The organism is bacterium, assembly GCA_020444325.1.
Lineage (GTDB): Bacteria > Bacteroidota > Ignavibacteria > SZUA-365 > SZUA-365 > BM516.
Window position 1 is genome coordinate 57,672 of the sequence record JAHLLD010000015.1, and the last position, 86,299, is coordinate 143,970.

Annotated in this window: 45 protein-coding genes (1 of these 45 running past the window's edge); 38 read left to right on the forward strand and 7 right to left on the reverse strand. The window is 57.0% G+C overall.

The features are described 5' to 3' along the window. On the reverse strand, positions 1 to 21 hold the beginning of the coding sequence (locus KQI65_16295; GenBank protein MCB2206305.1) for an HYR domain-containing protein. The gene continues 2,637 nt to the left of window position 1, outside the view; the window shows 21 of its 2,658 coding nt (coding positions 1–21); its start codon is at positions 19 to 21; the stop codon falls past the left edge of the window. Between the two features lie 380 nt (positions 22 to 401). Between KQI65_16295 and KQI65_16300 the strand changes: the two genes are divergently transcribed. The 10 genes from KQI65_16300 (at position 402) to KQI65_16345 (ending at position 27,712) form a co-directional block, all read left to right on the forward strand. Then, positions 402 to 839: a VOC family protein gene (locus tag KQI65_16300; protein MCB2206306.1), complete on the forward strand. Its 438-nt coding sequence runs from the start codon at positions 402 to 404 to the stop codon at positions 837 to 839. A 145-nt stretch (positions 840 to 984) separates the two neighbouring features. Continuing rightward, positions 985 to 1,311 carry a hypothetical protein gene (locus KQI65_16305; protein ID MCB2206307.1) on the forward strand — a complete coding sequence of 109 codons (327 nt, stop codon included), beginning with the start codon at positions 985 to 987 and terminating at the stop codon, positions 1,309 to 1,311. Between the two features lie 157 nt (positions 1,312 to 1,468). Further along, positions 1,469 to 3,028, forward strand: coding sequence for an efflux RND transporter periplasmic adaptor subunit (locus tag KQI65_16310; protein MCB2206308.1), 1,560 nt, complete (start codon positions 1,469 to 1,471; stop codon positions 3,026 to 3,028). Between the two features lie 12 nt (positions 3,029 to 3,040). Next, positions 3,041 to 6,193, forward strand: a complete 3,153-nt coding sequence (locus tag KQI65_16315; protein ID MCB2206309.1) for a CusA/CzcA family heavy metal efflux RND transporter — start codon at positions 3,041 to 3,043, stop codon at positions 6,191 to 6,193. 213 nt (positions 6,194 to 6,406) lie between these two features. Further along, positions 6,407 to 12,700 (forward strand): hypothetical protein, encoded by a 6,294-nt coding sequence (locus tag KQI65_16320; GenBank protein ID MCB2206310.1) that lies wholly within the window; start codon positions 6,407 to 6,409, stop codon positions 12,698 to 12,700. A 633-nt stretch (positions 12,701 to 13,333) separates the two neighbouring features. Continuing rightward, on the forward strand, positions 13,334 to 20,017 hold the full coding sequence (locus KQI65_16325; GenBank protein MCB2206311.1) for a hypothetical protein: 6,684 nt from the start codon (positions 13,334 to 13,336) through the stop codon (positions 20,015 to 20,017). 153 nt (positions 20,018 to 20,170) lie between these two features. Beyond that, positions 20,171 to 20,782 (forward strand): helix-turn-helix domain-containing protein, encoded by a 612-nt coding sequence (locus KQI65_16330; protein MCB2206312.1) that lies wholly within the window; start codon positions 20,171 to 20,173, stop codon positions 20,780 to 20,782. Positions 20,783 to 20,830: 48 nt separating this feature from the next. Then, positions 20,831 to 23,851, forward strand: coding sequence for a VWA domain-containing protein (locus KQI65_16335; protein MCB2206313.1), 3,021 nt, complete (start codon positions 20,831 to 20,833; stop codon positions 23,849 to 23,851). A 93-nt stretch (positions 23,852 to 23,944) separates the two neighbouring features. Next, complete coding sequence (locus tag KQI65_16340) at positions 23,945 to 26,980, forward strand: VWA domain-containing protein (GenBank protein MCB2206314.1); 3,036 nt, start codon at positions 23,945 to 23,947, stop codon at positions 26,978 to 26,980. 300 nt (positions 26,981 to 27,280) lie between these two features. Further along, complete coding sequence (locus tag KQI65_16345; GenBank protein ID MCB2206315.1) at positions 27,281 to 27,712, forward strand: hypothetical protein; 432 nt, start codon at positions 27,281 to 27,283, stop codon at positions 27,710 to 27,712. Between the two features lie 235 nt (positions 27,713 to 27,947). Here the strand turns inward: KQI65_16345 and KQI65_16350 are convergent, their stop codons facing one another. Beyond that, a complete protein-coding gene (locus KQI65_16350; GenBank protein ID MCB2206316.1) occupies positions 27,948 to 30,749 on the reverse strand; it encodes an outer membrane beta-barrel protein in 2,802 nt (933 codons plus the stop codon). A 305-nt stretch (positions 30,750 to 31,054) separates the two neighbouring features. Between KQI65_16350 and KQI65_16355 the strand changes: the two genes are divergently transcribed. From KQI65_16355 to KQI65_16370, 4 genes are all read left to right on the forward strand, one after another. After that, positions 31,055 to 34,990, forward strand: a complete 3,936-nt coding sequence (locus KQI65_16355; GenBank protein MCB2206317.1) for a VWA domain-containing protein — start codon at positions 31,055 to 31,057, stop codon at positions 34,988 to 34,990. A gap of 197 nt (positions 34,991 to 35,187) precedes the next feature. Then, positions 35,188 to 36,057 (forward strand): outer membrane protein assembly factor, encoded by an 870-nt coding sequence (locus KQI65_16360; GenBank protein ID MCB2206318.1) that lies wholly within the window; start codon positions 35,188 to 35,190, stop codon positions 36,055 to 36,057. A gap of 14 nt (positions 36,058 to 36,071) precedes the next feature. Next, positions 36,072 to 38,015 carry a hypothetical protein gene (locus KQI65_16365; GenBank protein MCB2206319.1) on the forward strand — a complete coding sequence of 648 codons (1,944 nt, stop codon included), beginning with the start codon at positions 36,072 to 36,074 and terminating at the stop codon, positions 38,013 to 38,015. Between the two features lie 3 nt (positions 38,016 to 38,018). Further along, positions 38,019 to 39,911: a hypothetical protein gene (locus KQI65_16370; protein MCB2206320.1), complete on the forward strand. Its 1,893-nt coding sequence runs from the start codon at positions 38,019 to 38,021 to the stop codon at positions 39,909 to 39,911. A 35-nt stretch (positions 39,912 to 39,946) separates the two neighbouring features. Here KQI65_16370 and KQI65_16375 read toward each other — a convergent pair whose 3' ends face one another. After that, positions 39,947 to 40,924, reverse strand: a complete 978-nt coding sequence (locus tag KQI65_16375) for a hypothetical protein (GenBank protein ID MCB2206321.1) — start codon at positions 40,922 to 40,924, stop codon at positions 39,947 to 39,949. A gap of 337 nt (positions 40,925 to 41,261) precedes the next feature. Between KQI65_16375 and KQI65_16380 the strand changes: the two genes are divergently transcribed. Both KQI65_16380 and KQI65_16385 read left to right on the forward strand, forming a co-directional pair. Next, a complete protein-coding gene (locus KQI65_16380) occupies positions 41,262 to 41,921 on the forward strand; it encodes a hypothetical protein (GenBank protein MCB2206322.1) in 660 nt (219 codons plus the stop codon). Positions 41,922 to 42,046: 125 nt separating this feature from the next. Next, positions 42,047 to 42,751 (forward strand): hypothetical protein, encoded by a 705-nt coding sequence (locus KQI65_16385; protein ID MCB2206323.1) that lies wholly within the window; start codon positions 42,047 to 42,049, stop codon positions 42,749 to 42,751. A 69-nt stretch (positions 42,752 to 42,820) separates the two neighbouring features. Here the strand turns inward: KQI65_16385 and KQI65_16390 are convergent, their stop codons facing one another. Genes KQI65_16390 through KQI65_16400 form a run of 3 tightly spaced genes read right to left on the reverse strand, consistent with a single transcriptional unit; the run spans position 42,821 to position 49,809 of the window. Continuing rightward, positions 42,821 to 43,591, reverse strand: a complete 771-nt coding sequence (locus KQI65_16390; protein MCB2206324.1) for a hypothetical protein — start codon at positions 43,589 to 43,591, stop codon at positions 42,821 to 42,823. Positions 43,592 to 43,634: 43 nt separating this feature from the next. Further along, on the reverse strand, positions 43,635 to 46,895 hold the full coding sequence (locus KQI65_16395; GenBank protein ID MCB2206325.1) for a UvrD-helicase domain-containing protein: 3,261 nt from the start codon (positions 46,893 to 46,895) through the stop codon (positions 43,635 to 43,637). Continuing rightward, complete coding sequence (locus KQI65_16400; GenBank protein MCB2206326.1) at positions 46,888 to 49,809, reverse strand: PD-(D/E)XK nuclease family protein; 2,922 nt, start codon at positions 49,807 to 49,809, stop codon at positions 46,888 to 46,890. The genes KQI65_16395 and KQI65_16400 overlap by 8 nt, the downstream gene beginning before the upstream one ends. Positions 49,810 to 50,099: 290 nt before the next feature. On the opposite strand from KQI65_16400, the gene KQI65_16405 reads away from it, so the two are divergent. The 22 genes from KQI65_16405 to KQI65_16510 all read left to right on the forward strand — a co-directional run bounded on the left by KQI65_16405 (position 50,100) and on the right by KQI65_16510 (position 84,640). Next, positions 50,100 to 55,154, forward strand: a complete 5,055-nt coding sequence (locus tag KQI65_16405; GenBank protein MCB2206327.1) for a T9SS type A sorting domain-containing protein — start codon at positions 50,100 to 50,102, stop codon at positions 55,152 to 55,154. A 14-nt stretch (positions 55,155 to 55,168) separates the two neighbouring features. Continuing rightward, the gene (locus tag KQI65_16410; GenBank protein MCB2206328.1) at positions 55,169 to 56,257 is read left to right on the forward strand and encodes a hypothetical protein; all 1,089 of its coding nucleotides are present in this window, start codon (positions 55,169 to 55,171) and stop codon (positions 56,255 to 56,257) included. A 94-nt stretch (positions 56,258 to 56,351) separates the two neighbouring features. Then, positions 56,352 to 59,186, forward strand: coding sequence for a carboxypeptidase regulatory-like domain-containing protein (locus KQI65_16415; GenBank protein MCB2206329.1), 2,835 nt, complete (start codon positions 56,352 to 56,354; stop codon positions 59,184 to 59,186). A 145-nt stretch (positions 59,187 to 59,331) separates the two neighbouring features. Next, on the forward strand, positions 59,332 to 60,717 hold the full coding sequence (locus KQI65_16420; protein ID MCB2206330.1) for a hypothetical protein: 1,386 nt from the start codon (positions 59,332 to 59,334) through the stop codon (positions 60,715 to 60,717). A gap of 165 nt (positions 60,718 to 60,882) precedes the next feature. Further along, positions 60,883 to 67,068 carry a choice-of-anchor D domain-containing protein gene (locus KQI65_16425; protein MCB2206331.1) on the forward strand — a complete coding sequence of 2,062 codons (6,186 nt, stop codon included), beginning with the start codon at positions 60,883 to 60,885 and terminating at the stop codon, positions 67,066 to 67,068. Positions 67,069 to 67,142: 74 nt separating this feature from the next. Further along, positions 67,143 to 67,397 carry a 30S ribosomal protein S20 gene (gene rpsT, locus KQI65_16430; protein ID MCB2206332.1) on the forward strand — a complete coding sequence of 85 codons (255 nt, stop codon included), beginning with the start codon at positions 67,143 to 67,145 and terminating at the stop codon, positions 67,395 to 67,397. Between the two features lie 154 nt (positions 67,398 to 67,551). Further along, on the forward strand, positions 67,552 to 68,880 hold the full coding sequence (locus KQI65_16435) for a hemolysin family protein (protein MCB2206333.1): 1,329 nt from the start codon (positions 67,552 to 67,554) through the stop codon (positions 68,878 to 68,880). A gap of 70 nt (positions 68,881 to 68,950) precedes the next feature. Next, a complete protein-coding gene (locus KQI65_16440) occupies positions 68,951 to 69,910 on the forward strand; it encodes a PrsW family intramembrane metalloprotease (protein MCB2206334.1) in 960 nt (319 codons plus the stop codon). Between the two features lie 99 nt (positions 69,911 to 70,009). Continuing rightward, positions 70,010 to 71,170 (forward strand): UDP-N-acetylglucosamine 2-epimerase (non-hydrolyzing), encoded by a 1,161-nt coding sequence (wecB, locus tag KQI65_16445; GenBank protein ID MCB2206335.1) that lies wholly within the window; start codon positions 70,010 to 70,012, stop codon positions 71,168 to 71,170. Further along, the gene (locus tag KQI65_16450) at positions 71,109 to 72,299 is read left to right on the forward strand and encodes a glycosyltransferase family 4 protein (protein MCB2206336.1); all 1,191 of its coding nucleotides are present in this window, start codon (positions 71,109 to 71,111) and stop codon (positions 72,297 to 72,299) included. Before wecB ends, KQI65_16450 begins: the two co-directional genes overlap by 62 nt. 17 nt (positions 72,300 to 72,316) lie before the next feature. Then, positions 72,317 to 73,312, forward strand: a complete 996-nt coding sequence (dusB, locus tag KQI65_16455; protein ID MCB2206337.1) for a tRNA dihydrouridine synthase DusB — start codon at positions 72,317 to 72,319, stop codon at positions 73,310 to 73,312. A gap of 186 nt (positions 73,313 to 73,498) precedes the next feature. After that, positions 73,499 to 73,780: a hypothetical protein gene (locus KQI65_16460; protein ID MCB2206338.1), complete on the forward strand. Its 282-nt coding sequence runs from the start codon at positions 73,499 to 73,501 to the stop codon at positions 73,778 to 73,780. A gap of 392 nt (positions 73,781 to 74,172) precedes the next feature. Further along, positions 74,173 to 74,622, forward strand: a complete 450-nt coding sequence (locus KQI65_16465) for a LysM peptidoglycan-binding domain-containing protein (GenBank protein MCB2206339.1) — start codon at positions 74,173 to 74,175, stop codon at positions 74,620 to 74,622. Between the two features lie 177 nt (positions 74,623 to 74,799). After that, positions 74,800 to 75,762: a PhoH family protein gene (locus KQI65_16470; protein MCB2206340.1), complete on the forward strand. Its 963-nt coding sequence runs from the start codon at positions 74,800 to 74,802 to the stop codon at positions 75,760 to 75,762. Next, positions 75,755 to 75,982: a hypothetical protein gene (locus KQI65_16475; GenBank protein MCB2206341.1), complete on the forward strand. Its 228-nt coding sequence runs from the start codon at positions 75,755 to 75,757 to the stop codon at positions 75,980 to 75,982. The genes KQI65_16470 and KQI65_16475 overlap by 8 nt, the downstream gene beginning before the upstream one ends. Before the next feature lie 26 nt (positions 75,983 to 76,008). Next, complete coding sequence (gene prfB, locus KQI65_16480) at positions 76,009 to 77,115, forward strand: peptide chain release factor 2 (protein MCB2206342.1); 1,107 nt, start codon at positions 76,009 to 76,011, stop codon at positions 77,113 to 77,115. 20 nt (positions 77,116 to 77,135) lie between these two features. Beyond that, positions 77,136 to 78,350: an ABC transporter permease gene (locus KQI65_16485; protein ID MCB2206343.1), complete on the forward strand. Its 1,215-nt coding sequence runs from the start codon at positions 77,136 to 77,138 to the stop codon at positions 78,348 to 78,350. Between the two features lie 3 nt (positions 78,351 to 78,353). Continuing rightward, complete coding sequence (locus tag KQI65_16490; protein ID MCB2206344.1) at positions 78,354 to 79,571, forward strand: ABC transporter permease; 1,218 nt, start codon at positions 78,354 to 78,356, stop codon at positions 79,569 to 79,571. 108 nt (positions 79,572 to 79,679) lie between these two features. Continuing rightward, positions 79,680 to 80,366 carry an ABC transporter ATP-binding protein gene (locus KQI65_16495; protein ID MCB2206345.1) on the forward strand — a complete coding sequence of 229 codons (687 nt, stop codon included), beginning with the start codon at positions 79,680 to 79,682 and terminating at the stop codon, positions 80,364 to 80,366. A 70-nt stretch (positions 80,367 to 80,436) separates the two neighbouring features. Continuing rightward, positions 80,437 to 80,706, forward strand: coding sequence for a DUF3098 domain-containing protein (locus tag KQI65_16500; protein ID MCB2206346.1), 270 nt, complete (start codon positions 80,437 to 80,439; stop codon positions 80,704 to 80,706). Between the two features lie 93 nt (positions 80,707 to 80,799). After that, positions 80,800 to 83,610, forward strand: a complete 2,811-nt coding sequence (locus KQI65_16505) for a DUF2723 domain-containing protein (protein ID MCB2206347.1) — start codon at positions 80,800 to 80,802, stop codon at positions 83,608 to 83,610. Between the two features lie 88 nt (positions 83,611 to 83,698). Beyond that, the gene (locus KQI65_16510) at positions 83,699 to 84,640 is read left to right on the forward strand and encodes an SDR family oxidoreductase (protein ID MCB2206348.1); all 942 of its coding nucleotides are present in this window, start codon (positions 83,699 to 83,701) and stop codon (positions 84,638 to 84,640) included. Between the two features lie 175 nt (positions 84,641 to 84,815). On the opposite strand, the gene KQI65_16515 is transcribed toward KQI65_16510, so the two are convergent. Next, complete coding sequence (locus KQI65_16515) at positions 84,816 to 86,132, reverse strand: hypothetical protein (protein ID MCB2206349.1); 1,317 nt, start codon at positions 86,130 to 86,132, stop codon at positions 84,816 to 84,818. Positions 86,133 to 86,299 lie beyond the last annotated feature (167 nt).

The following is an 86,299-nucleotide window of genomic DNA, read 5'->3' on the forward strand; positions in this document are numbered from 1 at the left end:
GATGGACGAGATCGGGTTCATGGAACCTCCGTCTATATGAAAAATATATCTGCTGCCGCTCTGAATGGAGAATGAATTTGTTTCAGGCGGATGTCGGGATGTCTGCCTGTCTGTTCTGTTCGAGGACGGGCAGTCGATCGGGAGGGCTGATGTCCCCACATGGCTGGATTGCCAGTGGAGAAACCGATCAGTCTTAGGGGATTGTCACGATTAAGTTGCACATAAAATGTACATGCCTGTGGACGCAATGTCAACTGTCCCTGCGCTTTCACCTCAGTTCCATTCTTCACGCTGCTCTGGAACAGCATCATAGGCGAATGCAAGAATTGCCTTGTGCGTCAATCCCTGCACCTCTATTTTCCCGATTCACCACTTTTTTTATCAGGTAAGGAAGTCCAGCCATGACGACTGCAAACATATATCTGACATTTCAGGGTACCTGTGAGGAGGCCTTCGAGTTCTACAAATCCGTTCTCGGCGGAGCGTATGACAACGTGAGCCGGTTCAAGGAGATGCCGCCGCAGGAGGGCATGCCCCCGATGCCGCCGGAGCTTGGTGACAAGCTTATGCACATCTCACTGCGTTTCGGGGAGACGGTGATCATGGGCTCGGATTCCGGTGGTGGCTGGGGACCGGATATCACTGCAGGCAACAATTTTTCGATTTCCCTGAACGCGGACAGCAAGGAAGAGGCTGACCGTCTCTTTGCCGGACTTTCCGCGGGTGGTACCGTCACCATGCCCATGGGAGACACCTTCTGGGGTTCATACTTCGGGATGTTTACCGACAAGTTCGGTGTGGGCTGGATGGTGAGCTTCGGCACAGGTGAACAGTCCTGATCATCACCCTGCTCAACAGCTCAGGAATCGACAGCGATGAAACGGAGGGCGCAGTTGGCGTCCTCTGTTTCACTATATATAGTATGTCTTTGCCTTGATCGCGGTTGTCTGCCTGCGTAATTTGTGCGCGATGAAATTTTGCTTGATGCACATACTGACAGCGGCCATCCTCTATACCAGCGCCATGGGCGTGGGACTCCTGCACGGGCATCCTCATGGACATGCCGGGGAATCCGCAGTTGCAGCCGCGTCGGATCATCACGATGGACATGCACACGAATCCGGCGAGCCCTGCTCGCGCAGTGACTGTGACAGCCGGAACTGCTGCAATACACACAGTCATCATCTGATCGCCATCCGTTCTGTTGCCGTCAGCAATGACGATGGTGTGCTCGGTTTCCGCTGCAGCATCACGCAGACTCCCCTTTCCTCTTTTCCCCACGACATCTTTCATCCTCCGGAGCATTGCTGACATCGTGGTGTCCCCGCCACCGGCGGGGAGTAAACTTCATGTCATCATTGTGAATTCGCGTCACCGGACGGCAGGCAGCCCAATCCCGTTTGCGTGATACCGATATCGGTACACCCTCGGTGCGTTCGCAAAACCAACGCTTTCACAGGAGGAAGCAATGCTCATCATTCCCATTCGTGCTGCACGCGCGCGCATTATTGCAGCCAGTCCAGCGTTCCGTGCCGTTGTATTCTGCAGTTCCCTTATCCTCGCAGCGCTGTTCTCGGGCTGCGGTGACAGCGCAGAACAACATGCACACGAGAACAGTCACGCGGCTGACCACCAGGACATTCAGGCGGAACTCCTGCGATGGAGTGAAAACCTCGACTGGTTTATTCGCTATGAACCGCTGGTGGCAGGAGAGTCCTCGCAGTGGACCTTCCATTTGACGGAACGCCGCAACGGCAAGCCGCCCGAAAACGCGGGTGTGCTTCTTCGCGTGGAGTTCGCGGATGGAAGCACACGGGAGATCAAGGCCAGGCAATTGCAAACAGGGATTCATGTATTGACGATGACGCCTCCGGCACCGGGGTATGCGCAGTTGCTGCTTACCTCCCGCAGCGATGAGTTCACGGATACGCTGCGCCTGAAGCGTCTGCCCGTCTTTGCCACATTCGAGGCCATGCGCGCAGCAACACCAGATGAAGCGGAGGAGGGGATAGTGTTTACACGCGAAGAAGCCTGGAATATGGAATTCCGTGTCGAAGAAGTGCGCAAGCAGCGCATCCCATCGATCATCAAGACAACAGGGCACCTGCTTTCCCATCCGTCGATGGAGCTTTCGGTGTCCGCGACAGCTTCGGGTATCGTTCGGTATCGCCTGCAGCCGCTGGTCCCGGGTCAGCGCGTGGCGAAAGATGCATTACTTGCCGTGATCGAGGGTGGAGAGATGAGCGAGGATAACCTCGTGGCCCGCATCGCCGATGCGGAAGCGGAACTCGGGAATGCGACGCAGGAATATGACAGGGTACGCGCTTTGGTGGCGGACGACGTCTTGCCGATAAAACGACTGCAGGAGGTGGAGTTGCGTCTCCAGCAAGCACGAACCGCTGTGCGCACGCTCACGGCAAATGTGAAGGACGGTGCCAAGCGCATCGTTTCACCGATTGCGGGATACATACGCGACGTCGGCGTTCCCAACGGTGGCTTCGTGCAGTCCGGACAGCGGCTGCTTACTGTAGCCCGCAATGATCGCATGCTTCTCAAAGCGGAGCTGTATCAGAATAATTATGCGCAGTTGCCGAACATCAACGGCGCCACATTCAGAACCGATGACGGCCGCAGTTTTGACATACGCGAATTAAATGGGACGCTCCGCGCCCGCGGCGCTGCGGTCGATGCCAGTGCCTACTCCATTCCTGTGTACTTCGAAATTGACGGCGCGTCACTGCTGCCCGGGGAATTCGTCGATGTGTACCTCCATGCCGGGGAAGAAAAGGCGCGGCTCGTCCTGCCCATCTCCGCGCTGACCGAGGAACTCGGGACCTTCGCCGTGTATGTGCAAACGGGAGGGGAGCGGTTTGAAAAACGGCAGGTGCGTGTGGGAACCGGGGACGGAACGTACGTGCCTGTGCTGGAGGGCGTGCAGGAAGGGGAACGCGTCGTGACGCAGGGGGTGCATGCCGTGCGGCTCGCGGCATCGGCGGGACAAATCCAGGCGCACAATCATGAGCATTGAGAGGAGGCGCATATGCTGAATGCCATCATACGATACGCACTGGAGAACCGGACAATTGTACTGGTAATGGCACTGCTGCTGTTTCTGGCAGGTGCCGTCGTGGTCACACGCATGGAAGTCGATGTCTTTCCCGACCTGACGGCGCCCACGGTCGTCGTCATGACGGAGGCGCAGGGGATGGCGCCGGAAGAAGTGGAGCGCCTTGTCACCTTTCCAGTCGAATCCTCCATGAACGGGGCGATGAATGTACGTCGTGTACGCAGCAGTTCTGCTCCAGGGTTCTCCGTAATTTGGATTGAATTCGACTGGGGTACCGACATTTACCGCGCGCGGCAGATTGTCTCCGAAAAACTGACGACGGTTGCATCGGCATTACCGGCAGGAGTGGGAAAACCCGTACTCGCACCACAATCCTCTCTGCTCGGTGAAGTCATGCTGATCGCGCTGCGATCGGATACCGTGGACGCAAGGGAGTTGCGATCACTGGCGGACTGGGTGGTGCGTCCCAGACTGCTTGCCGTCGGCGGCGTGGCGCAGGTCACCGTCATCGGTGGCGAGGTCGCACAGTACCAGATCCTGATAGAGCCGCGCAGACTGAAATACTACGGACTTTCGCTCGATGATGTCATTGCTGCAATGGAAGGGGCGAACACCAACGCCGCCGGTGGAATCCTGAACGAATACGGGAATGAATATCTCATTCGCGGAATCGGGCGCACGCGGGATATTGAAGAACTGGGACAGAATGTTATTCGCGTCGTCGGAGACGTTCCGGTACGCATCCGCGATATCGCTGAAGTTCGCATCGGCGACGCGCCGCGTATCGGTTCAGCATCCCTGGATGCGGCGCCAGCCGTACTGCTTACACCGACGAAGCAGCCCGAGACCAATACGCTCGATCTTGTCGAACGACTCGACGAAGCACTTGACGAACTTCGACGCACGCTGCCGGAAGGCGTGGAGATCAACACAAGTATTTTCCGGCAGTCCACTTTCATCGAAGCGGCGATAGGGAATGTCAGTCGTGCCCTGTTCGAGGGCAGCGTCTTCGTGGTGATCATTCTCTTTCTTTTCCTGATGAATGTGCGCGCTACGGTGATTACGCTCACGGCTATTCCGCTTTCCCTGCTTTCGGCCATACTTGTGATGCATGCGTTGGGTTATACGCTCAACACCATGAGTCTCGGTGGTATGGCGATAGCAATCGGTTCACTCGTCGATGACGCCATCATTGATGTTGAGAACATCATGCGGAGGCTGCGCGAGCGGAATCGACTTCCCGGACCGGAGCGGTCGTCGATTTTCTCTACTATATATAATGCTTCCGTGGAAATACGGAGTTCCATTCTCAACGCCACGCTTATCATCATTGCGGCGTTTGTCCCGCTGTTCTTCCTCAGCGGAATGGAAGGACGCATGCTGCGTCCCCTCGGTATTTCCTTTATCGTATCGCTGGCAACATCACTGCTCATTGCGGTTACCATTACGCCGGCACTCGCGAGCAAGCTGCTGACCAGGGGACGTACACTTGCGGTCTCGGAGCCCCGCGGCGTACGATGGCTCAACCGGGTGTATGAGAAACTTCTGCGGCGCGTGATGCAGCATTCGCGTATGGTGTTTTTCGCGTCAACCCTGCTTTTCCTCGGGGCGATCGCGGGTCTCCTGAGTTTCGGGCGAAGCTTCCTTCCTGAGTTTAACGAAGGCTCGCTGGTGATTACTACCGTCGTGAAGCCGGGTACGGGACTGGCGGAATCGGATTCCATCGGTCGGCATGTCGAGCGCATACTGCTCGAGATACCGGAAATCCAGACGACCGCAAGAAAAACCGGCCGTGGCGAACTCGATGAACATGCCCTCGGTGTCAATACTTCCGAAATCGAAACGCCGCTGCACATGCAGGAGCGTCCGCTCACCGAAGTCCTGGATGATATCCGCGGCCGTCTCTCCCGCGTGCGAGGATTGGTGTTTACAATCGGCCAGCCCATTGGTCACCGCATCGATCACATGCTCTCAGGCACGCGCGCCAATATCGCGATCAAACTCTTCGGTCCTGATCTCGATCGGCTCGCTTCGATCGGTGGGCACATCAGGCAGCTCGTCACGACAGTTCCCGGTGCGGCGGATGTATCGATGGAACAGCAGGCACGCATCCCGCAGTTGCAGATTCGGCCACGGCGCAGCATGCTTGCGAAATATGGCATCACCATTCCCCGCCTCATGCGCTTTGTGGACGTGGCTTTTGCAGGCATGCATATCTCTGAGGTCTATAGTGGTCCACGCGTCCATGACCTCGTTCTGCGATACAACGATGCCAACCGGATGAACCTCGACGAACTCCGATCCACCTTGATCGAGACCGGGGCGAGATCGGCGATGCAGCACAGTTCCGAGGATGCGATTGAGGAGTTCTCCGGGAAAATACCGCTCTCGTATGTCGCAGATGTCGTGTCCACCAACGGTCCAAATACCATCAACCGGGAGAACGTCCAGCGCAGGGTTGTCATCTCCGCGAACGTCGACGGCAGAGATCTGCGCAGCGTGGTCGACGACATGCGACGTCTCATACAGCAGGAAGTGGATCTGCCCGAAGGGTATCATGTGATGTATGGTGGACAGTTTGAGAGTGAATCCGCCGCGTCTCGTACCCTGTTGCTTGCCTCATTGTTGTCGCTTCTCCTGGTGGTATTGCTGCTGTACCAGGAGTTTCGTTCACTGCCGCTCGCGCTTGTCGTGCTCCTCAATCTGCCGCTCGCACTGATCGGGGGGATACTCAGTATCGCCGTGACTTCCCAGGTGCTCAGCATCCCTGCTATCATCGGTTTTATCACGTTGTTCGGTATCGCGACCCGCAATGGCATCCTGCTTGTTGCCCGGTACGAACGGTTGCGTATTGAAGGGCAGGGGATGACCGAGCGCATCGTGCGTGGATCCGTTGATCGCCTGAGTCCCATCCTCATGACGGCACTGACTGCCGGACTCGCTCTGATTCCGCTCGCGCTTTCAGGTGGCACTGCAGGCAACGAAATTCAGAGTCCCATGGCAAAAGTGATACTCGGTGGCCTTCTCACTTCAGTCGTTCTCAACATGTTCGTGATCCCTCTTGCCTATGCTTCCGTCGACCGCTGGCGGCCAGAACCCGGCAAAACTGCACAAAATCCCGAATAATCAATATGATAGAAAAATATACGATGATGTAGTGTAAGGTCAGGTACTCTGCTTTCTTACAAAACTGTAATGCAACTGAAAGGATTTCGTAATGTAGGGTTCAGTCCGCTGTAAGGTTGATGTGCTAGACTGCGTATTGCACTCGTAGCACAGTGAATGCAAGCCGCTGCGAGATGCAAAGTTCATTGACATCAACCAGCAAAAAGGTGCAGCATGCAACGTTCAGCTCCAGCATTTGCACTGATATTGATTGTCTTCTTCGCTGCAGGCAGTCTGGTCGCGCAGCCCCTGCGCACGGATTTCAGGCAGGCCGCGAATGACGACAGTCCCTACATTACCGGTGAAATTCACTGGACCCAGTCGATCCTGCAGAGGAACAATTCCATCTATTACGAGGGGATGTCCGTTCCTCAGCGGATATTCTTCATGAATATACCGTCGACGCAAGGGGATGTGCATACGCTCAAGTTCAGTCACCGCGCGACGAAAAGCGGAAAGCACGCGTATGACTTTCTCACTTCGTATGACCAGGCGGTCAAGGCTGCTATCGCCATCGTCGGTCCCACCGTCATGCATACCCTCAATCCCTGTGGGGATGAGATCGGTCCCCCAAAGAACATGGGTGCGATCTGTGCACAGGTGCGCGGAATGTTTTCGCGAAGTGTGGAACTGCCCTGGAAGATGGGGTCCATTCTCGGGCATGATGTTGAAGCAAGTGCGAAGGCCTACGAACAGCGTTTTGGTAAACGTGAATTGATGCTTTACGGTGATGCGAATATCACCTCCGCCAGCATCACCTTCGATGGATACACGAGCGGTGCAGATCCTCTCGCACAATACACGCTGACATGGACATCGTCTTCAGCCTCCGTGCTCATCGAAATCGCGAGTCACCTCGCGATGAGCATCGATGTCACCGGTGCTGGAACTGGTATCGGCTACGGTGCCGGACTCGGTGCAGGGAGCATCAAGGGTGGATCATACCACTTCATGCTCGACAGGCTCGACAATCAATCGCTCGGGAATCAGGACAATCAGATTTCCAGTGCTGCGGTGATGCAGAGCATTACCTGCAGTACGATCGGACCAGATGTTGTCTGCGCGAACACACAGAACAGTTATACATTCAACACAACACTTACGGGACTGAGTTACACCTGGTCGTTATCGAATAACACCAGTGGTGCGTCCATTGTCACTTCACCGACAGGCTCCACGGTCACGGTTGATGCGGGCAATCTCCCGGGAAGCTACACGCTTACCGTAATTGTGCGCGACGGGGTGCAGACCGTCAGCTGTCCCATCCAGGTCAGCGTCAACGGATTTGCCGTGTCAGCGGTTGCTCAGCCGATACTCTGCAACGGGAATCGGACACCTGTCATCGTGACCGCCAGTGGTGGGACACCGCCGTATTCCGGGACCGGAACCTTCCTGAAGCATGCGGGAATGCACACGTTCACGGTAACCGATGCGAATGGCTGCAGCAACAGCGCTACGATCACTGTAAGTGAACCATCCGAACTCATCGCTTCTGCGGTTACCAATGCTGCACTGATCTGCAGCAACAGCACTGCGGAAGTTACCGTGTCTGCTGTGGGTGGAAAACCACCCTATCGCGGGACCGGAAAATTCCAACGTGGTCCGGGCACACATCATTTCTCTGTCTACGACGCCAATAACTGTGTCAGCTATGCAACGCTGACGGTTGCCTCCGCTCCCACGCTCAATGTCACAGCCGTGACGAGTGCAGCTATCAGCTGTGCGGGTGGAACGGGCCAGGTCACGGTTTCCGCTGCGGGGGGCACGCCGCCGTACACCGGGACGGGAACGTTCACTCTCAGCGCGGGAACGCATCAATTTACTGTCACCGATGCCATGGGCTGCAGCGAAACCACATCATTTACGCTGGCCGAACCTCCGGCGATGCAGGTTGCCGCGCTCATCACATCGCAGATCAGCTGCTACGGCGGCAGCGGTACGGTGGTGGTGTCCGCCAGCGGCGGCACGCCTCCATACAGTGGAACCGGCACGCAGACGCTCACTGCCGGCACCCATACCCTCACTGTGACAGATGCGAATGGCTGTTCGGCCTCCGCGACTGTAACCCTCACGGAGCCTTCATCCGCGCTCAACGTCAGCGCAGCAGTCACATCGGCAATCAGCTGCAATGGCGGCAACGCCACGGTAAGCGTCACCGCAAGTGGTGGTACCGCACCGTACACCGGTACCGGTACATTTTCGAAGTCCGCCGGTACGCACACCTTCACTGTCACAGATGCGAACGGTTGCAGCGAGTCGACAACTCTTACCATCACGCAGCCGGCAAATGCTCTGGCCGTCGCAGCAACAGTAACGTCGGCGATCAGCTGCCATGGAGGCAGCGGTACGATTGACGTGACCGCAAGCGGCGGAACGCCACCTTACAACGGAACCGGTACATTCAACAATACCGCCGGCACGTACACGTTCACCGTTACGGATGCCAACAATTGCACGGCATCAGCAACGGTGACGCTGACTGAACCTGCTGCGGCGATTTCTGTCAACGCGGCAATCACCTCGCAGATCAACTGTCACGGCGGGACCGGGACAGTTGAGGTCACGGCGAGTGGAGGTACTCCTCCATATACAGGGACGGGAACGTTCTCGAAGACCGCCGGAACCCACACCTTCACGGTGACGGATGCAAACGGATGTTCGGCGTCAGCGAGTGTCACCCTCACGGAACCGGCGACAGCGATGAATATCAGTGCTGCCATCACCTCACAGATCAACTGTCACGGCGGTACGGGCACTGTCCAGGTTTCCGCAACCGGTGGTACCCCGCCTTACACGGGTACCGGCACATTCACGCTGACGGCCGGGACACATACGTTTACTGTTACGGATGCGAAAGGATGCACTGCATCGACCAGCCTGACGCTGACCGAACCTGCCTCCGTCATGAGCGTAAGCGCTGCCGTGACCAGTGCGATCAACTGCAACGGTGGCACCGCGACAGTAGACGTGACTGCGAGTGGCGGTACGCCACCCTACACCGGCACGGGCACATTTACCCTGTCGGCCGGGACGCACACCTTCACCGTTACGGATGCGAACGGCTGCTCAGAATCGACGACCCTGACCATCACGCAGCCTGCGCAGGCACTGGCAGTTGCTGCGGCGGTGACCAGTGCGATCAACTGCCACGGCGGTACTGGTACAATCGAGGTGACCGCGAGCGGTGGTACGCCCCCTTACACCGGTACGGGAACATTCTCGAAAACCGCAGGGACCTACACTTTCACCGTCACTGACGCAAAAGGCTGCTCGGCCAGCGCATCCGCGACATTGACGGAACCTGCAACCGCTTTGAACATCAGTGCAGCGATCACCTCGCAGATCAACTGTTACGGCGGAAGTGGCACAGTGACCGTATCGGCGAGTGGTGGTACGCCGCCATACGCAGGCACGGGTACGTTTACACTTTCTGCAGGTACGCATACATTCACGGTTACCGATGCGAATGGCTGCAGTGCTTCAACGAGTGTCACACTTACGCAGCCTGCCGCGTCACTCACGGCATCCGCAACAGCGACACTCATCCTGTGTAATGGTGGCACATCAACCATCACGGTCAGTGCAACAGGCGGAACGCCACCGTATACGGGAACGGGAACCTTTACGGAAGGAGCCGGATCCTACATGTACACCGTGACCGATGCGAAAGGCTGCAGCGCAAATGCAACTGTGAACGTGAACGAACCGCCGGCACTTACCGTGAACCTCACCGCACCGCTGATTCTCTGCAATGGTGGCAGCAGCAATGTTACAGTGAACGCGAGTGGCGGAACACCTCCGTATTCCGGTACGGGCAGCTTTACAAAAGGTCCGGGCACGTATACATTTTCCGTCACGGACGCAAATGGCTGTATGGACAGCGCAACGGTCACATTGACCGAACCGCCGGCATTGACCATTACGGCAACGACAACCTCCATTCTCTGCAACGGAGACAGTGCAACGGTCACCGTGTCCGCATCAGGCGGCACGCCACCGTACTACGGTGTTGGCACCTTCAGCAAGAGCGCCGGAACGCATACATTGACTGTCACCGATGACAATGGCTGCTCCGCTTCGACAACTGTCAGCATCGCGGAACCGCCTCCTCTTACCATGACAGCCAGTGCAACCCCGATATCGTGCCATGGCGACAGTTCCGTCGTCACGGTTACGGCAAGTGGCGGCACCTCTCCCTACACTGGCACGGGTACCTTCATGCGCGGTGGCGGCACATTTACCTTCGTCGTTACCGATGCGAACGGTTGCTCGAAAGCGCAGGCGCTCACGATAGTGAATCCGCCGACGCTGGTTGCCGACATCAGTGCAGCACCGATTCTCTGTAACGGTGGGACGACAACGATCACGGTTGGAGCCAGTGGTGGAACAGCTCCGTACAATGGAACGGGTACATTTACCGAGGGAGCAGGAACGTATACCTACATCGTCAGCGATGTCAATGGCTGTTCCGACACCGTTTCCATTACGTTGCAGGAGCCGCCACTGCTTGTAGCGGCATCCACGTTTACCCCGATTCTCTGCAACGGAGGCTCATCTACCGTTACAGTGACCGCGCACGGTGGTACACCGGTGTACACCGGAACCGGGACATTCACTGTCAGTGCAGGCAGCCATACTTTCACCGTAACGGATGCAAACGGTTGCACGGCAACAACGACAGTCAATATTCCGCAGCCTCCTGCACTTTCGGCCGTGGCCACAGCTTCTTCGGTTTCGTGTGGAAAAGACAGCACACTGGTTACCGTGACCGCAACGGGCGGGACCTCTCCCTACACTGGCACTGGCAGCTTCTATCGCGGACTCGGAACGCACACCTTCGAGGTAGAGGATGCCAATGGCTGCAAGGTCTCGACACAGGTAACCATCACCGGTCCCCCGGCCCTGTACGCTTCGGCCAACGCGACCCCGATACTCTGTCATGGCGGTACCTCAACAGTCGATGTCACGGCCTGGGGTGGTACGCCACCGTACAACGGTGTCGGGACCTTCACCGTCGGCGCCGGCACATACACGTACGTGGTCTCCGATGCGAACAGCTGCACCGACACCGTGGTTGTGACGATTATCGAGCCGCCTGCACTTGTTGCAGCAGTGACGGGTGGACCGATCCCGTGCAATGGCGGGATAGCCACGCTCACCGTTACCGCTTCCGGTGGAACCCCGCCATACAGTGGAATCGGAAGCTTCGATCGCAGTGCCGGCACGCATACGTTCGTCATCGTCGACGGCAACGGCTGCACGGATTCCGTCTCCATCACCCTCATCGATCCTCCGCCTCTCTCGGTCACAGCGACGGCGACCCCGATTCTCTGTCATGGAGATGTATCGACAGTCACCGTTACTGCCTCCGGAGGCACAGCGCCATATACTGGAACCGGAACGTTCATCAAGTATGCAGGCACGTATATCTTCCCGGTGACCGACGCACGTGGCTGCACGGAGTATGCGACCATTACGATTACAGAACCGCCGGAACTCGTGGCAATGGCAAATACACCGACCGTGCTCTGTGGCAAGAACAGCGGCGACATTGTCATCACGGCGATGGGAGGAACCCAGCCATACACCGGCACCGGGACCTTCTCCAGGACCCCGGGGACATACGAGTTCATCGTCGTGGATGCGAATGGCTGCCGCGATACCGTACAGGCAACCGTCGCGGGTCCGCCTGCGCTCTACGCCGCAGTAAACGCGACCCCCATTCTCTGCCATGGCGGCACCTCCACGGTAACCATTACGGCATATGGCGGAACCCCGCCGTACAGTGGGGTAGGTACCTTCACCTATGGAGCCGGAACGCATACCTTCACGGTGGTGGATGCCAACCAGTGCATGGATACAGTGACCATCAATATATACGAGCCGCCCCCACTCACGGTGGTCTGCACGCTCGGTCCCTGTGTCAATGGTGTCCGGACCATCACTGCGACCGTATCGGGTGGAACGCCCCCGTATACCTATAACTGGATGCCGTTCGCGTCACCCGATCCCTTCGTGGACGTGGACTGCAGCTTCAACGGACTCGTGACCCTCTTGGTGCGGGACGCCAACTGGACTTCCAGCGATCCCAACAACGCCGCATGTGAAGCCTCCTGCAGTATCAACGTATTCTCCAAGGGTGCTGCTGAGCAGAACTCACAGCCTGGCGTGAATGAATATGCACTGTATGAAAACTATCCCAATCCCTTCAATCCCACGACGACAATACGCTACTTCCTGCCGGAAGAGAGCGTGGTCGAGCTGAGCGTGATCAATACTCTCGGACGCACCGTCGCGACCGTTGTCGATGAGGTGCTTCCGGCCGGTATGCATTACGCCATCTGGAATGCCACGGAGAGCTTCGGATCACAGATGCCATCCGGAAGCTATATCTACAGGATTCATGCGAAGTCCCGCGAGAGCAATCGTGAGTTCGTTCGTGAACGTCTCATGATGCTCCTGCGGTAATCATTCCAAACTCATCACTTCTGTCAGGCGCCCCGATTCCGGGGCGCTTTTTTTGTTCGACCATTCCCGACGTGCGGCATCTGGATATGATATTCATGATCTCCGGGCCCGGTTGCTGCCATGAATTGGCCGAATCCATGGCCAATCCAATGTTTTTGGAGTGGAGAAAAGGGCCGTTCCCGGCCCGGATTTGACATTTATTTAAACCAAATCAAAATAAATTCGACTCTCTCTTGACTTTTTCAATGCCGGAGTGCATAATGCACACGTCACTTTCGGACAAATAGAATGATTTATATCCGGGAATTGCGCCGGATATGTGTCTGTCCCGGCGGGAGGTGGATTAATCCATACTGCCGCCTGTGCTGAAATGAAAGCTCACAGCTCAATGAAAGCTCACAGCTCAATGAAAGCTCACAGCTCTTTGAGGCACAGTGGAACAGACACCTTCGCGATAAAGGAAGCATGACAACATGGACGCCGGATCGGGATTTCTCGTGTGGCCCGCCCGGTCGTCTCTATCAGTAAATGCAGCGATTGTGCTGAGGGAACCGCCTCTGTCGCACAATTATGTGCATCTGCTTGCAATGATACACCACTAGACATCTTTCACAGTGAATTGAGGAGGAATACATGACACGATGTACCAGTTTCCTCGCGGGACTGCTGCTTTTGCTGCTGGCATTCGCTCTGCCAGCACAGGCGCAGACTGGATGGTCCGCGGGGTTTTACGAAGGTTTTCGGGCTAACCAGGCCGGAAACGGGAGCCTGTCCCTGACTTGGACGACAGGTAACCTGGGAAATACCTGGGATGAAGGGGAGTGGGTGCCATACCGGCTCCAGCTCATCAACTTCAATATCAATAATGCCGGATTTTCCGATATCACCATTTGCTACGACTTCACGAAAGGCAATCAGGATGCCCGCTTCGTCGATCTCGTGCGCGGAATCCAGATCGGAGCGGATACGAGCGGTCAGTATCACGGGTGGCCTACAGATACCCTGGGTACACTGGCTTCGCTCAATAATCTTACCGAGTTGAATATTGCGCAGAATAATAAGGGTGTCACGAGTTTCGGCAACGAGTATGTCTGGAGCAACTGGCATCTTCTCAATCTTGACACTTCTCAGGTGCACCGCGCCACGAATGGCGGTATCGGCGGTGTAGATGATTTGACGCGTTGTTTTACAATTACGCGACAGGATATCATCAACGCATATGGCGGTATCGGGAATGTCCCGAGTGGCACCGTGTACATTTATTTCAACATGCATCTGTCTCAGACCTTTGTCTGGGCAAACAGTCTGCAGAATCAGTATGATGCGCCACCAACGGATGGATGGGGTGGCTACTTGTACAATTACACAGGTTTCCCCGGGGACCAGCGCAATGGTTCCGGATATGTGTCCGGCTCTTCCGGTCACACCTACCTCACACAGGGAAACAAGACTGTTTCGATCCCGATCCCTCCCGCACCTACCGGAGAACTTTCCGGTCTGAAATGGCATGATGTGGACGGCGATCAGATTCAGGATCCGGGAGAGGCAGTTCTGGATGGCTGGCCCATCTACATCGCCTTCGTGGGTCCGACAATCATTTTCGATACGGTATACACCGACAATTCAGGACAATGGCAGGTGACCGGACTCCCGGCCTCGCCCTACCTGGTGCTTGAGGAAATTGCGGCTGCACCTACGACAGGACTTTCTTCCGGCTACACGCTGGCTGCACCGGCGTTTGCGCAGACCCCGCCTTCGACGTGGGAACAGACGTATCCGGACAATGCTTCCACTGCTGGAACGGCTTCCGGTGTCGTGTCGCCTGCATCACTAGTGGCGATGGGAACCGGTCCGTTCGCCTGGGAACTGCAGATCGATACCATCACCGTGTTCGGTGATCTTGATTTCGGTAACTACATCCCCGCTCCGATTTGCGCGGTCTTCCCGATGGACACCACAATATGCGATGGCTCGCAGGTTACCCTCACCGCACAGCGTATTGCACAGGGAACGCCGCCGTACACATACGCGTGGACGGGTCCCAACAATTTCACAGCGAATACACAGAGCATCGTTGTCCCGGCGTCTGCTGCCGGTACATATACAGTGATGCTGACGGACGCCAACGGTCTTACCTCCTCTGGCTGCTCCGGAACAGTGAATGTGTTCCCGATCCCGGACTTCGATATCGCGGGTGATTCCGCGGTTTGCGAGCAGACCGGCGGACATATTTACTATGCTGACTTCGATGTGAATTCCCCGCTCCCGAAGGATTCCATCGTCGCATGGAACTGGTCGATTACCGGAAATGGCAGCATCACCTCGAGCACCACGGATGATTCCGTCACCGTGATGTCCACCGGTGCAGGCAGCTTTACGCTGACCCTGATCGTGACCGACGTGTTTGGCTGCACGGAGACCGTCTCCCGTACGATCACCGTCACCGCACCTCCGGTTTGCTCGATTCAACCGCCGGGTGATGTGTGTCCGGGTTCCACCGGTAACATTTACACCGGTCCCAACGGTGCCTTCACCTATGCCTGGAGTATCAGCGGAAACGGCAGCATCAACGGCTCCACCAGCAATCAGACGGTGAGTGTGGATGTACCGAACGCGCAGGGACAGTTCACCCTTATGCTGACCATTACGGAAACCACGTTCCCGTTCTGTACCAGCACCTGCTCGCTGACAGTGGATGTGCGCGACATTACGCCGCCGGACATTCTCTGCCATGCAGATACGACCATCGAGTGCCCCGCACCGAGTCCTCTGCCGTTCACGCCTCCTACGGCGACGGACAACTGCGATCCCAACCCTGTGATCACCATACTCAGCACCGTTACCAGTCCCGGGAACTGTCCCAACGAGTACAGTGTGACCCGCACCTGGGTCGCGGTCGATAACTATAACAATGCTGATACCTGTTCCCAGACCATCTTCGTCGAAGACAACACGCCTCCTGTCGTGACCGCGGCATCTGACCTCACGGTCCAGTGCGACGGTAACGGCAACCAGGCTGCACTCGCTGCATGGCTCGCCAGTCATGGTGGTGCCACAGCCAACGATGCCTGCGGCGGCGTAACCTGGAGCGATAACTTCAGCGGTCTGTCCAACCTCTGCGGCGCCACCGGCGCGGCGACGGTGACGTTCTACGCCACCGACGACTGCGGCAATGTGGATTCCACCACCGCGACATTCACCATCGAGGATACCGTGCCGCCGACGATTACGACCGCGGCGCAGGATACCACGGTCGAGTGCGATGGCTCGGGCAACACGACGGATCTGAACAACTGGCTGAACAACAACGGCGGCGCTGTCGCCAGTGACATCTGCAGCGGTGTGACCTGGAGCAACAACTTCAGTGGTCTCTCCAATCTCTGCGGTGCCACCGGCGCGGCAACGGTGACCTTCTACGCGACGGATGATTGCGGCAACGTGGATTCCACGAGCGCAACCTTCACGATCCAGGACACCACGCCGCCGCTCGTAACCTCCGCATCCGACACGACTGTCGAGTGTGACGGAAACGGAAATACCACGGATCTGAACAACTGGCTGAACAACCATGGCGGCGCCACGGCCAGCGACGATTGTTCAGACTTTACGTGGACGAATAATTACAATGCACTCAACTTCGTGCCTGGCTGCGGCGGCAGCGGTCATGTCGATGTCACGTTCTACGCGACCGACGACTGCGGCAACGTCGACTCCACCACGGCACGCTTCACCATCGTGGATACCACGCCTCCCGACATCACCGTTGCGGCGCAGGATACCACGGTCGAGTGCGACGGTCAGGGCAACACCACCGACCTGAATAACTGGCTCGCCAATATCGGCGGCGCAGTTGCCAGCGACGTGTGCTCCGACTTCGACTGGACGAACAACTACAACGCACTCAACTTCGTGCAGCGCTGTGGCGGCACGGGCTTTGTCGATGTCACGTTCTACGCAACGGATGACTGTGGCAATGTCGATTCCACCTCCGCGCGCTTCACCATCATTGACACGACGCCGCCGGACATCACTGTCGCAGCACAGGATACCACGGTCGAATGCGATGGCTCGGGCAACACGACGGATCTCAGTAACTGGCTGGCGCATTTTGCCGGTGCTGTTGCGAGTGACATCTGCTCCGACTTCAGCTGGTCGCACAATTACGATGCGAACAACTTCGTACCTGGTTGCGGTGGCAGCGGTTATGTGGACGTTACGTTCTACGCGACCGATGTCTGCGGCAATGTTGATTCCACCACCGCACGTTTCACCATCGTTGATACCACGCCACCTGACATCACTGTCGCGGCGCAGGACACGACGGTCGAATGTGACGGCAATGGAAATACGACCGACCTGAATAACTGGCTCAATAACCATGGCGGAGCCGTTGCCAGCGATATCTGCTCCGGCTTTGCATGGACGCACAGTTACGATCCGAACAATTTCGTGCCTGGTTGCGGTGGCAGCGGTTACGTCGACGTCACATTCTACGCGACGGACGACTGCGGCAATGTGGATTCCACTTCCGCACGCTTCACCATCGTTGATACCACACCGCCGACTGTTACCGCAGCATCCGACACCACGGTTGAATGCGATGGCAACGGCAACACGACGGATCTGAACAACTGGCTCAATAATAACGGTGGAGCCACGGCGACCGATGTCTGCTCCGACTTCACCTGGTCGAACAATTACAACGCACTCAACTTCGTGCCTGGCTGCGGCGGCAGCGGTCATGTCGATGTCACGTTCTACGCGACCGACGACTGCGGCAATGTCGACTCCACCACGGCACGTTTCACGATCGTGGATACCACACCGCCTGACATTACTGTCGCGGCACAGGATACGACGGTCGAATGCGACGGTCAGGGCAACACCACCGACCTGAACAACTGGCTCGCCAATATCGGCGGTGCGGTTGCCAGCGACGTGTGCTCCGACTTTGCATGGACCAACAACTACGATCCCAACAGGTTTGTCCCGGGTTGCGGTGGCAGCGGTTACGTTGACGTGACCTTCTACGCAACTGACGACTGCGGAAACGTGGATTCCACTTCCGCACGCTTCACCATCGTCGATACTACTCCGCCGGACATCACCGTGGCGGCACAGGATACGACGGTTGAATGTGACGGTTCCGGAAACACGGCCTCGCTGAACAGCTGGCTTGCCAATATCGGCGGCGCAGTTGCCAGTGACGTCTGTTCGAACTTCGCATGGACGAACAATTACGATCCCAACAACTTCGTTCCGGGTTGCGGCGGCAGCGGCTACGTAGACGTCACGTTCTACGCGACCGATGACTGCGGCAATGTGGATTCCACGTCCGCACGCTTTACCATCGTCGACACCACGCCGCCTGATATTACGACGGCTGCGCAGAACAAGACGGTCGAGTGTGACGGTCAGGGCAATCCGGCTGACCTCAACGCATGGCTCGCCAGTAATGGTGGCGCCGTGGCGAGCGACGTCTGCTCGAACTTCACGTGGAGCAACAACTTCACAGGTCTGAGCGATGATTGCGGCGAAACCGGCAGCGCGACGGTGACCTTCTATGCCACTGACGACTGCGGCAACGTCGACTCCACTTCCGCGACGTTCACGATTGTCGATACGACGCCGCCTTCGATTTCGGCCGGTGTCATTGGCACCTGCTACGATACGGAGGCTCTCGCTGAAGCCGCAGCTATTGCTGCAACGACTTCCAGCGACGTCTGCAGCGGTGTAACGCTCAGCGCCAACACCGTTGGTGACTGCAACGCGGTCATCACCGTGTACGCAACGGACGATTGTGGCAATGTCGACTCCGTCATGTACAACACGACCATCGACGGCACCCCGCCGGTGTTCACGTATGTGCCGAATGACACGACCATCGCATGCACCGAGACCCCGGTGTTCGGTACGCCAACGGCGACCGACAACTGCGGTGTCCCGACGATCATGCAGGTCGGTAACGACGTCACCGTACCTGGCAACTGCCCGCAGAACTACGCAGTCACGCGTACCTGGAAGGCCGTTGACGGTTGCGGTAACGAAAGCGGACTTGTCAGTCAGACCATTACTGTCGTGGATGACGTACCGCCGGTGATCACCCCTGCAGCTGACGATACCGTCTTCTGCGGTGGTGTTATCGACTTTACGGATCCCACGTACAGCGACAACTGCGATAACGATCCTGAACTGATTGTCGTGAAGGATACCGTTGTCTGGGTGCTCGGCAAGTACATCCACACTCGCTGGTGGAAGGCTGTCGATACCTGTGGCAATGAGTCCGTCACGGTGTCTCAGAACATCATCGAACTCTGCAACGAGTTCCGTACGTTGACACAGGGCTTCTACGGTAATACCGGTGGACGGTATTGCGGGTCACTGCTCCTCTCCACGCAGGGTCTCATTGATTCGCTGTTGCAGGCACACGACACCATCAGGGTTGGTGTGCTCGGCTCCGGATCCCTTTCCATCGTAGCCGGCGACGCCGCCTGCGTGATCGGAAACCTGCCTGGTGGTGGTCCTTCCACGGCTCTTGGCCATGATTACCATTACGGAAACAACTGTAATATCATTCCTGGCAACTTGCCGCTGAAGAACGGCCGCTTCCGGAACTCCCTGCTGGCTCAGACGGTTACTCTCGCTCTGAACCTCAGGTTGGATACCCTGCTCGGCACCAGTTTCTTCCTGCCGCCGCCCAACACGCCCTGGATGCGGACGGAAGGTGCCGACTATATGAACGGTATCTGCGGTGACAATGACGACATGCCCGACAGCACCTTTATCAATGTCTACTTCCCGCCGAATGTCCTGACCTATCTCGGTTCGAACGGACTCAACGTCACCCCGTTGGATCTGCTCGATCTCGCGAACCAGGCGCTGGCTGGAGCAACGTTCGCAAACATCTCCTACGCGGATATCGCGCAGGCCTGTGATGCGATCAACAAGGGCTTTGATGAAGCGCGCTTCGTCGTCGGCTTCTACGCCGTACCGCCTCCCAAGGCGATCCGACCCGATCTGCGTCCGAGTGGTTTCTCGCTCAGTCAGAACCACCCGAACCCCTTCAACCCGACGACAACGATCACCTACAGCCTGCCGGAGCGCAGCACCGTGTACCTCGCGGTCTACAACTCCCTCGGCAAGGAGATCTCCGTCCTAGTTGATCAGGTCGCATCGGCCGGCACGCATGCGGTTGTGTGGGACAGCCAGTCCGTCGAAGGCACTTCGACCTCCGGTCTGTTCTACTACCGTATCGTCGCCAGGGGCGAAAGCGGCGCAGTCTTCCATGACCAGAAGAAGATGCTGCTGGTGAAATAACCCGCATATCTTCTCACGACACGGACACCCCGTCCCCCGGCTTCGCGCAGAGGGACGGGGTGTCCCTTTTTATCAGGGATCATTCCATACCGGATGCATTCCAGACCGGATGCGTTCCAGACTTGAGTCCGCTACCCCGGCAGAGATACATTTATGCAGAAACTGCATATTCACTATTCATGGGAGAATGCGATGAGCAGCGAAAAACAACACGACGCAACACCGGCAGCAGAAGAAGAGATGGTGGACGATCATGGTACGCTGATCGAAGATGAACTCGATCCCGTTTTCATGCAGATGATGGCGGAAAGCGAACCACAGCACACCGACCCCCGCGCTGTCATCAGCTGGCTCACGCGGCTGCGGGAACGCAGGGGCTGCACGCAGGCGATGCTGGCAGAAATGTCCGGGCAGACGCAAAGCGCCATCTCGCGGCAGGAAAACGGTGACGATGCGTTGCTGAGCATTGAGGAAGTCAATGCATACATTCGCGGACTCAACATGAGCTGTACGTTGCGCATCTACGATGACAGCATGCCGATGGATATTCAGATCAATCGCACGTTGTTGGAGCTCATGCGCCTCTGCACGCGTCTGCATCGCCTGCTGACCATGTTCGGTGGACATGACAGCGTGCTTGACGAGATTGACACCTTCCTTGCCGGTGCGATATCCCCGATGTATCTCGAAGCGCTCGATGCCGGTGAACTGCAAGAGGATAGCGTATATGGTGTCATGCATATGGAACTTGCTCCCGGTGCGTGACATTGTGGTCTTTTATCGTATCTTTCGGGGTACGGAGGAAAGACCATTATGCAACGAAACATGTGCACAGGCACCGCGCAGGGGCTGACGCGGTGGCTTTCGTATCTGCTGCTATCAATCGGACTGGCTGCCGCCGGCAACTATGCGACTGCGCAGCCGGCGATGGAAATCACGCGGGTCAATCTCACCTGGCCCGATGTCGAAGTGTTTTTCCGCACGAGCTGTTCACATTATCTGGATTTCAGATTCGACCGGCAGAATCTGCAGATCTTCGACCAGGGGAATGAATTACGCAGCTTCGATCTCGAGTGTCCCGATCAGACGCAGCACTGTCCGATGTCCGTCGCTCTGGTATTTGACGGAAGTGAAAGCATGCAGGGAAGTAACGTCGCTGATGCACGCAATGCAGCCAACCGGTTTATCGGCTTCATGGACGGGATGACAGACGAAGCGACTATCATTTCGTACAACGATTCCGTCACCGTGCTGCAGACGATGAATTCAGACAAGGGGCTGCTGCTCATCGGAGCCGCATCGCTGCGGGCAGCCGGGGAAGGGCGGCTGTTGTGGGACGGTGCACGTGCAGGACTCGATGCCGTCGTATCGTATGGCATGAACAAATGCCGGGCCGTCATCCTCGTTGTGGACGGCATCGACAAGGGATCGGTGAATACGCCGCAGACCTTGATCGAGCTGGCAACAGACGAACAGATTCGGATTTTCACCGTTGCGATGAGTTCCGTAGTCCGTACCCAGGAACTGCAGCTAATCGCAGAGCGCACCGGGGGTGGGTTTTTCCTTGTAACGCCACAGCTGAGTCTCAATGATATTGTCAGTGAAATCTCCACCGCAATCATGGTCGGTTTCGGGGAGTGCAGGCTCGCATACACCGCGGATTGTGCTGACGGACTACCGCATGAAATTCGTATTTCCACCCTGCTGACCAGCTGTAATGCCGTAGTCGCGGATTCCGTCATGTATACGGCACCATTGGATATTTCGACGCGGAAGGATCTGCGTCTCGGGTTTGAAGACCGGACAGGATACGGCGAGGCTGAACTCGAGGTGCCGCTTGAATTGCGGACACCATTGACAGGCAAGGTCATACCACCAATGCTGTTTACGTTGAAGACCGATGGCAGCTGTCTCAATATCATGGGTGTGACATTCGACAGCAGTGATCTGTGGTCACCTGCTTCAGTGGTTGCACAGCCTACCGAGTCAGGGTTGCGCGTCGTCGTCAACGAGCCCGTGCTCGTCCATGGCTCCGGTGCTTTGCTCAGAGTACGTGTCCGTCTCCGCGATGTCAATGACACAACCTGCTGCAGCCTGCGCATCGAAAACGTGAACCTGGCCTATGGCTGTCTCCAGCCTGTGATAGAAGAAGGAACATTCTGTATCATCCCACGACGTGCCCGCATTGACTGCAGTATTGATGCTCCGGCAAGCCTGCAATGGGATGATCTTCAGGATATCTATGTCCCTGCCAAAATTCGGGTGACCGCACGTTTCACCAACTATGGGACTCAGACCGCATCCGATCTGCGCTACACGCTGGAGTATGATACCTCCGCTATCGCGTCCATCGAACCGACCTCGCCACTGCGCGATATTCCTAAGCAAATTCTACCGGGAGATACCGTTGAGGTACACTGGGACCTCCTTCCCCGTCACGTGCGCGAGGAGGTGACGACGTTGATCTGCATCGAAGCGGAAGCATTGAACGCCGGGGATGCACGCTGCTGTGCTGATGTGCTCATCGAGCAGGCACGGCGCGATGTCTCGTGCACACTCGAAGTCCCGCCGCTGCGTGCGGATACGCTCGCCGGTGTTTACAAGCCGCAGCCGCTTACAGTGACAGCTACAGTGAAAAATGAGGGACAGGACAACCTCCAGGGCATCGCGGCGAAAATCTTTTTCGTGTCCTCTCTCGACCTTGCAGGCGCCGATGCGCCCGACAGATATCGCAAGGCGCTGACTCCCACATGGCTGGCGCCGGGCGATTCGAGCTCCGTGCAATGGGAAGTGGCCGTGCAGCCACCATTGCCGTCTGCAGAAGTGCATGCCCTCGTACGCGTGCAGATTTCCACACTGCACGGTGACAGCACAGAAGCCTCATACGTCGTGCGCATTCCGGCGATGAAGACACCGTTCAGAATTGCACTGTCCACCGACGACCCTCTCGAATTCTGCGAAGGCGACATGTGCCGGCTGGATGCCGGTAAGGGATACGCGGCCTATGCCTGGTCGACCGGAGAGCGGACGCGAAGCATCATTGTCAGGCAGAGCGGCAGCTATTCCTGCAGCGTCCAGGAGAATGGAGGCCGCTGGGGACATTCCGACACGCTGGAGGTCCTCGTACGTCCACGTCCCGAACCACGGTTGACGACACGCGGGAGCAACCCGATCTGTGAGGGTGACACCATCATACTGAGCACTGCGCGATCGTATGCCTCGTACCTGTGGTCAAACGGTTCGACCACATCGGAGTTAAAGGTGACTCGAACAGGCATGTATTCCGTGTCCGTTACCGACAGCACAGGCTGCAGCGGGCGATCCGATACACTCGCCGTCGCGGTGGTACCAGTCGCCGCTGTTCCCGCCATAACGCGGAACCTCGATGTTCTCACCTGCACGCGGGCTGTGCGCTATCAATGGCGCCTGAACGGTGTGGATATCCCCGGAGAGACGAATCAGTTCCTCGCACTCGACCGTACAGGCTCGTATTCCGTCATGATTACCGACAGTAATGGCTGCACCGCGGTGTCAACGCCGTATGACGTCTCCGTCCTTGATCTGGATGATGCTGTTGCTCCGCAGGCGCAGGTCGATGTCTATCCGAATCCTTCCACAGGGAATATGACCGTTGTGCTGCGAAATATGCAGAACCTGCATATTTCCATGTATGACATGCTGGGACGCTGCGTGTGGCAGGAGGTTGTCCACGATGCCAAACCCCAAACACCGCTGACCTTGCCTTTGGCTGGGCGTCCCTCCGGAGTATATCTTTTGCGGATCAATGCTGATGGAAAGCAATACCTGAAATGTCTCGTTGTGCAACGACCCTGAGTTCTGCGGGTACCGTTCGCACGACAGGCATTGTCTGGAAATGTAACTAATCTCCTCGCAGGGGTTTATATAAGAAATACGGAGGTACCTACCATGACAACTTGTGCACGCATGGTCCGAGCCGGCAAAGGGATTGTCCGGTTCGCGACCACAATTTCTGTTTTGTTCATCACAGCATTTTTTTTCATTGCTGGGAGCATCCCCGCGCAGGCCCAGCTTAACCTGAATTTCAAGCGGGTGAGCGTGAACTGGCCGACCGTCGATTGCTATTTCAGTGTCGTCTGCAATGGGACGCCAGCGTACGGCATGATGAAAAGCGATTTCGAACTCTACGACAATGGCCAGGAGATACAGAATTTCAGCCTGACCTGTCCCGCACCCATGAGCCGCTGTGCGCTTTCTACCGCGCTGGTTTTCGATGCGAGCGGCAGCATGACCGGTGTCGGCAATGCTGCCGCTATCTCAGCAGGACGCGCATTCGTTGATGTCATGGATGGAGTCGTGGACGAAGCAACCGTCATGTATTTCAACCAGGATGTCACCGTGATGCAGCAGATGACAACCTTGAAACCAATGCTTTACGCTGCAATAGATAATCTCCCCGCCAGCGGACAGACCGCGATGTGGGATGGCGCCTTCGACGGGGTGATCGAACTGATCAATAACGGCATCAATGATTGCCGGGCAGTCATCCTGCTTTCGGACGGATACGACAACAGCTCGCAGCATTCCATGCAGGAGATCGCGGATCTGGCCGCAAGCAACCGAATACGTGTCTACACTGTGGGGCTTGGCAGCTCGGTTCCCGTCACCCAGTTGGAACAGCTCGCACTGCAGACGGGTGGGCGATTCTATAATGTTGCGAATCCGAACATGCTGCCGGAAGTGTACCGGGAGATTTCCACCATCATGCTGATGGGATTCCAGGAATGTCGCATCACATATGACGCGACATGCGGTGACGGACAGCAGCATGCCGTCGAGCTGCACATGCCTGCATTCTGCTCCGGATCCGATGTGAAAACGCGTACATACCGCGCGGCGCAGGATTCCACGACGTATACGCCGCTGGCGGTAAGTATTCCGGATACCGCCGGATTTTCCGGCAATACGCTGTCCATTCCCCTCACACTCGAAACGGATCTGGATGGTGCGACGCTCCCTCCATTCAGCTTCACCGTGGAGACTTCGCAGTCCTGTTTTTCTCATCTGAGTTTTGCCATCCCTGCCGGTTCGCTGCTTGAAGGAGTTCCCGTCAACGTTTCACCGGTCAACGGCGGCGTGCGGATGTGGACAACCGAACGTGTGACGCTTGACGACCCGGGTACACTGATGGAACTGCGGCTCACACTGGCGACTGTGCAGGATACAACATGCTGCGATGTAGTGATCAGGGATGTGCAGTTCCTGGAAAACTGTTATCGTCTTGAACTGCAGGGTGGACGTGTCTGCGTCTATCCTCGCCTGCCGGAAGTGTTCTGTGATCTGGATTACCCGGATGGCGTGCGCTGGTATGATTCCATGAAGAAATATCAACCCGATCCCTTTACCATCAAGATGATGGTGTTCAACACAGGCAACGCAGCGGCGGAGAACGTCCGCTATCGTATCACCTATGACTCGACAGTGGTGACGCGTGTTGCACCGCAGAGTGATACGCAGTATGGCACACCCGCGGAGATTCAGGTAAGCGGCATGGGGGTCGCCGAATGGCAGATGACACCGGTGTATCGCAGCACGGACGATTCGACACTCATCTGCGTTGAAGCCATGTTCGACAACCACCGCACGATCACATGCTGTACGAAGCTGTTTATCGCCGGTGCGGACGCCAGTCTGCGATGCATCATTACCGCGGAGGACATCCATGTGGATTCGACGCAGCAGTTGTATACGCCCGAGCCGTTCCAGCTCTCAGCTGCCGTGACGAATCACGGGCCATCACCGCTTTCCAACGTGACATCTCAGATCGTTCTTCCGCCGGAGCTCAAACTCGCCGGCACGGATGCTCCGGACAAGTACATCAAAACGGTTCTCCCATCCACGATAGCAGCGCAGACAACCGGTATCGTCGGCTGGGAGCTGGCTCCTGAACTTCCATATCCCGTGCAGGCACTGGATGTGCCCGTCATCGTCCGCACGGTCTCCGATCAGACGGATACGAGTGAGTGCAGCATCAACGTACATATCCCGGCAATGGCATTTCCCTTCGCTTTCGCACTGACTGCGGATGGCCCTCTCACTATCTGTGAAGGCGAATCCGTGACGCTGGATGCGGGTGAAGGGTACCGCAGCTATATCTGGTCGAATCACGAGGTCAGCCGTACCATCACAGTGCAGAGCGCGGGTACGTACTGGTGCCGTGTCATTGAGAAGACAGGACTGATCGGCTACTCCGACACAGTCACCGTTACCGTGCGTCCCGCACCCGCGCCGGCCATTCAGATTATCGGATCGAATCCGCTTTGTGAAGGTGACACGCTGACCTTGTCGGCGGATCCGGGGTATGTCTCATACCAGTGGAACACCGGTGAGGACACGCGTGCCATTCAGGTGACGAAGGGCGGACTCTATTCCGTGGTCGTGACGGACGCGGACGGCTGTGTCGGCGGAAGCGAGCCTGTGCAGGTGAACATGCTTCCCGCTCCGGCAAAGCCGTTCATAAACAGAACCGGTGATCTGCTTTCATCGACACCGGCTGCCAGCTACCAGTGGCTCCGAAACTATGTCCCCATTCCCGGAGCCACCGGGCAGGAATATCAGTTGAGCGAACTTGGTGCATACGTCGTCGAGATCACGGACAGCAACGGGTGTACGGCGCGGTCAAATGTCATCCAGGTCTCCGTGCTTGACGCCCGAAAACTCCCGGCTGCCATCGAAGCCCTGGATCTCTATCCGAATCCGGCCAGTGGACAGGTGACACTGTATCTGCGCCTGCCTTCACCGGGGTACGCGCTTGCCGAAGTGCATGACCTGCTTGGTCGACGTATTCTGCAACAGCGCCTGCGGGTGGGCATTAACGGAGTGCGTGCCACGTTGAATGTTGAAGGACTTCAGCCCGGTATGTATTTCGTACGTGTCAGTTCGGCCGGAAGCAGCGTCGTGCGCCGCCTGATGCTTACGCAATAACACGACAAACGGCTGTCGCGATATCTGCGGCAGATTTTTCCATATTCTTTTCAAAAACGCCACTCCGGTCTTCGAGACTGCTTTCGGGGTGGCGTTTTCCATTAATCTGTAAGGATTCCGTACTAGTACCTATGAAAATGGGTGCTACTACCTATTGTCTCCGGGCTTGCTTTTTCGTGTCTTGTACACAGGTCAAACAAGCAAACAAACAAGTCTTATCTGACTGTCCTGTGTCAACGCAGGCATGGGGGAGGGGAATCAGTGAGACTGTCGTCAATAACCTCTTGAAAGGAGGACGAGATGAAAACCCGGATGATGATGACTGCGATCCTTGGTGTCCTCTTGATACCCGTTGTCCTGACAGCGCAGCCGCGCTTTGTCGAGGAAGATATTGTTGTGCAAAGCTGTGATGGCGACATTCGCATTTCTGACATGGCACTCGAACTGCGTGACTACGTACTCGTGGTGGAAAGTGCCGAGGAAGGACTGATCAATCTGCGCGACTACGACGCAGGTGTGACAGCGACACTCGATCTTCGCAATAAGAAGTGTTTCTGTCTCAGTGTGTTCGATGGTGAGCAGGAAATGAAGGTCCATTGCTGCTGGAAGGATGTGCGTGTGCCTCAGCACGCGGATATCTGGAACAAGCTCACAGATCACGATCGCGCATTTTTTGGCCGGACGGCACTGCACAATTCGCTGATCGCGGCACTGCAGAACGAAGTGCAGTAATACAGATTCTCGAGGTGCCCCTGGAAGGAGGCAGGGGGAGGAGAGGTGCCAGGTGAGAAGGAGGGCTTTCGGTGAGCAGGAGGATTCCTTTAGAGGAGGAAGGTGTGGGAGTGGAGTGAACAGATGAACGAGAAAGAAGGCCGTAAGCAGGCAGGCGCTTACGGCCTTCTTTTATATACAGTGGGGAAGCGGAGGGGAAGGGTCCTGTGACCCCGTCATGTCTCCCTGCGCGAATTCAACGCACGAATTGCCGAAGATTCCAGGTGAAGGTCAAGAGTACGTAACGCTGAATCACATTGCTGCGTGTGTCTTCGATGTAGACGTCAGTAATGTTGCGCGCGATGCTGTTGTTCTGTCCGAGTACATCATAAATCGTCAGCCGAAGCTCTCCCATGTCATTTGGAAGGAATTTCTTGCCCAGGCTGATATTCCAGAGCAGATAATCATCGTCGTACGCATCCGAGAGTCCATCATAGAACTGATGAGCGAGGTCGGTGTTGAACACGAAGCCGCCCCACATGATCCAGTTGAAGCGGAGCCGCGTGTCGACGGACAGGTAATCCGTATTCGACAGTGATTGCACGGAATTCTCCACCCAGTTGTACTGGGCAGTGCTGCTGAGTGTAAAGTCGAGGTCGGGGCTGATGTTGCTGCTCAGGACAGCTCCGAGGCCCGTACTCCGCGTCAGGGAGTTATTGGCGACCCCGTTGATGCGTCCCGGCGTATTGTTGACTGTCATCCTCAGATTCAGGTTGAGATTGGATTTGAGCAGGGGCAGGGGACGTCCGTAGGTCATGAAGCTGCGCAGCGTGTACTGTCCGCTCAGGTTCTCCGGACGAGAAATCTGCGTGCCGGCGGCCAGAGGAACGCCGAAGACCGCAGTGTCCTGTCGCGCGATCACCGTATGCGTGCCGATGTAATCATCTGTCGTTGACGCCATGGCGAAGACGAAGAAGTATGATGAATTCATCAGATCGGTGGCAGAATAGCGCATGCCTGCGAAATGTGTAGCACTCTGATCAAGGCCTGGATTCCCCAGGGAAAGAAGCAGGGGATTGCTGTTGTCAAGGACGTCCTGCAACTGATCCACGCTCGGCGGGGAGGTCATGCTGCGATAGAAGAAATGCAGGTTCTTGCTGCGGGATATTTTCCACCGGCCGCGTGCGAAAGGAAGGACATTGCCAAAGCTGCGTTCAAGAGAGTTTACATAGGGATACTGCTGGTCGTTGTTTAACGTCGACCATTGATAGCCGATGTTTGCGGACAGCTCGAGATCGTCATTCTCATAGTTAAGTCCCGCGCTTGCATTCTGTCTCAGATACTGGTTGGCAAATTCATTACTCAGAGTGGTATTGAGCACATCGTTCGCAAGCGCCAGATCACGGTCCCATGTCTTCTTGTCCGAAGTGTTTTCACTGTACGCAGCGTCGTGCTGCAGCATGAGACGAAAATCGTCCGACAGCGGCTCGGTATACTGCAGGCGCGATTCCACCGACCAGCCGTCCTTCAGTAGACTTGAAACCTGGTTAATTGAATCCGTCTCAGCGGCGTTTCCGTACACCGTGTAGTCAGAGTAGAGGGTGTTGTCACCGTTGTTGCGGGAGTAGGAGTTTTCGATTCCCCAGGAAAAACTTCTGCCGGGAGTGGCGAAGCGCCGGCGGTACAATAGCTCGTTGGAAAACTGCAGTCCCGCAAGATCCGAAGTAAAGTATGTGGCACTGCTGTTGAGTGCCGCATCGTTGAACATGGTCTCAGCCAGTGTCTGGCTTTTCCCATCGTTCTGCTGCAGAGTGAGCCGGGGACGCAGGAGAATGGAATTCAGGCTGTCGATGGACCAGTCGATCTTCATGTTGAGACGATGATTCATGTTTTGTGTCTTTGCCTGCTCGTCCTCATTGTACAGCTGTCCGGCGGCGTCAGGAAGAACATACTCGCGGAACAGGGAGGAGACCGCTTCGTTGTCGCTGTAATTGATGAAGTAACTGCCCGACACCTCGACGTTTTTTCCCCAGTTGTCGATGTAATTGAGTCCGAACGCATGCGTGCTGGCAATTCCATTTTGGGCATCGACGAGAAAATCGCCCGTTCCGCCGCCCATACCCGGTCCACCGCCAGGGGGACGTCCGCCCCCTCTGCCGGGACCGCGCATACCGCGGAATCCGCCTCCGCCCGACATGACCCCGAGGAGATCCTCGGAAGAGAAGTTCTGCTCGTTCACATTGTTGGACATCCCGAGCACCGACCAGCGTTGTTCACCGTTGAACAGATTGAGCGCAAAGCCTGCGCGATAGTAGTTGTTCTCTCCGTACCCGCCATACACTTTCCCGAAACGGGCATTGCGCATCGTGCGCTTGGTAACGAGGTTCATTGCTTTGCTTTCATTTCCGTCGCTGATGCCGCTGAACTGCGCCTGCTCGCTCTGCTTGTCATACACCTGCACGCGGTCAATCATTTCGGCAGGGACATTGCGCAGCACCGTGCGTGGATCGTTGCCGAAAAACGGCTTACTGTCCACCAGCACATCCTTCACTTCCTCGCCACCGGATTCGACCTTGTCACTGCTCACGGTAATTCCCGGCATTTTCCGGACGAGATCTTCCGCTGTGGCATCGGGATTGAGCTTGTAGGCCTGCGCCAGGAATTCGGATGTATCCCCTTTGAGTGTCGCCATCGGCGCCTTCCCGGTCACTTCGATCTCATTGAGCGGCACGGAGCTTTCACGCATGGGGATTTCACCGTAGTCGATTCCCTCCTCCTCCTTGATCACGGGGAGCAGAATGGTGTGATAGCCGATATAGGAAATGCGGAGCAGGTATTTGCCCGGCCGGATATGCGGAAGCATGAAGTGTCCGTCCCGTCCCGTCACCGCACCACGGACTGCAGCGGAATCCGGGAGATCAAGCAACACGACATTGGCATTCAACATGGGCTTTCCGCTTCCTGACTCCACCACCGTTCCCTGTATCCCCGTTCCCCTCGGCTGCGCTGCCGCCACTGTACCCAGAAGCATGAGTGACGCAACAATCCAGACTTTCATTTCGCGTTCCTTATAAATGGTACCATTCCCTTAGACACCCGTCAGAGTACAACGTTGAACAGCGCACTTCGCTGCTTCCGTCCCTCAACGGAGGAAATCAGTGCGTCAACATCGCACTTTTTTTCCTGGAAAAGAAGGGTTGTGATACAACCCATTTGTTGTCGGAACACTGTGTAGCCGGAACCAGCCGGCTGGTGTAGGCATCGACTGGCACATTGTGCACAGCGAGAGGGGTGTAACTTTCACTCCTCTCGCGTTTTGTAATATGCGAAAGGGACAGTCTCATCATTGCACGGAGCGACCCCATGCGCCTGTCACGAGTTTCCGGAATGCGTTTCCTGTATGCGATTCTGTTCGTTTCAGTTGTCATTCTCGGCGTGAGTACGTCGTTACATGCGCAGACCGCCGAAGTGGAGATTCACCGTGTCATCGTGAACTGGCCCGATGTGGAGATGTATTACACTGCGCGCTGTGCCGGCGTGAATCAGTACAACATCCAGCCATCGCAGATCACCGTGACCGACAGCGGACGCACGGTGAACATCCTTTCCATGAGCTGTCCCGGACTCCCCACGCCATGTCCCATGTCCGTCGCCCTCGTCGGCGATGCCAGCGGTTCCATGGCTGGTGCAGGGAATACCGCACAGAAAAATGGCTTCAATATGTTTGTCGACTCCCTCCTGGGTGGAGACGAAGCGGCCGTGCTGTATTTCAATACGAATGTCGCCACTGCGCAGTCCATGACCGGTAACAGGACTTCCCTGCACAGCGCGATCAATGGCATTCCCGCCAGCGGGGGAACAGCGCTATGGGATGGATTCTATGCCGGCCTGCAGGAAGTCATTAATAACGGGACGGGAAGCTGCCGGTCGGTCATTGTTGTCACGGACGGAAGCGACAATAATTCCTTCTTCGCCCCACAGGATCTGATCATTCCCGCAAACCAGCACCACGTGCATCTCTGCGCGATCGGACTCGGCACCGCGATCAACACGACAGAGCTCGAGATGATTACCAAGCTGACCGGCGGGAAACTGATCGTCATCAGTGACACCGCACAGTTCGCAGGTGCCATGATGGAAATACAGCATTTCATTCGGAATTACTATGAGGAATGCAGCATCACGTTGCAGACCGGGTGTCCCGACGGCAGCGTGCATAAACTTGATCTGGCCATCACCGGTGTATGCGGCACGACGGTAAGGGATACCGCGGCATTTCGTGCGCCGCTGGATACGTCCGCCTGGGTGGACATGCAGATGCATCTGACCTCGCCGCAGACTGCCGGTTATACGGAAGTGGACATGGAGCTTGTGCTCGATACCTGGTTGAATGGCGATTATTTCGAGCCTTTGGAGTTCTCCCTGAATTTCAATACGACGGCTCTTGAACTCAGGGATGTTTTCCCCTCGCCGGGTTCGCTGCTGGGACCAGTCAATGTGCAGATTATACCGACAAGCAGCGGCGCCAATATCGCTGTCAGTGGTCCGACACAGATAACGGGTACCGGTCCACTCCTGAATTTCCGCTTCTACACGAAAATCCTTCCCAATGACACGATATGTGAACCTGTCACCATCACCGATGCGAACTTCGATGCCGGGTGCTATCGTCTGCGGGAAACAAGTGGGGAGCTCTGCATACTGAAAGGACTGCCGGTCGTCTCCTGCGACATGACGGGGCAGGATAAGATGGTGTGGGACAAGGGGGCACAGGAATACGTGCCGAATCCCTTCGCCGTTTCGATGACGGTAGAGAATTCGGGCGATGCCGGGGCAACGGGCATGCGCTTCCATCTACTGTATGATACGACGGACGTTGCGTTGGTCTCTCCTGCTGTAGATACGCTGCTTGCGAATCCTTCGGTGTTGCTTCCGGGAACGCAGAGTATGGCGGTATGGCAACTGCGGGCGAAGACGCGCTTTACCAGCGACAGCATTACGCTGCGCATGGTGGCCGAATTCGACAATGCACCACCTGTGACATGCGAACACCGTGTGTTCGTACCGGCGTCTCCACTGACGCTGCAGTGCTGGATCGACTTGCCCGTGATTACCGCGGACAATGCCAATAACCGCTATTCGCCGATGCCTTTCCCGGTAACACTGACTGTAACGAATGTCGGGGGGGCGAAGACGGATTCGGTGTTTGCCACGATTATTGTTCCACCAAACCTGAAGCTGGCCGGAGCTGATGCGCCGGACAACAATACCAAGCGAGTTCTCCCGTCCATTCTTCTCCCACAGCAGAGCGGAAGTATACAGTGGATGGTTGAGCACCCGCTTACCAACCAGGCAAGGCAGTACCAGGTGACGGTGTGGGTGAAGACGGCGAATGGCGATTCTTCCCGGTGTACGGCTTTGATTACGATACCGGCTATAGATATACCGTTGCTCTCGCCAAGATGCTATGTGCCGGACTCCCTGCATTTCGATCCGGCGCTCAATATGTATACGCCGAATCCGTTCACGGTTCGGCTCACCTGTGTCAACAACGGGGAGACCACTGCAAAGAACGTTGTGGGTAAACTTGTCCTGCCACCGGATGTGGAACTTGTCAATCCGGCGGAACCGCTGACGAAAATGTTCAATCCGTCTACGCTCCCGAAACTGAAGATCGGTGATCCCATCCCGGAACTCTCCTGGGATGTCAGGTTCACGAAGCGCGCACACACCAGGATCTGCCCCGAGTTCAGGTTCGTCGTCACTGGAGAGAATTTCTCCGGAGTGGCTCTCGACTCTGTGGATGTGACCTGCTGCGTTCCTGTTCCACCGGTATTGCCCTCGTGGGCATGCGACCTGGATTTGCCGGATTCACTCGGAGTTAGTGTGACAGGCATGGATGTTGTGCCGAATCCTTTCTATATCCGCTACACGATCACAAATTCCGGACAGGAAGCTGGTGTCATCAAGCGCGTAAAACTGTACATGTCGGCGCAGGATGGACTCTCACTTGATCCGGCCTCAATCATGCCGCTGGATACAAATGTGAACGTCACGGTCGGACCAAATTCCACCGCTTCCTTCGAGTGGGCTGTGCGCGTGCAGAACCGGGACAGCCGCCGAAATCTGAAGTTTGGCGTGACCGCCTGGGATGACAAGGATGATCCCATCATGTGCGAGGACTACCTTCCCATCGCAGCGGTGGAGCGCAGCATCACCTGCACAGGAATAAGTGTCGATCAGTCTGAGCTTTGCGCTGAGGGAGGAAGCGTAATGGTTACGGCCGTGTTGCGAAATGAAGGGGCCGTGAATGTCAATGACGTGACGGCTCTCCTCGAGTGGACAGATGTCGGAGGGACGCAGTACCTGGAATTCGACCCGTCTTTTGGGGACAATGATAATCCGAAACAGTGGGGTGTCCTCTTCCCGCAGCAGAGCCGGCAATTTCGGTGGGGTCTGCGCATGAGCAGGATGAATACGGGACCGACCCCGCTGACCGTGCAGCTCACACTGCGTTATGGTGCCGCGTCCATCCCGACGACAGGAGGTGATTCGCTGTGTACGGCTACCGTCACAATCCTGCCCCTGCAGTCCGCCCCGATCATCGTTCTCGGAAACAATCCAGCCTGCGACGGTGATACTGTGGTACTCGATGCCGGGAACGGCTATGCGAGCTATAGGTGGAGTACGCAGGACACCTCGCGGCAGCTTGTCGTGACGCAGAGCGGTTCCTATCATGTGCGTCGTGTCATGGGCACGGAACCGTACTGCATGGTGCTGAGCGATACCGTTCAGATGACGTTCCATCCAAAGCCGGATGTCCCTGTCATCACACGCAACGGCAACACGCTGAGCTCCACCGCGGCTGCTACCTACCAGTGGGTGCGCAACGGGGGTGCCATTCCACTGGCAACCTCGCAGGATTACACGGCGACAGCAAATGGAGTGTACTTCGTGATTGTGACGAACGGCTTCGGCTGCACGGCATTGTCCGACACCCTGCGCGTGACACTTGTCAGTGTGGATGAACCGCTGGCCGGGAAGTTCACCGTTGATGTGTACCCGAATCCATCCCATGACGTCTTCACCCTCTCATGCACAGCAGGGAGCAGGCAGCACCTGCGACTGACGGTGCGGGATATTCTCGGCCGCGTCGTACTGGAACAGTCCATCGAACATAATGGTGTGTATACGCTGCAGCGGGTGGACCTTTCCGCGTTGCCGGATGGAATCTTTTATCTCCGACTGGAGAATGCAACAGTGCAGCACACCCGCGTGCTTCTGCTGCAGCGCGAATAATGCGCACCCAGGAGTGTGACGTGAGGACATAGTGCACGATGCACCGAAGCGTCACCATGCCGTTCGTTCCGCTTGCCACCCTGGCGGACGAACGGCGTTTTTTTTCGGAACATCGATGCGGCTGACATTGTATGCGATGAACCCTATATTACGGGTCGTTACCTGTATTCTGTACGCAATACGAGATGAGGTCGTTCATGCCGCATCGCATCGGGTTAAGTCTCCTCAGTGGAGGCAGTTGCACTGCACTTCTCCTGCTCATCGCATTCCTGTCCCAACCAGTACTTGCTCAGCAGGGGGACGAGGATGAAGGTCCACCGTATTATGACAAAGTGGTTCGCCTCAAAGACGGGACCGTGATCCGGAACGTTGAGGTTACCTGGGAACAGGAAGAGGGAGAGTATGAGCGCTATGTGATCAAATCCCGCAATGGGGAAATCGTTCGCAAGCTCCCTTCCGAAATCCTGGTTATCGAAACACATTCGCGCACATTTCTTCCGCCGGGGTACAATCCTGTCGGTATCGTCACTCCCTGCGACGACCGTCAGCGGGAAAAGCTGCCATACTTCCTCGAGCTGCGGGCCTTCGGATATCTGACCGGAGAGGATGAGTCCGACAGCCAGATCGGTATCAACAGCTTTGTGTTCGGACCAGAAGTTGCCGGTGGGTTTCGCTTCGGGGCGTTTGGTATCGGACTCGGTGCTGCGTGGTTTTCGTCGCGCGACATCAACCGTTTTCCTTTCTTCATCCATGCGCGCTATCAGCTTGCGATGACATGCTTCGCACCCTTCCTTTTTGCCCAGGCCGGGACGGTGTTTGATGATCAGAGCGGGGAGACCCTGGGTTTCGACAATCTGCTGGAAGCTGCTCCCAAACTCTTTTCCATCGGAGCGGGCATTGACTATCCGCTTTCTCCATCGCTGGATATTTCCTTCGATCTCGGGTACCGTTACATGCAGCTGCCCACCGCGGTGCTCTGTGACTGTTCGGACATCCCCGAACGCGCGGAAGCGATCTACTATAATGAAAGCCACGGACTGTTGCTCCGTCTCGGCGTGACATTCTAAGCAGGAGACAGGACATGAATTTGCGCACACATACAATGATACTACGCACCACCGCTCTCGTATTCACGGCTGTCCTGCTGCTTTCCTGCCAGTCACCGATGGAGCGTCCGCCGACCGAAGCACGCGATGTGGTCGTCCATGTGCAGACTGCGACAGGGCGTCCCATCGAACTCGTTCCCGTCGAAGTGTACGATCTCGCTGTGCCGCAGGAGCAGCGCGAAGCGCTTGATCGGGAAATGACGGATCAGGCCGGAAACAGCTATTTTCGCTTCGTGATCCCGACAACGGGAGGACGCTACCGCTTCGTGGTGGGGAATGAACAAACCGGCGTAACGACGCTCGATGCAAACCTGCTCTGCCGTGACACGCTCATGATCGTGGAGCTCGTTTCAGAGGAACTCCCCTGCAGCGGTACGATCGATCGCACGTTACGCATCGACGACGTCTGCGCCCCCCTGAGTACCGGGGAGATGTTTACCGACAGTGCCGAAGTCATATTCCGCAACGGCTGTGACGTACCGATGACATACACATTGAGCGGACCGGGAGACTCTCCGGCGCATGCGCTTTTCATTCTCGATGCGGACGGGAATATCATCACGGACCGGCCATTCACGGTGGATGCGATGGGGCAGATGACCTTGCGCGCCGTGGCCACGCCCGAAGACAGCAGCCTCCAGGTCCTGCGCTATACGCTCAGCGGTATGGGGCCGAATCAGGCAGCGGTGACCATTAACCTGACAGTGGAAATCGAAGCGCGCAACTGCAACTTCTGTACCTGTCCCGAAGATGAAATCATCATCGATTTCGGCAGCATACAGGCCGAGCCCGAAGCGGATCGCGGGGAATCCGCTGAAGTGGTTTCCATGCCCAGGAACAGCTGCCTGTATGACCGCATCGACGATCTGATCAAGCAAGCCACGCAGAATGACGTGTTCAGCGTCACTGCGCTGGAGAATCTGACTGTCCCAACCGGATCCCGCAGTTCGGTCACGGTAACCTTCCGTCCGAAAGAACAGCGCAGCTACCGCGACACCCTTCTGATCGAGCACTTCCTGCCGGAGGAACAGCGGCGTTGCACGACACGGGTTATTCTCCAGGGCGAGGGCTGTGGTCCCGCCTGCGAACTTGTGGAAGATCCCAGGTTGGTCGAGAGCGCGACTGCCCGCTACGATTTCGACATGGGCCGCGTGCGTGTATACGAAGGAGGCCGTGATCAGATTTGCTTCATGAATGTGGGGGATTGCGGTGTGCTGGAACTGGAGCAGGACTACGTGGAAACCCCCGGATTTACCGTCACCCCTTCGGCGCTTTCCATAGACGGCGGCGAAACGGGCTGCTTCAGTATTGTATTCGATGCGTCGGACGAAGTGGTCTGGCCGGATGGACACGGACAGCCGGCGAAAACACTGCATGAGATGCCGATGCTGGTGCGGGGCTGCGGTCCCAGGCGCGATATTACCGTGCATGTCATCGTCGATACGCTCCCCATCCTGTTTTCCCGTTGCATCTATCAGTGGGATCAGAACGGCAATTACGGGTACAACTTTACTCCTGTGGGCGGCAAGGGTGAGGACCGCTACGATCCGGATGCCCTGCTGGCACAGATTACCGATCTCGTTGTCATTTCCGCGCGTGCGGGCAATGATGCCGAGGTGCGCATACGCAGCGGCTGGAAACATATCAAGGATGGTGTCTCCGAGGCACAGTTCAATTACACCGACATGTCAACGGCAAGTAACGGATGGAGTATGGCGGAGTTTCGCTCCATCACCTCGGATCCATTTGATCCGGGACCGGCGGCCACGCTCGATTTTCGCTCCGTGTATTCCATCCGCATCGAACGCAACGGTGTCATCAGCTACGCCTGTGTGCGTGTGCGCGAAATCAGCATGGATCCCGATGGGAAATTCAAGCTCTGCCTCGACGTCCTGTACCCGATGATCAAGGAGAACTGAGATATGAAAACAGTATGCTCTTTCGCTGCGCTTCTTTCCTTGATGCTGCTCTCCGGATGCGGTGGCAGTGATTCGGTGGTGCAGCAGAATCGGAATTCCACGCCCCGAGGGAATCTTCCCGTGTACAATTGCAGCGTGCTCAACAGTGCGGCAGACGAATTCGCTCCAGTCGTCGCGAGTACGACGCGCGTGTTTTTTACCTCGAATCGACGACAGGAGGGCAGTAATACCTTCCTCTCCCCGGAGTACCGCTACGGTGAGGCCGTGTATGTCGTTGAGCGGAATACTGATGATAAGGTACTGCAGCTCGATAAAACAGCAGAGTGGACACGACCACTGATATTCCGCCCCGAGGTATTCGGAAAGGTCAATACCGGAACGCTGGCGATGGATGGCAAGGATGAGATGTACCTCAGCAGTGCTTCGTATATCCCGGATGCGGAAGGCGGAGCCGACCTGTTCCGCGTCTCGTCGGTTGCCGGTGCAATGAGTGCGCCACAGGCACTCGATAGGGTGAATTCTCCATGGTGGGACGCCCAGCCTGCAGTTTCCCCTGACGGGAGTCTCCTCATCTTCGCCTCCGACCGTGTGGCTGCGCAACCTTCCGTCGATGACCAGGGAAACCGTCAGCCGCAGCTCTGGCTCAGCACGAGGCAGGAGGATGGAAGCTGGGGTGCCCCGGAACTACTCCCCGCGCCGATTAACAGCGGAAAAGGGGAGATGTCGCCACATTTCGATGCGAACGGCATGCTCTACTTCGCAACGCTGCGCTGGCCCGAGCAGGGTTTCGATATCGTGAGCAGCTCGAGAAACATGAATGGGACCTGGAGTGAACCCGTGCGGCTTGCTCCTCCTGTGAACAGCGATGGGAATGACGTCTTTCCGTATGTGACGCCGGATCGACTGCAACTGCTGCTCGCATCCGATCGTCCCGGAGGCGCAGGGGGATATGACATCTGGGCGGCGGAAGTGCCTTACTGTATCAATGTCATCGCGGATGTGACGCTTCTCGAGCCTGACAACGACAACACGACGTCTTCTCGTCCCGGTGTCCAGGTCGCAATGAAAGTCATTGATGTGGAAAGTGGCAGCACCGTTCTCGAGGGACGGACAGACACGGAGGGACGTTTTGCGCCGGAGACCTGTCTGCGCGCGGGACGCAAGTACATCCTGCGCCCTGGCAACGAAGCATGTTTCCAGGCCTCAGAGCCCGTTGCCTTTACCACCCCGGTTCCTGACGCAAGCACCGCTATGGTGCCGCTCACGGTCGAACTGCGACGTCCGATGCTTCCGGAGTTCGAGGTGCTCACCGATACCATCCCGTTTTTCGTCACCGGTTACTGGTATCCGAATACCTCGACGGAACTTCAACGTCTTCGTGAACGCATGCGCGATGAGGAACTGCCGAATGCCAATTTCATCGATCTCAAGGACTATGATTACAGCTTTGCCGCCCAGCGCGTCGATCGCTGGTTTTCCCATCTTTACAGTGAAATCGAAAACATGATCGTGCCCATGCTCGACACCTGCTACACCGGTGTCGACACCCTGGTGATTTCCGTGTTGGGACATGTTGATCCGAGAGGACTCGCGTGGGGACGTTTCGATGAAGATGAAACCGTGCAGACGCAAACCATGACGGTGGCGCCGGGAACGGTCATGCAGAAGCAGGACGGAAACGTCAAGCTTTCACACCTCCGCGCATATTACACCATGCGCATGATCGACAGCGAAATGCGCAAGCGCTCCGACCGTTACGCGCTGTTGCGGGATCAGCGCCGCATCCGCATTCTTGCGGAAGGTGCCTATATCGCAGAAGACGCCGGTCGTGACATTAATGACCCTTACCAGAGAAAGTTCATCGTCAACGTCGAGGTCCGCCACGGCCATCATTGAGCGCCAGCAGTAAGCCAAGTGCCGACAGCGATGCGTTATTCGAAATCTTCAAGGAAACGGCCGAACTGCGATGCAAAGGCATGCAGGTCTTCATCCATGATGATGCGGACCACGATGGTTTCGCGAGGACCGATGGACACCGGCATGGGCCTGTCGTGATCCCAGTAAACCTTGCGGCCTGAATTCGCTTCCCAGGTGAGGTGCACCCTGTATTCGCGCTCATTACGCAGTTTTACGGTGTAATGCGTCCCCGGCTTCATGTCGTTGAGGGTAATCGTGGTGCTGTCTGCTACCGCACCGTAGAGTGGAATGAGGCGGGAGGTGAACTGCGTGCCACGCTCCATCGGAAGATGGAGCTTGCTGTCGGCCGTGCTGTGGGAGAGCACACTGTATTGCACGAGCTGTTTGAATTCCGTGTTGATGTTCGCACGCATTCTGTTTGAACGTGTCGAGATCTGCAGATAATTTCCCTGCAGCTTGTCACCAGCGCTTTTTGTGCCTTCCACAAAACTGATATTGTGGAACGCAAAATCAGCTGATACGCCCGTCCCCGTCCTGCGCTGCATCTTGTAGCTGACCCTTCTCGTCCCGCGCCGCTTTCCCAGTGAGAGACTGTCGCGCACGTCGAGATTCAGTTCGAAAAGCGAACCACCACCCTGTCCATACCCCCACTCATACTGCCACCAGTAACCCGGCTGATCAGGCTGCAGCCTGCCCATGGGATTCCATCCGAGCAGCACGGCCTCGTTCGCGCGGTCCCGCGTCGGCCCCGCATGCTTGACGGCGTATGAGTGCAGTGCAAAAATCCCGCGGCCATTCTCCGCGGCGCCTTTCCATCGCAGCGTAGGCGGCATGGGCAGGAGCTGCAGAGGGGAGTACCCTTCGTACGTACCGACACTGTCGGCAGGGTGGAAATACAGGTTGTCATCCTGTGCGTGGAGGGAGGAAGTGTACAGGAGGATAGCAAGCGCGAACATCAGCTTCATCGCGGGCCTCGACAATTGGGTGGACATGTCTGCTCCCTAAAAGTGCGTGGTAACGCGGAGGAAAGCAACCTGCATCAGGAAGGAAAGGGACCCGCACCATGAGGTAAGAAATCGGTATGAAACTTGCGCCGCGTATTGCCGTACGACAGAAAAAGAAAAAACAAATTATTTTTTGTTTTTACTTGCATATTTAGAATTAATCCACGTTATTTGTAGTGTCGTCTCACGATAAACTCTCTCTCACTCTCACACTTCGCATGGATGAGAATCCATCTGAAGTTGGATTCCTGCTGTTGCCCCCGGGAATCACTATCGCCTGCCGAGGGGCTTGGATTATCTAACAGAACACCTGAAGGAGTGTGAAATGCTTTCGAAATCTAACCATCGTTATCTTCGACGAATGTTGGCCGGCAGCGTTCTGCTGATCGGCATGTTGCTATCGACCGGAAGCGCCATTGCGCAGCCGGATATTTCTACGGTCAAGGACCATCAAGAGTATTCCGTCATGCTGGCTGTCGGGTATTCCCGCACGGCATTCAAGCAGGCGGATGTCTTTTCCGGCATTGAGAAGTCGAACAGTCCGCAGTTTCGCGCACAGCTCGACTATCGCCCGTATCGCCACCTCGGCCTGAGCGGCGGAATGAACCTGCTGGGCAGCACCGGATACCGGGGCGTGAGCCTGGAACAGGACGGTGCCAGTCAGAATGGCGAGGTTTCGTCAATGAGCGCGGAACTCGCTGCCGTTGGCTATCTCCCCCTGACGCAGATGTCAACACTGTATGCCAGAGCTGGCGGCGCGTATATCAACGTGCGCCAGAGTCAGGTGACTGACGGTGTTGCGTCCACGGCACATGCGAACGGATTTTCCCCTCTCGCAGGGCTCGGTGTTGAAGTTGATCTTCAGCGCCTTATCGCCTTCCGCGTCGGGATGGACTGGTATTTCAAAGCCGGTGACGCCGCGCGTCTCGGTGGCGAAGGTGCCATTCAGGCTGCCTACGGCGGTTTCGTGTTCCGATTCAACTAAGGTGTATCGGAAAACGGATCAGGACTGATTAACCGTGATGCATGACGGCCGCTTCCGTTCATGCAAGCTGGAAAAGACGCCGCACGTCGGCGTCTTTCGCTTTTATATAAAATGGAGGAGTACTTATGCGCGTTCGAAATATTTCTTTGATGCTGGTTGTTTTGCTGCTTACCGCCTGCGGTGCATCCGTGAACCCCATGCTGCAGAAGCGTGTGGGAGAATGGTTCGGGAAGCGTTCTTCAAAGGTGTACGATGCCAGTGGACAGTATACAAAGGTCATGCCGTATGCCGTGGGACAGTATGTTGTGCATGGGGTCACGGACGGCAATGAGCGTTCGATAATACGGACTGCGATCGTCGGGAAAGAAGGTGATGCCTGGATAATTGAAACCTCGTCCCTTTCACCCACAGGTGAAACCATCATGCAGATGGCGGTGACGGGACTCGAACAGGTGCAGAGTACGATGAACACCGACCTCATCGATGTCAAATGGGTGAAGATGAAAGCTGGTGATGATGAGGAAGTACAGAAAATCGATGGTATCGCGCTCAGCGTGGGAAAAAGTGCGTACGCGAAAGGACTGAGCGGTCTGGCGGTGAATTTCGAGAAAACCGGTGGTACTGCGGCGGTGTCCGTACCTGCGGGTACCTTCAACGGCTGCACAAAGATCACAGCCAAGACGGAAACCTGGATCAAGGATTTTGAATCCGAGGGCTACTATCACACCTCCGTTCCCCTTAACGGCATGGTGCGCTCGAAGAGTCTGGATGACGACACCGTCACCGAACTCATCGAATTTGGCCTCAGCGGGGCGAAAGCCAGTTTCTGATGCTGCGGCGCTATCGCATGGCGACGGCCGGATGATGCAGCGCATTGTCCGGCCGTTTTTTTTCTGGTGTTACGGGACAGTCAGGAGGGAGCGATAGCTGCCAGTGCCGTCGCTGATCATACTCGAGGAAAGCGGGTTCTGCATGGTCTTTCCATCGACCCAGAACTGGTATTGGTATTCCCCGGGAGGGAGAAACATGCGCACTTCCCAGCCCGTGCGCGTCTTTCTCATCGGTACAATACCTGCGGTCCACGCATTGAAATTTCCAATGACACTGACTCTCTGCGCACGCTCGTAGCCGGGCAGTTGCAGCAGCACGGGTTCCGGCCTGCTGTGGCTTGCCAGCCGCAGGACGGTGTGAACGCGCCATGTCGCTCGGTCGTCTGATTCTTCGCGGACGACAAGCAGAGAGTCGTTCTGTCGCACATCCGTGATGCGGACGAAGGGCGTTCCTTCACGCAGGAAACGGCGCAGCACCCACTGCCCGGGATTGCTCACCTTCTGCAGACCCTGGACGGTATACTTCTGCTGCAGCATGTTTCCGGACCCGGCACGCAGTGTGGTGAGGAGGAGGCTGTCTGCTTCGTAGGTATACAGATCGACGCGCTCGGTCAATTGCTCCGTATCATGACGGAACATATGCAGCATCAGCATGCTGCCGTCATAACTCAGTTGGATGTCAAGCGCGACATTACGCGTTTCACCTGAGTAGCGATTCTCAATCGTGCCGCTCCAGTAGCCGCAGAGTCCTTCATACACCAGTTGCTGTTTCGCAAGCTGCGCCTGCAGTGGTGCAGCAGTCAGTGCGGTGAAGGCGAACAGAAAGATCAGTACTCGCATCGGACCATGTCGTGTGTTGGGATAGACATAGTATAGAAAAAAATTACTCCACAAGCAGTCCATTCATCACGAACCAGAGTATGGTCGCGGGACGCGTTCCGGTCATGCGTTCCCATGCCGTCGCATACGCGGAAATCTGTGAGCGGTAGGCGGCGACGCGCGGGTCCTCCATGGTCTCCACCAGGTCTGTTTTGTAGTCGACGATCGTCCAGCCTGTCTCGTCCTCGAAGACGGCATCCATTACGCCGCTCATCACTGCCGGCATTGCATCGGCATCCTCTTCCCACGCGGTTCCGAAGGGCAGTTCAGTATACCATCGACGAGCATTTTGCATTCGCTGCCACAGCGGATGTGCGGATACCCGTGTCGAGAGATCGCGTAATTGCACTTCCATCGCGGCATCAAGTCCTTCATCGCTGGCAATGCGCGCACAGATGTCCTGCAGACGCTTTTCGGCAGAATCGCCATCAATCTCTTTCTCATCGTGCAGGGCCTGCTGCTGTAGGGCCAATTCAAACAAGCGGTGTGCTGCGGTGCCGAAGCGCGCGCCATGTCCGTGCTCTGAGGAAGCAGAAACAGGCGTAGCGGCATGCAAAGTAAGACGGCTGGGACTCAGTAGTTCATATCCTTCTGCAGCAGCGTCATGAAGGCGCGTTTCTATCTTTTCTCGTGCTGAGGCATCGAAAGGCACGGCAGGGTCAGCTGGAGGGCCGATGCGATCCTGCTGTCCGACGGGACCGAAGGAGGGCGCCGCCGGGAGGTCAGTTTGCAGGAGAGTACTCCAGGTTTCTTTATGCACATTCTGCATATTCGCGTTGTGCGCGATAATCAGGGCATTCTCGGCGCGTGTCGCTGCAACGTACTGCAGCCGCATGCGCTCCGCTTCCAGAAATCGCTGTTCTTCCTCGTACTGGCGATCCCACAATTCAGAGACAGCCACCTGGGGGCCGTTGTACTCACCCTGCTTCGCGTGAATGCGCATGCTGCCTGTCGGGGGAGCAGTGCTGCGATCGACGCAGAGCCGCTCCCTGTCCTTTCTCTGCCGGCTGCGATGCTGCGCGAGGATGACTATGGGAGCCTCGAGTCCCTTTGCCTTGTGCACGTTCATGATGCGGAGTGCATGGGTATCGGGGAACAGCGGCATTCCGTCGACCGGACTCTGTCGCGTTGCCGCATCGAGATTCCCGACGATTTCCGCGAGGGAAAACCCACGTGCTGAATAGTGCTGGACGAACTCCATGAGTCGCTGCAGCGTGCCGGCGCGCATGTTGCCTCCTGCATCAGTAGATGTCCACGCGAGCAGTCCCAGTTCTTCAAGCACACTGCCTACTACCGCGGCCGGTGGAAGGGAACGAAGCAGACGGACCTTGCCCTTGATGAAGGCGAGTCCGTCGAGAATACGTGCATCGGCATCCTTGACCACGGAAGAGAAAAAGGTGAAGCGTCCCCCTTGGTCACGATACGCCGTCAGTGCGGCATCATCCACGCCGCAATAGGGTCCGCGAAGAAAGGCGACGACTGAGATTTCGTCCAGCGGGTCCGCGAGCGCATGCAGAATCTGCATAATCGGTCGCAGGGTCACGCGATCACGGAGCGCAAAGCCTCCTGCAATCGTCACGGGAATCCCTGCGCGCTCCATCGCGTCCGCGAATGCCGTGATTCCGGCATTTTCAGGTGTCAGCAGAAGGATATCCTCGGGGCGCAGCGCCCGAAGTTCTTCCTCTCCATCACCTGTTCGCACCTGGATTTTCATGCCCGATCGCAGCGCGTCCGCGGTCCACGACGCCAGCGCCTCCGTTTCCTCGAGGAGGCATTGCTCCGGTTTCCGCCTGTCACTGCACTGCAAAGGAAATGCGTAAACCCCGGTAAATCCTCCCAGATTGGCACGCACGGGCGTGAGGGGAGCCGCCGCCGCCTGATAGGGTGTGGCTTCCTCCGGAAAGATTTCGCTGAACCGCGTGTTCACCCAGTCTGTGATGGCCGGCAGACTGCGGAAGCTGTTGTCGAGACGTAGCCGCTGCTCGCCGCCGCGTTCAATGATGTTCGCGACGACGTTGTATATGCTGATGTCCGCCTGGCGGAAGCGGTATATCGACTGACGGGGATCGCCGACCACAAACAATGAACCCGCGCGTGGACACAGCTTTCTCCATGCGTTCTCGCTGACATCCTCGCCGGTCAGGTAGAGCATGATTTCTGCCTGTGCCGGATCCGTATCCTGAAATTCGTCGACGAGCAGATGGGTGTAGCGCTGCTGCAGATCCTCACGCACGGAGGGATGCTCGCGCAGCATGTCACGCGTGCGCAGCAGCAAATCATCATGCGTCAGCGCGCCCCGTGATTGGAGCTCCTCGCGAAACAGGGCCGCGAGGGGACGCGCATGCTCGATTAGAAGGGGATAGCAATACTGCTTCCAGGCGGAATATGCAGAAACTGCATAATTCTGCAGGAAATCTTCCAGCAATGGTGCGACGGTGTGCTTTCCATCGAGTCCGATTTCATCCCAGCGTTTCTGCGTCAGCAGGGAATCTTTCATAAATGGTGCGAGTACACGGGCGATGTCCCCCGCGGAGGTCAGAGAGGACAGCTCAACGAGGCGCAAGCTGCGGAGTATACCCTGCAGCGCATCTTCCTTCGGACGCACATCGGGAGGAATTGCGGGAGCGAGGATTTCATACAGCTCGATGAGCCTGTCGCGAGCGGGTCGAAGATCCGGTTCGGCGCGCCGCTCTGCCGGGAACTCCGTATCAGGATGTTCACACAGCAGTGCATACGTTTCCTGCAGTGCGGAGAGCGGGAGCTGCAGACTGCGGAGCATTTCTTTTGCTGCAGTGCTCCCGGACCGATCCTTTCGCATCGCCAGGAAAAAGATGCGCTGCTGCAGCGCGGCTGCCTCCTGATCATCGATAATGTGGAAGTCCGGATCCACGCCCGCCTCAAGGGGACGCTCACGCAGCAGCTGTGCGCAGAATGCGTGGATGGTGCCGATGAAGGGACGATCAATATCATGCAATGCATCGACAATGCGCTGACGTTCGTTGGGAGGCAGATCCGGCTCGCTGAGAGCGGATTGCAGCGACACCTCAAACTTCTGCCGGAGATGCCCCGCAGCTTTCACGGTGAAGGTCATCGCCGCAAGGTGTTCGATGCGGACAAGTCCCTGTCGCAGCAGCGCGGTCATGCGCATGACAAGGCTCGTCGTCTTGCCTGTACCCGCCGCGGCTTCGACGAGAATGCAGTGGCCGGTGTCGTTCACAATGCGCTGCCGGGCATCCTGATCTGTAAGTTTCAGCCTCTCAGACATTTCGCAGACTCCTCCATGCATCCAGCATGCGGTTGCCTGCGTTCTCCAGTTTCTGTCTCGACTGGATATTCACGCTGTCGTCACTTCCACACAACTCTGCAAAATCGCAGTGCCTGCATTCGTCCTTCTCCGGTGTATGCGGGTATATGCCCTGTGTGATGCATTCGCGAATATGTCCGAGTGCGACGGGTAATTCCGCACTTGCATCCGGCATGCGCAGACGAAGCCCACCTTCATTTTCTCCCAGGAACACATATTCCGCGGCGACCACGTCCCTGTGCTGCGCGAAAAAAGTCCGCACCGCCTCGACATACAGCGCATGCTGCAGATGTTTGCCTCCACCGAGTCCGACGGAAGCATCAAAATGACGCTTCCCGGTTTTGTAATCCCTGACGAGAAGGCTGCTGTCTGCTTCACTGTCTACACGGTCTATCCCGCCGCTGACCTGCAACGTGCCGCCGGGGACCGCGATCTCCAGTGGTGGAAGGGGCTCTCGTTCGCCCCGGTTGTGCCCGAAGTTCTGTTCCAGCGCGAGAGGGGTGCCGGGTTCTGCGCATTCGAGTCTGAAGAAACGCTCACAGAGATCCTGCACCCGCGCTGCGCCCTCGCTGCGGTGCAGAGCCGAAGGAGCCGGAACGCGCTCCGCCGTGTCTGTGAGAACCGCTGTCAGGATCTGCTGCAGCAGGGGAAGGTGTGCGGGACGAACCGGAAAATCGTTTTTCGCCCGAACGGCATCCATGAAACGTTCGAGGATGGTGTGTACCGCACTCCCGAGCTGCGCCGCGTCGAGCCATTCAGCAGCATCACGATCCCAGGGATCGGGTGGGGACAGATGCAGTATCGTTGAAAGAAAGAAACGATAGGGGCATTTGGCAAAGGCTTCGAGGCGTGAGGCGGAAAGCGGCGAGGGCAGCGCATGCTGCACTCCTTCAGCGGCAACGCTGCCATCGTATGCCGTGAATGTATCGCCTGCCCGTGCGGCTTCTGCATCGCTGCCACGTGCGAGCAACGGCAAGGCCTCGCGCATCCGGTGGCGAAGTACCTCCGCCTCATCGGTGATGCTGCGCTGCAGCCAGTACTCGGCCAGGCTGAGAGCATTCTGCAGGGGAGCTGCCGAGAGCGGGGCGCCCGCTGCGCGTTCGAGGTCGTCGTATCCCAGCTGTGGATCGCCTTGCTCTCTGCGCAGCAGATCAAGCAGCAGGTGTGAAGGAAAACGCACGCTCCCATCCTGCGCATCGCGTTCGCTCCACGAGACATGCAGCTGTCCGGTAATCCTGCTCACAAGAGCATGAAAAGCGGCAGTATCGTGTTCCGCCTTTTCGGATGCGAGAGGGAGGTGGCTTCCGGTCGCAAGATTGATGGCTCGGCGATCGCTGTCGAGGAGCACGGGGTTTTGTGCGGACGGCGAGGGCAGCGTCGCTGCGTCCGCTCCGAGCAGCAGTGTGCATGGGCGTCCGCTGTATCCTCCACGTCCCGCAGTGCTGACATGCAGGTGTCCGGGACGCGGCGTCGTGACCAGCAGCGGTTCTGCACCCGGCTCCTGCAGTACGAGGGGATAGGTGATGCTGCGGATATCCGCGATGACGCGTGCACTCAGCTCCGCCACAGGAGAATGCTCATCCTCACCCTCGAGATAATCCGTCAGCAGGCGAAGGAGTTCAGCGAGCGCCTGTTGTTCACCGGGATACTTGTCACGCGACATGTCCGTGACCAGGATACGTGTTGCCTCTGCAAGGGCATGCAGGCCAACGCGGTTCTCGACATCGGGATGGGGTGTTACTTCGAGCAGCCGTGCGATCCAGGCCCGGTCAGCAAGAAACTCCCTGCGCTTTTTAAGGTCACGGGCACTGATCTTTTCATCAGTCCCGCGTCGTGCGATCAACGCATCAATGCGAGGGAGGTATCTGTCCCGTCCCCAGCCGATCGCCGCCTCGCGCAGCAGTGCGGCTGTCGACAGTCTTCCCCCGCGGACTCCCTCGTGTTTCCATTCCGAAAAATCAGGGACGCCATCATACATCATTCGTATGAGATGGGAGGCGGCGAAATCCGAGCTGATCCATCGCAGGTATGCCGTGACCGTGCGCGCCGCTTTGCTGTAATGGAGGGGGATGCCCGGATCGAACGTGCAGGGGATGTCGAGCTGGCGGGACAATTCGTAGGCGAGTGGCAGCAGATCGCCACGCATGAGAACGATCTCCGCATCTTCCCAGCGCAGCTCGCTGTCGAGCACGGTGCGGAAGGCTGCGCGGACCTCCCATTCCGGCCTCTCTGCGCGATGAACGTGCAGGGTGGACCTGGCATCGCGGGCCTCAATTTCATGGAGGTCGCCTGCGGCTTCGAGCAACTCGCGTGCTACCGCCGGGAGCCTGTTGAGTAACGATGGTTCGACAAGAAGGATGCGTGTTGATGTACTCTCACGTGCGGCGGCGAGAGCAGCGCGCAGAAGCATGCTGCGCGTGCTGCGATTTCGCTGCGCGCAGAGTTTGGCAAAGGTCACATGGATGGCGACAAACACGCGTCCCCGCTCGCTGTCGCCGAAAGCAGTGGCAGCGAGTGTGGCAGGATCGAGTCCGGCCAATTCACAATCCTCAATCCCCTGAAGCAGAGCACGGTGGAAGCCCCGGTTGCTGCGTAGTGCGGCGAATGCCGAGTCCTCAGGAATGGCTCCCTCACATGCATGCCGCATGAGGCGTTCGGACTGTCCGGGTGTCAGGAGTCCCGTGACAACAGCATCTTCATCCCCAAGGATATGCCTGGCAAAACCGTCGACGGAACGGGCATGCAGGTTCAGCCACGGCGTCCCGTCGCGGGCACAGCGCTCGCGCAGCTGTCTCCCCGATGAGGAGGCTGATGTGATGATGATTTTCTCATCAAACAGATGGTCACGGCAAACCGCGGCTATGTCCCGCTTCATATGCTGATTCTTTATGCGCATTCTGCATAAAATAGGAAAAGCACACCGGGAAATCGAATCAATGTTCAGGCAACAGAGGCGTCCTGTTCCCGCAAGCCGCCATACTTGACATCAAATATCCGAATACGTATACTGAGGACAACAACAATCACGATACATCGGTAATCCTCCTCGCCCTCAAACCAGGGAGTGTTGTGCGATGGGGCAGCTGAAAGCGCGTGGAGACGCGTGATATGTCTGTATTGGCCTGAATACGACGTCCGCTTTATAGATAGATGAAAGGAGACGGTATGAGACAATGGATACGCTTGCAGGGTTTCCTGTTGGCATGTATGATCCTGTCGGGATCTGCGTTCGCGCAGGCTCCGCAGCCAGGGTATGACAACCCTGCTCCAGCCCTGCCGGGTACGGTGGTGCAGGACCAGGACCTGGCAGTTATCGAGACCAACTGTGCCGATATCGACCAGGCAATTGATCTGCGTGACGCGCTCGTTGAAAACGGCGCAGTCGTGTCAATTATCACTTCGCCGCAGCGCATGCTCGCGTGGGTACCTGAAGGCGCCCGCGAAGCCGTGCGTTCCACACAGCTGTCAACCGCAACCGGAAGCATCGGCGTGATGACACTGTCGTATTCCTCGGCGGAGTTCGACATGAATCACGATCCGAACCAGATGCTCGCAGCGGAAAATGACGCTGACAGGGCCATTGTCGAATATCTGGATTTCATCAAACGTCCACTCACGGATGAGGAAAAGGAAGCGATCCGCGAGCGGGAATTCGAGATTCAGAAGAAAATGGAGCTGGAACCGCCGCTTGATTGCATGGACTGGCCGACGACGGACATGCAGTCACCCCGTGAACTCAATGGCGGTATCCCGGCCATTGGCGGGACCGAGGATGCAGTGCTGCGACGCACCGCGATCCGCGGCTTTGTCGTACACACCAGTTTTTTTGTGGAAAGTAAATCCGGTACCGGCACGTGGAACTGGTCGTCACTGATCTACACGCGCTACCGGAACTTCTATATCGCCGGTATGAATTACTGGTCCAGTTTCGTGGCCCGATACGGAAAGTCGGTAACCACACTCTGGCGTCTGTACAGTCCGTATTCCTCCGGCGCCCAGGTGAACGGTGAGCCCACCTCCATCGGTGAAGATTCCTATATCCCGCAATGTGTTATCAAAGTCGCACCACCGACACCGTGGGACCTGCCGCCGAACTGGGAATGGGCCGGGGCCGGACTGCGCTGGGGCTGGTATTACAACAAGCGCATCCGTGAAGCTTATGATGCAGACGATGCGATCTGCGGTTTCATCTGTTACAAGCCCACGTACGATGAAGCTGTCTGGCCGCATGCCAACGGCGTCATCTGGGGCGGCACCGATTTTGAAGGAGTGTATTTCACGCTCGATACGCAGTACTGGCAGGCGGAGCTGGATCCGTTCAGCGCTCCGCAGCGCAATGTGATCGCGCATGAGATCGGACATCTCTGGGGTGCCCCTGACGAGTATCGCAGCGACAACTGCAACTGGTCGTACCGTGGCATCCGTAATGTCAACTGCCAGAGTACAACCTCGGCGTACCTTCGTTCCGGTACCATGAAGGGATGGGACGGCATCATGGTCACCAACTATACGAATGGCAACAGCCTGGCGACTCCGGTGCATACCGGCGTGATCAACAAGCTGCAGGCCGTGACCACCCGCTGCTTCTCGAGTACGCCAACGGGCGTCACGCTGTCGTTCCGCAACTGTGATGGCATCGGAACCGTCAATCGCAATACGCCAACCTGTATTCCGATGGATTACGATTACTGCCATCGCATCGTTGCCCCGAGCAAGGTGTTCAAGTCGGGACAGTGGTGGTATTTCGACCACTGGAAGGTGACGCGTGAAAATAACAGTGTTACCAATATTGACTACTACGGCAACGAACTGCCGTCGTATGCATTCAGCAGCACGTTCGCGAATGCGGCGAAGGATGTTGAGGCGGTGTTCACGAATAATCCGCCGGACATTTTCTCCAACAACACGACGTTGCAGGCGGATCTTGCGCCGGGGAATTTCGCGGTGTCACCCGCTCTCGCAATCGGTTTGCGCTGGCGTGTGAAATACAACATGCTTGATGCGGATACTCACATTGAATACGAGGCCAGTGCCGGAAACTGGAAGGAACTCTCCTTCGGCGATTTCACACTCGGACCCTTCCGCGTGGATATCAATCAGTGGACTGGCGTTCACATCAACAAGGTACCGAACGCTTCCGGCAGCGGTTCTACGGTCATTCAGCCGAACAAAACCTACCGCTTTCGCATCGTTGGCGAGTTCAACGGGAATAGAGGTACGCCCTCGACTCCCGCGTCGGTGACCACGCGTCCCGCCTCCCCGGCAGATACTGCCTATTGCTACGACGCGAACGAACCAAATTCACCTTCGAATCCGACCGTGCTGACTTCCTCGGGTCCGGGAATGGAAACCTATGCGCTCGATGGCGCAATCGCCATTTCACCGTATCCGGCGGAATTCACGTGGTTCGTTCCGATATGGGACTTCTACCGCATCACCGTCATCAACGTGTCGAACCAGCTGTTCGGCGAGCGTGTGACGCTGAAGGTGCGTCCCAAAGACGGCTCCGATTTCGTCCCGCGTCTGCGTGCGCAGCGCGTCGGACAGAACACTTACATCAATGGCACCACCCTGGGTGGTGTTGCGACGCTGAATCTGACCTCTGATGGTGAGTACCTGATCAGAGTGGAATCGCAGATATCGCAGACCATTTCATGGGACTTCGTGGATCGCTCAGGCGGACACTACAGTTTCGGTGAGTATGAACTCGAGGTCAGCCGCACGGTGGCGAAACCCGGATTCAAAGTCCCCGATCTCTGTATCAACTGTATCAAGCTCAAGCTCGTGCAGCCGCTGCCCGGAGAAATCATCATGCGGCCGCATCCGAAGTTTGACCTCTTCTCGACAGGTATGGACAGAAATACGCCACAGATGTTTCAGATGTATTACCAGACACCACCGGGGTATTCCTTCCTCGGATTCACTGGCGATCTCGGAGAGATACAGAAAAATCCTGCGGATGTCAGTTTCGGCCCGAATTCCGAACCGGGCGAATACTCCGTCTATCCGGTCATCGAGGCCATCAGCAGTGGACAGGCCGAACTGGTGGTGATAAATCCTGAAGGACCCGGTGGTCCCTTCGACGCACGACAGGCAACAAATATCGGAGGTACGCTGACGGCGGAGGCGAAACCGCCACAGGGCTACACGTTCGTTGGTTGGGGCGGCGATACCACATCCACCACGAATCCTCTGCAGGTCACCATGTGGCGCAGTAAGCGGCTTATCGCCTACTACCGCCCGAAACCCTGCACGCCTGAGCCGATGACGGAATGGAGGCATATCCTGAAATTCACCAATGCCCGTCAGAACGAGGTTGAGATGACCTATGGTATGCTGACCGGCGCAGGTGATGGACTGGAAGCCGGACAGGTGGATCTCCCGCCGATTCCGCCTCCCACGGCGTTCGATATCCGCTTCATCAACATTGCCGGATCACAGGGCAGCACCACCGATCAGCGTGCGGTCAAGAGCTCGCACACCTACCAGGGACGCGTGCAGACTGGCGGCACCGCTCCGGTAGAGATGAGGTGGGATCCCCCTGCAGCGTCGCCGAATGCAAGCTACACGCTGAAGATTCAGGGCGTGAGCGGCAGTATCGACATGCGCTCGGAATCCAGCTTCACGTTCAAGGATGAGGGATCCTACATCTTCACCATCGAAGTGAAGGAATCCAGCTGTCCTGAACCGACGGAAGAGAATGAAGTGATTGTCACCACAGAGGACGTGAACAACGACGAATGGCCATGCATCAGTCTGAAGCTGCGTGTGGTCGATCGCCAGACCGGTGAACCGCGTCCGTACTACAATCCGTACAACCTCAAACTGTTCCAGAAATCCCAGACGGGTGAGAATGTCCCGACGCGCATTCGCGAATTCATCCAGCGTGACTCCGTGTTGATCGTGCGCATCTGCCCCGATCCCGACGAGCCGACGCGCGATCGTGAAATCGTCGTTGTCAATGAGAACGAAAACGACGAGCAGAAGAAGGACACCGTCACGGTTCGGGTTCCACCTCCTGTTCCTGACGGCGATGGAGACCCCGAGCGCTTCGTGCTCCGCCACGAAGGCGAGTGGGAACTCGTCAGTACACCGCTTGCACTGAAGAGTCCTGACGTCGCGACACTGTTCCAGGATCCGAATCTGCGCCTTTACGGATTCGATACCGAGCAGGGTGCATACATCGCTGCTGAAAACATGGTGTTCGGTGAGGGCTACTGGATGAAGGGCATGCCCTTCGATCAAATCCTAATAGGACTCTCGAAGCCATCCCTGATGCTGGAGGGACTGAGTGGAATCGGTGAGCCTTATGGCTACGGCTGGAATCTCATCGGATCACTCGCCTCGGCGGTGGATGTGAGCAGCATTCAGCAGAATCCTGCCGGCAGCATGAAGTCCATCTTCGGATGGGATCCCTCGCAGGGTTATATCGTTCCCACCCAGGTTGAGCCCGGCAAGGGCTACTGGGTGCGCCTTGATCCTGACGCCAAGCTGACACTGTCCACCAGTGGTGTACGTGGCAGCGGCGGGGGTACGGCGTATGCGCGTACGGTTTCCGCCATTGACCTGGCCGGAATACTGACGCTTCAGAACGGAGAGGGCCAGACACGACCACTGTATATCAGTGGGACGGTAGCAGATGACGCCATGCGCAAGGACCTCACACTTCCCGAGGTCCCGCCTGCAGGTGCTTTCGACCTGCGTACCGCGCAGGGCTCGCAGTTCCTCTTCCCTGGTGAAAACATCGTGACGATCCGCGGAAGTGGACGTCATGTACTCTCCCTGCCTTCGGCAGCACAACGTGCGACGATCGAGGTGCGGGACGAAAACGACAGGCTGCTGCATACGTTTGACGGCAGCGCCGGCGATCATATGCTGATCGATGTTACGGGTGAACGCATGCTCAAACTGCGCACGCGCGTCGCCCCGGCATCCGAGCAGCTGACGCTCGGCAGCAATTATCCGAATCCCTTCCGTTCGTCAACGCGGACGTTTATTCCTTATTCGCTGACACAGGACGGAACGGTACGACTGACCGTGTATGACATGCTTGGCCGCGAAGTGCGCACGCTCGTTCTCGAGACGCAGACCGCTGGCTCACATGTCGCGACCTGGGACGGCCTGGATGCCAATGGCCTCCTCGTCCCTGTGGGCATGTACACCTGTCGCCTCGAATCAGCAGCAGGCGTTGTTTCCCGTACACTGTCGATCGTCAAATAAAGGAGAGTGATAAAATGAAATACACAACTATACTCGTCCTCGGTTTTCTCCTGCTGGCCGCTTCCGCGGCCGCGCAGGAGTTCCGGGGCGTATCCCTGGAAATGACCGTTTCGAACAGTCAGGGCCGCGAGCAGGTCGTGGTTCTCGGGTCACGTGAAGGCGCGACCACGGGGCTCGACCCTTCTCTCGAAGAATCGGAGCTGCCGCCGCTGCCACCGAATGAAATCTTCGATGCACGCTGTATCAGCACACCGGGCAAATCACAGCTCGGACTCGGCTCACTTGCCGATTATCGTCCCTGGCCATCTGCTCCCATGACGGAAACCTATACCATAGGCTACCAGGCAGGGATTGACGCTTCCGGTGTCATTCTCAGCTGGTCGGAAAATCTCCCCGGACGCATCACGAAACTGATGGTGGACGGTGAGGATGTCATGGGGCAGACCAGCGTGGAAACACAGTTTGCAACGGGACAGATTATCGTGGAGGTCGGTTTTGATCCTGCTCCGTTGAGCTTCATGGCGACCCCCAATCCCATGAGCTTCATGGTCAACAACAAGGACCCGCTTCCGAGTAAAATGCTGACCATCTCCCCGCAGGGGGATGCGACGGCAAGCTGGGTTCTGTCAACCAATGTGGATTGGCTTTCTTTCGTCCCCGCTGCCGGCGAGGGTGAGCAGGAAGTCGAAGTGTCCGTCAATACACAGGTACTCGAACCGGGTGAGTACAGCGGCATGATTTATGTCCGCTCCCCGGTGTACAATGCCGAAGCCGATGTTGAAGTGAACATGGAAATGGTGCTCGGTGCTGAGGCTGTACACCGTCCCGGAACGCTCATGCTTTCGCAGAATTATCCGAACCCGTTCAATCCCTCCACGGTTATTGATCTGGATCTCGGCACGATTCTTTCGAAGGAGCGTCCATCACTGCGCATCTTTGATTTGCTGGGACGGGAGGTCGTGGATCTGTCGTCTGAGCTGCTGATACGCAGCGGTGTGCAGAGCGTGCATTTCGACGCCGCTGCACTGGCCGCTGGCAGTTATCGCTACGTTCTGCGGTACGGTGAACGCCTCGAGTCGCGTACGATGACGCTTGTGAAGTAGCGCATCGACAACGTTCCATAGCCAGCCCGCGGGACAACACCTGTCCCGCGGGCGGCATTTTTCACTCATGTTCACTTGACGGAAGCACAGTACCATGAATCTACGCAGCATACTCGTATTAATAGGCCTGCTCGCCGCGGGCAGTATGGCGTCGGCGCAGTATGCGGATGTCAACAGTTTCCTGCAGCTCGGCGGCTCCTCCTATATCAGTATTCCCTACAATGACCAGTTAAACCTCAACTTCGCCAATACCGGGCAGATCAGTATCGATGCCTGGGTGTATCCCACATCCGGTGGTACGAAGATGGCCATCGTCGGCAACGACGAGGCTACCGGCTACTGGTTCGGGATGACGTCGGCACGCAAACTTCGTTTTTCCCCGAATCCGGGAATGTGGCAGGAAAGCAGTTCCAGCATCCCGCTCAACACCTGGACGCATGTCGGCGTCAGCTACGATGCGTTCAAGAACTCCATGGTGTTTTACATCAACGGTTCCATTGACCGGACTATCAGTACACCCCAGAGCTATATCGCGTACAATTACTCTGATCTTCGCATCGGGGCAGACCGGCTGAAAACCGGTCCTGCGATGTACTGGAACGGGGGACTCGATGAAGTCCGCATCTGGAACGCCGCAATGAATTACAGCAATGCGGCCGGACTGCTGTACCGTATTCCGCTCGCGATGACCGGCGGATTGCACGGCCGCTACATGATGGGTGGCTGGCGCATGAACGGCAATGCCCAGTCGGTTGACGGCAAGGTAAACGGAACAGCCATCGGCGGCGTGTCATACGCGACGAAGCCGGACGCGCCGTTCTATTCGCGCATCGCGTTTGTCGCCACGAATGGCCCCGACCGCAGCGACCATCTCACCATTCCGCATCGCGCCGCCCTCACGCTTACCCAACCCTTTACACTCGAGTGCTGGGTTCGACCGACGTCTGGCGGGAACACCCAATACCAGACCTTCATCACGAAAGGACTTTACAGCTCGAGTCGCTATAACTACTGGTTTGGTCTCAACAAGTCGAATATGCGGCTCATGTTCTTACCGAACGGTGACTGGAAGAATCCCACGACCAGTAATGCAGCCCTTCCGCTGAATGCGTGGTCGCATGTTGCCGCTCGTTTTGAACAGAACGGAAGCAACTTCATCGCCACGGTTTTCATTGACGGTGTTCCTGCCGGTTCACGCAGCTATACCAGTACCGGCAGCGGAAATACCGATCCAGTCATCATTGCCGCGGCAGGGACGCGGTCTTCCGGATATACTGCCTACGGGTACAGCGGTCATATCGATGAGGTTCGCATCTGGAAGGTGGCTCGTACGGATGATCAGATTGCGGACTACCATCGCGTGGAGATGCAGGGCGGACAAAGCGGCATGCTTGCCCGCTATCCCATGCACGGCGACGATGTGGACCGTTCCGGGAATAATTTTGACGGAACCGCCGATTTTCGTGGCTCCACCGCCTATTTTGCCGATGCGTCTTCACAGCCGAGCCCACCGAATATTGTGCTCATTCGTCCCCTCGGCGGCGAGCGCTGGGAAATCGGATCGACGCAGAGCATACGCTGGACGGCAATCGGACTCGTAAACGTGCGTATCGAACTCTCACGTGACGGCGGACAGACCTTTACTCCGCTTGCCGCTTCCGTGCCTGCGAGTCCGGGTGCGTATCAGTGGACCGTTGACGGTCCCCCGACCACCACCGCCATTGTCCGGGTACGAAATATCTCATCAAATGAATTCAGTGCACAGAGCCAGTCCTTCCAGATCGAGGACCCCGTCCCTGTGCTCGACGTGGCACCTCGCCAGCTGGTGTTCAACATGTATGAAGGTGGTCCCGCACCGGCACCGCAATACATCCACCTCAGGAATGTCGGTGGAAAGACGCTGTCATGGACGGCGAATCGCCTCAGCAAAATGTGGTATACGCTTGACCCGGAACAGGGCAGCAGTAACGAAGATTCCGTCAAGGTGGAGATCACCGACACCCAGCTGGCCCTCGGGACACATACCGATAACGTGCGCATCGGTGGGAATGCCGTCAATGCCGGCATCCTCGTGAACATTGTCTGCAACGTCGTGCCCGCTGAATCCTATCAAATATCCGGGACGGTGCGCACGGGAAGCGGAGCTCCCGCCGCGGGCGTGCGCATGGTCGTTGTCGGAACGATGAGTGCGGAAGCCTGGACTGATGCCAGCGGCGACTACGCCGTGAGCGGACTGATACCGGGTGATTACAGTATCGCGCCGACGAGCACGTTTTTCGATTTCACTCCCGCGTCAGAGAGCTTTAACGGCCTGTCTGAAGACAAGTCGGGTGTGGATTTCCGTGCGACACGACGGAGCGGCGACATCGTCATTCGCTTCAAGGAAGGCTGGAACCTGCTGTCCATTCCCATCCCGCAGGATGATAATGGCGTCGGCGAGGTGTTCCCGAACGCCGTGGGAACAGCCTACGAGTACATTCCGGATCAGGGATATGCGGAAGCAACCGAGCTGGAGCCCGGAAAGGGATACTGGATCAAATTCAACAGTCCCGATTCCATCGTTATCAGCGGACCGTATCAAACCGCGCTGGAACTGACATTACAGGACGAGTACGGTGGATGGAATCTGATCGGTGGTCCCTGTGGAACCGTTCCGCTCATGAACATCGCGGAGAATCCCGCTGGTGCCCTGTTGCAGGTGTTTGCCTACGATCCGGACACCGGCTACATGGATCCGCCGGGAGCCGCACTGCATGCAGGCCAGGCGTATTTCATGCGTGTCAATGTCGAAGCCGTGGTCCAGCTCATCACGCAGAGCTTTGCACCGGTCGGAAATCCATTTCTCGAGGATGCATGGTACCATGCACACGACAGGAAGCGCGCTTCACCGCCGCCTCCGCCTTTCATGAAGCCGCCACCGGAGAACTGAACCGGCAGGTTCACGACACCGGACAGTAAGACGAATCCCCGCTGTTTCCAGCTCAGCTCGATGAGATAGGAGACAGCGGGGGTTTGTACATCAGACAGTATTCTCCGATATTCAGGGTTTCGCGAACCTCCCGGAGCTACCTGTCATGTTTCGTGTTTTCTCTGTCGCAACGTTTCTCATGCTGATTGCATGCTCTGTCACCGCGCAGCAAGGGACAGATGATTTCAGTTTCAGTGTCGATCATCGCAGCCGGCTTGTGAGCTGGGACAAAGGGCTGTTCCCGGTCAACGGCTGGGAGGCGCTTTTTTCGCGGCACAGAACCATCGTCGGTGCGACCTGGAAACCGTTAAGCGAAATCGAACTGCATGCCGCGCTGGGCAATGAGTTCTTTTCCTGGTATGAATCCCCCGACGGTCGTGATTTCACCCTGGATGAAATCTTCTTCGACAATCTGTACCTGCGCTGGAAACCGGAAGCGGTGCCTCTCACACTCACCGTGGGAAGACAGAACATGATGTTCGGAGAAGGATTCGTGATGATGGATGGGAGTCCTCTCGACGGTTCGCGTTCCATCTACTTCAACGCGCTTCGTGCCGATTGGGTGTCGCAGCCGGGTCATACGCTGACGGCCTTCGCGTTGCATCAACCGCCGAAAGAAGATCTGCTGCCGGTGATCCATGCTGTGGACCGTGCGCTTTTCGAGGAGGAAAGCAATGCGGTGGGTGTGTATTACCGGGGAACGTTAAGTGACGACGACGACCTGGATGCGTATTATCTGCTTGCGGGAAGGAGAGTGGACGCAGGGGAAGGAGAAGTGCCTCGCAGTGCGGATACATACCACATGCCCGGGATCCGGTACACGCGATCGCTGCATCCGCGCTGGCGCGTGACCGGGGAAGCAAATGTCCAGTTGGGTCGACGCAGCAGCGCAGCGCATCCCGGCGGCATGGCGCAGCAGGCATGGTCCTGGTATGCATATGCCAGTTGGGTCCCTCTCTTTGAATCCGTCGATCCCGCTGATGGTTCATTTCCATCCAGTGCGTCCTCTGCCGGCAACGGCCTGCGGAAAGCGCCGCTGCTCACCTGTGAAGCAGGCATGTACCAGTACTCCGGCGGAGGGGATGCGGACAATGGGAGTCCGATCAGTCAGCAGTTCGCCCCGCTCTTCGCACGGTGGCCGAAATGGAGCGAATCGTTCATCTACACCCTCATTGCCATACGCGGCGGCGTGGCGGAATGGACAAATGTCATGGCTCCCTTCGTGCGCTGCCGCTGGCATATCGGCGGCCCACTGACCCTTCGCGCGATGCTGCAGCGTCTTTACAGCGTCTCGGCTACAAGTGCCAGCTGGCCGGGCGACGATGGGGGCATCGGTACGCTGGGTATTCTCGAGGTGAAATACGACAGCGGCAGGGGACTGACCGGCCATGTGCTGATGGAGCGCATGTTTTTCGATGACGCGCCTTCGCCTTCGCAGGCCGACGGCTACATCTGGTCACGCCTTGAGCTCCGCTACCGGCTGTCCATGTAACTTGTCTTTCATCCGTCATTCCCATAATATGCACGGTACCATTCGATGCGCCCGTATTTCCCCGGCACCTGTGCCGCAACATGTTGAACCAGCTGTAACCCCTATCGCTCGTTGTTCCCGCGATTCATCATAACATTTTTCACGCTGCTGCTTGCTGTACCCCCGTTGTTCGCGCAACAGCTCGGCCAGTGGGTTGAACAGCCGATTGCCGTGCCCGTGCGCGGTCTCATGGGGATATCCATGGCCGATACGGGGCGCGGGTATGCTGTTGGTGACGTCAACGTTCTTCTCGGTCAGACCGGCGTTCTCATCAAGCACACCGGAGATCCCACCTGGCATCCCGTCGCGGCGAGCGCGTTTTCTCCGGCACTGAATATCAGTCTCGCCTCCTGGGCGCAGGACGTGTATGCCATTCCCAACACGGGCGTCGCATTCATTTCCTGGCGTGACGATTACCGCAGCCTCGTGTACAAAACCAATGATGGCGGCCTCAGCTGGTTCAGCGTATCGCCGCTGAATCCCATCCTTTACGGCACGCGTTACACCGTGGTCTTCAAGGACATCCGGGAAGGAATGATTGTCGGGGAGGGACCGGGCCGTGTGCATCGCACGACGGACGGCGGGGTATCATGGACCAGCTTTACCGTGCCGGTGCGCCTCTCCCTGACCGACGTAGATTTTTCTGGAACGTTCTGGAATGTCTCCGGCGGGGAGAATTCCTACTTCCGCTACCTCCCATCCAACAACCGGTGGATCAATCTTTCCTTCCCCCGTGCGACCGAGTTTTACTCGACACACATGAAAACAAGCTTCGTCGACGATGACAACGCGTACGTCAACGGATACAATTCGGGGACCGGCAATCATGTCATGGTCACCGAGAATGGCGGTATCGACTGGATGCCGGTACCGGCGCAGCCGAATTTCCGCTCCACTCCGGAAGGACACAAGGGGATACATTTCTTCGATACGCTGAAAGGCTGGGTTGCAAGCGACTACGACGAGTTTGCGTATACCGAAAACGGGGGATACACCTGGGCCAAGTTTACTCCGCTCACCTTTGGCAACAAGGTCTACCGTCCGGTAAACAAGATGGTGTTTCTCAACGAAGCCGTTGGCTGGGCGGTTGGCGGTATTCAGCGTACGGACGGCTATCCCAGCGTTTCGGATGGCTACATTTACCGCTGGTACGGAACGCAGAAACCAGATATCTCAGGTACCGCGACCATTGCGAGTTTCGATACCCTGCGCTGCGCGGATTACAAAAACATCCAGGTACCGATCACCAATACCGGCACGGGAAATCTCACGATTCCTGCCGGAGGCGTGTCTTTCGCGGGCGCCGGTTTCATCGTGACCAATACCAGTTTCCCGTTTACTGTCGCACCGGGACAGACACGGTACATCACTGTGCGCTGGACTCCGGGCGCCGGGTATTTCGGGGAGATTCCGCCTGCGAGCAGAATGATCATCGAGAGCAACGATACAGATCATACGCCGTGGACCATCAGTTTGCGTGGTATGCGGCTGCTCTCCGAGCTGCAGCTCGTCAATGCGAAACTGTTGTTCCCTACATCCTGTCTCGGCGATTCGGCGGTCGCCGGACTCGCGGTCGTTGCGCATGGCAATCTCGCTCCGATGATCGTGAAGGTTGAAAATACCGGAAGAGGAGAAATCTTCCCGCTGTCGCATCTCGTCGGTGATACCGTAGCCACGATCGATACACTCTGGTTCGCACTCGGGGGTGCGCTTGACGGCGCCATGAGTGGAGATCTGAGCATCGTTGCAGGCGATACCAGCTGTCCCGCAACCCTGACGATTCCCTTTGAAGGCTTTATCGAAAGCAACACCCTCAAATTCACACCGGATCACGTTGACTTCAAGGAAGTCTGTGTCGGACAGGAGGCGACGGAGTATCTCGAGGTGAAGAATCTCGGTACGCAGGAGGGACGCATCGTCGCCGTACAGATGCTGGGTGGCGACGCCGGCTTCTTCATCGATGCCGACACATCGGAGTACATCGCGCCGGGTGCAAGTACGCGTCTGCCGGTACGATTCATTCCTCAGCAGGCCGACTCGACGGCCCTTGCCGCGGCGTTTCGCGTGTTGCTCGGTCCCTGCGCCGACACGGTGGATGTGTATTTCGAAGGACAGGGCGTGCTTCCGGAGTTCACTGTCCTTCCCGACTCCATGCTCGTCATTGGTCCCGTGCCGCTGAACATCGATGTCGACCGCATCGTTTCGGTGAGAAATTCGGGGATGAAACATATCGTCATCAGTGGCCTGGAACTGCGGCCGCCGGTACCCGGTTTGCAGATACTTTCTCCGACAGGATTTCCACTGCAGTTCAATACCGGCGATTCACTCGGCATCGCGCTGCGCTACCGCGCGCAGGTGCCTGACAGCATTCATACCGCGCTGCGTCTGACCTGGGCTGAACCCTGCCCTGACACCCTGGTGTATCCATTGCTGCTGATCAGCGACAGGCTGCCGTTTGCCGAGCATCCCGACACCCTGCGATTCTTCGACCAGATCTGCGAAGACGCAGTTCTTGACAGTTTCCTTCTGCGGAACGCAGGTCAGCAGCCTCTGCTTCTCAATCGCGGCGATATCATCGGACGCGATCCCTCGCATTTTCGTCTGCTTGCACCGCAGCTTCCACTCACGCTGCCGGCGGATTCCTCGGTATTTTTTGTGCTTTCCTACGATGCACCTGCGAATGTCGAGAGCCGCGCGGCACTGCAGCTGCAGCACAACGACTCCACGGTATTCGGGAAAAGTACCGTTCATCTTCTCGGGCGCAGGAATGTCCGTACACTGGAGGTCGAGGGTGATACGGTCAAACCGATGGCGCTCTGTGTCGGTGTGCCGGGGACGCGGCGTTTTGTATTCCGGAATCCTCACGATGCGCCACTCCACCTGACGGATATCACGCTGGGGAGTGGGGCGCCGTTTGTTTCGCTGAAACATGATGCCCTGCCGACCGACGTCCCGCCGGATGGAGGTTTCACGCTGACCGTAACCGGTGACTTCCCTATCGATACTGTCGTCACTGTTGTCGTGCGGGCACAGATGGAGCCCTGCAGCGTAGAATATCTTCTGCGTTTTGAAGCCGGCGTGTTTCATCCTGCCATGACCGTCCTCCCGGATCCACTCGATTTCGGTGTGCGGTCTCTTTCCGATACGGCACGTATTATGGCGCTGGTGCAGAACAGCGACAGTATCGATGTCGAGGTCGGCGAAATCTATCTGTCAGGCGTCTCGGGCGCACTGACACTTGATCCGCCACCCATGCTTCCGAAAGAACTTCTTCCCGACTCGCTGCTGCGCGTATCACTGAAGCTGCGTATGATGAAAGACACCGGGAGTTATGCCGGCAGTCTCTGCGTCGTGCTGTCGCACCCCTGTCTCGACACGCTCTGTTTCCCGCTGGGAATGATGATATCGGACGAGGGACTGCTGGCGGATGCCGACACCGCTTCTTTCATCTTTGCCTTCTGTGACACGCTGCAATGCGACAGTGTTACCGTCACCAATACGTTGACATCCGTACAGGTCGTCGAAGCGAGTGTAACGAACCCCGCGGTGTTCAGCGTCTCCCCGGATACCGCGGTGCAGATTGAGCCCGGTGCCTCCGCGATTTTCGTGGTCTGTGCCGTGGCGCCGACAGCCGGTGATGCGCGCGGAGAACTGCTGCTGCGCGGCAGCGAAGGGGCCCTGAGTGTTGTGCAGCTGTATGCGCAATACGAGAAGGACGGTCTGCAGCTGCCGGATACACTTGATGCGGGAAATGTGCCGTACTGTGAGACGGGCCGGGAGTTCGTCCTGCTTCTGCGCAATACTGCCCGGATTGACGAGGTGGTGCAGGATATGCAGGTAGCCGGCGGACCGTTTACAGTGCTTACGCAGCCACCGTATTATGTGCGCGGTGGAGGTGAAGTTGCGGTCCGCCTGCGCTTCGATCCTGTCTCCACGGGGTCCGCCAGCGCACAGCTGACGCTGACCAGCGTCATTGGCAACTGCACGCGCATCAGCACCGTGACGTTGATCGGACGCTATGGCGGCGCGTACATCGAGACAGTGCCTTCGACCCTGCTGTTTGCAAACGTCGTCGCCGGATCGAGTCAGACGCGGACGCTGGAGGTGCGGAACCGGGATATGCAGGGACTTCGTCTCGCGGAGATCATGGTGTCACCGAATCCGCCGTTCTCGGCATCTCTCTCGCTTCCCCTGGCGCTGGATACCGGGGCAGTACTCGATATCCCGGTGACCTTCCTGCCGGACAGTATCGGCAGCTTTTTTGCCTCCATCTGCCTGGTGTTCGATCAGCCCTGTGCCGATACCGTCTGCATTGATCTCGAAGGAGAGGGAATTGACGGTGATATTGTGTATTCCGTTCCGGAGCTTCGTTATGACACGCTGGCACAATGCGAGAGCCAACTGCTCACGGCGCTCCTGCGGAACACCGGCAGTGCAAATGTGGAACTGAAAAGCAGTGTGATCAACGGTCCTTCCGCAGCGGCGTACACTATTGAAAATCCCGTCGTGTCCGCGGAAACAATTGCAGCCGGTACGAACAGGGAATTCCGTGTTCGCTACGACGGCGCGGCAGCGACCGATGGTCCCGTGGCCGCCACGCTGTTTGTGAGCACCGATGCACCCAAGCAGCCGGTCGTAGAATTGCCTCTGCAGGGGTGGCGCGTGACACAGGTGACGCCGGCGGAGATCAGGGTGATTCTGGGCGATGTGCTTCTTGGGAGTCCGCGATCATTCACGGCTGACGGCCGCAACGATGGCAGTGCCGCACTGCGGTATACGGCGGTCCTTCCGGCTGAGTATGCACTCGACATTTCCGCGGCAACAGTGCTGTCGCCGGTCACAGGCTTCTCCCTGCCGTTCCAGTTCAATCCTTCGGCTGAAGGACCCTTTACCGACACCTTGCGCCTCGCACTGCAGCCATGTGAAGACAGTCTGCTCATCATCGTTTCAGGCGATGTCACGCGTCCCTTCGTGCAGACGGACGTGGATTATCTCCAGGTCCCTGTCTGCCAGTCGCGCGAAGCTGAGGCAGAACTGCACAACAACAGCGGCGAGGAAATGGAAGTGCTGGCGCTGGCGATTGAAGGCGCCTACGCCTCGCGGTATTCCTTCGTCAATGCACCGGCGACGCCCTTCCCGCTTGCATCTGCTGCCTCTCGACGTATTGCCATACGATTCACTCCCCGGCCTGGAGATGCGGGAGATCTGAGTGCAGAACTGCGCAGCGATGTGCGTATCGACGGCCAGGTACACAGTTTCCGATCCCTTCTGCGTGCGGAAGTGTTCGACGGGGGACTCGATTTCGCCAACCCGCTTCCTCTTGGCTCCGCTGCGATCGGTGAGGAGAGTGGGGAAGTCGGCATCACCGGGTACAACAACTCCGCTTTCCCGGTTTCCGTCGCGGCGCTGCAGCCGGTGGGACCCGGATTGCGCGTTACAGGGACAGAGCCGGCGTTGCCTGCACAGCTGCTCCCAGGCGACAGTCTGGTCGTTCGGCTGACATTTACACCAGATCGCCAGGGATGGATTGACGATACGCTGCTGCTGACGGCAACCGCACCCTGTGAAGTTGCATTGTCCGTACCCGTGCGCTATGAGGGACGCGGCGACCTCTTCCCGCTGACGATCACTGCCGCAGACGCCGCAGGCGGTATCGACGACACCGTGTCCATTCCGATTTTACTGTCACGCGACATATCCGGACTCGGCGTGACGGCGTTCTCCGGTTCGCTGCATTATGACGGAAGCATGCTGTATCCCACAGGTGTGACGGGCGAGGGCAGCGCCAGCGTGGGAATGCAGCTGAGCTGGACCAGCAACGCGGCAGGTGAGGTCGTGTTCCACGGAAACAATGGAATGCTCTCCGGGGGAAGCGATACCCTGCTGACGCTGCGTTTTCTTGTGCTCATCGGCTACGACAGCGTATCGACACTGCGTCCCGCAGCCTGTACCTTTTCCCATCCCGCGATCGACGTGACTGAATACGTTACGGGACTGTTCACGCTCGAGGGATACTGTCTCGCGGGTGGGTCGCGGCTGCTCAGCGCGGATTCTGACACGCTGGGCCGCATCAGTCCGCATCCTCTCACCGAACGCAGCCAGACCCACGTGCATATTGCGCAATCCGGCGCCGTACATCTCGGGATTTACGATCTGCAGGGCAGGGAGGTGCAGGTGCTGCGCGATGGATTGCTGTCGGCAGGGGATCATGTGATAATGATCAGTGCTGACGGACTTCCTGCAGGAAGCTACCTCCTCGTTCTTCGCACCGCGCAGGGTACCCAGGCAAGGCGATTCACGCTCATGCGGTGATTTTGCCTCCTGATCTTGCATCCGTTTCCGCTTCGATGTATATTTGAGTTCGTATTTTTGGACAAAGGAGCATCATGCCTCAGCATAAGTCTGCAAAGAAGCGCATGCGCACGAGCGCCCGGAAGAACGCATACAACAGTATGAACAAATCCCGCATGAAGACTGCCATCAAGGATCTTCGTGGGACAGAGGACAAGACCGTTGCAGAAGAGAAATTTCGCAAGGTGACGACGATTCTGGATCGTCTTGCGACCAAGCGAATCATTCACCCGAATACCGCAGCGCACAAGAAGTCCAAACTGGCGAAGTTCGTCCAGAGCCTGGGATAAGCACAGACTGTCTCCCGTTTTCGCCACGTGGGCGAAACGGCACACGCAGCAGGCATGCCGGTCATGCCTGCTTCTGTCATACCCCAACTATTATGGAACCTCCGAGTATCAGCAGTCAAGTCCATGTCCTCCGGTCATGTGGAGATGAGTCATCATGACCGGTGTGCCGGAACTTGACCTTTTTCTTTTTCTGACCTCCCTTTTTTCCGCGATCCTGATTGCCGTCGCGGAGTTCGCCGTCACATCTGCCTCCCGAAGCCGGCTCGAATCCCTCGCGGAGCGAGAGGATCGCCATGCAATTCTTGCACTCCGGTTGAAGGACAGGGATGAGGATCTGCAGGGTGCGACGCAGATTGCAACGCTGTTTCTGACCATTTTTGCCGCCCTTTTGCTCGCGCCGCACTCTGAGCGTGCCGTACAGGAATTCCTTCGCAGCGGTGTCGAGCCCTGGCTGCTTCCTCTTATTCGTACTCTTGCCTGGCTGGTGACCGCCGTGGTGATGACGGGAGTATTCCTGGTCACGGTCAACCTTGTCGCAAAATCCCTCGGGGAGCGTTACGGTGATGCCCTGGTGCTGCGGGTGGCCACCGGACTGTTCACGTTGACGCGGCTGCTTCACTTGCCGCAACGCCTTCTCACCGTCAGCGCCAACATCCTGCTCAAGCCTTTTTCGGGCAGAGCGAGTTTCAGGGAAGCGGTCACCTCGGAAGAGAACCTGATGGATATCCTGGAGGATGGCGCCAAGACCGGTCTGCTGGACCAGACCGAGCATGAGCTGATCGAGAGCATTTTCCAGTTTACGGATACGACCGCACGCGAAGTCATGATTCCGCGGACGGATGTCGTTGCCGTGGATATCACCATGCCTGCCGCAGGTATTCTCGACACCTTCCTCGACGAGGGCTTCACGCGCATGCCCGTGTACCGCGATTCTCTTGATGATATCCTGGGTGTGGTCTATGCGAAAGATGTGATCAGTCTGATCCAGCATCCGGAGCTGATCGTTCTTCAGGACATCATTCGTCCCGCCTATATCGTACCGGAAACCAAACCCATCAGCGAACTGCTGAGGGAATTTCAGCTCAAGCGCCTGCACATGGCCATCGTGGTCGACGAGTTCGGGGGAACGGAAGGGCTCATCACGATGGAAGACATTCTCGAGGAAATCGTCGGTGAGATTCGTGATGAATACGACGAGGAAGAGATTCCTTACACGCTGCTGCCGGACGGTGGTATCGAAGTCGAAGCCATGGTGAATATTTCGGATTTCAACTCCTTCTCCGATGTCACGATTCCTGAGAGTGAGGATTACGATACCGTCGGAGGATTCGTCACCATGCTCTTTGGACGCATTCCCGAGGCGGGAGACAGCATTGATTACGAGCACACGCGCATCGAGGTGCTGGAAGCCGAGGAACGTCGTGTCATCCGTGTCCGTCTCCACAGGGAAGAGAACGGCAACGGTACCAAAAATGGTGATTGATCCGTATCTTTTTTCCTGACACCTGCTGTCATTCAATTCCCTTCGCCGCATCATCCTCCGCGGAGTTTTCATGCTGGCCATAGCCTCGCTTGTATTCGCCATTGTTCCCATCCTGCTGTACCTGTGGAGCGTATGGCTCATGGACCGCTACGACCGTGAGCCTGTCGGACTGCTGCTGATCAACTTCGCCTGGGGGGCGCTGGGTGCGGTCTTTTTCGGCATCGTTTTCAGCGTTTCACTTTCCCTCTCTCTCGGCACATCGTCGTTTCATGACGCCATATTCATCGCGCCCATCATTGAGGAAATCACCAAGGGTGCCTTCCTGCTGTGGACTGTGCGCGACAGGCGTTTCGACAACATTACCGACGGTGTTGTGTATGGCATGGCCATCGGACTCGGATTCGGTATGACAGAGAACTTCATGTACTTCCTCGGTGCGAGTACGCCGGAAGAATGGGTGTTCCTCGTTATCGTACGCACCGTGTACACCGCGGTCATGCACGCGATGTCTACCGGCATTTTCGGCGCCTTCATGGGCATGACGAAATTCGGTCCCTCCGCCCGGCGCTGGCCACTGCGGCTGCTGGGACTGCTGCTCGCCATCGGCATGCATTTCTTCTGGAATTTCTCGGTGAGCATCAACAATCCCGCTGCGGCCGGACTCGGCATGGTGTTCATCTTCCTCAGTCTGATTGTCATCATCGTCGTCGTGCAGCTGGCTCTCCTGGCGGAAAACCGGCTTATCATCCGGGAGCTTTCAGAGGAAGCCGAAGAAGGACGTATCCCCGCCACGCATCTGCAGTACCTGCCGTACAGCAGCAAACGCAAACTGCTCGGCTGGCTCTCGCCTGCAGTGGACCGGAAACTGTACATCCAGCTGTCGACGCGTCTCGCATTCCGGAAATTCCAGAGCAGGGAGTGCAGGGATGAAGACCGGGACACGTACCTCGAGGAGGTGGTGCAGCTGCGCAGCCAGATTGAGGAACTGCTGCGTGAGGAATTACAGTCGGAAGTCGCGCGTCTGCACTGAGTTTGGCCTTCGGCTCCGGACATGCTACTTTTGTAGAAAGGAACCCGCGGACAGTCTTCCGCGGGTTTCCCCTGTTTGACAAGAAATGGACGGCATATCATGCTCCACGTGCTCTTTTCCTTCGGAACCCGCCCGGAAGCCATCAAGCTTGCCCCCGTCATCAAGCACATGCAATCCTTACCCGAGCGCTTTCGGGTATCGGTGTGTCTCACGTCGCAGCACAAGGAATTGCTGCGGCAGGTGACCGCATTTTTCGGCATCAAGGAGGATGTGGACCTCGATGTCATGGTGCACAACCAGACGCTGGAACATGTGACCGCAGCCGTGCTGATGAACATGCGAGGCGTGCTGCAGGAGTACAAGCCCGATGTGCTGCTGGTCCAGGGGGATACGACCACGGTATTCACTTCGGCGCTTGCGGCGTTCTATCAGAAGATTCCGGTCGGACATGTGGAAGCCGGACTGCGGACGTTCAACCGCTACAGTCCCTTTCCCGAAGAAATGAACCGCTCCCTGACAGCCTCGCTGACCGATTTTCATTTTGCGCCGACAGAAACTGCGGCGGGGAATCTCCGCCGTGAGAGCCGCGACAGTGACAGCATCTTTGTGACCGGAAATACCGTCGTGGACGCGCTGCTGCTCGGACGCGAGATGCTCGGGGCATGGCATGAACAGCGCCGGCGTGCGCTGCTGACGGAGGCCGGACTCGGTGAGGATGTCGTCGATCGCCTTCTCGGCGGGAATGGACGCTTCATCACGGTGACGGCTCATCGTCGGGAAAGTTTTGGTGAACCGTTCGATCGCATGCTGCAGGCCATCCTCGACATTACCGAGCAGCACGATGATGTCGAAATCGTTTATCCCGTGCATCCGAATCCCAACGTGCGCGAAGCCGTGCAGCGTGTACTCAAAGACAAAGCACGCATTCACCTGATCGAGCCTGTACGCTACGAACAGCTCCTTTCGCTGATGGATAACAGTGTGCTGCTGCTGACGGATTCGGGCGGTATTCAGGAGGAAGGTCCTTCCCTGAAAAAACCGGTGCTCGTCATGCGCGATGTCACCGAGCGTCCCGAAGGCATCGAAAGCGGGGTAGCTCGCCTGGTGGGCACCGACAGGGAGCGCATCGTTTCAACCGTCAACGAGCTGCTGGAAAGCGCGGATGCATACGCGGCGATGGCGACCGGCATCAATCCCTATGGCGACGGTACCGCTAGCCGGCAGATCGCCGATATCCTCACGTCCCGTCTCGATGGCTGACCGTCAGCACATACGCCTTGTTTTCGACGCGCATGCACTGACACCGCAGCGTTCCGGTATCGGGGAATACAGCTATCAGCTTCTGCGCGCATTGCTGCAGCACGAACAGGAACGTGTGGCGGTGCATGTATTCGTGCATGATGCCATTCATCGTGTGCAGAGCGTAGACGAGCTGACTGCGGTGACAGCCGATGTGCAGGAGGGAGAGCTGTATCGTCCCGCGCACCTGTTTCAGCTCCCGCGGCTCCTTCGCCATGGTAACTATGACGTCGTGCACTGTCCGGATTTTTTTGTCCCTCTGCGCAGTCCGCTTCCCATTGTCACTACCATTCATGACCTGATTCCCATCGTACATCCGGAGTTCATCCGTAAATCCCTCAAGGTCCGCCTGCTTCCACTCTTCCGGGGCTGGGTGCGCCATGCGCTCAAGCACAGCGCCCGCGTGATTACGGTATCCGAGTACAGCCGGCAGGACATCCTTCGTCATTTTTCCCTCGACGCCGCGCGCATCGACGCCATCCACCACGCGCCGACCGTGGAGGTTACCGGTGAGGCGCTCTCTGCGCAACTCCAGGCACGGCTGCATGATGGACGATACCTGCTGTATGTGGGGAGGCATGATCCGTACAAGGGACTCGATCTCCTGCTGCGCGCATTTGCGGGGTGTGCGACGGATGAGAATACTGAAGATGTGCAGCTCGCCATCGCCGGCAGGAGGGATGCGCGTTATGACATCAGCGGCCGGGTGCAGGAACTTGGACTCTCGAACCGCGTCGTGCTCCTGGATTATGTGCCCGCCGCGCAGCTTTCTGCACTGTATGCACATGCGCTGGCACTGGTGTTCCCATCCCTTTACGAAGGCTTCGGCATGCCGATGCTTGACGCGATGCAGCACGGGCTCCCCGTGATCAGTTCCGACCGCGCCTCGCTTCCAGAGGTCGCTGGCGGAGCCGCCCTGCTGGTCGACCCGGAACAAACTGACGAGTTCTCCCGTAGCTTGACAGAAATCATGAAAAACAGCACATTGCGGCTGGAACTCAAGGAAAAAGGATTTGAACGCAGTCGGCAGTTTTCATGGAATCAAACTGCTGCTTTGACTGTTGAAACCTATACAAGGGCCATCGCCTGACCCGCATGAATATAGATATGAACATACTCGAAAAACTCGGAGCCCAGAAGGGATTACTGCTGGCGCCCATGGAGGATGTGACCGACATCTCCTTCCGCCAGATCTGCAAGGAATTCGGTGCGGATCTCGTCTACACGGAATTTATCAATGCCGACGGACTCGTACGCAGCAAGAAACCCACCAAGTCACGTAATAAAATGGTGATACGTGACGAGGAGCGTCCCATTGGCATACAAATCTACGGCGGCAATCTGGACACCATGCAGGAAGCGGCAGCCATTGTGGAAACACAGGAGCCCGATCTGATCGACATCAACGCCGGATGCTGGGTGAAGAAGGTCGCAAAGCGCGGGGCCGGTGCAGGACTGCTGCGGGATCTTCCCTATATGGTGCGCATGGCGAAAACCATCGTCGACCAGGTGTCTCTGCCGGTGACATTGAAGACACGCATCGGCTGGGATCTCGAGTCCATTCAAATCGTTGAACTTGCGAAAATGCTGGAAGATGTGGGAGTACAGGCACTCACTATCCATTGCCGCACCCGTCAAATGGGACATAACGGTGATCCGATTTGGGAATGGATCCCACGAGTTCGTGACGCTGTGTCCATACCCGTTGTACTCAACGGTGGTGTCATGACCCCGCAGGATGCCGTACGTGCATTTGAAGAAACCGGCTGCGACGCGGTCATGATCGCCCGCGGTGCCATTGCGAACCCATGGATTTTCCGTGAAACGAAACATTTCATGTCCACAGGTGTCCTTTTACCGGCCCCGAGTTTCGAAGAGCGCATCGATACCGCGCTGCGCCACCTTCGGCTCGCAGTGTCCGTCAAAGGTGAACGCCGTGCCGTACTTGAAATGCGCAAACATTATATTGCTTATCTGAAGTACGTCCCGAACAGCCGTCAGATGCGCCAGATTCTCATGAAACCGGAAACGCTGGCCGAAGCTGAAGATGTACTGCACAGTCTCTTGTATTTCCAGCAGGAAAGGGAACTCGAAGCTGCCTGATCACGGGCACAAAGATGAAATCCGCACACAGTTCTCATGGAATGAAAATCCCGCGAATTGCGCTTTTCCGCAGTTTTATGCTTCTTTTCTTGACTACTGCAGCGAATCTTCTTATTATTGACATATATGCATTTAATTCTTGAGTCTAACCTGTTACTTTAACTCATCACCGCAAAGGAGATTATTATGAAAAAACTCCGCAAATCTGTGGTGCTCGTTTGTGCGACGGCCGTTATTGGCGCCGGAGCTCTTCTTTCGGGCTGCACCTCTTATGCTACCCCGGAACAGCTCGCACGTATTGCTGAACTCGAGCGTGAAATCACCTCACTCGAATCAGCTATCCAAACGAAGCAGTCCCAGATCGGCACACTGGATCGTCAGATTTCGGCCCAGGAAGCCAAGCTGGAACAGTGCGCCAAGGATAAGGAGCTGGTCAAGCAGCGCCTGGCCAACTGGAAGGGCAACTAGTGCTCACCGTCACGTCACAAGAAACAATCGTACAAGCGAGGAGAAGAAACATGAAATGGAATAAAATTTCCGTGCTTACCATCGCGCTCGGATTGTTCCTGATGGCTGGCAGTGGAGCCTTTGCCCAGCAGGAGGAAATGACCGAGGAACAGGCGATGCAGAAAATCCAGCAGCTGGAGAAGCGCAGTACCGAGCTGAAGCGTCAGCAGGATGCGCTCGACAAGCAGCTGGCCGAGAAGAACAAGGTATTGAAGAGCAAGCAGGACGATTACGAGAAGTGTATCGATGAGCTGTACGCCCTGGTCGGCGCCACGCGCCAGGACGTCGATGCATTCGAAGCACGCCTCAAGCGTCTGGAAAACAAGGTTGCGGAGCTTCTGCGCCTTTCCCCGATGGACCTGCTTGCCCGCAAGAACGAAGTCGATGACGCAGAGGAAGAATACAAGAATCTCGCTGGCAACAAGATCAGCCTGCTTCCGGCATTCTTCGATCGCGTGCAGCGCATGGGCGAAAACATCCGCACCCTGCGTGAAACCCTGAGCCGTGCCGAGAAGAGCTACACCGTCGGTACCTGGGCGAAGGATCGCGACTGTCTGTGGAACATCGCCAAGAAGCCGGATATCTACGGCGACGCCTTCAAGTGGCCGAAGATCTGGCAGAAGAACCGCGATCAGATCAAGAACCCGGACATTATTTTCCCGGGCCAGGTTCTGAAGATTCCGGCCCCGGCACCGCTGACGCCGGAAGAGGAATCCGCCGCACGCCGTTACTATCGCCAGAAACGCGAGATGGAAATGGGCGGCATGGACAGCGGCGCATCGCCGGAGAACGTCAACAAATAATACGTTCCGACGCACTCCTGTTGCGACACGTTCGCACAGCAACAGGGTGACCGCGTTCTTCATAACGTTTTACGGGAAAAACCCTTACATTGTGAGATGTAAGGGTTTTTTCCGTCTCCACGCGGGCGTTTCCTGCAGAAGCGCGCGCTTTTCCCAGCTGAATCTTCAGAGGACTCGTTGGAAATAGAGAAACGCATACGTATTGACGGCACCAATCCGGTGGTCCTTTTCGGTTTCAACGATGCACATCTTCGCATTCTCGAAGACCGTTTCGACGCGACCATCGTCGCACGCGGGGAGAGCATTCTCATTCGCGGCGAGGATGAGATCGTGGATCAGATCGAAAAGGTACTCAAGGAACTCGTGTTCATCGTCAACAAGACGGATTCCCTGTCTGACCGCGATGTGCAGACCGTTATCGATATCATGACCGGTGGCGCGAGTCCCGAACTTTCGCCTGATGAACTCGATAACGTCGTGCTCTATGCCAAGAAGGACTACATCAAAGCGCGGACGCAGGGACAGATCGGTTACCTGCGATCCATCAAGGCACATGATATCGTCTTCGCCATCGGTCCCGCCGGTACGGGAAAAACCTATCTCGCCGTGGCTGCCGCCGTGGCCGCTCTGCGCAAGCATGAGGTGCTGAAAATCGTGCTGGCGCGTCCCGCCGTGGAAGCAGGCGAGAGTCTCGGCTTCCTGCCGGGTGATTTCCGCGAGAAAATTGATCCCTACCTGCGTCCCCTCTACGACGCGCTCGATGACATGCTGCCCGCCGAGAAACTCAAGGCGTATATCGAACGCAGGACGATCGAGATTGTCCCACTCGCATACATGCGTGGGCGCACGCTCAACAACGCATTTATCATCCTTGACGAGGCACAGAACGCCACGTCCATGCAGATGAAAATGTTTCTCACGCGCATGGGCGCCAACAGCCGCGCCATCATCACGGGTGACATCACGCAGATCGATCTGCCTGCGCGCACCCATAGCGGACTCGTGGAGATTCGCGACATTCTCACGGGCGTCGAGGGGGTCGGTTTCGTGTATTTCGATAAAAGCGATGTCGTCCGTCATCGCCTTGTCAAGAATATCATTGAAGCGTACGAGCGCTACCACGGAGATGTGGATGCATAGCCAGGCGGAGCAGGTGCTGACCCTCCGCCGCGTGCTTCTTGTCGTGGTGCTCATGTTCATGCTGTCCTTCAATCCGGCAATGAACACCCAACAGCTGCGTGTTGAACGCGCCGCAATCGAATACGTCATGCCCACGCGCCGTCGCCGCCGTTTCCGCGGACGCCGGCGTCAGCGCGAACCACTGCGCTTCACTTCCATTGAATCATTCTCCAGTCTGTAAGGAAATCTCTGCCATGTTTGAAGAGTATACGTCCAAGGGAAAGGAAATCCGTAAACGCGTCGACGATCTTCGGGGGTATCTTTGACATAGATCAGAAGAAATCCGAGGTCGCTGAACTCGAACAGCAGACACAGGCCCCCGGCTTCTGGGATGACAATATCCAGGCCCAGAAAGTCATGCAGGAAATCAATCTTCGCAAGGAGTGGGTGGAGCTGTGGGAAACCGTCGACGGCAAGACGACGGATTTCAACGTGCTCATCGAACTGGCGGAAGAAAGCCAGGACGAATCGATGTCCGCCGATATCGAATCGGAACTGAAGGATATCGATCGCCTGCTTGGCGAACTCGAGTTCAAAAACATGCTTTCTGGTCCCGACGACAAGCGCAGCGCAATTCTGACCATTCATTCCGGCGCCGGAGGTACGGAGTCGCAGGACTGGGCGGAAATGCTCTATCGCATGTACCTGCGCTACTGTGAGCGCCGCGGCTTCAATGTCGCCATCGTCGATGAACTCGAGGGTGAAGGTGCCGGCATTAAAAGTGCAACTTTTGAAGTGAACGGTGCATACGCGTACGGATATCTCAAATCGGAAATCGGTGTGCATCGCCTGGTGCGCATTTCGCCCTTCGATTCGGCCAAACGCCGGCACACCAGTTTCGCATCCGTGTTCGTCTATCCTGAAATCGACGATGAGATCGAGATCGACATCAATCCCGCCGATCTGAAAGTGGATACCTTCCGCAGCGGCGGAAAGGGCGGACAGAATGTGAACAAGGTGGAAACCGCCGTGCGCATCACGCATGTCCCTTCCGGCATCGTCGTAGCGTGTCAGCAGGAGCGCTCGCAGCATCAGAACCGTGCAACGGCCATGAAGCTGCTGCAGTCGCGCCTGTACCAGATCGAGCGCGAGAAGGAAGCGAACCGCCTGGCCTCCATCGAAGACAGCAAGAAGAAAATCGAGTGGGGAAGCCAGATCCGTTCCTATGTCTTCCACCCGTACAACATGGTGAAAGACCATCGCACCAATGAAGAAACCAGTAATGTACAGGCGGTGATGGACGGTGATCTCGACGCCTTCGTGCAGGCGTATCTCCTGCAGTTCGGCACCGCTGTCGCTTCCATGCCCACGTAGAGGATACTTGTCCGCAACGCATGGCCTTTGAATCATTCATAGCACTGCGCTATCTCCGGAAGCGGAATCTCTCCCGCTTCCTCTCTTTCATGACCGTGGTGGCCATCGGATCGGTGGCTATCGGCACGGCCGCGCTCATCATTACCTTTACCATCCTTGATGGCTTCGAACGTGATCTGCGCACGAACCTGATCGGATTTTCCGCACATATCCAGGTCGGTGTTTTTCGCAATGATGCCATCGACATGAAGGCGAAGGACATGCAGACGCTGCGTTCCATACAGAACGTGCAGGACGCGGGTCCGTACCTCGAGCGCGAAGCGATGGTCATCACGCGGTATGACATTGAAGGCGTGCGGGTCAAGGGACTCGATTCCCTCGCCGATCTCTCCCGTATTCGTGACCGCATTGTTGCGGGTTCATACGTACTCAATCCCGTTGACGGAAAGCACTCCATCGTCGTGGGCAAGCGACTGGCGGACAAGCTCAATCTCGGTGTGGGTGACAAAATGCTGCTGCTCGGTGTGACGGATTTCAGCAACCTGTACAATGCGCCCAAGCTGCAGTGCGTGATCCGTGGTATCTATGAGACGGGGATGGCCGAGTATCTCGATGACATCTACGTGTTCACCGCACTCAATACCGCGCAGAGTATTTTTGGAATCCCGGGGAAAATCAGCGGGTATGATGTGCTGTGCAGCGATGTCGATCAGATAAATGAAACCGTTGACCGCATACAGAACACGCTGGGATACCCGTTCGATCCGCGCTCGGTATTCCATCTCTACAACCACCTGTTCGTGTGGATCGACCTGCAGCAGCAGCTGATTCCTCTGGTCGTCGGATCACTGATCGTGATTTCCGTGTTCAATGTCATTGCGACGCTGCTGCTTTTCGTCATCGAGAAAACGCAATACATCGGCATTCTGCTTGCCATGGGAGCTTCCCGCCGGCATGTGCGAAAGATATTCGTGCTGCAGGGCTTTTCCATCGGCGTGATCGGTTCCGTCGTGGGCATGGCGATTGCCTTCGCCTTCACTTTTGCGCAGCAGCAACTGCAGTTTTTCAGCCTCCCGCAGGATGTGTATTTCATGACGACGGTGCCCATACACATGCGCGTCGAGGTATTCGCCGGCGTGGCACTTGCAGGGGTTCTGCTGTCTTTCCTCAGCAGCTTCATTCCCGCAGCACTGGCGGCCCGGCTCAATCCCATTCGATCCATTCGTTTCCATTGACGCATGCAGCTTGAATCCTACATAGCGCGCCGATATCTCTACGGAAAGAAGCGGTTCAGTTTCATCAACATCATCTCGCTGCTCGCAACGCTTGGTATCATGTTCGGCGTTGCGGCGCTGATCGTGGTGATGTCAGTTTTCAATGGATTCAATGGACTGGTGACTTCGATACTGCAGGACTTTGACCCGCACATCAAGGTCGAGCATGTCGCTCGTGCGGAAGGGAAGAGCACGGATTCGGTGAAGAGCATACTCGCCGCGCGCGACGATGTCACCGGCATGTCCCCTTTCATTCAGCGCAAGGCCATGACGATGGCACGCGGCAATGCCCATTTCGCCTGGATCAAAGGCGTCGATCCCGAGCGTATTGACGACGTGTCGGATGTCGCGAGCAAAATCGAACTGGGGGATTTCCACTTCTCGGAAAACAACGGCATTGTACTGGGATATGCGCTGGCGGATAAAATTCGCGTGACACTCGGCGACACGCTGCTGCTGTACAGTCCCGCCGGCATGGAAAACATCCTTACACAGTACGTTACGCCCACAGTGCTGCGCTGTCCCGTCACCGGCATTTACATGTCACAGAATAACGTCTACGACGGCGCCTATGCCTTCCTGCGTCTGGCCGATGCGCAGAAGCTGTTTCGCATGCCGGGGGAAGTGAGCGGATATGAATTGCGGCTGCGCGACAGCGAAGAAAGTGAAGCGGTGAAGGAGGAATTGCAGGAAACCATTGGTCCTGGCTGGAATGTGCTGACCTGGTACGATCTTCATAAGGACCTCTATTCGGTTATGACTATCGAGCGCTGGGGAGCATTTATCCTTCTGGCCATCATTATCGCGGTGGCTGTGTTCAATATTCTCGCATCCCTGACCATGCTCGTGCTGGAGAAGCGGCGGGATATCGGGATTCTGCGCACGATGGGACTTCCTGCCACGCGCATACAGCGGATCTTCCTGCTTGAAGGTGTGTGGATCGGTGTCATCGGTGTGGTCGCCGGGCTTGTGCTCGGACTCGCCGTGACCTGGATACAGGCGGAATTCCAGGTATTCAAGCTCGATGCATCGTTCATCATCCCGGCCATCCCCGTGGAATTGCGGCTGTCGGATATCCTTCTCATTGTGTTCGGGACCTTCGGCCTGTGTCTGCTGGCTGCCTGGTATCCCGCTCTGCGGGCACGCGCGGTGAGCATTATCGACGCCGTTCGCTGGGAATAATTTCTGCGGTGGGAACGTCCCACCAGGCTGTGCGTCCATATCCTGACTGCCCCGGGCCGCAGGAGCAAGGTGCGGCGCATGCGAAGAGTACTCATGGAGAGCAAAGCTATGGCTGCCATTGTTTCAGTAAAGGATATACAGAAAAGCTATCGCACCGGTGAGGGCGACAGGCTCGACGTGCTCAAAGGCGCTTCGCTCGAGGTTGTTGAAGGACAGGTGGTTGCGATCGTCGGTGCCTCCGGCAGCGGGAAGAGCACACTGCTGCATATCATCGGCGCACTTGATCGTCCCGATGCCGGCCAGGTGACGATGGACGGTCAGGATATGTTTGGCATGGACGATACCACGCTTGCTGCCTTTCGTAACAGCCGTATGGGCTTTGTTTTCCAGTTCCACCATCTGCTCCCGGAGTTCTCGGCGCGCGAGAATATCGCCATTCCTGCAATGATCGGGGGGAAATCCCTCGCCGAAGCGCAGAACAGGGCGGACGAGCTGCTGGAAATTGTGCGTGTGAGCCATCGCGCCGACGCGAGGCCCTCGGAACTTTCGGGTGGCGAACAGCAGCGTGTGGCAGTCGCCCGCGCCCTGGCCAATCATCCCCGTGTCGTCCTTGCCGACGAACCCTCGGGGAATCTCGATGAAGAAAATGCCGGGATGCTGCATGAGCTGCTCTGGACGCTCGCACGCGAGCAGGGACAGACCTTCATTATCGTCACGCATGACGGGGATCTGGCTTCCCGGGCGGATGCGACCTGGCGTCTCCACGAAGGAAAACTTCTACTGCAGAAGCAATGAATCTACCTGCAAGTTTTGTATTTTTCATGTTTGATCAACTACAGCCCCATTGCTAGAACGGAGATAACGCATGGCAAAAGTGCAGAAAAGGCGGAAAACCGGCCGTCGGATGCCACAGGAAATACCGGAGGCTGAGCTGCCCCAGCGTACCAATTACATGATTCTCATTCTTGGCATCGCTACCGTGCTCGTCGGTTTTCTCGTGATGAGTGCCGGAGATGCCGTCAGCTCACTCTCGGTAACGATCGCGCCGATGATCCTTTTCCTCGGATACTGCGTGATTATTCCGCTGGGAATCATTTACAGGAAGAAAAAATCGACAGAACCCGAGACGAACTGACGTCTCTGACTGTCCCGTCTCCGCCAGCCGGTTTTGTTCCCGTGGCGGACTGTTCCTCATGTCTGAAACGTATCATCAGCTTAGCATAGTATCATGAACTTCAAAATCTGGCATCGCGCTTCAGCCGCAGCCGTGTTCCTGGTCTCGACAATTGTCTTTCTCTCGACAGTTGCCCCGACCCTTTCGTTCTGGGACGCCGGTGAATTCATCACCTCGGCAGTGACCATGGGTGTTCCGCATCCGCCGGGTGCGCCGTTTTTTCAGCTGATCGGGCGCATCCTCTCGCTGCTGCCCATCGGCGACGATCTTGGCTTCAGGGTTAACCTGATGTCCACTTTCTCCAGTTCGCTGACCGTACTGTTCGTCTACCTAACGGCCATGCGGCTGCTGCGGCAGTGGAAAGGCGATCCGAAATCTCCGATGTCCGCACTGTCGATGATCATCAGCGCCTCTGCAGGCGCCTTTATCCTTTCCTTCAGCGACACTTTCTGGTTCAACGCGTCGGAAGCGGAAGTGTACGGCATCGGCATGTTCTTCATCTCCGTCGTCGTCTGGATCGCGATCGAGTGGTACTACCACATCGGGGTGTTCGATTCCGAGCGTTCGCTGCTTCTTATTGCTTACCTGATGGGACTCAGTATTGGCGTTCACCTCCTGTCGCTGCTCGCGCTGTTTTTCGTGTTTTTCCTGATCTATTTCCGCGACCGCAAGCGGGAAGACATCAATGTGAAGACGCTCAGCATCGCCTTCATGCTGATGGTGGTCGGCTTCGGACTCGTGTACCCGGGTATTGTCAAGTACATACCTGAACTGCTCAGTGGAGATGCCGGACGCTGGCTGATGCTGCTTGTCATCGCAGGGCTCATCGCTGTCGTAGCCATGAAGAAACTGCATCCGCAGCTGCGGATGGCATCGCTTGCCTTCCTGCTCGTGACGCTCGGCTACAGCACCTACACGCTGGTGCCCATTCGCGCCAACCAGGAGCCTGCGCTGAACGAGAATGCTCCCGCCACGCTTGAAGGACTGTACAGCTATCTGAATCGTGACCAGTACGGAACCTATCCGCTGCTGAAGGGACCGAATTATGACGATCGCATGCGCTCGATCAACCCGCGCAAAGATGTCATGCTTCCGCGCCGCTGGAGTCATGAACAATCTCACATCGCGTCGTACTCGAAATACAGCAGTGATTTCGACTACTTCTGGCAGTATCAGTTCGGCCATATCTACATGCGCTATTTCCTCTGGAATTTTGTCGGTCGCGCCGGCGATATACAGGAGGCCCCGGTGGCCTTCCTCGGGGAGGTGGGCGAATGGTCTGAATCGAGTGGGTATCCGAATCGCTACTACGCCATCCCGCTCATTCTCGGGCTGCTCGGTATATGGTATCATTTCAAGAAGGATTACCGGACGGGCATAGCAACGGCGGCGCTGTTCTTCATCATGGGAATAGGGCTCGTCATATACTTTAACATGGCCGAACCACAGGTGAGGGAGCGTGATTACTTCTTTGTCGGCTCTTTTTATGTGTTCGCCATGTGGGCCGGTATAGGCATTTACGGCCTCGTCGACAGCCTGCGCAGCAAGACGGGGCGCAACGAGGCGATCGGGGTCGGACTCGCGGCACTGCTTTTTGTCGCAGGTCCCGTGAACATGCTGGCGGAGAATTACCGCACGCATGACCGCCATTACAATTACGTGGCATTCGACTATGCCTATAACCTGCTGCAGAGCTGCGATCAGGACGCCATTCTCTTTACCGGTGGCGATAACGACACCTTCCCGGTTTGGTACCTGCAGTATGCTGCCGGTGTGCGCCGCGATGTGCGCGTGGTCAATCTGAGTCTGCTCAACACCGACTGGTACAGCAAGCAGCTCAAAAACGAGCGGCCCTACGGTGCCAAACTTGTGGAAATGAGCTACACCGATACCGAGCTGAAGGCACTGCGTCCCGTGCAGTGGGACAGCCGTCGTATCAGCGTACCCATCGATCGTGAGAAACTGCTGAAATCCGACATCGCGGATGTGCCGCAGGTCAAGGCGGCGCTCGCACAGCAGATTCCCGACAAGATGGAAATCACCGTGCCGCCGACATACACGGATCCCGCAGGTACGAAGGGCATCCGCATCCAGGATATTCTCATTCTCGATATTCTGAACAACAACTTCAATGATCGTCCCATCCATTTTGCGCTGAGTACTGCGCCGGGTGACAGGGTCGGACTCGAGAATCATCTCATCGTCGAAGGTCTGACGTATCGCGTTTCACCGGTGAGCTTCACCCAGCGTGGCGGGCGTTATTATCAGGCCATGGATATTGACGCGACGCTCAAACACCTGACCGACCTGCGCCAGGAACCCGACAGCAATCGCGCCTTTGGCTTCATGTTCCGTGAGCTTGCCAATCCCAAGATCAACCTCGATGAGGCCAGCACGAAGATGATCTTCAGCTTCCGTGCGCTGTATATGGGACTGGCACAGATCATGGCGCAGGAAAACGGCGACGTAGAAGGTGCGCGCAAAGTGCTCGATACAATGGAAGAAGTCATGCCGAGCGAGTACCATCGCTTTGATAAATCACTGCGTACCGATCTCGCGAACTTCTACATCATGGTGGGCGATACCGCGAAGTATCTCGCCATCGGCAATGAACTGGAAGAGTATTTCAAGTCGCAGCTCGATACCGACGACCCGGGCAATAATCCCACGGGCCGCAACGCGTACATCTTCCTTCTGAATTATTACGAAGCTTCGGAGCGCTACCAGGATGCCATCGACCTTCTGCGCAGGCTTGAGACGATGTATCCGAACGACTCGGGTGTCAAGCAGCAGATCAGCGCGATGCAGCGGAAGCTGCAGGGCGTTCCGGATGAGCAGATGATCGATTCCGTCATCATCGAATAACGACGGTCCGCCTCTGCGAACAGATAACATGAAACGGGCGGACCGCGAGTCCGCCCGTACATTTTTCACACTCACCAGGTAACGCGCCATGCCACGCACGCTTATCACCGGCGGTGCCGGTTTTCTCGGCAGTCATCTCTGTGAACGCCTTCTCAAGGAAGGACATGAGGTGCTCTGCATGGACAATCTCATAACCGGCGACCTCGCGAACATCGATCACCTCTTTGGACAGGAAGGATTCCGCTTCATCAAATATGACGTGACGGAATTCGTGCATGTCGAAGGCGCACTCGATTACATTCTGCACTTCGCCTCACCAGCTTCTCCGATCGATTACCTGAAGCTGCCGATTCAGACCCTGAAAGTCGGTTCGCTCGGGACGCACAAGGCGCTCGGACTTGCCAAGGCAAAAAATGCGCGTTTCCTTCTCGCATCCACCTCCGAGGTGTACGGTGATCCTGAAATCCATCCCCAGGTAGAAAGCTACTGGGGAAATGTCAATCCCGTTGGTCCCCGCGGCGTTTACGATGAAGCCAAGCGTTTCGCGGAAGCCATGACCATGGCCTATCACCGCTATCACGGTGTGGAGACCCGCATCGTGCGCATCTTCAACACGTACGGCGAACGCATGCGCGTCAACGATGGACGCGCCATTCCTGCCTTCATGTCGCAGGGCATCCGTGGTGAGGATGTCACTGTGTTCGGTGATGGACTGCAGACACGCAGCGTATGCTACGTCTCGGATCTCGTCGACGGTATTTTCCGTCTGCTGATGTCCGATTACAGCGATCCGGTAAACATCGGGAACCCCGACGAAATCTCCATGCTCGATCTTGCGAAGGAAGTGCTCGAAGTACTTGGAAGCAGCAGCACGATCGTGCATCGCGAGCTTCCGGAAGACGATCCCAAAGTCCGTCAGCCCGACATTTCCGTCGCCCGCAGTCTTCTCGGCTGGGTGCCCAAGGTCGACCGTCATGAGGGCCTCCGCCGTACAGCCGAATACTTCAAGAAGAAGGTTTTGCCGCGCTGACGCGCGGCGTTGTTTCCTCCGCTGTCGCGGAGGAGTTCTTTCTCCGCTTACGCGGAGAGGTATTGCTCACTTCGTTCGCGTATTTCCTGCCCCGCTCGAGCGGGGCATTTTCTTACACTCGGCGCAGCCGAGTAAAGACTCCCCACGCGCAGCGGGGGGAAACACCTCCCACGCGTCAGTGTGGGAAATTCCTCTCCGCGCTAGCGGAGAAAGAACTCTCCCCGCGAAGCGGGGAGAAACGCCTTTCCGAGAGACTGATCAGGAGAACGGCGGCGAGGGGAACGAGCATGTTGAAGTATGAGCCCCAGGCGCAGAAGAAGGAGTAGGCTTCGACGATGTAGGTGAGGACCAGGGCGATGGCGACCTGGGAAAAGGTGAGTGTATGTGCACGCCAGCGGCGGAAGAAGAGCACGATCATCGCGAGCAGAAAGGGGATGGTCAGGAGAATGGAGATGACGGCTTTGGCTGCGCCGCGATCCCAGGGAGCAAAGAATGTGGCGGTGCCAATGATGATGCGGAGGGGAAGGAGCTGCGGTCTTTCGACCATGTCTTTTTTCGCGAGATCCCACAACACGGCATCCATTTCAGGGTACAGCGCGCCATAATAGCGCTCCTTGAACTCGCGTCCCGTGGCCTGTTCGTATTTCCCGGCCATGGGATAATCTCCCCCGAAATAAATCGCCTCGCCTTTCCAGTAGTGGTAGCCGTTCCCGGTGACGACGGGAATGAAGCGGTCGAACGTCACCAGATTTCTGTACGTCCATGGTGCGACGACGAGCAGTGCAACGATCAGCATCGCTCCGGAAGCGGCAATGCGGCGGAGCGGGGGAAGGTCTTTCTTCCAGAGGAGGAGCGCTGCGAGCAGGAAGGGGATGAGCAGGAAGGTGCCGTGCGTCAGCGCACCGATGCCCATGAGCAATCCGGCCAGCGGGGCGTAGAGCAGGGGCCGGCGGGGAATCCTGAGCGCTGTCAGCAGTATGAGCGGCAGAAGGGCAGCGGCGGTATTGACGAACGTGGAGGTTTTCGATGCGAAAACGAAATACGGGTGAAAAGCGACGAGCAGCAGCATCAGACGCATTGAAATATGCGAAAAGTGCATATCGCGGGCGAGTGCGCGTACCGCGAACAGCGCAACCAGGCAGAGAAGCGCGCTGCCGAACATCCATGGGATATACCAGTGCGACGGCCACCAGGCCCCGAAAATGAGCAGCATGATGGGCTGCACCGGGGGACGGTTGTGCACCGGGAGTCCGCCCGGCTCAAACGCATACTCCCCACTGATGAGCAGCGTCCTTGCAATCTGCAGGTAGCCATCCGCTCCGGCCTGCTCCCAAGTATCGCCCGCTACCGGCACATCCTCCGGCGGCACATTCACCGCGAGCATCCACACCAGTCCGAACACCAGTCGCAAACCAATCGCCGCCGCAATGATGCTCCAGACCGGTATCCGCTCCAGCCTCCCTCTCCATCTCGGGGTGTCTATCCGCTTCATCTGCATATCCCAAATTACAAATTTCAGATTGCATATTTCAGGGATTGCTTCCCCGCAGTTGACCGGCATCCGGGTACACCCCATGGGGAGCAATCCCTGCTCCTGCCCAGTTTGCAATCTGCAATCTGCAATCTGCAATCTGCAATCTGCAATCTGCAATCTGCAAT

Excerpts from the sequence above, each read along its gene's own strand:
- KQI65_16330 (MCB2206312.1), top strand. The coding sequence starts at position 20,171 with ATGCAGAAACTGCATATTCACTATTCATGGGAGAATGCGATGAGCAGC.
- KQI65_16300 (MCB2206306.1), top strand. The coding sequence starts at position 402 with ATGACGACTGCAAACATATATCTGACATTTCAGGGTACCTGTGAGGAG.
- KQI65_16390 (MCB2206324.1), bottom strand. The coding sequence starts at position 43,591 with ATGCGAGTACTGATCTTTCTGTTCGCCTTCACCGCACTGACTGCTGCA.
- KQI65_16385 (MCB2206323.1), top strand. The coding sequence starts at position 42,047 with ATGCGCGTTCGAAATATTTCTTTGATGCTGGTTGTTTTGCTGCTTACC.
- KQI65_16350 (MCB2206316.1), bottom strand. The coding sequence starts at position 30,749 with ATGAAAGTCTGGATTGTTGCGTCACTCATGCTTCTGGGTACAGTGGCG.
- KQI65_16510 (MCB2206348.1), top strand. The coding sequence starts at position 83,699 with ATGCCACGCACGCTTATCACCGGCGGTGCCGGTTTTCTCGGCAGTCAT.
- KQI65_16355 (MCB2206317.1), top strand. The coding sequence starts at position 31,055 with ATGCGCCTGTCACGAGTTTCCGGAATGCGTTTCCTGTATGCGATTCTG.
- KQI65_16340 (MCB2206314.1), top strand. The coding sequence starts at position 23,945 with ATGACAACTTGTGCACGCATGGTCCGAGCCGGCAAAGGGATTGTCCGG.
- KQI65_16485 (MCB2206343.1), top strand. The coding sequence starts at position 77,136 with ATGGCCTTTGAATCATTCATAGCACTGCGCTATCTCCGGAAGCGGAAT.
- KQI65_16465 (MCB2206339.1), top strand. The coding sequence starts at position 74,173 with ATGGACCTGCTTGCCCGCAAGAACGAAGTCGATGACGCAGAGGAAGAA.
- KQI65_16305 (MCB2206307.1), top strand. The coding sequence starts at position 985 with ATGCACATACTGACAGCGGCCATCCTCTATACCAGCGCCATGGGCGTG.
- KQI65_16315 (MCB2206309.1), top strand. The coding sequence starts at position 3,041 with ATGCTGAATGCCATCATACGATACGCACTGGAGAACCGGACAATTGTA.
- KQI65_16505 (MCB2206347.1), top strand. The coding sequence starts at position 80,800 with ATGAACTTCAAAATCTGGCATCGCGCTTCAGCCGCAGCCGTGTTCCTG.
- KQI65_16370 (MCB2206320.1), top strand. The coding sequence starts at position 38,019 with ATGAAAACAGTATGCTCTTTCGCTGCGCTTCTTTCCTTGATGCTGCTC.
- KQI65_16450 (MCB2206336.1), top strand. The coding sequence starts at position 71,109 with ATGGCGACGGTACCGCTAGCCGGCAGATCGCCGATATCCTCACGTCCC.
- KQI65_16380 (MCB2206322.1), top strand. The coding sequence starts at position 41,262 with ATGCTTTCGAAATCTAACCATCGTTATCTTCGACGAATGTTGGCCGGC.
- KQI65_16440 (MCB2206334.1), top strand. The coding sequence starts at position 68,951 with ATGCTGGCCATAGCCTCGCTTGTATTCGCCATTGTTCCCATCCTGCTG.
- KQI65_16325 (MCB2206311.1), top strand. The coding sequence starts at position 13,334 with ATGACACGATGTACCAGTTTCCTCGCGGGACTGCTGCTTTTGCTGCTG.
- rpsT (MCB2206332.1), top strand. The coding sequence starts at position 67,143 with ATGCCTCAGCATAAGTCTGCAAAGAAGCGCATGCGCACGAGCGCCCGG.
- KQI65_16460 (MCB2206338.1), top strand. The coding sequence starts at position 73,499 with ATGAAAAAACTCCGCAAATCTGTGGTGCTCGTTTGTGCGACGGCCGTT.
- KQI65_16400 (MCB2206326.1), bottom strand. The coding sequence starts at position 49,809 with ATGAAGCGGGACATAGCCGCGGTTTGCCGTGACCATCTGTTTGATGAG.
- KQI65_16500 (MCB2206346.1), top strand. The coding sequence starts at position 80,437 with ATGGCAAAAGTGCAGAAAAGGCGGAAAACCGGCCGTCGGATGCCACAG.
- KQI65_16475 (MCB2206341.1), top strand. The coding sequence starts at position 75,755 with ATGCATAGCCAGGCGGAGCAGGTGCTGACCCTCCGCCGCGTGCTTCTT.
- dusB (MCB2206337.1), top strand. The coding sequence starts at position 72,317 with ATGAACATACTCGAAAAACTCGGAGCCCAGAAGGGATTACTGCTGGCG.
- KQI65_16515 (MCB2206349.1), bottom strand. The coding sequence starts at position 86,132 with ATGAAGCGGATAGACACCCCGAGATGGAGAGGGAGGCTGGAGCGGATA.
- wecB (MCB2206335.1), top strand. The coding sequence starts at position 70,010 with ATGCTCCACGTGCTCTTTTCCTTCGGAACCCGCCCGGAAGCCATCAAG.
- KQI65_16345 (MCB2206315.1), top strand. The coding sequence starts at position 27,281 with ATGAAAACCCGGATGATGATGACTGCGATCCTTGGTGTCCTCTTGATA.
- KQI65_16495 (MCB2206345.1), top strand. The coding sequence starts at position 79,680 with ATGGCTGCCATTGTTTCAGTAAAGGATATACAGAAAAGCTATCGCACC.
- KQI65_16410 (MCB2206328.1), top strand. The coding sequence starts at position 55,169 with ATGAAATACACAACTATACTCGTCCTCGGTTTTCTCCTGCTGGCCGCT.
- KQI65_16435 (MCB2206333.1), top strand. The coding sequence starts at position 67,552 with ATGACCGGTGTGCCGGAACTTGACCTTTTTCTTTTTCTGACCTCCCTT.
- KQI65_16490 (MCB2206344.1), top strand. The coding sequence starts at position 78,354 with ATGCAGCTTGAATCCTACATAGCGCGCCGATATCTCTACGGAAAGAAG.
- KQI65_16335 (MCB2206313.1), top strand. The coding sequence starts at position 20,831 with ATGCAACGAAACATGTGCACAGGCACCGCGCAGGGGCTGACGCGGTGG.
- KQI65_16310 (MCB2206308.1), top strand. The coding sequence starts at position 1,469 with ATGCTCATCATTCCCATTCGTGCTGCACGCGCGCGCATTATTGCAGCC.
- KQI65_16405 (MCB2206327.1), top strand. The coding sequence starts at position 50,100 with ATGAGACAATGGATACGCTTGCAGGGTTTCCTGTTGGCATGTATGATC.
- KQI65_16375 (MCB2206321.1), bottom strand. The coding sequence starts at position 40,924 with ATGTCCACCCAATTGTCGAGGCCCGCGATGAAGCTGATGTTCGCGCTT.
- KQI65_16320 (MCB2206310.1), top strand. The coding sequence starts at position 6,407 with ATGCAACGTTCAGCTCCAGCATTTGCACTGATATTGATTGTCTTCTTC.
- KQI65_16415 (MCB2206329.1), top strand. The coding sequence starts at position 56,352 with ATGAATCTACGCAGCATACTCGTATTAATAGGCCTGCTCGCCGCGGGC.
- KQI65_16395 (MCB2206325.1), bottom strand. The coding sequence starts at position 46,895 with ATGTCTGAGAGGCTGAAACTTACAGATCAGGATGCCCGGCAGCGCATT.
- KQI65_16360 (MCB2206318.1), top strand. The coding sequence starts at position 35,188 with ATGCCGCATCGCATCGGGTTAAGTCTCCTCAGTGGAGGCAGTTGCACT.
- KQI65_16420 (MCB2206330.1), top strand. The coding sequence starts at position 59,332 with ATGTTTCGTGTTTTCTCTGTCGCAACGTTTCTCATGCTGATTGCATGC.
- KQI65_16365 (MCB2206319.1), top strand. The coding sequence starts at position 36,072 with ATGAATTTGCGCACACATACAATGATACTACGCACCACCGCTCTCGTA.